Annotated in this window: 105 protein-coding genes, 1 tRNA gene, 3 pseudogenes and 1 other annotated feature (1 of these 110 running past the window's edge); of the genes and pseudogenes, 35 read left to right on the top strand and 74 right to left on the bottom strand. The window is 53.4% G+C overall.

The genetic code is table 11. The features are described from left to right. A protein-coding gene (radC, locus tag QEN32_RS00545; protein WP_000380129.1) for a DNA repair protein RadC crosses the window boundary here: on the bottom strand, positions 1-8 show its 5' end (the start). It extends 658 nt beyond the left edge of the window; the window shows 8 of its 666 coding nt (coding positions 1-8); it begins with the start codon at positions 6-8; its stop codon lies off the left edge, out of view. A 175-nt stretch (positions 9-183) separates the two neighbouring features. Here radC and coaBC point away from each other — a divergent pair, with 175 nt between their 5' ends. The 3 genes from coaBC to slmA all read left to right on the top strand — a co-directional run bounded on the left by coaBC (position 184) and on the right by slmA (position 2,544). Then, on the top strand, positions 184-1,404 hold the full coding sequence (gene coaBC / locus QEN32_RS00540; protein ID WP_197404790.1) for a bifunctional phosphopantothenoylcysteine decarboxylase/phosphopantothenate--cysteine ligase CoaBC: 1,221 nt from the start codon (positions 184-186) through the stop codon (positions 1,402-1,404). Further along, the gene (gene dut / locus QEN32_RS00535; RefSeq protein WP_000976078.1) at positions 1,382-1,840 is read left to right on the top strand and encodes a dUTP diphosphatase; all 459 of its coding nucleotides are present in this window, start codon (positions 1,382-1,384) and stop codon (positions 1,838-1,840) included. Before coaBC ends, dut begins: the two co-directional genes overlap by 23 nt. Before the next feature lie 107 nt (positions 1,841-1,947). After that, entirely contained in the window at positions 1,948-2,544 is a 597-nt protein-coding gene (gene slmA, locus QEN32_RS00530; RefSeq protein WP_000818607.1) for a nucleoid occlusion factor SlmA, read from the top strand. Between the two features lie 77 nt (positions 2,545-2,621). Here the strand turns inward: slmA and pyrE are convergent, their stop codons facing one another. Both pyrE and rph read right to left on the bottom strand, forming a co-directional pair. Next, positions 2,622-3,263, bottom strand: coding sequence for an orotate phosphoribosyltransferase (gene pyrE / locus QEN32_RS00525; RefSeq protein ID WP_000806167.1), 642 nt, complete (start codon positions 3,261-3,263; stop codon positions 2,622-2,624). 78 nt (positions 3,264-3,341) lie between these two features. After that, positions 3,342-4,058, bottom strand: coding sequence for a ribonuclease PH (gene rph, locus QEN32_RS00520; RefSeq protein ID WP_001247078.1), 717 nt, complete (start codon positions 4,056-4,058; stop codon positions 3,342-3,344). 125 nt (positions 4,059-4,183) lie between these two features. On the opposite strand from rph, the gene QEN32_RS00515 reads away from it, so the two are divergent. Next, entirely contained in the window at positions 4,184-5,047 is an 864-nt protein-coding gene (locus tag QEN32_RS00515; protein WP_000621352.1) for a YicC/YloC family endoribonuclease, read from the top strand. A gap of 49 nt (positions 5,048-5,096) precedes the next feature. On the opposite strand, the gene QEN32_RS00510 is transcribed toward QEN32_RS00515, so the two are convergent. Then, positions 5,097-5,999, bottom strand: coding sequence for a LysR family transcriptional regulator (locus QEN32_RS00510; protein ID WP_079950874.1), 903 nt, complete (start codon positions 5,997-5,999; stop codon positions 5,097-5,099). Between the two features lie 73 nt (positions 6,000-6,072). Between QEN32_RS00510 and QEN32_RS00505 the strand changes: the two genes are divergently transcribed. Together QEN32_RS00505 and QEN32_RS00500 are read left to right on the top strand one after the other, a co-directional pair. Next, positions 6,073-6,957 (top strand): HARLDQ motif MBL-fold protein, encoded by an 885-nt coding sequence (locus QEN32_RS00505; protein ID WP_061383400.1) that lies wholly within the window; start codon positions 6,073-6,075, stop codon positions 6,955-6,957. Positions 6,958-7,204: 247 nt separating this feature from the next. Continuing rightward, complete coding sequence (locus QEN32_RS00500; RefSeq protein ID WP_000924334.1) at positions 7,205-7,822, top strand: trimeric intracellular cation channel family protein; 618 nt, start codon at positions 7,205-7,207, stop codon at positions 7,820-7,822. Here QEN32_RS00500 and ligB read toward each other — a convergent pair. Next, the gene (gene ligB, locus QEN32_RS00495; RefSeq protein ID WP_265322187.1) at positions 7,819-9,504 is read right to left on the bottom strand and encodes an NAD-dependent DNA ligase LigB; all 1,686 of its coding nucleotides are present in this window, start codon (positions 9,502-9,504) and stop codon (positions 7,819-7,821) included. The two genes, QEN32_RS00500 and ligB, sit on opposite strands and share 4 nt — an antisense overlap. 256 nt (positions 9,505-9,760) lie before the next feature. On the opposite strand from ligB, the gene gmk reads away from it, so the two are divergent. The 5 genes from gmk to recG are packed head-to-tail and all read left to right on the top strand — an operon-like array spanning position 9,761 to position 15,625. Next, positions 9,761-10,384 carry a guanylate kinase gene (gmk, locus tag QEN32_RS00490; protein WP_000046966.1) on the top strand — a complete coding sequence of 208 codons (624 nt, stop codon included), beginning with the start codon at positions 9,761-9,763 and terminating at the stop codon, positions 10,382-10,384. Positions 10,385-10,438: 54 nt separating this feature from the next. Further along, positions 10,439-10,714, top strand: a complete 276-nt coding sequence (gene rpoZ, locus QEN32_RS00485) for a DNA-directed RNA polymerase subunit omega (RefSeq protein WP_000135058.1) — start codon at positions 10,439-10,441, stop codon at positions 10,712-10,714. 18 nt (positions 10,715-10,732) lie between these two features. Continuing rightward, positions 10,733-12,844, top strand: coding sequence for a bifunctional GTP diphosphokinase/guanosine-3',5'-bis pyrophosphate 3'-pyrophosphohydrolase (spoT, locus tag QEN32_RS00480; RefSeq protein ID WP_000280481.1), 2,112 nt, complete (start codon positions 10,733-10,735; stop codon positions 12,842-12,844). 4 nt (positions 12,845-12,848) lie between these two features. Continuing rightward, positions 12,849-13,538, top strand: a complete 690-nt coding sequence (gene trmH / locus QEN32_RS00475; RefSeq protein WP_001068436.1) for a tRNA (guanosine(18)-2'-O)-methyltransferase TrmH — start codon at positions 12,849-12,851, stop codon at positions 13,536-13,538. A 5-nt stretch (positions 13,539-13,543) separates the two neighbouring features. Further along, the gene (gene recG, locus QEN32_RS00470; protein WP_000016748.1) at positions 13,544-15,625 is read left to right on the top strand and encodes an ATP-dependent DNA helicase RecG; all 2,082 of its coding nucleotides are present in this window, start codon (positions 13,544-13,546) and stop codon (positions 15,623-15,625) included. A gap of 2 nt (positions 15,626-15,627) precedes the next feature. Here the strand turns inward: recG and QEN32_RS00465 are convergent, their stop codons facing one another. Continuing rightward, complete coding sequence (locus QEN32_RS00465; protein WP_265322186.1) at positions 15,628-16,479, bottom strand: hypothetical protein; 852 nt, start codon at positions 16,477-16,479, stop codon at positions 15,628-15,630. 2 nt (positions 16,480-16,481) lie between these two features. Beyond that, a complete protein-coding gene (gene gltS, locus QEN32_RS00460) occupies positions 16,482-17,687 on the bottom strand; it encodes a sodium/glutamate symporter (RefSeq protein ID WP_000462251.1) in 1,206 nt (401 codons plus the stop codon). Between the two features lie 227 nt (positions 17,688-17,914). Between gltS and xanP the strand changes: the two genes are divergently transcribed. Further along, the gene (gene xanP, locus QEN32_RS00455; RefSeq protein ID WP_265322185.1) at positions 17,915-19,306 is read left to right on the top strand and encodes a xanthine/proton symporter XanP; all 1,392 of its coding nucleotides are present in this window, start codon (positions 17,915-17,917) and stop codon (positions 19,304-19,306) included. A gap of 120 nt (positions 19,307-19,426) precedes the next feature. Continuing rightward, a complete protein-coding gene (locus QEN32_RS00450; RefSeq protein ID WP_000766665.1) occupies positions 19,427-21,136 on the top strand; it encodes an AsmA family protein in 1,710 nt (569 codons plus the stop codon). 102 nt (positions 21,137-21,238) lie between these two features. On the opposite strand, the gene yicI is transcribed toward QEN32_RS00450, so the two are convergent. After that, positions 21,239-23,557, bottom strand: coding sequence for an alpha-xylosidase (gene yicI, locus QEN32_RS00445; protein ID WP_280144437.1), 2,319 nt, complete (start codon positions 23,555-23,557; stop codon positions 21,239-21,241). 11 nt (positions 23,558-23,568) lie between these two features. After that, positions 23,569-24,951, bottom strand: coding sequence for a glycoside-pentoside-hexuronide family transporter (locus QEN32_RS00440; protein WP_023206760.1), 1,383 nt, complete (start codon positions 24,949-24,951; stop codon positions 23,569-23,571). 287 nt (positions 24,952-25,238) lie between these two features. On the opposite strand from QEN32_RS00440, the gene QEN32_RS00435 reads away from it, so the two are divergent. Further along, positions 25,239-25,333, top strand: a tRNA-Sec gene (locus tag QEN32_RS00435). A 35-nt stretch (positions 25,334-25,368) separates the two neighbouring features. Here QEN32_RS00435 and QEN32_RS00430 read toward each other — a convergent pair. Continuing rightward, positions 25,369-25,708, bottom strand: a pseudogene (locus tag QEN32_RS00430) (transposase); the annotation flags it as partial. A gap of 380 nt (positions 25,709-26,088) precedes the next feature. On the opposite strand from QEN32_RS00430, the pseudogene QEN32_RS00425 reads away from it, so the two are divergent. From QEN32_RS00425 to misL, 3 genes and pseudogenes are all read left to right on the top strand, one after another. Continuing rightward, a pseudogene (locus QEN32_RS00425) lies at positions 26,089-26,193 on the top strand (transposase); the annotation flags it as partial. 761 nt (positions 26,194-26,954) lie between these two features. Beyond that, positions 26,955-27,572 (top strand): helix-turn-helix transcriptional regulator, encoded by a 618-nt coding sequence (locus tag QEN32_RS00420; protein WP_000984806.1) that lies wholly within the window; start codon positions 26,955-26,957, stop codon positions 27,570-27,572. A gap of 74 nt (positions 27,573-27,646) precedes the next feature. Then, positions 27,647-30,514: an intestinal colonization autotransporter adhesin MisL gene (misL, locus tag QEN32_RS00415; RefSeq protein ID WP_265322184.1), complete on the top strand. Its 2,868-nt coding sequence runs from the start codon at positions 27,647-27,649 to the stop codon at positions 30,512-30,514. A 94-nt stretch (positions 30,515-30,608) separates the two neighbouring features. Here misL and QEN32_RS00410 read toward each other — a convergent pair whose 3' ends face one another. Together QEN32_RS00410 and QEN32_RS00405 are read right to left on the bottom strand one after the other, a co-directional pair. Next, positions 30,609-31,073, bottom strand: a complete 465-nt coding sequence (locus QEN32_RS00410) for a hypothetical protein (protein WP_001521985.1) — start codon at positions 31,071-31,073, stop codon at positions 30,609-30,611. Between the two features lie 10 nt (positions 31,074-31,083). Next, positions 31,084-31,941 carry a transcriptional regulator gene (locus QEN32_RS00405; RefSeq protein ID WP_017442028.1) on the bottom strand — a complete coding sequence of 286 codons (858 nt, stop codon included), beginning with the start codon at positions 31,939-31,941 and terminating at the stop codon, positions 31,084-31,086. Between the two features lie 783 nt (positions 31,942-32,724). Here QEN32_RS00405 and QEN32_RS00400 point away from each other — a divergent pair. After that, entirely contained in the window at positions 32,725-33,405 is a 681-nt protein-coding gene (locus QEN32_RS00400; protein ID WP_000106464.1) for an isochorismatase family protein, read from the top strand. 228 nt (positions 33,406-33,633) lie between these two features. On the opposite strand, the gene cigR is transcribed toward QEN32_RS00400, so the two are convergent. The 5 genes from cigR to QEN32_RS00375 form a co-directional block, all read right to left on the bottom strand. Further along, positions 33,634-34,113, bottom strand: a complete 480-nt coding sequence (cigR, locus tag QEN32_RS00395) for an anti-virulence regulatory inner membrane protein CigR (RefSeq protein WP_001065324.1) — start codon at positions 34,111-34,113, stop codon at positions 33,634-33,636. Between the two features lie 101 nt (positions 34,114-34,214). Continuing rightward, the gene (gene mgtU / locus QEN32_RS00390) at positions 34,215-34,301 is read right to left on the bottom strand and encodes a magnesium transporter protection protein MgtU (protein ID WP_251009859.1); all 87 of its coding nucleotides are present in this window, start codon (positions 34,299-34,301) and stop codon (positions 34,215-34,217) included. Positions 34,302-34,313: 12 nt separating this feature from the next. Continuing rightward, positions 34,314-34,406: a protein MgtR gene (mgtR, locus tag QEN32_RS00385; protein ID WP_001082118.1), complete on the bottom strand. Its 93-nt coding sequence runs from the start codon at positions 34,404-34,406 to the stop codon at positions 34,314-34,316. A gap of 21 nt (positions 34,407-34,427) precedes the next feature. Beyond that, the gene (mgtA, locus tag QEN32_RS00380) at positions 34,428-37,154 is read right to left on the bottom strand and encodes a magnesium-translocating P-type ATPase (protein ID WP_094913579.1); all 2,727 of its coding nucleotides are present in this window, start codon (positions 37,152-37,154) and stop codon (positions 34,428-34,430) included. A gap of 218 nt (positions 37,155-37,372) precedes the next feature. Beyond that, positions 37,373-38,068: an MgtC family protein gene (locus tag QEN32_RS00375; RefSeq protein WP_000392700.1), complete on the bottom strand. Its 696-nt coding sequence runs from the start codon at positions 38,066-38,068 to the stop codon at positions 37,373-37,375. Positions 38,069-38,573: 505 nt separating this feature from the next. Here QEN32_RS00375 and QEN32_RS00370 point away from each other — a divergent pair. Continuing rightward, positions 38,574-39,476 (top strand): EamA family transporter, encoded by a 903-nt coding sequence (locus QEN32_RS00370; RefSeq protein ID WP_000535970.1) that lies wholly within the window; start codon positions 38,574-38,576, stop codon positions 39,474-39,476. 42 nt (positions 39,477-39,518) lie between these two features. Here the strand turns inward: QEN32_RS00370 and QEN32_RS00365 are convergent, their stop codons facing one another. The 8 genes from QEN32_RS00365 to dagR form a co-directional block, all read right to left on the bottom strand. After that, positions 39,519-40,460: an Rpn family recombination-promoting nuclease/putative transposase gene (locus QEN32_RS00365; RefSeq protein ID WP_000749540.1), complete on the bottom strand. Its 942-nt coding sequence runs from the start codon at positions 40,458-40,460 to the stop codon at positions 39,519-39,521. Positions 40,461-40,695: 235 nt separating this feature from the next. Further along, positions 40,696-41,439, bottom strand: a complete 744-nt coding sequence (locus QEN32_RS00360) for a 2-dehydro-3-deoxy-phosphogluconate aldolase (RefSeq protein ID WP_001186148.1) — start codon at positions 41,437-41,439, stop codon at positions 40,696-40,698. Continuing rightward, on the bottom strand, positions 41,426-42,535 hold the full coding sequence (dgaE, locus tag QEN32_RS00355) for a D-glucosaminate-6-phosphate ammonia lyase (RefSeq protein WP_000188466.1): 1,110 nt from the start codon (positions 42,533-42,535) through the stop codon (positions 41,426-41,428). Before dgaE ends, QEN32_RS00360 begins: the two co-directional genes overlap by 14 nt. A 3-nt stretch (positions 42,536-42,538) precedes the next feature. Then, positions 42,539-43,399 (bottom strand): PTS system mannose/fructose/sorbose family transporter subunit IID, encoded by an 861-nt coding sequence (locus QEN32_RS00350; protein ID WP_001526325.1) that lies wholly within the window; start codon positions 43,397-43,399, stop codon positions 42,539-42,541. Continuing rightward, positions 43,396-44,145: a PTS sugar transporter subunit IIC gene (locus QEN32_RS00345; RefSeq protein WP_000380259.1), complete on the bottom strand. Its 750-nt coding sequence runs from the start codon at positions 44,143-44,145 to the stop codon at positions 43,396-43,398. The genes QEN32_RS00350 and QEN32_RS00345 overlap by 4 nt, the downstream gene beginning before the upstream one ends. 145 nt (positions 44,146-44,290) lie before the next feature. Further along, positions 44,291-44,776, bottom strand: a complete 486-nt coding sequence (locus tag QEN32_RS00340; protein WP_001284295.1) for a PTS system mannose/fructose/N-acetylgalactosamine-transporter subunit IIB — start codon at positions 44,774-44,776, stop codon at positions 44,291-44,293. 10 nt (positions 44,777-44,786) lie between these two features. After that, positions 44,787-45,212: a PTS sugar transporter subunit IIA gene (locus QEN32_RS00335; RefSeq protein WP_000214106.1), complete on the bottom strand. Its 426-nt coding sequence runs from the start codon at positions 45,210-45,212 to the stop codon at positions 44,787-44,789. A 218-nt stretch (positions 45,213-45,430) separates the two neighbouring features. Beyond that, the gene (gene dagR, locus QEN32_RS00330; protein WP_001252672.1) at positions 45,431-48,229 is read right to left on the bottom strand and encodes a transcriptional regulator DagR; all 2,799 of its coding nucleotides are present in this window, start codon (positions 48,227-48,229) and stop codon (positions 45,431-45,433) included. Positions 48,230-48,425: 196 nt separating this feature from the next. Here dagR and QEN32_RS00325 point away from each other — a divergent pair, with 196 nt between their 5' ends. Together QEN32_RS00325 and QEN32_RS00320 are read left to right on the top strand one after the other, a co-directional pair. Next, positions 48,426-48,719, top strand: a complete 294-nt coding sequence (locus QEN32_RS00325) for a YicS family protein (RefSeq protein ID WP_000824217.1) — start codon at positions 48,426-48,428, stop codon at positions 48,717-48,719. A gap of 105 nt (positions 48,720-48,824) precedes the next feature. Next, on the top strand, positions 48,825-50,207 hold the full coding sequence (locus tag QEN32_RS00320; protein WP_001270479.1) for a glycoside hydrolase family 1 protein: 1,383 nt from the start codon (positions 48,825-48,827) through the stop codon (positions 50,205-50,207). Positions 50,208-50,266: 59 nt separating this feature from the next. On the opposite strand, the gene nepI is transcribed toward QEN32_RS00320, so the two are convergent. After that, complete coding sequence (gene nepI, locus QEN32_RS00315) at positions 50,267-51,460, bottom strand: purine ribonucleoside efflux pump NepI (RefSeq protein ID WP_001004806.1); 1,194 nt, start codon at positions 51,458-51,460, stop codon at positions 50,267-50,269. A gap of 215 nt (positions 51,461-51,675) precedes the next feature. Between nepI and QEN32_RS00310 the strand changes: the two genes are divergently transcribed. The 3 genes from QEN32_RS00310 to QEN32_RS00300 all read left to right on the top strand — a co-directional run bounded on the left by QEN32_RS00310 (position 51,676) and on the right by QEN32_RS00300 (position 53,306). Then, positions 51,676-52,035: a type II toxin-antitoxin system RelE/ParE family toxin gene (locus QEN32_RS00310; RefSeq protein ID WP_001217953.1), complete on the top strand. Its 360-nt coding sequence runs from the start codon at positions 51,676-51,678 to the stop codon at positions 52,033-52,035. Beyond that, positions 52,019-52,342 (top strand): DNA-binding transcriptional regulator, encoded by a 324-nt coding sequence (locus QEN32_RS00305; RefSeq protein WP_001274846.1) that lies wholly within the window; start codon positions 52,019-52,021, stop codon positions 52,340-52,342. Before QEN32_RS00310 ends, QEN32_RS00305 begins: the two co-directional genes overlap by 17 nt. A 184-nt stretch (positions 52,343-52,526) precedes the next feature. After that, on the top strand, positions 52,527-53,306 hold the full coding sequence (locus QEN32_RS00300) for a hypothetical protein (RefSeq protein WP_000353908.1): 780 nt from the start codon (positions 52,527-52,529) through the stop codon (positions 53,304-53,306). Between the two features lie 349 nt (positions 53,307-53,655). On the opposite strand, the gene QEN32_RS00295 is transcribed toward QEN32_RS00300, so the two are convergent. The 15 genes from QEN32_RS00295 to rbsK form a co-directional block, all read right to left on the bottom strand. Further along, a complete protein-coding gene (locus QEN32_RS00295) occupies positions 53,656-53,925 on the bottom strand; it encodes an HPr family phosphocarrier protein (protein WP_000621109.1) in 270 nt (89 codons plus the stop codon). A gap of 9 nt (positions 53,926-53,934) precedes the next feature. Then, positions 53,935-54,795 carry a class II aldolase gene (locus QEN32_RS00290; RefSeq protein WP_265322183.1) on the bottom strand — a complete coding sequence of 287 codons (861 nt, stop codon included), beginning with the start codon at positions 54,793-54,795 and terminating at the stop codon, positions 53,935-53,937. Between the two features lie 62 nt (positions 54,796-54,857). Beyond that, positions 54,858-56,342, bottom strand: a complete 1,485-nt coding sequence (locus tag QEN32_RS00285; protein ID WP_114051277.1) for an FGGY-family carbohydrate kinase — start codon at positions 56,340-56,342, stop codon at positions 54,858-54,860. Further along, positions 56,335-57,693, bottom strand: a complete 1,359-nt coding sequence (locus QEN32_RS00280) for a PTS galactitol transporter subunit IIC (protein ID WP_000997824.1) — start codon at positions 57,691-57,693, stop codon at positions 56,335-56,337. Before QEN32_RS00280 ends, QEN32_RS00285 begins: the two co-directional genes overlap by 8 nt. A 75-nt stretch (positions 57,694-57,768) precedes the next feature. Next, the gene (locus tag QEN32_RS00275) at positions 57,769-58,056 is read right to left on the bottom strand and encodes a PTS sugar transporter subunit IIB (RefSeq protein WP_000041396.1); all 288 of its coding nucleotides are present in this window, start codon (positions 58,054-58,056) and stop codon (positions 57,769-57,771) included. Next, on the bottom strand, positions 58,053-58,526 hold the full coding sequence (locus QEN32_RS00270) for a PTS sugar transporter subunit IIA (protein ID WP_001152237.1): 474 nt from the start codon (positions 58,524-58,526) through the stop codon (positions 58,053-58,055). Before QEN32_RS00270 ends, QEN32_RS00275 begins: the two co-directional genes overlap by 4 nt. A 17-nt stretch (positions 58,527-58,543) precedes the next feature. Beyond that, positions 58,544-59,287, bottom strand: coding sequence for a GntR family transcriptional regulator (locus QEN32_RS00265; RefSeq protein WP_000854956.1), 744 nt, complete (start codon positions 59,285-59,287; stop codon positions 58,544-58,546). Positions 59,288-59,639: 352 nt separating this feature from the next. Continuing rightward, entirely contained in the window at positions 59,640-60,092 is a 453-nt protein-coding gene (locus QEN32_RS00260) for a DUF1198 domain-containing protein (protein WP_001519640.1), read from the bottom strand. Between the two features lie 192 nt (positions 60,093-60,284). Then, complete coding sequence (gene uhpT, locus QEN32_RS00255; RefSeq protein ID WP_000879181.1) at positions 60,285-61,676, bottom strand: hexose-6-phosphate:phosphate antiporter; 1,392 nt, start codon at positions 61,674-61,676, stop codon at positions 60,285-60,287. Positions 61,677-61,818: 142 nt separating this feature from the next. After that, positions 61,819-63,147: an MFS transporter gene (locus tag QEN32_RS00250; RefSeq protein WP_000948174.1), complete on the bottom strand. Its 1,329-nt coding sequence runs from the start codon at positions 63,145-63,147 to the stop codon at positions 61,819-61,821. Positions 63,148-63,156: 9 nt separating this feature from the next. Next, complete coding sequence (gene uhpB / locus QEN32_RS00245; RefSeq protein WP_265322182.1) at positions 63,157-64,659, bottom strand: signal transduction histidine-protein kinase/phosphatase UhpB; 1,503 nt, start codon at positions 64,657-64,659, stop codon at positions 63,157-63,159. Further along, the gene (uhpA, locus tag QEN32_RS00240) at positions 64,659-65,249 is read right to left on the bottom strand and encodes a transcriptional regulator UhpA (protein WP_000633672.1); all 591 of its coding nucleotides are present in this window, start codon (positions 65,247-65,249) and stop codon (positions 64,659-64,661) included. The genes uhpB and uhpA overlap by 1 nt, the downstream gene beginning before the upstream one ends. Before the next feature lie 74 nt (positions 65,250-65,323). Next, on the bottom strand, positions 65,324-66,337 hold the full coding sequence (locus tag QEN32_RS00235; RefSeq protein ID WP_265322181.1) for an aldose 1-epimerase family protein: 1,014 nt from the start codon (positions 66,335-66,337) through the stop codon (positions 65,324-65,326). Between the two features lie 11 nt (positions 66,338-66,348). Further along, positions 66,349-67,665, bottom strand: a complete 1,317-nt coding sequence (gene fucP, locus QEN32_RS00230) for an L-fucose:H+ symporter permease (RefSeq protein WP_000998359.1) — start codon at positions 67,663-67,665, stop codon at positions 66,349-66,351. Between the two features lie 30 nt (positions 67,666-67,695). Beyond that, positions 67,696-68,616, bottom strand: a complete 921-nt coding sequence (gene rbsK, locus QEN32_RS00225) for a ribokinase (RefSeq protein WP_000350272.1) — start codon at positions 68,614-68,616, stop codon at positions 67,696-67,698. Between the two features lie 324 nt (positions 68,617-68,940). Here rbsK and QEN32_RS00220 point away from each other — a divergent pair, with 324 nt between their 5' ends. Then, positions 68,941-69,726, top strand: a complete 786-nt coding sequence (locus QEN32_RS00220; RefSeq protein WP_000448637.1) for a DeoR family transcriptional regulator — start codon at positions 68,941-68,943, stop codon at positions 69,724-69,726. 1 nt (position 69,727) lies between these two features. Here QEN32_RS00220 and ilvN read toward each other — a convergent pair whose 3' ends face one another. The 3 genes from ilvN to ivbL form a co-directional block, all read right to left on the bottom strand. Then, positions 69,728-70,018, bottom strand: coding sequence for an acetolactate synthase small subunit (ilvN, locus tag QEN32_RS00215; RefSeq protein ID WP_001171826.1), 291 nt, complete (start codon positions 70,016-70,018; stop codon positions 69,728-69,730). 3 nt (positions 70,019-70,021) lie between these two features. Beyond that, entirely contained in the window at positions 70,022-71,710 is a 1,689-nt protein-coding gene (ilvB, locus tag QEN32_RS00210; protein ID WP_000168439.1) for an acetolactate synthase large subunit, read from the bottom strand. 106 nt (positions 71,711-71,816) lie between these two features. Further along, entirely contained in the window at positions 71,817-71,915 is a 99-nt protein-coding gene (gene ivbL, locus QEN32_RS00205) for an ilvB operon leader peptide IvbL (RefSeq protein ID WP_001541152.1), read from the bottom strand. A gap of 522 nt (positions 71,916-72,437) precedes the next feature. Here ivbL and QEN32_RS00200 point away from each other — a divergent pair. From QEN32_RS00200 to emrD, 4 genes and pseudogenes are all read left to right on the top strand, one after another. After that, positions 72,438-72,552: pseudogene (locus QEN32_RS00200) on the top strand (hypothetical protein). Continuing rightward, the gene (tisB, locus tag QEN32_RS00195; protein ID WP_000117642.1) at positions 72,549-72,638 is read left to right on the top strand and encodes a type I toxin-antitoxin system toxin TisB; all 90 of its coding nucleotides are present in this window, start codon (positions 72,549-72,551) and stop codon (positions 72,636-72,638) included. The pseudogene QEN32_RS00200 and the gene tisB overlap by 4 nt, the downstream one beginning before the upstream one ends. A 92-nt stretch (positions 72,639-72,730) precedes the next feature. After that, a complete protein-coding gene (locus QEN32_RS00190; RefSeq protein WP_001531658.1) occupies positions 72,731-73,591 on the top strand; it encodes a DMT family transporter in 861 nt (286 codons plus the stop codon). Between the two features lie 202 nt (positions 73,592-73,793). Beyond that, entirely contained in the window at positions 73,794-74,978 is a 1,185-nt protein-coding gene (gene emrD, locus QEN32_RS00185; RefSeq protein WP_000828744.1) for a multidrug efflux MFS transporter EmrD, read from the top strand. On the opposite strand, the gene QEN32_RS00180 is transcribed toward emrD, so the two are convergent. Both QEN32_RS00180 and dsdC read right to left on the bottom strand, forming a co-directional pair. Then, a complete protein-coding gene (locus tag QEN32_RS00180) occupies positions 74,905-75,990 on the bottom strand; it encodes a cellulase family glycosylhydrolase (RefSeq protein WP_265322180.1) in 1,086 nt (361 codons plus the stop codon). The genes emrD and QEN32_RS00180 overlap by 74 nt on opposite strands. A 63-nt stretch (positions 75,991-76,053) precedes the next feature. Then, entirely contained in the window at positions 76,054-76,977 is a 924-nt protein-coding gene (dsdC, locus tag QEN32_RS00175) for a DNA-binding transcriptional regulator DsdC (RefSeq protein ID WP_001541637.1), read from the bottom strand. 225 nt (positions 76,978-77,202) lie between these two features. On the opposite strand from dsdC, the gene dsdX reads away from it, so the two are divergent. After that, positions 77,203-78,540, top strand: a complete 1,338-nt coding sequence (gene dsdX, locus QEN32_RS00170) for a D-serine transporter DsdX (RefSeq protein ID WP_280144436.1) — start codon at positions 77,203-77,205, stop codon at positions 78,538-78,540. A gap of 17 nt (positions 78,541-78,557) precedes the next feature. Further along, on the top strand, positions 78,558-79,880 hold the full coding sequence (dsdA, locus tag QEN32_RS00165; RefSeq protein WP_000427986.1) for a D-serine ammonia-lyase: 1,323 nt from the start codon (positions 78,558-78,560) through the stop codon (positions 79,878-79,880). 81 nt (positions 79,881-79,961) lie between these two features. On the opposite strand, the gene QEN32_RS00160 is transcribed toward dsdA, so the two are convergent. From QEN32_RS00160 to ibpA, 6 genes are all read right to left on the bottom strand, one after another. Further along, complete coding sequence (locus tag QEN32_RS00160; RefSeq protein WP_265322179.1) at positions 79,962-80,492, bottom strand: radical SAM protein; 531 nt, start codon at positions 80,490-80,492, stop codon at positions 79,962-79,964. Further along, a complete protein-coding gene (locus QEN32_RS00155; protein WP_001113454.1) occupies positions 80,489-80,851 on the bottom strand; it encodes a DUF202 domain-containing protein in 363 nt (120 codons plus the stop codon). Before QEN32_RS00155 ends, QEN32_RS00160 begins: the two co-directional genes overlap by 4 nt. Then, the gene (locus QEN32_RS00150) at positions 80,841-81,188 is read right to left on the bottom strand and encodes a YidH family protein (RefSeq protein ID WP_000703964.1); all 348 of its coding nucleotides are present in this window, start codon (positions 81,186-81,188) and stop codon (positions 80,841-80,843) included. Before QEN32_RS00150 ends, QEN32_RS00155 begins: the two co-directional genes overlap by 11 nt. Before the next feature lie 444 nt (positions 81,189-81,632). Continuing rightward, the gene (locus QEN32_RS00145; RefSeq protein WP_001279781.1) at positions 81,633-83,294 is read right to left on the bottom strand and encodes a putative transporter; all 1,662 of its coding nucleotides are present in this window, start codon (positions 83,292-83,294) and stop codon (positions 81,633-81,635) included. A 187-nt stretch (positions 83,295-83,481) separates the two neighbouring features. Continuing rightward, entirely contained in the window at positions 83,482-83,910 is a 429-nt protein-coding gene (gene ibpB / locus QEN32_RS00140) for a small heat shock chaperone IbpB (RefSeq protein WP_001246919.1), read from the bottom strand. A gap of 109 nt (positions 83,911-84,019) precedes the next feature. Next, positions 84,020-84,433, bottom strand: a complete 414-nt coding sequence (ibpA, locus tag QEN32_RS00135) for a small heat shock chaperone IbpA (RefSeq protein WP_001532742.1) — start codon at positions 84,431-84,433, stop codon at positions 84,020-84,022. Then, positions 84,427-84,500 (bottom strand) — a sequence feature (ROSE (Repression Of Heat Shock gene Expression) occurs in the 5'-region of heat shock genes and acts as an RNA thermometer to modulate expression.). It overlaps the preceding gene by 7 nt. A gap of 242 nt (positions 84,501-84,742) precedes the next feature. Here ibpA and QEN32_RS00130 point away from each other — a divergent pair. Continuing rightward, a complete protein-coding gene (locus tag QEN32_RS00130; RefSeq protein ID WP_001581211.1) occupies positions 84,743-85,075 on the top strand; it encodes a YceK/YidQ family lipoprotein in 333 nt (110 codons plus the stop codon). 1 nt (position 85,076) lies between these two features. Here QEN32_RS00130 and QEN32_RS00125 read toward each other — a convergent pair whose 3' ends face one another. From QEN32_RS00125 to torC, 13 genes are all read right to left on the bottom strand, one after another. Next, positions 85,077-86,303 (bottom strand): DUF3748 domain-containing protein, encoded by a 1,227-nt coding sequence (locus QEN32_RS00125; protein WP_265322178.1) that lies wholly within the window; start codon positions 86,301-86,303, stop codon positions 85,077-85,079. Positions 86,304-86,424: 121 nt separating this feature from the next. Next, the gene (locus tag QEN32_RS00120) at positions 86,425-87,468 is read right to left on the bottom strand and encodes a cytochrome c-type biogenesis protein CcmH (RefSeq protein ID WP_265322426.1); all 1,044 of its coding nucleotides are present in this window, start codon (positions 87,466-87,468) and stop codon (positions 86,425-86,427) included. Then, a complete protein-coding gene (gene dsbE / locus QEN32_RS00115) occupies positions 87,465-88,022 on the bottom strand; it encodes a thiol:disulfide interchange protein DsbE (protein WP_063814174.1) in 558 nt (185 codons plus the stop codon). The genes QEN32_RS00120 and dsbE overlap by 4 nt, the downstream gene beginning before the upstream one ends. Next, positions 88,019-89,950, bottom strand: coding sequence for a heme lyase CcmF/NrfE family subunit (locus tag QEN32_RS00110; RefSeq protein ID WP_000982510.1), 1,932 nt, complete (start codon positions 89,948-89,950; stop codon positions 88,019-88,021). The genes dsbE and QEN32_RS00110 overlap by 4 nt, the downstream gene beginning before the upstream one ends. Beyond that, complete coding sequence (gene ccmE, locus QEN32_RS00105) at positions 89,947-90,426, bottom strand: cytochrome c maturation protein CcmE (RefSeq protein ID WP_001053600.1); 480 nt, start codon at positions 90,424-90,426, stop codon at positions 89,947-89,949. Before ccmE ends, QEN32_RS00110 begins: the two co-directional genes overlap by 4 nt. Next, positions 90,423-90,635, bottom strand: coding sequence for a heme exporter protein CcmD (gene ccmD / locus QEN32_RS00100; protein ID WP_000074110.1), 213 nt, complete (start codon positions 90,633-90,635; stop codon positions 90,423-90,425). Before ccmD ends, ccmE begins: the two co-directional genes overlap by 4 nt. Beyond that, a complete protein-coding gene (locus QEN32_RS00095) occupies positions 90,632-91,369 on the bottom strand; it encodes a heme ABC transporter permease (protein ID WP_000265996.1) in 738 nt (245 codons plus the stop codon). Before QEN32_RS00095 ends, ccmD begins: the two co-directional genes overlap by 4 nt. A 51-nt stretch (positions 91,370-91,420) precedes the next feature. Beyond that, a complete protein-coding gene (gene ccmB, locus QEN32_RS00090) occupies positions 91,421-92,080 on the bottom strand; it encodes a heme exporter protein CcmB (protein WP_000990028.1) in 660 nt (219 codons plus the stop codon). Further along, the gene (ccmA, locus tag QEN32_RS00085) at positions 92,077-92,694 is read right to left on the bottom strand and encodes a cytochrome c biogenesis heme-transporting ATPase CcmA (protein WP_265322416.1); all 618 of its coding nucleotides are present in this window, start codon (positions 92,692-92,694) and stop codon (positions 92,077-92,079) included. Before ccmA ends, ccmB begins: the two co-directional genes overlap by 4 nt. Before the next feature lie 5 nt (positions 92,695-92,699). Beyond that, entirely contained in the window at positions 92,700-94,100 is a 1,401-nt protein-coding gene (locus QEN32_RS00080) for a cytochrome-c peroxidase (RefSeq protein ID WP_000724469.1), read from the bottom strand. Positions 94,101-94,289: 189 nt separating this feature from the next. After that, a complete protein-coding gene (gene torD, locus QEN32_RS00075) occupies positions 94,290-94,922 on the bottom strand; it encodes a molecular chaperone TorD (RefSeq protein ID WP_265322415.1) in 633 nt (210 codons plus the stop codon). Next, positions 94,915-97,467: a trimethylamine-N-oxide reductase TorA gene (torA, locus tag QEN32_RS00070; protein WP_080184671.1), complete on the bottom strand. Its 2,553-nt coding sequence runs from the start codon at positions 97,465-97,467 to the stop codon at positions 94,915-94,917. Before torA ends, torD begins: the two co-directional genes overlap by 8 nt. Beyond that, positions 97,457-98,641: a pentaheme c-type cytochrome TorC gene (gene torC, locus QEN32_RS00065; RefSeq protein ID WP_001230254.1), complete on the bottom strand. Its 1,185-nt coding sequence runs from the start codon at positions 98,639-98,641 to the stop codon at positions 97,457-97,459. The genes torA and torC overlap by 11 nt, the downstream gene beginning before the upstream one ends. A 129-nt stretch (positions 98,642-98,770) precedes the next feature. Between torC and torR the strand changes: the two genes are divergently transcribed. After that, positions 98,771-99,463 (top strand): two-component system response regulator TorR, encoded by a 693-nt coding sequence (gene torR / locus QEN32_RS00060; protein WP_001747553.1) that lies wholly within the window; start codon positions 98,771-98,773, stop codon positions 99,461-99,463. On the opposite strand, the gene torT is transcribed toward torR, so the two are convergent. Beyond that, positions 99,436-100,476 (bottom strand): TMAO reductase system periplasmic protein TorT, encoded by a 1,041-nt coding sequence (gene torT / locus QEN32_RS00055; protein ID WP_001202037.1) that lies wholly within the window; start codon positions 100,474-100,476, stop codon positions 99,436-99,438. The genes torR and torT overlap by 28 nt on opposite strands. Positions 100,477-100,555: 79 nt before the next feature. On the opposite strand from torT, the gene torS reads away from it, so the two are divergent. After that, positions 100,556-103,291 carry a TMAO reductase system sensor histidine kinase/response regulator TorS gene (gene torS / locus QEN32_RS00050; protein ID WP_265322414.1) on the top strand — a complete coding sequence of 912 codons (2,736 nt, stop codon included), beginning with the start codon at positions 100,556-100,558 and terminating at the stop codon, positions 103,289-103,291. Between the two features lie 104 nt (positions 103,292-103,395). On the opposite strand, the gene QEN32_RS00045 is transcribed toward torS, so the two are convergent. The 4 genes from QEN32_RS00045 to yidA form a co-directional block, all read right to left on the bottom strand. Beyond that, a complete protein-coding gene (locus QEN32_RS00045) occupies positions 103,396-104,523 on the bottom strand; it encodes a DUF4056 domain-containing protein (RefSeq protein WP_265322413.1) in 1,128 nt (375 codons plus the stop codon). Continuing rightward, positions 104,520-105,659 carry an outer membrane protein assembly factor gene (locus tag QEN32_RS00040; protein ID WP_265322412.1) on the bottom strand — a complete coding sequence of 380 codons (1,140 nt, stop codon included), beginning with the start codon at positions 105,657-105,659 and terminating at the stop codon, positions 104,520-104,522. Before QEN32_RS00040 ends, QEN32_RS00045 begins: the two co-directional genes overlap by 4 nt. After that, the gene (locus tag QEN32_RS00035; protein WP_000747401.1) at positions 105,656-106,678 is read right to left on the bottom strand and encodes a hypothetical protein; all 1,023 of its coding nucleotides are present in this window, start codon (positions 106,676-106,678) and stop codon (positions 105,656-105,658) included. The genes QEN32_RS00040 and QEN32_RS00035 overlap by 4 nt, the downstream gene beginning before the upstream one ends. A gap of 201 nt (positions 106,679-106,879) precedes the next feature. Further along, positions 106,880-107,692, bottom strand: a complete 813-nt coding sequence (yidA, locus tag QEN32_RS00030; RefSeq protein WP_000985571.1) for a sugar-phosphatase — start codon at positions 107,690-107,692, stop codon at positions 106,880-106,882. 438 nt (positions 107,693-108,130) lie between these two features. Here yidA and QEN32_RS00025 point away from each other — a divergent pair, with 438 nt between their 5' ends. Then, complete coding sequence (locus QEN32_RS00025) at positions 108,131-108,823, top strand: hypothetical protein (protein ID WP_064034615.1); 693 nt, start codon at positions 108,131-108,133, stop codon at positions 108,821-108,823. Between the two features lie 350 nt (positions 108,824-109,173). On the opposite strand, the gene gyrB is transcribed toward QEN32_RS00025, so the two are convergent. The 4 genes from gyrB to dnaA all read right to left on the bottom strand — a co-directional run bounded on the left by gyrB (position 109,174) and on the right by dnaA (position 115,343). Continuing rightward, positions 109,174-111,588: a DNA topoisomerase (ATP-hydrolyzing) subunit B gene (gene gyrB, locus QEN32_RS00020; protein WP_000072047.1), complete on the bottom strand. Its 2,415-nt coding sequence runs from the start codon at positions 111,586-111,588 to the stop codon at positions 109,174-109,176. 28 nt (positions 111,589-111,616) lie between these two features. Then, positions 111,617-112,690 carry a DNA replication/repair protein RecF gene (recF, locus tag QEN32_RS00015; RefSeq protein ID WP_000060081.1) on the bottom strand — a complete coding sequence of 358 codons (1,074 nt, stop codon included), beginning with the start codon at positions 112,688-112,690 and terminating at the stop codon, positions 111,617-111,619. Positions 112,691-112,837: 147 nt separating this feature from the next. Next, positions 112,838-113,938, bottom strand: coding sequence for a DNA polymerase III subunit beta (gene dnaN / locus QEN32_RS00010; protein ID WP_000673474.1), 1,101 nt, complete (start codon positions 113,936-113,938; stop codon positions 112,838-112,840). Positions 113,939-113,942: 4 nt separating this feature from the next. Further along, entirely contained in the window at positions 113,943-115,343 is a 1,401-nt protein-coding gene (gene dnaA, locus QEN32_RS00005; protein WP_000059093.1) for a chromosomal replication initiator protein DnaA, read from the bottom strand.

Raw genomic sequence — 115,343 nt, 5'->3', positions numbered from 1 at the left:
GTATCCATACGCGTACCTCCTTTTTTAAGGAAGCGGCATAGTGGCACAGCCTTTGGGAGAGATCGACGCCCCGATTTTGTTCTTGCGTAGCGCCTCGCAAAGTGGAGCGCAGGCAAAGACACGACGCCGTAGAGATTGTGATAAAATAGCCGCCTTTCAAAGTCACCCAACAGGAAAGACATGATGAGCCTGGCCGGTAAAAAAATTGTTCTCGGCGTTAGCGGCGGTATCGCTGCGTATAAAACGCCGGAGCTGGTGCGCCGTTTACGTGAGCGCGGCGCTGACGTGCGCGTGGCAATGACCGAGGCGGCAAAAGCCTTTATTACCCCCCTGAGCTTACAGGCAGTGTCGGGCTATCCCGTATCCGACAGTCTGCTTGACCCTGCCGCCGAAGCCGCGATGGGGCATATCGAGTTGGGGAAATGGGCCGACCTGGTGATTCTTGCCCCCGCGACCGCCGATCTGATCGCCCGTGTAGCATCGGGTATGGCTAATGATTTAGTCTCCACCATCTGCCTGGCGACGCCAGCCCCGGTGGCCGTTCTTCCGGCCATGAACCAACAGATGTACCGCGCTGCCGCCACGCAACATAATCTGGAGGTGCTCGCCTCTCGCGGCCTGTTCATTTGGGGGCCGGATAGCGGCAGTCAGGCGTGCGGCGATGTAGGCCCAGGCCGAATGCTGGACCCATTAGTTATCGTTGATAAGGCCGCCGCGCATTTCGCTGCCGTCAACGATCTGCGACATCTTAATATCATGATTACGGCAGGTCCGACGCGCGAACCGCTCGACCCGGTGCGTTATATTTCCAACCACAGCTCAGGTAAAATGGGCTTCGCTATTGCGGCGGCCGCAACGCGTCGCGGCGCAAATGTCACGCTGGTCTCCGGTCCCGTTTCGTTACCAACGCCGCCTTTTGTAAAACGGGTTGATGTCATAACCGCGCTGGACATGGAAGCCGCTGTTCAGGCCGCCGTTCAACAGCAGCACATTTTCATTAGCTGCGCCGCCGTGGCTGACTATCGCGCAGAGACTATCGCCAGTGAAAAAATCAAAAAACAGGCGGCGCAAGGTGATGAATTACTAATAAAAATGGTCAAAAACCCGGACATTGTCGCCGGGGTGGCCGCACTCAGTGACAATCGACCCTACGTTGTTGGGTTTGCCGCGGAAACGAATAATGTGGAAGAATACGCCCGGCAAAAACGTATCCGTAAGAACCTTGACCTGATTTGTGCAAATGATGTTTCTCTTTCAAATCAGGGATTTAATAGCGATAAAAACGCTTTACACCTTTTCTGGCAGGATGGAGATAAAGTCTTACCGCTTGAGCGAAAAGAACTCCTGGGCCAATTATTACTCGACGAGATCGTGACCCGTTATGATGAAAAAAATCGACGTTAAGATTCTGGACCCGCGTGTTGGTCAGCAGTTTCCGCTGCCGACTTATGCTACTTCTGGTTCTGCCGGGCTTGACCTGCGCGCCTGTCTCGACGACGCCGTAGAACTGGCGCCTGGCGCAACGACGTTGGTGCCTACCGGACTGGCCATTCATATCGCCGATCCATCACTGGCGGCAGTCATGTTGCCGCGTTCTGGCCTGGGCCATAAACATGGTATCGTGCTGGGCAACCTGGTCGGGCTGATTGATTCCGATTATCAGGGGCAACTGATGGTTTCGATCTGGAACCGTGGTCAGGACAGTTTTACCATTGAACCGGGCGAACGTATCGCGCAAATGGTGTTTGTTCCGGTCGTTCAGGCCGAATTTAATCTGGTGGAAGCATTTGACGCCACCGAACGTGGCGAGGGCGGCTTCGGTCATTCTGGCCGTAAGTAAATTTTACGCATCCCCATAACGTCATAATACTGCCGCAAGCGCTGAGTTTGCGGTTATAGCGTGGGTGCTCGCCTGGCAAGTGCTTATTTTCAGGGGTATTTTGTAACATGGCAGAAAAACAAACTGCGAAAAGGAATCGTCGCGAAGAAATACTTCAGTCACTGGCGCTGATGCTTGAATCCAGCGATGGAAGCCAACGCATCACGACGGCAAAACTGGCGGCCTCGGTCGGCGTTTCCGAAGCGGCGCTATACCGCCATTTTCCCAGCAAGACCCGCATGTTCGATAGCCTGATTGAGTTTATCGAAGATAGTCTGATTACCCGTATCAATCTGATTTTAAAAGATGAAAAAAACACCAGCACGCGTTTGCGCCTGATTGTGTTGCTGATTCTGGGTTTTGGCGAACGCAACCCTGGCCTGACGCGCATTCTTACCGGGCATGCGCTGATGTTTGAACAGGATCGCCTGCAGGGGCGCATTAATCAGCTTTTTGAACGCATCGAAGCGCAGCTCCGCCAGGTGCTACGAGAAAAAAGAATGCGTGAAGGCGAAGGCTACACGACGGATGAAAATCTGCTGGCAAGCCAGCTGTTAGCCTTCTGTGAAGGTATGCTTTCACGGTTCGTGCGTAGCGAATTTAAATACCGCCCAACGGACGATTTCGACGCCCGCTGGCCGCTCATTGCCGCTCAGCTACAGTAACGCTGACTGGATAGTGGCTCACGCCTTATCCAGGCGACAGAAACATAGGCCCGGTAAAGCGCCACCGGGCAATTCGCTTACACGCCAAATTCTTCCCGGTATGCTCGCACAGCCGCCAGATGCTCAGCCATATCAGGTTTTTCTTCCAGATAGGCAATCAGGTCTTTCAGCGTAATGATGGAGATAACCTTACAGCCATAGTCGCGCTCCACTTCCTGAATCGCGGAAATCTCGCCGCGGCCACGTTCCTGACGATCCAACGAAATCAGTACGCCAGCCAGCGTAGCCCCGTGCGCCTGAATAATCTCCATCGACTCGCGAATCGCCGTACCTGCGGTAATCACGTCATCCACCAGCATCACGCGGCCCTGTAGCGCGCTGCCCACCAGACTCCCGCCTTCACCATGATCTTTTGCCTCTTTGCGGTTAAAGCAGTACGGCAGGTCTTTATCGTGATGTTCCGCCAGCGCAACCGCCGTCGTCGTCGCGATCGGAATACCTTTGTATGCGGGGCCAAACAGCAGATCAAATTCAATACCGGAATCCACCAGCGCTTCGGCATAAAAACGGCCTAACAACGCCAGGTCGCGCCCGGTATTAAACAGCCCGGCGTTGAAGAAATAGGGGCTTTTGCGGCCGGATTTCAGCGTAAACTCGCCAAACTTTAGTACCTGCTTGTTAAGCGCAAACTCAATAAACTGGCGCTGATACGGTTTCATGGATTCGCTCCTTTTCTTACTTTCATCATTTACGAAATTTACGGACAAAAAAAAGGCGACTTTTCAGTCGCCTTAAAATCAATTTTCTAGCGCCGCCTTCTGCGTCGCCACAATAGATTCAATTCCCCCTCGGGCCAGCGCCAACAAAGTGAGAAGTTCTTCATGGCTGAACGGCTCGCCTTCCGCGGTACCCTGTACTTCAATAATGCGGCCGTCTTCAGTCATCACGACGTTCATGTCGGTTTCTGCGGCGGAATCTTCAACATATTCCAGATCGCAGATCGCTTCGCCGTTAACGATGCCTACGGAAACCGCCGCCACCATGCCTTTCATCGGATTGGTTTTCAGCTTACCGTTGGCAACCAATTTATTCAGCGCATCCGCCAACGCCACGCAGGCACCGGTAATAGACGCTGTACGCGTACCGCCATCGGCCTGGATTACATCGCAGTCCAGCGTAATGGTAAATTCGCCGAGCGTTTTCAGATCGACCGCCGCACGCAGCGCACGCGCGATCAAACGCTGAATTTCCATAGTACGGCCGCCCTGCTTACCCTTTGCCGCTTCGCGCGCGTTACGGGTATGGGTAGCGCGAGGCAACATGCCATACTCTGCGGTGATCCACCCCTGGCCTTGTCCTTTCAGAAAACGTGGAACGCCCTCTTCAATGGAGGCAGTGCACAACACTTTGGTATCTCCAAATTCGACCAGTACCGAGCCTTCAGCGTGTTTTGTATAGTTACGGGTCAGGGTTACGGGACGCACCTGATTAGCGCTACGGCCTGCTGGACGCATATTGAGATCTCCGGCTTAAAACGAATGTGGCTGCGCATTATACGGACTTCCGATGGTTATTCCTATCCTGACAAGGCCTGGATAGCTATAATCCCCTCATCTCTCCTTTAAAAACGGGAACATCTATGATCCGCAGTATGACCGCCTACGCCCGGCGTGAAATCAAGGGTGAATGGGGTAGCGCGACCTGGGAAATGCGCTCGGTAAACCAGCGTTATCTGGAAACTTACTTTCGTCTGCCGGAACAGTTCCGTAGTCTTGAACCCGTCGTGCGCGAACGCATTCGTACACGCCTGACGCGCGGCAAAGTCGAATGTATGCTGCGTTTTGAACCCGATGCCAGCGCGCAAGGCGAGCTTATTCTGAATGAAAAGCTCGCGAAACAATTAGTTAGCGCCGCAAACTGGGTCAAAATGCAGAGCGACGAAGGGGAAATCAATCCGGTTGATATTTTGCGCTGGCCAGGTGTCATGGCGGCGCAAGAGCAGGATCTGGACGCGATTGCCGCAGAAATTTTAGCCGCACTGGACGGTACGCTGGATGACTTTATCGTCGCGCGCGAAACGGAAGGCCAGGCGCTGAAAGCGCTGATTGAACAACGTCTGGAAGGCGTCAGCGCCGAAGTAGCGAAAGTCCGCGCGCATATGCCGGAAATCCTGCAATGGCAGCGTGAACGCCTGGTCGCGAAGCTGGAAGATGCTCAGGTTCAGTTGGAAAACAACCGTCTGGAGCAAGAGCTGGTGATGATGGCGCAACGCATTGATGTGGCGGAAGAGCTGGATCGTCTGGAAGCGCACGTCAAAGAGACTTACAACATTCTGAAGAAAAAAGAGGCGGTAGGTCGCCGTCTGGACTTCATGATGCAAGAATTTAACCGTGAGTCGAACACCCTGGCCTCCAAATCCATCAACGCTGATGTAACTAACTCCGCTATTGAATTAAAAGTGTTGATCGAGCAAATGCGCGAGCAGATCCAGAATATTGAATAATTCTGGCGCTCAATATGTCACAGAGCCCGCCTTATGCGGGCTCTCGCGTTTATCGGTAGTACGTTTTTAATTTCCGGCGAATAGCGTCGATAAGGCGCCGCTTCCACTCTACCGTTGAAGCCCGATACTGCATAAAAATAGCGCCTTCCGCCTGCTCCCCGGCAAGCGGCAGGACAAAAAGACCGCGCTTATCGGATAAATTTTCATACCAGGGGCGCGGTACAATCGCCATTAGCGGCGCCGACTGGACAGCAGGCGCCAGTTGACTGTAATCATGACAAACAAACGCCAGCGGACGTTCAAACCCGGCACGAGCCTGCTGCCTGTCCAGTTCGTTGTTCTCTTTTGTCCACGGCAAACAGTAAATGTGTTGATAATGCTGTAGATCAGCAAAATTCAACGCTGTGGCATTCTCCAGACGTGAACGCAATGGCGCGCCATAAACCGCAATCAAACGCGTAGCCCCCACCCGCTCGTAATGCAGAGCGCTGACCTGCTTTTGATGGTCGCCAATTGCCAGTACCAAATCAACCGAGCTATCCAACAGTTCATCACGCCAGGGTCGGCGGGCAAAAGGAAGGCACTCGATCACCGCCTGATGAAGATGACCTTTCTCTGCGAGAACGGGCGTAAGCAGCGCGTTCAATGCGGGAGGAAGTACCACCCGAAAACAACGGGAGCCGTTCTCTTTATCGCCAAACAGCTCCTCATTAAGCGAAACAAACACAGGCGCCAATTTGTCACGCAGCGCCTGCGCATAAGGCGTAGCAATCTGGCGGTTCCCTTCCCGTCGAAACAACGGATCGTTTAGCGCATCGCGCAATCTCATTAGCGCATGACTTACCGCAGAAGGCGACAAAGCCAGCTTTTGCGCCGTTTTCCCCGTAGAGCTCGTCTCCAGCAGCACATACAGTACTTTTAACAGGTTCATATCCATTTGCAGCAAGTTCATTAAACGTCTCTCTTATTGAACCTGACTAAATTACTGCCAGGTATACTGCGGGCGCTTCAATCAGGAGAACATTATGAATCGCTATGCATTATTCTTTGTATGTATATTTTCAACATCAGCACTTCCTGCCATGGCGGCATTAGATCCTTCACAACCGTTATCACCCGCGCCTCCGTTATCACTGTTTAAAGCGTGGGCTAAGCCTATAAAGCCGTTTCAAATCACAGAAGGCGTGTGGTATGTCGGCACGGAAAATCTCTCTTCTATTCTGCTGACCACTCCGGCAGGGCATATTCTTATTGATGCGGGGTTGGATGAAAGCGCACCGCAAATTAAAGCGAATATTGAAGCGGCAGGATTCCGCCTCACAGACGTGCGCTATCTGTTGAACAGCCATGCGCGGCTGGATCAAGCGGGGGGCATGGCACGTTTGAAAGCGTGGAGCGGCGCACAATTGGTCGCCAGCCAACCCAACGCCGATCAGATGGCGAGGGGTGGACGAGAGGATTTTGCGCTTGGCGATGCGCTCCCCTTCCCGCCCGTCACCACTGATAAAATTATCCACAACCAGGAAAGCATCAGCCTCGGAGGGATAACCGTGACAGCACTATTCACGCCTGGACATCTGCCCGGCTCAACTTCCTGGCGCGTAACGCTTCGCAACGGCAAGACGCTAATTTACGCAGATAGTCTCGCCACGCCCGACTATCTGCTGATTAACAACAAAAATTACCCTGACCTGGTTACTGATATTCAGGGTAGCTTTAAGACACTGGCCGCCCAGCATGTTGATATCTTTATTGCCAACAAAGGTGACCGCTTCGGGCTACTGGAGAAACGACAGCAACTTCGCAACGGCGATACACAGGCATTCTTTGATTCCAATGGCTTGCAACAGTATGTGGAACGCTCGCGCCAGCGCTTCATCACACAACTTACCGCACAGCAGCCACAATGAAATGACTCACTGGCGGCGCGTCCAGGGCGCCGTTCAGGTAATTTATCTAAGTCAAAACAGAAAAACCTCGCATATAATAAACCACAAAAATTGCTTTCAATTTATTGATATTTATAATAAATAATTATTAATCATAAATTTAAAATCATTACTAAAATTTATTAATCGTGTAATGCCTTAGAAAATCTCAATCGTGATACAGCGCACAAATCGTTAATCTTCGCCCCCAGTAAATTAGGGGGAAATCATGCTGTTGCACGTTCTTTATTTAATTGGCATCACTGCCGAGGCCATGACGGGCGCACTCGCTGCGGGTCGTCGTCGCATGGATACATTCGGCGTAATTATTATTGCTACCGCCACCGCCATTGGTGGAGGCTCGGTTCGCGACATTCTGCTCGGTCACTATCCGCTGGGTTGGGTGAAGCATCCCGAATATGTCATTATTGTGGCGACTGCCGCTGTATTGACCACCATTGTTGCCCCCGTCATGCCCTATTTACGCAAGCTTTTCCTGGTACTTGACGCGCTGGGGTTGGTGGTTTTCTCTATTATTGGCGCTCAGATAGCCCTTGATATGGGCGAAGGGCCAATTATCGCCGTGGTAGCCGCCGTCACTACCGGCGTCTTTGGCGGCGTGCTCCGCGATATGTTCTGCAAACGCATTCCACTGGTGTTTCAAAAAGAGCTATATGCCGGCATTTCGTTCGCCTCGGCGGTGCTCTATATTGCGCTGCAACATTACGTCATGAATCCGGATGTCGTCGTTATCTCTACGCTACTGTTTGGCTTTACAGCAAGGTTATTAGCGCTACGTCTTAAACTTGGCCTGCCGGTATTTTATTACCGCCATGAAGGGCACTAAGACCCAAATCCTGGAATATGCTGAGCAGCCAGCCATCTGCTCAGCGTTTTGATCTGCGGATTATCCCGCCAGTCGATAACTCTCCCGGCACGGCGCTCGCCCGTCGCTGGCAACTGCCGCCAGTGTTGCTCTGTTCGCATTAATAACTGCTCCCATGAGCGATCGCCGCTGGCCTGTAATGCGGCCTGCGTTAAGGGGATATCCATCGCCATGATCCAGCGGGTAAACGGCTGCCGGCGCGCCAGGTTAAATTGCCGCCATATCTGCTCGCTTTTTCCTTTAGCAAAGCCTGGCGTGTTGGCTATTTGCGCTGACGTCAGGGTAAGCCAGGAGAAGATATGCTCAAAGCGATGCGTCTGATGCAAGGCCCGCCAGCTGGCTTCACCCATTCCGTCCAGACCCAACGCCGACCGTGACCCCAGCCATACCAGCCTGGAGATAAACTGTTCCTGACACGTTGCCGACGCGTAAAAGCAGGTCAGCGAGTTGAAATGGCTATCAGGCGGTACAGGCTTACTCCGCTCACGACTCCGCCAGACGACCTCATCAAGCCGGGGAATGCCTTGCCCCGCCAGACTCACCAGGATCTGATCGCCCGGCGCGATATCCCACGCTTCCCAACGTTTCACAGAGCCGATATTGACCCGTTGAACCCGCTTATCATCCAATATAACGGGGACAAGCGACGCTACTACGGTAATTTTGCCGCTTTTCCCCACCGAGAACTGAATAGCGCTCACTTGCGCGACCTGCGCTACTGGCGGATATTTCCATGCTGCCAGCCAGTCGCCCTGCCCGGGTCGCCAGTATTGTGCCGCGGGCTCTTTAGCCATGCGTATCACTACGCCATCCGTCACAAAGGGCAACGCTGACGTCAGCCATGACTGGCGCGCCCGCTCGACCTCGCTGGCATTTCTTACCGCCAGGGAATATTTCTTCGTCAGACTGAATCCAGCCTTAGCAAGTTGGCTTAATCTTTCGGGCATATTTGCCGGACCGTCCGGCCACGCCCAAATAAAAATACCCAACGAATTTAGCGCGGAGGCGTTATCCTGGCGCATTAACATTCCTGCGACTTTCGAGCGCGCATTCATCCCGCCCATCCGTTGCTGGATATGCCCCTCGCGCTGTAGAAAGATTTCGCCCTGCAACACCGCGTTAGCAAGCGCGCCTTGTGTTGTCTGCGGTATAGAGGGGATCAGGCGAATTTTTGGCGTCCAGTCCTCGCCTTGTAGTCCGTTACCCCGGCTAATAGCCCTGGTCAGTTTACCGTTTTGATAAACCAGCGTTACTGCTACGCCATCCACTTTTGGCTGTACCCAAAGCTCGCTGCGCCCGCGCATCCACTGTTCTACTGCCTGTCGGTCCGCGAGTTTACGTACGCCCGTGTGCGCAACAGGGTGCATTGTTGTACCGTTTAACGGCGGTGAAACCGGAGTAGATGAAACATCCTGACCAACACAGCGTTGCCACTGAACCAGTCTTGCGCTGAGTTGGTCGTACACACTATCGTCAACCGCGCTAACCCCTTGTTTCCAGTAGATGTCATTCCAGTCAGCGAGCTGTTGCTGTAAACGGGCGATTTCTTCAGCGGCCCTTGCTGGCGGCCAGGCCGGGCAAAGCGCCCCACTCTGCGAATGCCACAATAAAATTCCCCACGCCATACTTTTCCATAATCTCATCACGACCTCCTGCGCACATTGCCCGGCAGGTATAGCGCTTTAGTGAATAAAAACCGACAGGTAAAAATGCATCATCCGAGCCGCTTTCCAGATTTTTTGGTGGGTTGCTGCAACGACGCGATAAAAGCGGAAAAAGGGACGCAAAATGCAATAATCTGGCGCAAAAAGTGTGACAAAGACTACGTCGCATAACGGCGATGTGTATAATAAGCCCGTATCAAGGCTCTATTTCGATAATCACAGACGTAAGATACTCATGGCTCAAGGTACGCTTTATATTGTTTCTGCCCCCAGTGGCGCGGGTAAATCCAGCCTGATTCAGGCTTTATTAAAAACCCAACCGTTGTATGACACTCAGGTTTCCGTTTCACATACCACGCGCGCGCCGCGTCCGGGTGAAGTGCACGGTGAGCACTATTTCTTTGTAAATCATGATGAGTTTAAAACCATGATTGGCAGGGAGGCGTTTCTGGAGCACGCGGAAGTGTTTGGCAATTACTACGGCACTTCGCGCGAAACCATTGAGCAAGTGCTGGCAACCGGCGTTGATGTTTTTCTGGATATCGACTGGCAGGGCGCCCAGCAAATTCGCGAAAAGATGCCGCAAGCACGCAGCATTTTTATTTTGCCGCCGTCAAAGATCGAATTGGATCGCCGTTTACGCGGCCGCGGGCAAGATAGCGAAGAAGTCATTGCCAAACGAATGGCGCAAGCGGTTGCAGAAATGAGCCATTACGCCGAATATGATTATCTTATTGTGAATGACGACTTTGATACCGCGTTAAGCGACTTGAAAACCATCATTCGCGCTGAACGTCTGCGTATGAGCCGCCAAAAGCAGCGTCATGACGCTTTAATCAGCAAATTGTTGGCAGACTGAACCCACTTTCAGTATCATGCCCAGTCATTTCTTCACCTGTGGAGCATTTTAAGTATGGCACGCGTAACTGTTCAGGACGCTGTAGAGAAAATTGGTAACCGTTTTGACCTGGTACTGGTCGCCGCGCGTCGCGCTCGTCAGATGCAGGTAGGCGGAAAGGATCCGCTGGTACCGGAAGAAAACGATAAAACTACCGTTATCGCGCTACGCGAAATCGAAGAAGGTCTGATTAACAACCAGATCCTCGACGTCCGCGAGCGCCAGGAACAGCAAGAGCAGGAAGCCGCTGAATTACAAGCCGTTACCGCTATTGCTGAAGGTCGTCGTTAATCACAAAGCGGGTCGCCCTTGTATCTGTTTGAAAGCCTGAATCAACTGATTCAAACCTACCTGCCGGAAGACCAGATTAAGCGTCTTCGGCAGGCGTATCTCGTTGCACGTGACGCTCACGAGGGCCAGACACGTTCAAGCGGTGAACCCTATATCACGCACCCGGTAGCGGTGGCCTGTATTCTGGCCGAGATGAAACTCGACTACGAAACGCTGATGGCCGCTCTGCTGCATGACGTGATTGAAGATACCCCCGCCACCTATCAGGACATGGAACAGCTTTTCGGTAAAAGCGTTGCCGAGCTGGTAGAGGGGGTGTCGAAACTTGATAAGCTCAAGTTCCGCGATAAGAAAGAGGCGCAGGCCGAAAACTTTCGCAAAATGATTATGGCGATGGTGCAGGATATCCGCGTCATTCTTATTAAGCTTGCTGACCGTACCCATAACATGCGCACGCTGGGCTCATTACGCCCGGATAAACGTCGTCGTATTGCCCGTGAAACGCTGGAAATCTACAGTCCTCTGGCGCACCGTTTAGGTATTCATCACATTAAAACCGAGCTGGAAGAGCTGGGTTTTGAAGCGCTGTATCCCAATCGTTACCGCGTCATTAAAGAAGTGGTAAAAGCGGCGCGCGGCAACCGTAAAGAGATGATCCAAAAAATCCTCTCTGAAATCGAAGGACGCTTGCAAGAGGCGGGAATTCCGTGTCGCGTTAGCGGTCGCGAAAAACATCTTTACTCGATCTACTGTAAAATGGTGCTCAAAGAGCAGCGTTTTCACTCGATCATGGACATTTACGCGTTTCGCGTCATCGTTCATGACTCCGATACCTGCTATCGCGTACTCGGCCAGATGCACAGTCTCTATAAGCCGCGTCCGGGACGCGTGAAAGACTATATAGCCATTCCCAAAGCGAACGGCTATCAGTCTTTGCACACCTCGATGATCGGCCCGCACGGCGTTCCTGTTGAAGTCCAGATCCGTACCGAAGATATGGATCAGATGGCGGAAATGGGGGTCGCGGCGCACTGGGCGTATAAAGAACACGGTGAGACCAGCACCACGGCGCAGATCCGCGCCCAGCGCTGGATGCAGAGCCTGCTGGAGCTACAACAGAGCGCCGGTAGTTCGTTTGAATTTATCGAAAGCGTAAAATCCGATCTCTTCCCGGATGAGATTTACGTTTTCACCCCGGAAGGGCGCATTGTCGAACTGCCCGCTGGCGCTACGCCGGTGGATTTTGCCTATGCAGTGCATACCGACATCGGTCACGCCTGCGTCGGCGCGCGTGTCGACCGCCAGCCTTATCCGCTGTCGCAGCCGCTTAGCAGCGGTCAGACCGTCGAAATTATTACCGCGCCGGGCGCGCGTCCCAACGCCGCCTGGCTGAACTTTGTCGTCAGCTCTAAAGCGCGCGCTAAAATTCGTCAGTTGCTGAAAAACCTCAAACGTGATGACTCCGTAAGCCTGGGCCGTCGTCTGCTTAACCATGCCTTAGGCGGCAGTCGTAAGCTGGCGGAAATTCCGCAGGAAAATATTCAGCGCGAATTGGATCGTATGAAGCTGGCAACGCTTGACGATCTGCTGGCGGAAATCGGTCTCGGCAACGCGATGAGCGTAGTGGTCGCGAAAAATCTGCAGCAAGGCGAAGCCGTGGTGCCGACCGTTGCGCAATCGAATCACGGCCACCTGCCGATTAAAGGCGCGGATGGCGTGCTTATCACCTTTGCGAAGTGTTGTCGTCCGATCCCAGGCGACCCGATCATCGCTCACGTAAGCCCAGGTAAAGGACTGGTGATCCACCATGAATCCTGCCGTAATATCCGTGGATACCAGAAAGAGCCAGAGAAATTTATGGCGGTCGAATGGGACAAAGAGACGGAGCAGGAATTCATTACCGAAATCAAGGTGGAAATGTTTAACCATCAGGGCGCGCTGGCTAACCTGACGGCGGCGATTAATACCACCACCTCCAATATTCAAAGCCTGAATACTGAAGAGAAAGATGGTCGCGTCTATAGTACCTTTATTCGCCTTACCGCACGCGATCGCGTACATCTGGCGAATATCATGCGCAAAATTCGCGTGATGCCAGACGTCATTAAAGTCACCCGTAACCGAAACTAGCGCTATGAATCCAAAACGTTATGCGCGTATATGCGAAATGCTCGCCAGGCGTCAGCCTGATCTCACGGTCTGCATGGAGCAAGTCCACAAACCTCATAACGTTTCTGCAATCATTCGTACCGCAGATGCCGTTGGCGTCCATGAAGTCCATGCTATCTGGCCAGGTAGCCGGATGCGCACCATGGCTTCCGCGGCGGCGGGCAGCAACAGTTGGGTACAGGTGAAAACTCACCGTACCATTGGCGATGCGGTAGCCCATTTGAAAGGACGGGGAATGCAGATTCTGGCAACCCATCTTTCTGATAAGGCCGTAGACTTTCGCGAGATTGATTACACGCGCCCGACCTGTATTCTGATGGGTCAGGAGAAAACCGGTATTACGCAGGAAGCATTAGACCTGGCGGATCGGGATATCATCATTCCGATGATCGGTATGGTACAGTCGCTGAACGTTTCCGTCGCCTCCGCGCTCATTCTTTATGAAGCCCAGCGCCAGCGGCAGAACGCGGGCATGTATCTGCGTGAAAATAGCATGTTGCCGGAAGATGAACAGCAGCGCCTGCTGTTTGAGGGTGGTTATCCGGTGCTGGCGAAAGTCGCTAAACGTAAAGGTCTGCCTTATCCTCGCGTCAATCAGCAGGGCGAAATCGACGCCGATGCTGACTGGTGGGCGACGATGCAGGCAGCAGGGTAATCACCATGTCAGGCCGCTTGTTAGACGCTGTTCCGCTCAATTCCCTGACAGGCGTCGGCGCAGCGCAAAGCAGTAAACTGGCGAAAATTGGCCTGCACACCGTGCAGGACCTCCTGCTCCACCTCCCTCTGCGTTACGAAGACCGCACCCATCTCTACCCCATTGGCGAACTGCTGCCTGGCATCTACGCCACCGTTGAAGGCGAAGTGCTGAACTGCAATATCACTTTCGGCGGTCGTCGGATGATGACCTGCCAGATTAGCGACGGTTCCGGCATTCTTACCATGCGCTTTTTCAATTTTAACGCAGCGATGAAAAACAGCCTGGCGACGGGACGACGTGTGCTGGCCTACGGGGAAGCGAAGCGCGGCAAGTATGGCGCAGAGATGATCCATCCGGAATATCGCCTGCAGGGCGATCTCAGCACGCCGGAACTTCAGGAAACGCTCACCCCCGTCTATCCGACCACCGAGGGCGTGAAGCAAGCGACACTGCGCAAGCTTACCGATCAGGCGCTGGAGTTGCTCGACACCTGCGCCATTGCCGAACTACTGCCGCCGGAACTGGCGCAGGGTATGATGAGCCTGCCGGAGGCGCTACGTACCTTGCATCGCCCGCCGCCGACGCTCCAGCTCGCCGATTTAGAAACCGGCAAACACCCGGCGCAGCGGCGGCTTATTCTTGAAGAGCTACTGGCGCATAATCTCAGTATGCTGGCACTTCGCGCAGGCGCGCAGCGTTATCACGCTCAGCCGCTAAGTACCAACAACATATTGAAAGACAAGCTGCTGGCGTCGTTGCCGTTTAAACCCACCAGCGCGCAGGCGCGGGTGGTAGCAGAGATCGAACGTGATATGGCGCTCGATGTGCCGATGATGCGTCTGGTTCAGGGCGACGTCGGCTCAGGGAAAACGCTGGTTGCGGCGCTTGCCGCCTTGCGCGCTATTGCCCACGGTAAGCAGGTGGCGCTGATGGCGCCGACCGAATTGCTGGCTGAACAGCACGCAAATAATTTCCGCAACTGGTTCGAACCGTTGGGCGTTGAAGTGGGTTGGCTGGCCGGTAAGCAAAAAGGTAAAGCGCGTCAGGCGCAGCAAGAGGCTATTGCCAGCGGTCAGGTGCAGATGATTGTCGGCACCCACGCTATCTTTCAGGAACAGGTGCAGTTCAACGGCCTGGCGCTGGTTATTATCGATGAGCAGCACCGCTTTGGCGTCCACCAGCGGCTGGCATTGTGGGAAAAAGGCCAGCAGCAGGGCTTTCATCCGCATCAGTTGATTATGACCGCAACGCCCATTCCGCGCACCCTGGCGATGACTGCCTACGCCGATCTCGATACCTCGGTGATTGACGAGCTCCCGCCGGGCCGTACCCCTGTCACTACCGTTGCTATTCCGGATACCCGTCGCCATGAAATCATTGATCGTGTGCGCAACGCCTGCACAACCGAAGGCCGTCAGGCCTACTGGGTCTGTACGCTGATTGAAGAGTCTGACCTGCTGGAAGCGCAGGCGGCGGAGGCCACCTGGGAGGAACTCAAGCTGGCGTTACCGGAGTTGAATATTGGCCTGGTACACGGCCGCATGAAGCCCGCCGAAAAACAGGCGGTGATGCAGGCCTTTAAGCAGGGTGAACTGCATCTGCTGGTCGCCACTACGGTGATTGAGGTGGGGGTCGATGTTCCTAACGCCAGCCTGATGATTATTGAAAACCCCGAGCGGCTGGGCCTGGCGCAGCTGCACCAGCTCAGAGGACGCGTTGGCCGTGGCGCGGTCGCGTCGCACTGCGTGCTGCTCTATAAATCACCGTTGTCGAAAACGGCGCAGAAGCGTTTACAGGTATTGCGCGACAGCAACGACGGCTTTGTGATTGCACAAAAAGATTTAGAGATTCGCGGCCCGGGGGAATTACTGGGCACGCGCCAGACGGGTAACGCCGAATTTAAAGTAGCTGATTTGCTGCGCGATCAAGCCATGATCCCCGAAGTTCAGCGTATTGCCCGTCATATTCACGAACGTTATCCGCAGCAGGCACAAGCGCTGATTGAGCGCTGGATGCCGGAAACCGAACGTTATTCCAACGCCTAATCCTATTCGCCGCGCGACAGAGCCGACAGAAGATCCTCAATCTGGATAGCGATAACGTCCTGGGCTGCCAGGGCATCGCGCGAGATACGCGTTGCCATCGCACTCTCCGGCTCGTCCCGCAGCATTGCCGCCGCCTTCTGCACCCCGTCGAGGATCATCTCCGACGTTAACTGCCGGGTTAAAAACGCCAGATTATTTTCCAACCACGGTTCTTCCGTCGCACCTAATGGCGGTTGCCACTGCCACGAGCCTTCTGGCCAAAGCGGGTTAACCTCTACCGGATAAATTAAATGTGCGGCGTACTGCAACGCGCATACCGCTTTACCCGGCGTATCCAGTAACCACCACTGATTCCAGAGCGAACGGATAAACGGCGCAATGCCACCGAGAACATTGAAGGTATCCAGCCAGGTCAGCGGAGAATTGAAACCGCGCTCGTGATTGATTCGCGCCAGCATGGTCTCCAGCAAAAAATGCCGTACCTGCTGGCGCTGAGCGGCATCCATCATTTCCCGCCAGAGATAAGGCCGCCGTAACGCGCGCAGGAAAGACTCCTCGAAGTGATCGCCATAGCCATGGGTTAACAGCGTTTCGCGCCAACAGGCAAGGCACAGAGGAAACAGATAACGAAACAATTCCGGCTGCATCGGCTCGTGGTAAACCAGATTCAGCACATAATAAACGCTCAGATGCCAATCGGTAATCTGCCGCCAGTCCGTCGCCGCCAGCGCCTGCAACTCAGCATCGGCATAGTCAAACTCCGCTTCCCATACGTTAAGAACCGGCGGCTCATCGCCAAAAATATGACGACAGCGTTCACGCAGGGTTTCAGGTTGACGGCAACGTTTGTTCATCTTTATCCGGCAAACATTGGCAGCATCAGGTACAGCTTGATCACCAAAGCATTGACGATATCGATAAAGAACGCGCCGACCATCGGCACCACCAGGAACGCCATATGCGAGGGACCAAAACGGTCGGTAATCGCCTGCATATTAGCAATGGCGGTCGGCGTTGCGCCCAGGCCAAAACCGCAGTGACCCGCCGCCAGCACCGCCGCATCGTAGTTTTTCCCCATCATGCGCCAGGTGACGAAGATCGCGTACAGCGCCATGAAGATGGTCTGTACCACCAGAATCGCCAGCATCGGCAGCGCCAGCGACGCCAGTTCCCACAGCTTCAGGCTCATCAGCGCCATTGCCAGGAACAGTGACAAACTCACGTTCCCCAGCACCGAAACAGCACGCTCAAATACGCGATAAAAACCCACCAGCGCCAGGCCATTGCTGAGGATCACCCCAACAAATAGCACACAAACGAAGACCGGCAGTTCAAGCACCGTTCCCGCCAGTAGCTGCGCTACGATTTTGCCCACGGTCAGACAGATAGCAATCAGGGCGATAGTTTCGATTAGCACCAGAGAGGTGATCATACGACCCACATCCGGCTTTTCAAAGGCTGTCGGCACGGCCTGATCGTCAGGCATTCCATCCGGCGTGGTGGAGTGTTTCACCAGATAACGCGCTACCGGGCCGCCAATCAACCCGCCCAGCACCAGGCCAAAGGTTGCACATGCCATCGCAACTTCGGTGGCATTGGCAAAACCATAACGTTCGACAAACAGTTTACTCCACGCCGCGCCGGTACCGTGTCCGCCGGACAGCGTAATTGACCCGGCAATCAGCCCCATTAACGGGTCCAGCCCCAACAGACTCGCCATGCCGATACCGATGGCATTCTGCATCAGCAGTAATCCGACCACGACGACCAGGAAGACGCCAACAACGCGTCCCCCCTTGCGCAGGCTGGCAAGGTTAGCGTTAAGGCCGATCGTCGCGAAAAACGCCAGCATCAACGGATCGCGCAGGGTCATATCAAAGTTGACCTCCCAACCGACGCTTTTTTTCAGTACCAGCAGAGCAACCGCGACCAGTAACCCCCCCGCCACCGGCTCCGGAATCGTATATTTCTTCAGTAAGGAGACAGACTGGACCAGCTTGCGACCCAGTAGCAGCACCAGCGTGGCGGCGACAAGGGTCGATAAGGTATCGAGTTCAAACATTTAAAGCTCCTGTAGTGCGCTGTGACATGTGCGCACAAATCATTTCCTGAGTCAGTTTTTTAGCTCTTTGCGAGTCTTCGGCATGGATTTTAAGCAGAAAAAGGCAAAAAGTTATATAAAAAGGTGCATTTATCTTTTTTAAATATTAAGAATATTCGCTCGCAATCGTTTGCTTTTACCACCTGGTCAGATAAAATCACCGCTTTTCCACCACGAGAATGTCCCTGATGTCCGTTAACACCATCGAGCCGGCAGATGCGCAACCGGTTGCGCAGACGCAAAACAGCGAATTAATTTACCGTCTTGAAGATCGCCCGCCGCTCCCTCAAACCCTTTTTGCCGCTTGTCAGCATCTGCTGGCCATGTTTGTCGCGGTAATCACGCCAGCGCTGTTAATCTGCCAGGCGTTGGGTTTACCGGCGCAGGATACGCAGCACATTATCAGCATGTCGCTGTTCGCCTCCGGCGTAGCCTCTATTATTCAAATCAAAGCATGGGGGCCGGTAGGATCGGGGCTGTTATCCATCCAGGGAACCAGTTTTAACTTTGTCGCCCCGCTGATTATGGGCGGTACCGCGCTGAAAACCGGCGGCGCGGACGTCCCGACGATGATGGCGGCGCTGTTCGGCACGCTGATGCTGGCAAGCTGCACCGAGATGGTGCTTTCTCGCATTCTACATCTGGCGCGCCGGATTATCACGCCGTTAGTCTCCGGCGTCGTGGTGATGATTATTGGCCTGTCGCTGATTCAGGTGGGGCTAACCTCCATCGGCGGCGGCTATGCCGCCATGAGCGACAACACCTTTGGCGCACCGAAAAACCTGCTGCTGGCCGGCGTCGTCCTGGCCATTATTATCCTGCTGAATCGGCAGCGTAATCCCTACCTGCGCGTGGCTTCTTTGGTTATTGCCATGGCGGCAGGCTATCTTTTGGCCTGGTTTATGGGCATGTTGCCTGAGAATAACGCGCCAGTCTCACAGGATATCCTGATGGTGCCGACCCCGCTGTATTATGGTCTGGGCATTGACTGGAACCTGTTACTGCCGTTGATGCTGGTCTTTATGATTACGTCGCTGGAGACCATCGGCGACATCACCGCCACCTCTGATGTCTCCGAGCAGCCGGTATCCGGCCCCTTGTACATGAAACGGCTAAAGGGCGGCGTACTGGCTAACGGCCTGAACTCATTTGTTTCAGCGGTATTTAATACGTTCCCGAATTCCTGTTTCGGTCAGAACAACGGCGTAATTCAGTTGACCGGCGTCGCCAGTCGCTATGTGGGATTTGTCGTCGCGCTGATGCTGATTGTACTCGGCCTGTTCCCGGCGGTAAGCGGTTTTGTGCAGCATATCCCGGAACCGGTGCTCGGCGGCGCCACGTTGGTGATGTTCGGCACCATTGCCGCCTCCGGGGTGCGTATTGTCTCGCGTGAGCCACTGAACCGCCGCGCGATTCTGATTATCGCCCTGTCGCTGGCCGTGGGTCTTGGCGTCTCGCAACAGCCGCAGATCCTGCAGTTCGCGCCGGAATGGGTGAAAAATCTGCTCTCATCCGGAATTGCCGCTGGCGGCATCACGGCTATCGTGCTGAACCTGATTCTCCCGCCGGAAAAACCGTAAAAACCCTGCGGCGGCGACACGATTCGCCGCTGCTGTAACGCTCTTTCACCATTCCTGTCTTGAGGATTGCACGCAAATCGTGCATAAATCCCCTATGTGCATTTCACGGGATGGAAGACCATGAAATTGATTGGGAGGTTGCTTCTCTACGTGCTGATCGCCTGTTTAGTGGTGATTTTCGGCTTTTATTTTCTGCTGCAAACGCGCTGGGGCGCAGATCATGTCAGCAACTGGGTATCAGAGAACAGCGGTTATCACCTCACATTCGACGTGATGGATCATCGTTTTTCCGCCCCATCCCATCTTTTACTGGAGAATGTGACCTTTGGTCGTGATGGTCAGCCTGCTACCCTGGTCGCGAAAACCGTAGATATCGGTCTGAGCATTCGCCAGTTAACCGCGCCGCTGCATGTCGACACGATCCTGTTACAGGACGGCACGCTGAATATTTCAGTGCAAACCGCCCCTTTCCCGTTTGAGGCCGACCGCCTGCAACTTCGCAATATGGCGCTCAATAGTCCCGGCAGCGAATGGCGGTTGAGCGCCCAGCGCGTTAACGGCGGCGTTATGCCCTGGCGCCCCGAAGCCGGTCGGGTATTAGGCAATAAAGCCCAGATCCAACTGAGCGCCGGTTCGCTGACGTTAAACGACGTTCCCGCCACTAATGTGCTTATTGAAGGCAGTATCGACCATAATCAGGTGATGTTAAACACCGTCGGCGCCGATATGGCGCGCGGAGCGTTAACCGGCGTCGCCCGACGTAACGCTGATGGTAGTTGGGTCGTTGAAAATCTGCGGCTGAATGATATTCGGTTACAAAGCGATAAATCCCTGAGCGAGTTTTTCGCGCCGCTGACTACGGTTCCATCTTTGCAGATTGGTCGTCTTGAAGTGACGGACTCCAGCCTGCAAGGACCAGACTGGGCAGTCACCGATCTTGACCTGAGTTTGCGCAATCTGACTCTGCGCAAAGAAGACTGGCAAAGTCAGGAAGGTAAATTATCGATGAACGCCAGCGAGTTTATTTACGGCTCACTGCACTTGCTCGATCCAATCCTGAACGCCGAATTTTCACCACAGGGCGTTGCGCTACGCCAGTTCACCACCCGCTGGGAAGGCGGTATGGTCAGAACTTCCGGCGCCTGGTTACGCGAAGGCAAAGCGCTTATTCTGGACGATACCGCTATCGCCGGGCTGGAGTATACGCTGCCGGAAAACTGGAAGCAGTTATGGATGAAGCCGCTGCCCGACTGGTTGAACAGCCTGACGCTGAAAAAATTCAGCGCCAGCCGCAATCTGGTGATTGATATCGACCCGGCCTTCCCGTGGCAAATCACCGCCCTGGACGGCTACGGCGCAAACCTGGAGCTGGTACAACATCATCAATGGGGCGTCTGGAGCGGCAATGCGACCCTCAACGCCGCAGCGGCAACCTTTAACCGTGTGGACGTGCGCCGCCCGTCGCTGTCGTTGACGGCTAATGCCAGCACGGTCAACATCAGCGATCTGAGCGCGTTTACTGGAAAAGGGATACTGGAAGCCACTGCCAGCGTATCGCAACTGCCGCAGCGTCAGACGCAAATCAGCCTGAACGGACGCGGCGTACCAATGGATGTGCTACAGCAGTGGGGCTGGCCGGCATTACCGATTGCTGGCGATGGCAATATTCAGCTCACGGCCAGCGGCAATATTCAGGCCGATGCGCCGTTGAAACCGACGGTAAACGGGCAATTACACGCGGTCAACGCACAAAAGCAGCAGATAACGCAGACGATGCAAGCGGGCGTGGTGTCCGGCGGGGAAGTGACGTCAACGGAGCCAGCGCTGTAATTGAGGGCTTGCCCGGTGGCGGTGGCGCTTACCGGGCTTACGGTTCTTGCTCATTTGTAGGCCGGATAAGCGCAGCTCACGGCGCCATCCGGCGATTCAGATTTAAAGCGTAATTACCACTTCATTTCCCTGCGGGGTGACCACTACGCCCAGTTCACTTCCCGCATATGAACCGCATTTGGTACCGCTAATCTGCGTAATATTACGCAGACACAGCGTCCAGTTGCGCGCCTCGCCTTCGCCGCTCACCGTAATGGTATTGCCTGTGCGTTTCGCCTGCAGCGTAAAGATTGTCGAACCATCCGTAGCAGGGACTTCGCAGACCGCTTCGCAACCGTCATCCAGATGGAATAACTGGAAGGCCGTACCCTCATGCCAGGCGTAATCGGGCTTCTGGCTATTGTTGCCCAGCGCCAGTAGTGTATTGTCACGCACGTACACTGGCAGACTCAGGAAGTCATGCTGCTGTTTATGCCAGCGGCTGCCCTGCACTTCATCGTTGCGCCACAGGTGCGTCCAGCGGCCTTCTGGCAGGTAGAACTCCACGTCGCCCGCTTCACTAAATACCGGCGCTACCATGACCGCATCTCCCAGCATGTACTGGCGATCAAGATAATCACACGCCGGATCGTCCGGGAACTCCAGCATCATCGCCCGCATCATTGGCGTACCGGCTTCGTTGGCACGCGCCGCTTCCCGATACAGATACGGCATCATCCGGCACTTCTGTTCGGTGAAGAAGCGCACCACGTCACAGGACTCGTCGTCATAGGCCCACGGAACCCGGTAGGATTTGCTACCGTGCAGGCGGCTGTGGCTGGAGAGCAAGCCGAATGCGCACCAACGCTTGTAGACATGCGCCGGCGCGGTATTCTCGAATCCGCCAATATCATGACTCCAGAAGCCAAACCCTGACAGGCCGATGGACAGCCCGCCGCGCAGGCTTTCCGCCATCGATTCGTAGTTGGCGTAGCAGTCGCCGCCCCAGTGCACCGGGAACTGTTGCGCGCCCACCGAGGCGGAACGGGCGAACAGCACCGCCTCTTCAACGCCCACGGTCTCTTTCAGCACGTTCCACACCAGTTCGTTGTAGATGTAGGCATAATGGTTGTGCATTTTCTGTGGATCTGAACCATCAAACCACTGCACATCCGTTGGAATGCGTTCGCCGAAGTCAGTTTTGAAGCAGTCCACTCCCATCTCCACCAGGCCCTTCAGCTTGTCGGCATACCATTCGCAGGCTTGCGGGTTGGTGAAGTCGTAAATCGCCAGTCCCGGCTGCCATTTATCCCACTGCCACAAGGAGCCGTCCGGGCGTTTTAGCAAATATCCTTTCTCTTTCAGCTCCTGGAAGACCGGGGATTTCTGGCCGATGTAGGGGTTAATCCACACGCAGACTTTCAGCCCTTTCGCTTTCAGGCGGCGAATCATCCCTTTCGGATCGGGGAAAGTCACCGGGTCCCATTCAAAATCGCACCACTGAAAAGCTTTCATCCAGAAACAGTCGAAGTGGAAGACGTGCAGCGGCAGATTGCGCTCGGCCATACCGTCGATAAAGCTGTTAACGGTCGCTTCGTCGTAGTTGGTGGTGAATGAGGTGGTCAGCCACAGGCCAAACGACCAGGCAGGCGGCAGCGCCGGACGACCCGTAAACTGGGTATAGCGGTTCAGCACGTCTTTCGGGGTCGGGCCGTCGATGACGAAGTATTCCAGATACTCGCTCTCGACGCTGAACTGAACTTTGGAGACTTTCTCGGAGCCAATTTCAAACGACACGCACTGCGGATGATTCACCAGCACACCGTAGCCACGGTTGGTGATATAGAACGGGATATTCTTGTACGATTGCTCGGTGCTGGTGCCGCCGTCGCGGTTCCAGGTCTCCACCGTCTGACCGTTACGCACCAGCGCGGTAAAGCGCTCGCCAAGCCCGTAGACGGTTTCGCCCACGCCGAGATCCAGACGCTCGAACATGTAGTTGCGCCCGCTGTTGGTGTCCTGCACATAGCCGTTATTTTTCAACTGGCTACCGGTGATACGTACACCGTTGCGCAGAAAATCCAGAGACCAGAGCTCGCCTTTGGTGACGCGCACGCTCAGGCTGCCGCTCTTGAGTTCGGCAAATTCGGCGTTGTTCCGCATCTCCACGTTGATATCTTGCAAGACATTGAGTGGGTAATGTGGGCCGTTATCCAAAGCGCCCTGGAAGTGTTCCATCCGTACACCTATCACTCCGTCCTGCGGCGAGAAAAAGCGTAGGGTAAACAACGGGGTATCCAGTTGCCAGGTTCGTTCGCGGACATCGCGCGGCGCGGCATAGATCACCATCTCATTCCCGTGCTGTTCAACGTCGAACACCTGAACCGGGTGAATCAAATTAAGGCCAGGCTGGATCAGCCAGTTTCCGTCGCTAATTTTCATAGTCTGTTCCTTTAGTTTTGCAATTCTTTATGGGTAAATTCTTGTTCGTTGCGGTGTGCGCCCTGCGCCAGTTGTTCCAGAATGGTTTTCAGGAACGGGCTTTTCAGGGTGTAGTAGCGTTTAGCGATCGCGGCGCTCAGCAGATAACAGATGGCCGGGACGATAGTGAACAGAGCGATGATGATGCTGATCGTGGCGCTGTTTTGCGTTTTCGCCGCCGCGTCGTAACCGCCGCCTGCCAGCATCCAGCCAATCAGCGCCCCGCCGAGGGCAAGACCCAGTTTCAGCACGAACAACGTGCCGGCAAAACTGATCCCCGTCAGGCGTTTGCCGTTACACCATTCGCCATAGTCGACGGTGTCAGACATCATCACCCACTGGATAGGCGTGACTAACTGGTGCAACACGCCAATCACGAAGATAAAGACGAACATAGCGATCGTGGCGTGCATCGGTACGAAGAACATCGCCACGCTGATTACTGCGAGTAAAGCATTGGTCCACCAGAAAACGCTCACTTTGCATTTCCAGTCGGTCAACGGTTTTGCCAGCGCCGAGCCAATCAGGTTGCCGACGCAATAGGTGGTGAGGAAGGCGACAAACACGCCCGGTTTGCCCAATATCCAGGTGACGTAATACATCATCGCCCCGCCGCGCACGCATACCGCCAGAATATTCAGGATGGTGAGCAGGCCGACTATGCGCCACTGGTCGTTGTGCCAGATATCACGCAGGTCTTCACGCATGGAGGTATGGGTAGCAGGCGCTTCAACGCGCTCTTTGGTGATAAAGAAGCAGAACGCCAGCATCAGGAACGCCACCACCGAGAGCACCGCGATACCCCCCTGGAAGCCCAGCGCCTTATTCTCGCCGCCAATCAGTTTCACCAGAGGCATCATCAGTACGGTAGAAAGCATTCCGCCCGCCGTTGCCAGCACAAAGCGCCAGGATTGCAGGGAGATACGCTGCGTTGGGTCATTGGTTATTACACCCCCCAACGCGCAGTAAGGGATGTTGACCACAGTGTACAGAAGGGTGAGCAACGTGTAGGTGATGGCGGCATAAATCATTTTGCCGTTCAGACTGAGATCCGGCGTGCTATAAGCCAGCACACAAACGATACCAAACGGCAACGCGCCAAACAGCACCCAGGGTCGGAATTTGCCCCAGCGAGAGCGGGTGCGGTCGGCCAGCAGGCCCATGCAAGGGTCGGAGATGGCATCAAGCGCACGCGCCAGTAAAAACATGGTGCCAACAAAACCAGCGGGAATGCCGAAAATATCGGTATAGAAGAACATCATATATAACATGACGTTATCAAAGATGATGTGGCTCGCGGCATCGCCCATACCATAGCCAATCTTCTCCTTAACGGAGAGAATCTCACTTTTCATTACGCATCCTTAACGCTTACAACGCTCACTGATACCGGTTACAGTTTTTGTAAACCTTCCCTGCGAGCGTGAATATTCCGTTATTTGGTTATCAAATTACGATTCTTGTTTTCTGTGATCAGGGTAGCGCCAAAAAGTGTGATGAAATGTAACTAATGGATTTTATGGGGGTTTATATGAAACCGATCATGGCAGAAGGAAAGGGAAGTTAAAAAAGCACGGGAGGGGATGTGGAAACGCCAGGAAGTAGCTATAATGCGCGCGCCTCCATGTAGCAATCGAGGCGCGGAAGATCGTCGTCTCCGGTGAGGCGGCTGGACTTCAAATCCAGTTGGGGCCGCCAGCGGTCCCGGGCAGGTTCGACTCCTGTGATCTTCCGCCAATTAGCCTCTTCTGAACTAAATAAAATGAATTGCCACGCGCCCGTGGACTTCGGTATCCGACCCGAGCCTTTATCCCCACACGTTGCATCAACCACCAGACTTTGCTTACACCGCATTGTTCCTGATATCCCGCAGATCGAGACAGATCTTGCGATAGCCATAAACACAGCCCGATTCTAGCCAGAACTGCCTGTATGCCCCGTCAGATTCAGGTCAACATGATGCCGTCGTGAATGTGGCGGCTTTATCCAGGCGTAAAGACTATGGGTAGTAATATCAAGACGTGTTGCGACGCTGGAAACAGAATGGCCGCGCTCAATAATCTGTTTTACCGCTTTAATTTTAAACGCTTCGGGATAACATTTACCGCTCATGGGCTCTTCTCTTTAAGTCATCTTAAATGACTCAGCGGTGTCTGTTAAACCTGTGGCGATTCATTCCTCCGTTTTATCCAGACGAAATTATCCTGATAATGTGCTGTAGCGGCTGAATGACTTAATATCACATCAACCTAAACACTGAATAGTTTCTCAGTTACCTGATTTTTCATTGTTATCTATTAGATACTGCAAGCATTTTATCTTTATACCCTTTCTCTCCCATACGTTCTGTTTATTCTTAACCCCTCCCATTATTATATTTCAGTAGTAATATATCCGTATACATTCTTATACCATGTGCTCATATTGCTCCACATAATCGTGCTATTCACATTTAGAGATCACGTCATCGATCTGCTGACGAAGGAATCTCTATGCGTAAAGCCCGTCTCACTGAGCATCAGAACATCGCCGTAATTAAGTTGGTCGAAGCTGGACGAGCGGTTAAAGATATCTGCCAGGAGGCGGATATTTGTGAAGTGACTGACGACATCTATAGACATTAGGTTTGACCACATCCTGTTTCTCACTAATGTGCTCCGGGAAAGAGTTTTCATCAGATGAGCAATTGAAAAGAGAAGCCAGAGGCTGAAGTTGCCTCGACCGATAAGTCTGTCGGTTGCTCAGACTGTCACGATCAGAATTAAGTCAGATCGACTTATTGGCAAGGTATGACTCCCAGCGTTAAGTTACAAGATTTTCTCATGGCATTAGCATTACACCTCCTTAAAGTTTACATGCGTCTCTATAAAAGAGTCTTAAATTTGTATATAAGAAGTTGATGAGAGCACAAATACCACCATTAAGTCATTGAATAACAAGGAAATAAAAGAAAAATCTTAAATTAGGTTTTAATAATAAGAATTCATTACAGGTTTACAGGAATTACTTTTATATTTCATCACATCACCCCGATAGTGACTAAGGCAGCAGACAGATGGTATTGAGAACCGTTATTTATCACTCTCATGATTTAGCAAATAGTGCTGTTTTAAGGTTTTTTATGATATTGGAGATTTTGTATAAAAATCCCAATGGGTGAAATACGAATCCGAAATGATGTATTACGACTGTCGGATCTGTCATGGTTCCTTAAAGCTGTATTTTAGGTCTTTCCAGGAGTTTATGACACTGACAATAATTCGCGACTTTTGACAGCCGTAGCACGGTATATTATCTGGATTGACACATTTATTTACCAATGAAATATTAATAGAAACATCGACGGGAGTCGTTCAGGATGATGAGAAAGCCTTCACAAATTGTCCATTGCATTAGTTGCGATTTATCCTGTCAATTATTCCCTGACAGCGCAGTACGGGTGCAATACTGCCATAATGCGGCATTTTCCATCTGGCCAGATGGTAATGCTTTCCTGAAAAAAGGGTTTATTGAAAAGTTATTGCTTGATAGACACAACCATTTATCCAGCGGTTTTATCTTTGTTGATTTTTCTTTCCCGAATCTTCGACGATTTACCGATCTGCAATGGGCTGACAGTCTGGCAGATAGTGGCATGCATATTGTCCTGATTTCTGACAGAAGTTTAACTCCGCTGGCTAATTACTGGATTTTGAAAAGCAATAAAATACAAGGAATTATTTATTCCGATGACGATGATATTGTGCAACAGCAAAAGATGCACCGCTTGTTTACTGGTCGGCTCGCCAACAGTAAACGTGGACGAACGCTTAACTATACGGAATTTATATTACTGAAGCGCTTTGTATCAGGAATAAGTATTCAGCAGATTGTAAATATTGACAATATTGATATTAAGAAACTTTATGTGCATAAGCTGCGGCTTGAAAATAAGCTAGGGCATAGCATTCATAAAATAATATCAAATATTTTATAGAACCGTTTCCATTTTTATTATTTCCATATTATTGCGATGTGGAAGACGCTTTACGCCATAATGCAGGAGGCAGAATGCCAACTCCCCAAAATTACTCATTCATCGCCATAGCGGTATCAGCAGCGTTAGCCTCTATGGTATTTCCCTCCCAGGCGGCCTGGGTCGACGTTGATAGTCTGCCATCCAGTGGGCTGGTTAGTCAGTTGCCGCCGGAATTACAGGCTATTATTCCCGCTCAGGCCAGTACCGGTTTCACCAAAGTCGGTACCATGCCCAACTACGTTTATCAGTGGAACACCGGCACCATCCCGGTTTATGGCAATGGCCTCACGCTTAATGGGCCGGGCGCGGAGGCGTTTGAACACACTGTCACGGTTATTCAAAACAGCGGGACGGGAAGTCCGGGCGTGATTTTTGGCAACGACCTGACCATTCGGACGCAGTCGGCGAATGCCGCGAATAATGGTAGAGACGTCGATGGCATCCGTACTCACGGCGCAAATACTCCGGATAACCCGGTATTTATTATTACCGGTGACCGTACCAACATCTACGTGGATGGTCAGGATGGTGACGGTATTAACGCCGGATATAACTCACTGGGCCAGGGTTGGACCGGATCGGCCAATATTTACGTCGGCGACGATCTGTATATCAAAACAACAGGTAGCCAGGGACGTGGAATTACAGCTAACGCCATGCGGGATGCGTCACGTGCCAAAAATACGATTGTCGTCGGCAATCGTGCACATATTGTTACTACCGGCGACAGTTCGGAGGGGCTGCGTACCGGACAAAGCGGTTCGTTGATTCGTCTGGGTGACGATGCAACCATCGAAACCTCCGGCGCATCCTCAACGGGGATTTACGCAGCATCCTCCTCCAGAACCGAGCTTGGCAACAACGCTACTATTACGGTGAACGGTGCCAGCGCACACGCGGTATATGCAACTAACGCTACCGTTAATTTGGGAGAGAATGCCACTATTAGCGTTAACAGCGCCAGTAAGGCTGCATCCTATAGTAAAGCCCCTGCCGGTTTATACGCCCTCTCCCGAGGCGCCATTAATCTGGCAGGCGGTGCGGCTATTACTATGGCGGGCGATAACAGTAGCGAAAGTTACGCCATCAGCACGGAAACTGGCGGCATTGTTGACGGTTCTTCAGGAGGTCGTTTCGTCATCGACGGTGATCTTCGTGCTGCTGGCGCCACCGCTGCCAGCGGTACGCTACCGCAGCAGAACAGTACGATTAAGCTCAATATGACGGACAACTCGCGATGGGACGGGGCGTCGTACATCACCAGCGCTACGGCGGGCACAGGCGTTATCTCTGTACAAATGAGCGATGCGACCTGGAATATGACCAGCAGCTCAACGCTCACTGACCTGACGCTGAATAGTGGCGCAACCATTAACTTCAGCCATGAAGATGGCGAGCCATGGCAAACGCTCACCATCAATGAAGATTATGTAGGCAACGGCGGTAAGCTGGTCTTTAATACTGTGCTCAACGATGATGATTCCGAAACGGACAGGCTGCAGGTTCTCGGCAATACTTCAGGCAACACATTTGTTGCAGTAAATAATATTGGAGGAGCCGGGGCGCAAACCATTGAAGGTATTGAAATTGTTAACGTTGCTGGCAATTCCAACGGTACTTTCGAAAAAGCAAGCCGTATTGTTGCCGGAGCCTATGACTACAACGTGGTGCAGAAAGGTAAAAACTGGTATCTGACCAGCTACATTGAGCCGGACGAACCGATTATTCCTGATCCAGTAGACCCTGTTATCCCTGACCCTGTCGTTCCCGATCCGGTGGACCCTGATCCAGTAGACCCGGTTATCCCTGACCCTGTGATTCCCGATCCGGTGGACCCTGAGCCAGTAGACCCTGAGCCAGTAGACCCGGTCATCCCTGATCCGACAATTCCTGACATAGGGCAATCTGACACACCGCCGATAACAGAACATCAGTTCCGTCCGGAAGTGGGCAGCTATCTTGCCAACAACTATGCGGCAAATACGCTGTTCATGACGCGTCTCCATGACCGTCTGGGTGAAACCCAGTACACCGACATGCTGACGGGTGAGAAGAAGGTCACCAGCCTGTGGATGCGTAACGTCGGCGCCCATACTCGCTTCAACGATGGCAGCGGGCAGCTAAAAACCCGCATCAACAGCTATGTGTTACAACTGGGAGGCGATCTGGCACAGTGGAGCACTGACGGTCTTGACCGTTGGCATATTGGTGCAATGGCAGGTTATGCCAACAGCCAGAACCGCACGCAGTCTTCCGTGAGTGACTATCATTCCCGTGGTCAAGTCACCGGTTACAGCGTCGGCCTTTACGGCACCTGGTATGCTAACAATATCGATCGGTCTGGGGCTTATGTGGATACCTGGATGCTGTACAACTGGTTTGATAACAAGGTCATGGGTCAGGATCAGGCCGCTGAGAAATATAAATCCAAAGGAATTACCGCCTCGGTTGAAGCCGGTTACAGCTTCAGGTTAGGTGAAAGCGCGCATCAAAGCTACTGGTTGCAGCCCAAAGCGCAGGTGGTATGGATGGGCGTGCAGGCTGACGACAATCGCGAAGCCAATGGTACCCTCGTCAAGGATGATACCGCCGGTAATCTGCTAACCCGCATGGGCGTAAAAGCCTATATTAACGGCCACAATGCTATTGATAACGATAAATCTCGAGAGTTCCAGCCATTCGTGGAAGCGAACTGGATCCATAATACGCAGCCTGCCAGCGTGAAGATGGACGATGTCAGCAGCGATATGCGTGGTACGAAAAATATTGGTGAACTGAAAGTGGGTATTGAAGGACAAATTACCCCGCGCCTGAACGTATGGGGTAACGTGGCGCAGCAGGTAGGTGACCAGGGCTATAGTAATACCCAAGGCCTACTGGGGGTTAAATACAGTTTTTGATTCAGGTAACAACAGAGCCGCTGATCTTCAGCGGCTTTTACCCGGAAGCGCTTTCATTTGGCTGATACGTTCCATGAACGGCTCCCAAAACAGCTTAATGTGTACAGAAAAATATCGGGCGTTTCCCGATGGTGAACATAAAGCCACGATGGCCCTGAGTCAGGATGGTGTAACTGATGCTTTTCCCTGGATAGACATAAAAATCGGGTAAAACCGTCTCGATAACCGCATCGGACAGTGTTTCGTCACGCGTGACTTTGTTGATATCCGTCGATATAAAATGGGTGCTGTCTTTATTTTCACTCCATACATAGGAAACATCACGGCGGATCACGCCGCTCATTTTATTATCGACGTAATACGTTCCGCTGATGGAAACCACTCCAGTGCGTTTTTTCAGCGAATACATAAAGTCCAGCGTCAGGTTAGCCTGAGTGTTGTTATAAAACACAATCACAGGCGCCGTACATTTCTCTGGATCCCGGTTCTTTTCCGTATATAAATGAAAAAGATGCCCAAGCCCTACTCCCAGAAACAGTAGCGTCAGGCAGGCTAACATCAGTGCCTTTTTACCCATGTGTCACCCCGCGGAAAAAAAGCGTCACGCAGCCTGTATCACCGCGCGTTTTATAAGGTTGCTGACAAATCAATGCCGTAACCGCAGGGGTGCGACTACTGGAAGGGAAATAGACCCATGGGTATTTCTGACAATCCATACCGGTTTTTAGAATCATTGACTTATAGCTTGCAAAGCGGCTACCGCTTTCGATATCTTCATTCCGCGAGAAAAAATGACAACCCTGCGTTGTTTCAACCAGCGTGTAGCGATCGTAAAAATCCTTATCGGGAACGGTTTGCCAGCTTATAGTGCCAAGCAAAATACCGACAGCAAATGTCCCGGTCATCCAAAGTACAGGTACATAATGTTTAAACCAACGCCCTGACATACGCGGTGGCGTCTCACCCTTTTTTTCTATTGCCTGAGCGAAGTCTTTGCGGATGGTCATGAGGCTCACACCAGGCTCAATCTGAAAGCCTCTACGCGGAACCGTGATTATCAGCGTATCTTCATTTTCGCCAACGGTACGTAATCCGCGGCGAATAATGGAGATATTCTGATAAAGCGTATTTGCCGACACCACCATGCCGTCTTCTTCCCACACTTTTTGAAAGAATGTTTGTTGTGAGACGACGGAGGGGGCGTTTTCCAGCAGAAGGCGCAAGCAGCGGCTGGCGGGCGTTGTCAGAATAATGTTGAGATCTGGCCTCGATAATGACGCCAGGCGATTCATTTCTGGATTAAATTCAATATTATCGTTAATTATCCATAACATCGCATTGTTACCATGCCAAAACATAACGTAGTTGGAGAGGGTTAATAGACACCACTGAGTATAGTCTGATGCTGTGGCTGCGCAGCAGGACATGGATTGTCCCTTGCACATACCGATCATATAGAAGAGCGAGAGGCATAAGACATTAACAGGTAAGCGTAGACACCGCTTTTCTCATTATAGCAGACTCAGGGGTGAAAGTACGTTTGGTTTTCTTGTTCGTTAAGTCTCCTGTTTTGTATTGAGGTGAGAATATCACCTTTAATCAAGTGGCCAAATTTACTGTGCCACTACGTTTTAATATCTCATAGATAAATCATGAGAAAATATATCCTGACAATCTATATCATATGAAAGACAAGGTTTTATTCAACGTGTTCCTATAATGACTTGTAATATCCAAAAAAGCAGCACTCGTTATGTAGGGATAGTTTCCAATTTATTAAGAGTTACAGTAGCCATACTTAATAAAAGCACGCTTCCCACTTAATATTTAAGCTGTGCTTTATGTTATTTAAATATAAATAAGTTAATCCTTAACCCACATATTTCAAATTTATACCAAATAATTTTAAAATTATCTATCAGAAACAATTTGCAGGGACATAGTTTGTTTTTTCAATCAATAATCCTCTCTGACATGTAAAATAGAAACATTTATTCATAATATGAATATTGTTGTGATAACAAATTCGCGTGAAAGTAAATCGACTGAAGGTGATGTCGATGAATATTCCTTCAGAAAGAACTCACCAGGGTAATCCAGGATCGGCAACGGATTACTGTCATCAGCTTAAAAACGGAAATCGCCCCGGCGATTAATGACTTTAACACTGATAGTGACTATCAGTGAAAGGCAACAACAAGGAATGAATTATGTCTACACCCGCGAATTTTAACGGTCAACGCCCTGCCATTGATGCTAACGACGCAGTAATGCTGCTGATTGACCACCAAAGTGGCCTGTTTCAGACCGTCGGCGACATGCCGATGCCGGAATTACGCGCGCGCGCCGCGGCGCTGGCTAAGATCGCTACCTTATGCAATATGCCGGTCATTACTACCGCATCCGTACCACAGGGACCAAATGGTCCGCTGATTCCGGAAATCCATGCGAATGCGCCCCACGCGCAATATGTCGCGCGTAAAGGGGAAATTAATGCCTGGGATAATGCCGATTTTGTACAAGCGGTAAAAGCGACAGGCCGTAAAACGCTGATCGTCGCCGGTACTATTACCAGTGTCTGCATGGCTTTTCCAGCCATCAGCGCCGTCGCGGAAGGGTACAAGGTATTTGCGGTAATTGATGCCTCCGGTACGTACAGTAAAATGGCGCAGGAAATTACGATGGCCCGCGTGGTGCAGGCGGGCGTAGTACCAATGGATACCGCGGCGGTAGCCTCTGAGCTGCAACGTACCTGGAATCGGGAAGATGCCGCAGAATGGGCGGATGTATATACCAAAATATTCCCGGCCTATCAGCTACTGATTGAAAGTTATACCAAAGCGCAGGAAGTAGTAAAAAATAATGAACTGCTGGATTCTCAACGCGCATAAATAACGCCCTGAAGCGGCTAAATAGCCCCATTTAATGGGGCTATTTTACTTGCCATTTTGGACCTGGGCAGTGCTCGCCAAAACGCGTTAGCGTTTTGAACGCCGCTTGCGGCGGCCCGAAGGGCGAGCGTAGCGAGTCAAACCTCACGTACTACGTGTACGCTCCGGTTTTTGCGCGCTGTCCGTGTCCAAACTGGCTGCGCCAATAACGCCTGGTGGGATAGGCTCTTAATCAAATACGCCATTAATAATCGCCGTGACCACCGCGGTACTGAGCGCGATCAGCACCAGATTATCCCCAACGATTTTCCACTCATAGCCCGGATAATAAGGTAATTGTCCCAGCATAGACGCCGGCACCGTTTTTTTAGCGATTCCCGGCGGCAGCGGTTTTCCTCTCGCCAGATTTTTCGCAATCCCCGGAGGTAAAGACTGATAACCCGTCAGCCCTAAATTCACTGCCAGTTGCCTGGCGACAGCGTAGCTAATGTCCGACTCGACGTGATCCGGTTTACCGCCATTTTTACGGTGTTCCGTTTTTTGCCCGGCATTTCCTTTATGTCCGTTACCGTTATTACCCTGATTAGCCGCGTTATTACCATGTCCGCCGCCATTGCCATTTCCCGGATTCGCCAGCACAGGCGTAGCGCTCAGGGAAAACGTAATCAACGTCGCCAGGACGGCGGTTAAACCACGACGATTATTCATGATATTGCCCTTCTGATGTGGGATACCATGAAAATAGCGCCCTGCCATAAAAAGAACAACTACATCGATTCTTATTTTAAGCGGGGCTCGCCAACATCAGCTTATCGTATCCAGATAGTCAGTAAAATCAGGATGATTGCTATCAGGACAACCTGATAAAAAATTTTGTCCAACCCTTTTTTTTGCATGGCGTCACCTCGTTATAAAACGATTTGCCAGAGGGCTAAACACAACACCAACAGGCTAATCAGTAAAAATATCAGCGCGATGATTTTATCGGGTGAGCGATTCATCTGGGCGATCCTCAAACATCATTAAAACCACTGGCCAAAGCGTTTGATATAAAAGCGCTTCATGCCTTGCGCCACCAGACAGTAGCTCAATAGTGTCGCCACCAACCACGGGAAGTAGCTCAGTGGCAGCGGCTCCAGTCCAACCATCGCGCCCAGAGGTGAGAATGGAATATAAATGCCTATCGCCATAATCAAGCCGGTCGTCAATAATACCGGCAACGTCGCCCGACTTTGGATAAACGGTATTTTCTGCGTCCTTAGCATATGCACGACCAGTGTCTGCGAGAGCAGACCCTCAATAAACCAGCCGGACTGAAAGAGCGCCTGCGCCTCTACGTTATTAGCTGCAAAGACGTACCACATCAGCGCAAAGGTTGTGATATCGAAAATAGAAGACGTTGGGCCAATCCATAGCATAAAACGGCCAATATTTTTCGCGTCCCATTTCCGCGGCTTACGCAGGAACTCTTTATCCATTTTGTCCCACGGCAACGACAACTGCGAAATGTCGTACATCAAATTCTGGATCAACAGATGAATCGCCAGCATCGGCAGAAACGGAATAAACGCGCTGGCTACCAGTACCGAAAAAACATTGCCGAAATTAGAGCTGGCGGTCATATTCAGATATTTAATGATATTGCCAAAGGTTTCCCGCCCTTTGATAACGCCTTCCTCAAGCACCATGAGATCTTTTTCCAGCAGAATAATATCTGATGACTCTTTAGCAATATCGGCGGCGCTATCGACGGAAATCCCCACATCCGCATCACGAAGCGCGGGCGCGTCGTTGATCCCATCCCCAAGAAAACCAACGGTATGACCATTTTTCTGTAGCGCTTGTAAAATACGCGTTTTTTGTAACGGCGTCAGCCGGGCGAATACTGCGCGTTTCTCCACCTCAGATGCCAGTTCGGCATCTGACATCGCCTCAACCTGGGTTCCGGTCAGGATATCGTGCGTATCAATACCCACTTCCAGACAGATACGCGCCGTCACGACCGGATTATCGCCGGTGAGGACTTTGACCGCCACGCCGTTATCCCGCAACGCGGCAATCGCTTTTCCGGCGCTCTCTTTCGGCGGATCGAGAAAAGTGAGCATCCCTTCGATGGTAAGTTCGGTCTCATCCTCCACACTTAATGTCGGATTGTTCCCGGAACCATCCAGCTTACGTGTCGCTATCAGCAATACACGGAATCCCTGCGCATTGTAATCTTCGGTTTTCGCCAGCAGCAGCTCGCGGCGTGTTTCCGTCAGCGCCACTACACGATCGCCTTCGCGAAGATGGGTGGCTACCATCATCATCTCTTCAACGGCGCCTTTGCAGATCAGGCATCTGTCTCCATGCTGCGTATCCTCCACCAGTACCGATACCCGGCGACGTACAAAGTCGAATGGCAGTTCATCGCGTTTAATGAAGCGCGCTTTTGTCGATGGCGCGATGCGGCCCTCGCCAAAACGCAGTATGGCGCGATCCATCACATTCCGGGCGCCGCTCTGGCTGCTACTATTCAGCCAGGCCAGCATCAATACCCGGCTGCTTTTTACACCGCTCACATCCAGATGATGCTCCAGAAAAATATTGTCCTGGGTTAAGGTGCCGGTTTTATCTGTACACAGCACATCCATCGCGCCGAAGTTTTGAATAGCGTTCAGGCGCTTGACGATCACTTTACGCCGCGACATCGCAATCGCGCCTTTTGCCAGGTTGGAACTGACAATCATGGGCAACATTTCCGGCGTCAACCCCACCGCAACCGCCAGCGCGAACAGCGAAGCCTCTACCCAGTCTCCCTTACTGAAACCATTAATCAGCAGGACAACCGGCACCATGATCAGCATAAAGCGTATCAACAGCCAGCTCACGCTGTTGACTCCGCGATCGAAAGCCGTCTGGGTACGCGTACCCACAATGGATTTCGCCAGCGAGCCGAACCAGGTACGGCTTCCCGTCGCAACCACGACCGCTTGCGCTCTGCCGCTGGTTACATTGGTTCCCATCAGACAGATATTGCCCAAATCTAACAGGCTTTTATCTTTGTCAGGCAATTGCTCGCTGTCTTTACCTGCCACATCAGCCATAACATCGTATTTTTCTACGGGTAATGATTCACCACTAAGAATTGACTGACTGATAAAGAGATCGCGCGACGCCAGCAGTCGGACGTCGGCGGGCACCAGATCGCCTGCGGCCAGAAAAACCACATCGCCCGGCACCAGTTCTTCAATGGGAATCTCTTCCTGCACCGCGCCTATATTGCCCGGCCCACGACGCAACACCGTGGCGGTGGTGCGAACCATCTTTTTCAGCGCCTGTGCTGCTCTGTTAGTGCGAAACTCCTGCCAGAAACGCAATAACCCGCTCAAACTGACCATCGTCAGAATAATCAGCACGCCGGTGAGATCGGTCTCTTCGCCACGGCGTAACGGGAGCCAGTAATCCGTGATGAAACTGACCCCTGCCAGTGCCATCAGAACGTAAATAAACGGGTTATTGAATGCCTGCAGAAGCTGAACCAGCACCGGAGGAACTTGCTCATGCGCCACTTCATTGCGCCCATACACTTTCAACCGTTCGCCAGCCTCTTCTATCGTGAGGCCCTGACGATGGCTGTTCAGCCGCGCCAGTGTCTCCTCCGGGCTATGAAAAGCTTCCGCTTCGATCGGAAATACTTTTTTATGCTGCTTATCATTTTCTGACGCCGGGCGATTGAGTTTCCGGTTTTCAATGTTCATGTCAGTCATGATGAATCCCCAAAATTAAGGTGTAGTGTTTCCTGCATATCACGCCCAGGGAATAGTAAACTCACGATTTGAAGGTGAATGCCCCGGGAGAATTATCTATGCATAAAAAAGGTTATTGCTTACTCACTATTTTGAGTGGGTTTTATTTTATCGACTCGGGAATATCCATCATTCCCTCCTTATACGCCTGGCGTAATGTTGAAATTGAATAAAAACTATTATTGGCTATCAATGCTCCAGTGAATTGCGGTGATATTATCGTTATCACCTATTCTGGATATAATCAGCTCTCGCGTTTTACGATAATCAGCATGACCCACGAGCTCGGCACGAATTTCTTTATAGCCCTGTTCCTGAGCGGGGACCGAACCTAACCCTTGTAAACAGATCGCGGCCTCTTTTACGATATTCAGTAACCACTGACGAACCTCGCTCTCATCTTCTTTATTACAGGTTACTTTCAGGATATAACGTTTTTCTCCCTCGGCGGATACCGGGAGTTGATTTATACGCTGCGCCGCTTCACGCAGTAAAATATTGGCACAAAGAATAATGATCGTCGCCGCCAGCGCATTTTTGAACTGCCCTAAGCCGCATAACACGCCGATGCCCGCCGAACACCATAGCGTTGCCGCAGTGTTCAGTCCGCGCACATTCATCCCTTCGCGCATGATGACGCCCGCCCCCAGAAAGCCAATACCAGAGACAATCTGCGCCGCAATTCTCCCGGGGCTGTCTGGCGATGTCGTCATGGAACTCAGAATAAAAACGGCGGCGCCTGTCGCCACCAGCGCATTAGTGCGTAATCCCGCCATACGTTGACGCCATTGTCTTTCCGCGCCAATCAGCGCGCCCAACAGCATAGCGGCCAGTAAATTCAAAATATAAGGAAACATTAACATACGTTCCTCCATTTTTTCTGGAAGAATAAGTACGTGCTATATTTAGCACACGACAAATTTCTGCCCTGAGGCAATTAGCGTCGTGTTGACGGCGGAGGAAATAAAGCGTGTTTAAACATGAACATGACGATTACCTCGCGACAATGCGCGTGTTGTAACATTATTGGGATGACAATCGTCACAAGGGGAGATTGCTGCCCACCGGTTCGGCAAGCAGCGCAGGAATAGCGTGCGTTAACTTGCCAGATGATTTACGTAAAAGTGACTGTCCAACATATTACTCCTGCATGAATTTGCGCTTATTATAGTCAGTCAATATGTTCTGTAAAGTGCAAAGGCGGGGATAGTGACGATTTGTTTAAGTTTGTTTGATATTTCCTATGGCAAAAAAATGACAATATTATGTCAATAACAGGCTCGTCTGAAATCATTAAACAATAAATTCCTGCTTAATACCGACGATAGCTCTGTTATGATGCCTGCACGTAAAAAAATAAAACAACATGACGAGGAAAAAATGGGTTCCACCAGAAAAGGGATGCTAAACGTCCTGATTGCCGCCGTATTGTGGGGGAGTTCAGGCGTTTGCGCGCAGTACATCATGGAGCAAAGCCGTATGTCGTCACAGTTCCTGACGATGATACGTTTGTTATTCGCCGGGCTGATACTGGTGACATTCTCCTTTATGCACGGCGATAAGATATTTTCAATTCTTAAAAACCGCAAAGATGCCCTGAGTCTGCTGATTTTCTCCGTGGTGGGCGCGCTCACCGTTCAGCTAACCTTCCTGCTCACGATTGAAAAATCCAATGCCGCCACCGCGACAGTGCTGCAATTTTTATCGCCGACCATTATTGTAGCGTGGTTTGCATTAGCGCGAAGAACACGACCAGGCATTCTGGTCTTAACCGCCATTCTTACATCGCTTATCGGCACCTTTTTACTGGTGACTCACGGCAATCCAACATCGCTGTCGATCTCTTCAGGCGCGCTGTTCTGGGGTATCGCCTCCGCATTTGCCGCCGCCTTTTATACGACCTGGCCTTCCAGGCTAATCGCCCAATACGGCACGCTGCCAGTGGTCGGCTGGAGTATGTCCTTTGGCGGCCTTATTCTGCTGCCCTTCTACGCTAAAGAAGGAACGCACTTTGCGGTGAGCGGCAGTCTGATTCTGGCCTTTTTCTACCTTGTGGTGATCGGTACGTCGCTGACGTTCAGCCTCTATTTGAAAGGCGCGCAACTGATTGGTGGCCCCAAAGCCAGCATTTTAAGCTGCGCGGAACCGTTAAGTAGCGCCCTGCTGTCGCTACTGCTGTTGGGGATTAGTTTTACCTTGCCGGACTGGCTGGGCACGCTGCTCATTCTCTCGTCAGTGATTCTGATCTCCCTCGATTCCCGTCGACGCGCGCGGGCCGCTTAACGCCGTTGATAATCACGATGACCGGGCGGAAGAGGGAAAAGTTTAATGGCGCTTTGCCTTAATCTCTTCGTCAGAAAGCCCGGTAATCATCAGCACCATCTCTCGCTCGATCCCCTGTTCCAGCATCGTATGCGCAATACGCAAGGCTTCCTCCTGCTTACCTTGATGTATACCTTGCTGTATGCCTTGTTGCACGCCTTCACGCTTACCTTTTCTGCGCCCCGATTCACGTATTCTGTCTACGATCGTCATTAATCTCTCCTTGTGTTGGGGAACACGACGCGCCACCTCGCGGATAAACTTGCCAAAACGAGGCGTGCTGCCATGCTGTATTAGCAAATAATTAAACAGCGCTTTTAGCTGACTGTCATTAGCGTTTCCCGTAATCAGAAGTACCGCTAAGCGCTCGACCAATCCCATCAGGTCGCGCTGACGTATATGCTTTTGTACCAGCTCCAGCATCGCGATACGTCGATGCTGCATAATCTCGTTATCCGGCACCACCGTAATGTCTACCAGTGGAAATGCCGTCGCATAAAGCTGACGCGCCAGTGCAGGATCGTCAAACTCATCCAGCCAGCACAGCGAAAAGGGATACGGGCTTTTCGCGCCATGGTAAAACAGCATGGGAATCACCAGCGGTAACGTTTTATGGCCAGCATCCAGATGGCGCTGCATCGCGGCAGTCGCGTAACGCATTAACCGGAACGCCATATGCGCGTCTGGCGTACTCTGATGCTCTATAACGACATAGATATAACCGTCGCCTTCACACGTTTTTAGTGACCAAAGGACATCGGAATAAAACGCGCGTAAATTTTTCTCGATAAAACTGTCCGGCGCCAGTTTCAACGTCGTCAGATCGCAACGTATTCTTAGCGAATGGGGAAGATGAATATTGAGAAAATCCCGCGCGGTATCCGGATGGCGTAAAAACGTTTTGAATACCGCATCATGAGGCGTGGACGTGGGGCTTTTTTTCATGGCGATCCGTCACCTGAGGCATAAGATGACGCCACTGTACTCGCCAAAAATACAGACAGCATTCAGGAAAATTTACCCCTGCGAGGAGGCTCGAAAGGGAATCACTGACGGCTGCAATACGTACATTTTTGCCCGGCCTGCTACGCATTATCGACCGGTAGCGTAACGCTAACCGGGCCTACAAATACACGTCATCTGTAGGCCAGGTGAACGCAGCGCTCTTCGGCGATAAATCTCACACCAGCGCTTTGACTATCTCCATCAACCGAATGACCTCTTCGGGGCGCGTATTGCCGGTTTGCGGATCGATAATCGAGCTGTAAACATGCGGCATGACGCGCGGCACGCCTGCTTCCAGGCAGGTTTGCAGGATAATACCGAAATTATCCAGTGAGATACCGCCGGTCGGCTCGATAAGCGTCATGCCGTGGCGGGCAGCGGTTGTCGCCAGCGCATAGAGTTCCGGTAACGACTTTTCGCCGCCCATCGGGAAAAACTTCGCCGCATGTGCGCCCATATCCTGCATCATGCGTACCGCCGCTTCACAGGAAACGCGGGCTGGCGTTCCCTGGCTGCTGCTGACGCCGGTAGAAATCACCACCTCGCCAGGCGTTCCCGTCGGGCTGACCAGGGCGTTAATATGTGTTTGCTCGCCGCCTGTCGCCGCCAGTGCGCCCGCTGCGAAGCCGCTACCGGTAAAGGTCTGGTTAACGTGGGCCGGGTGAGTATGGGCGGCAATCATCGCCGCTTTGTAGTACTGCGCCGGGTCGCCTGCGCCCAGACCCACTGAGATAGACGGCACCTCCGCCATCCAGCGTTTCACCTCCGGCACGCCCTCTTCTACCGTAGCGAACTGCGCGGAAAGTACGCCAATGACCGCATGGCCTTCGGCGGCTTCATAGATAGCCTTCGCGTTGGCGATATCCTTTGCCAGCACGTTAATCGCTACCCGCTGACGATAAAAATTAATCTGCTGCATGTTCTGCAATCTCCCTGAGTCGCGCCACAATCAATGCCATTTCCCCTTCAGCTACCGTGCGTGGATCGAGGCTAAAAACCCCCTGATGAAGCTGATATTTGCGGGCGTAAATCGCTATCTCGCCGCCGCGCAACTGCGCTTCGACGTCCTGCGCGTTCAGCCCCAATTCAGATGCGTTCACCCGCACACGAATACGCCAGATTGCACGCCCGGCCTCATCCTGTTCGATATCGGCATAAAGTCCATGGATGGCGGAAATCGCTTCCGCGACCGGCTGTAACTGTGCTGCGGTCACGGTCGTCTGGCCCTGGTGGTAATTCTCCAGCGCATACACCAGCCCAACCATGTTTTCCTTGCCGATTTTCATTGCCCTGGCAATCCCCTGGTGCTGCGCTTTGCAGGCGGCAATCCACGTTTTCTTACCAGTGATAAAGCCGGAGGTTGGCGCATTAAAGGCTTTCGCGCCGCTATAGATAACCATATCCGCGCCGCTCGCCACCCAGCCGCGCAAATCCTCTTCCGCCGCGGCATCGACAATCAACGGCAGGTGGTTGGCCTGCGCCACCTGTACAAAATCGTCAATGCTCAACATGCCTTTCTGTACGCAATGGTGTGATTTCACATACAGTAGCGCGGCGGTCTTTTCGTTAATGGCGCTTTCCAGTTGCCAGTGGGCCGCCAGATTGCTCGACCCCACTTCCACTATGCGCCCGCCGCCAAGACGAATGGCGCTGGTGACTGGCGCGCCGTAGTCCACATTATGCCCGCGCAGCATCACTACCTCATTGGCCATACCGGTACTGTCCGGCATCAGGGCGACGCGCGCCCGATCGCCGTGGGTGATAGCGGCAGCGACGGCAATGGCAATACCCGCCGAGGCGCACGAGGTGATATAGCTATCTTCAGCACCCGTATAGCGCGATACCAGTTCGCCGGTTTTTTCCACCAGCGCATCAATCTCGACGAAAGCGGAAGCCGCGCGCGCGGTGGCCTGCATGACCTCCGGCGCGACGCTTGAGACGCCCAGAATGGTCATTTTGCCGCAGGCGTTAATGACCTTTTTCAACCCCAGTTGTTGATAGATATTCGGCGTCATGATTTACAGCACTCCCAACAACGAACAGACTATGCTCAGTGCGACAATCGACAGCAAAATGGTGGTGTAGCGCGGCCCTTTTTTTACCAGATAGAAGTAGATGGCGAATACCGCCGCCAGTGGCAGTAAGCCCGGCGCGATAGAGTCGAGGATCTGCTGAACCACCACTTCAGATCCTTTCAAAGCGCTAATTTTTAACGGCGTGGTGATTTTGACGTAGCTGGCGGAAAGCGCGCCCATCATGATCAAACCCAGCACGTTGGCCCCGTAGATCAGTTCTTTGATTCGCCCCCCTTGCAGCAGGCCGATAATCGAATCACGCCCCAGCGTATATCCCTTGTGGACCATGCCGTAGCTGATCGCCAGGGTGATCGCCGGGTAGAGAATCAGCGGGATAATACCGCCCATTGCGCTGCCATTTGCCGCGAACGGAATAAAGATCGCTATCAACAGCGGCATCACCGCCGCCCAGATAATCGAGTCGCCCATCCCGGCAAGCGGCCCCATCAGGCCAGTTTTAATGCCGGTGATAGACGAGTCGTTAATCGGCTCGCCGCGCGTTTTTTGTTCTTCCATGGCAATAGAGATGCCCTGAATCACCGCGCCGAAGGTCTGCTCGGAGTTAAAGAAGTTAAGGTGGCGTTTTAGCGCTTCTACCTGCTCCTCTTTTTGTGGGTAAAGTTTTTTGATGATCGGCGTCATCGAGGCGCAGAAAATCAGGCTTTGTAAGCGCTCATAGGAGCTGGAAACCTCGGCGCCCAGCCAGTAGATAAACCAGGCTTTGGTGATGTCTGCTTTGGTCAGCGCCCCGCTTTCCCGCGCGCGCTCAACCAGTTCATGTTGCATTACGTCACTGCTCATCATGCTGCTCCTTCATTTTTCGCCAGGCCTTTAATCAGGAAGGCGACACAGGTGCCGAAGATGGCCATCGCCATGATGTCGACCTTGAGGTACAACACCGCGAAGAACCCGCCGATAAACCACGGCAACAGGCTCTTTTTACCGATCACCATAATGGTGATGGCAAAGCCCAGCGCCGGCAGAATGCCGCCCATGATTTCAAAGGAGTGGGTTAACCAGTGCGGCATCAGTTTAAGGAAACTTTCCACCACATCCTGGCCAAAGTAGTTAGCGGCAAAGACCACCGGGAAGCGCAGCACCAGCCCCAGCAATGCCGGGTAAAGAAAGGCGCAACGCATGATGCCCGCCATGTTTGCCGTTTCCGCGTGTTTATCCGCCATATGCACCCAGGCGGCATTCAGCGTGCGCCTCAGCTGATCGAGAAACACGCCAATCACGCCAAACGGGATTGCCAGCGCGATCGCCAGGTTTGGGTCCATACCGGCCTTCACCGCGATAGGAATGGAGATACAGGCCGCCAGCGCCGGGTCCGACGGCACGTTGCCGCCCGGCGTTGAGGTCACGCCCAAATAAACGAGCTGCATCCCTGCGCCGATAATCATCGCGGTCTGCATATTGCCAAGCAAAAGCCCGACAAATACCGCGATCACCACCGGTTGTAACAGCATCGCGGAGAAGGTGTAGCCGAGGCGTAAACGGGCAAACCAGTAATACAACCCCATCAGGCTTGCAAAGAGTAAGGTATCCATAGTGTTATCCTATACACTTCATCCTTCAGGCTGCCTCTTTGTTGGCTGCCTTCGCTCACCCCAGTCACTTACTTTAGTAAGCTCCAGGGGATTCACTCAGTTGCCGCCTCGATGCATCCAGAATGATTTTGTGTCTATTAAAGGGTTAGAATTTTTTCAGGATATCGTCGAGCGGCTGCGGCTTATCTTCCGGAATGGTCTGGAAAAATACCTGAACGCCACGGTTTTTCAGGTCGTTAAGAATGCCGACGTCTTTTTCATCCAGCGTAATATTCTGAAAAACCGCCTTGCGGTTTGGCCCGCCGCCGAGACCGCCAACCTGAATGCGGGTAACGTCAAAGCCCAGTTGTATGGCGTCCTGCACCGCTGCCAGTGAGGGAAAAAGCACCAGCACGTTACCGTCGCCAAGCTGATTTTCTTTCCATGCGGCGGCAAAACTCTGGTTGCCGAAGCAATCCACTTTGATATTTGGCGGCGCGGCCATCAGGTAGATATTTTTCATAAACGGATCGGCGTCCAGTTCATCACTCACAACGGCTATCCGGTTCGCCTGAGATTGTCCGACCCACTTCGTGACAACCTGCCCATGAATGAGACGGCTGTCGATGCGGCATAAAACGATATTGGCCATGATGTTTTCCTTAGAGTGATTGTTGTAGCTGACGTACATGGGCGACCACATCCAGGCAGCTACTGCGCCCGGCCTCAACTAACTCGTCCACGCAGGCGGTTAGCATCCCTTGTTCGCGCCTGTCCAGCGCCTCCAGCAGTAGCGACGCATTCAATCCGGCGATCACCGCCACCGGATAATCGGCGCTTAGCCGCGCCGCGACGTTGGACGTTGTGCCGCCGACAAAATCCGTCAGGATCAGCGAGCCTTCCGGCAGCGTTTTCACCACGGCCTCGACGCGTTGATAAAACTCGCCCAGCGTATCGACAGGCATTAGCGCGATTTCCGTCACGCCTTTAATTTCGCCCGTGACCATACGCAGGCTGTTGCAAAGCGGTTGTCCCCAGCCGCCATGCGTCAGCAGCAGGATGTGGGGCAACGGTTGTGTGGTAGTCAAAATGGCCTCCTGGCGCAATTACATGAGGACACCGGCATATATTGCCCGGTGGCACTGCGCTTACCGGGCCTACAGGACACTCCCGGTAGGCCGGATAAGGCGTTTACGCCGCTATCCGGCATAACGCATCATCAGAAGAGCAAAGGTTGTGCCAGAATTTGTGTCACGCGAGGAAGAAGAAAGGTCTGGCGAGGCGCGAAGCCCCGCCAGTAAAAGGATTAACTATAGAGCAGTTCGTAGATATAAAAATATTCCGCATCCGATAAACGGATGGCGTAGGCGTCTTCGATCGGCAGAAAAGCGGATTTGATGACACTAAACGCGCGCGCGTCCAGATTCGGCTGACTTTCCAACGCCATCTGTAACGGTTTTCGGTTAATCACAATACGCTCTACCATACAGCAGCAGTGGATCAGGAAGCGCAGTGTCACCTGGCGGCTTGGTTTCAGGGAAAGCGAAGACGTCAGATGGTTAAAAACGCCCTCCATCTCTTTCAGAATACGCTGCGGGTTAAGCACGGAAATATGGTTGATGATACTCTCCATCGTTAGCGCGCTGATAAAGCGCATGGCGCTGCGCTCCATCTCCAGACGGCGTTCAGCGTTGGACAGATCGGGCGTTAACAGGCTCAACACCAGTTCCGGCCCTTGTTCGGAGAAAAGCTCTTCCAGCGAAATAAACGGAATATCCGGCAGCCCCGGCTGGAAAGTGCCGACAATCCCCGCCAGCCGCTCGCTGGCATTCAATGCCTGCTGAACGCGCTCCAGACTTCGTACCTCGTTATAATCAAGGATCACCATCCTGGTGTCCTGCGACATCAGTTCGCCAAAGCTCTCCTCCAGCACCTTTTTGATTTTTTCCGCCGTTCCCATGCCAGTAATACAGGAGATGACCAGCACTTTGCCGCCGTTCTCCTGCTGCGGCGTACAAAGCTGGCAGGGGATATTTTTACTCTGCAGGAGCGCCGTCAACTGTGGTAAGTCGCTGGTTTCATAGCTTAAATCCAGCCCGACTTCCAGCAGACTGGTCAGCGTGATGTTCGGCATGAGCAAAACATCTATCTGGAATAACTTACTGATCGTACTGCCGAAATGGATCAATGAGCCGATGTCCACCAACAGGATAAGCCGCCGATATTGGCGGGTTTGAATCATTTGGGTCAGCGTTTCCAGCGTGTCATGCACCGACTGTTCAAACGGCATGTCGATGGCGCTGAACAACTCGCGCTCCAGCACGCGGTTGACATATTGCGCCTGACTGGTGGCGGTGGTCGCGCCGTGGGCGATTAAAATAACCCCGCAGTCGGGGCTGGCATCGATGCGCTGACGATAATGGCGGCACTCTTTCAGGAACAGGCATAGCCAGACCACTTCCGTCGCCGGACACTGAATATGCAGCAGTTCGTTGATTTTCCGACACAGCAGCGTGGCGTTGTCATATTCGTCTTTGCAGCGATCCAGGATCAAACTGGAAGAGTAAAGCTGCGGGATCAGGCCGCGCTGCACGTAGCCTATCAGCGCCAGGAAGTGTTTACGCAGTGGGTTAACCAGATTTTCCGGCAGCGAAAATCCCAACACCTGTTCTACGCAGCCAATCAGCAGCGTCACGCGCTCTTCAATCTGGTCGCCATAGCGCGGCGGATGCGCCACGCTGTCGCGGCTGTAGAGACCGTATTCAAAAATCGAGCTGAGTTTATTTTTCAGGATCGCCAGCGTCTCCGCCGGGGGGACGTTACTGTTGCGCAAATTAACATACTCGCGCGTCAGGAAGCTGTAAAAGAGGTCGCTCTCTTCAATTTCCGCCCCGGTCGCCAGCGACGTCTTCAATGCGGGCAGCGTGCGCGCGTCTATATTTAGCCGCGCTTTACCGTCAAACAGAGTATCCACCAATAGACGCTGTTCCGGCGTCGGGTTAACCGACATCTCCGCCAGCCGCTTATCCAGCTGTAGCGTGTCGTTATGCTCGGTCATTCCCGATGCCCACGCCTGAGCGCAGAGAAACTGAATATCGCTTTTTAGCTGACCGATATTGCCTTCCAGGGGTTTATTCAGCAACCAGAGCAACAACGGTTTATCAATGCTGACCGTGCGTTCTATTTTGCGGCTTTCCCGCTGTAAGAACCCCACGATCAGTTCGATCTGTTCTTCAACGGAGCGCTGGCGAATGCCCGGCAAATCAATGCATACCTGAATACGCCGCTGGAAAGTACGTAACAGCGCCGACCCGACCGGCTCGGTAGTGGCGCAAATCAGGCGTACCGAAATTGATCGCGGCTGGCTGCTCACGCCAAGCGGACGGTACTCGCCTTTATCCAGAATAGAGAACAGCTTTTCCTGCCCTTCATAAGACAGACGGTGCACCTCGTCCAGCAGCAGATAACCACCGTCCGCCTGCTCCACGAGGCCTGTTTTATGTTCATTCGCGCCGGTAAACGCCCCCTGCCGATGACCAAACAGATGCGAGGAGAGCAGTTCCGGGTTATGGGCGTATTCCGCGCAGTTAAAGTAGACCAGCGGCGGGATAGCGCCGCTCGCCTGTTCACAGGCGAAACGGTGCATCAGTTCCGCAAAAAAGGTTTTACCGACGCCGGACGGTCCGGTAAGCAGAACGTGTAAACCGTGCGGATAGAGCACCGCCGCACGGCCTTTTTCTACCGCATCGCGCAGGCTGCGATCGTAACCAATCAGGCTGGTAAACGGATCGTCGGGCGCGTAATGCTCTTCATGCGGCAGCACATCCGCCACCGACCGCACCTCGCGTTCAGACTCTTCCAGCTGTCGTCCCAGCAACGTTTCCAGCGCCTGGCGATGCAGAAAATAGACCGGGCGGCCACGGCTTTTGATTGCCAGGCCGTCATTCCATAACTGATTGAGATCTTTGCTGACGGAGTTACGCGCCAGCCCAAGATTGAAACCTATCGCCTCCGCCGTAAACGCCGTCTCCTGCGCCAAATCGGCAAGGCATAGCCCGCGCGTCAGCCGTTCCAGCTCTCCCAGTACGATCTCAATACGTCTCATTACACTACCGCTTACGAAATAAAAGAGTAGTCAGAACATACACTATTCTGCCACGCAAGAAAGTGAAGGCGCAGCGAGAAGCCGCCTTCCCACTTTTGTCTGACTTCAACGCCAACGGATAGCACGCCCCGATGAGTGAACGTCGCACGGTCTACACTTACTCTTGAAAAAGTGCAAACCGATAAGGATACCGTTTATGAAACGAAAAACGCTTCTGCTTATTGCCACACTTGTCGCGCTACCAGGCGTCACGTATGCCGACTCTCCGTTTAGCTCACTCCAGTCGGCGCATGAAAAAAATACGATTTTAAAGGATTTGCGCAAAATGTGTACGCCCAAAGGCGCGCTAACCGATGAAGCCTGGGAGAAAAAAATCATGGCAAGCGAGGGGAACCAGCAGCATATTCGGGAGGCGATGATCGCGATAGAGCGCAACAATCAGCATAACTACTGGCAGGCTCTCGGCAAGGTGGAATGCCCGGAGATGTAGCACAGCTTTTCCGCTTTTTGGTCGCGAAAATGCGGACTGTAACCGGTTTCTGTTCGCCAAAAGCGCGTATTCTGGAGCGAATTTACGCGATCAAGGAGCACGACAATGCGATACCGTTTTCCCGATAACTTCTGGTGGGGCAGCGCCTGCTCAGCGTTGCAAACCGAAGGGGATAGTCTGAATGGCGGTAAAAGCCAGACCACGTGGGATGTGTGGTTCGAGCGCCAGCCGGGTCGTTTTCATCAGGGCATCGGTCCAGCGGAAACCTCAACGTTCTATCGCCACTGGAAGCAAGACATCGCGCTACTGAAACAGTTAAAACACAACAGTTTTCGCACCTCGCTAAGCTGGGCGCGGCTCATTCCAGACGGTGTAGGCGAGGTGAATCCACAAGCGGTGAGCTTCTACAATCACGTCATCGACGAGCTACTGGCGCAGGGCATCACGCCGTTTATTACGCTGTTCCATTTTGATATGCCGATGGTCATGCAGGAGAAAGGCGGCTGGGAAAATCGCGACGTCGTAGAGGCGTTTGGTCGGTACGCGCAAACGTGTTTTACCTTGTTTGGCGACCGCGTGAAGCACTGGTTTACCTTTAACGAGCCGATTGTGCCGGTGGAGGGCGGCTATTTGTACGACTTCCACTATCCCAATGTGGTGGATTTTAAACGTGCGGCCACCGTGGCGTACCATACCGTGCTGGCGCACTCGACCGCCGTGCGCGCCTGGCGCGCCGGGCGCTACGACGGTGAAATCGGCGTAGTGCTGAATCTGACGCCGTCCTACCCACGCTCGCAGCATCCCGCCGATGTGCAAGCCGCGCATCATGCGGATCTGTTATTCAACCGCAGTTTTCTTGACCCGGTATTAAAGGGAGAATACCCGGCGGACTTGGTGGCGCTGCTGAAAACCTATGACCAGTTGCCTGCCTGTCAGCCAGGCGACCGTCAGCTTATTGCCGACGGCAAAATCGATTTACTGGGGATTAACTATTATCAGCCGCGCCGCGTGAAATGCCGTGATACGGCGGTGAATCCGCAAGCGCCGTTTATGCCGGAGTGGTTATTTGACTATTACGACATGCCGGGGCGCAAGATGAACCCTTACCGCGGCTGGGAAATTTACGCGCCAGGAATTTACGACATCATTACCAACCTACGGGATAATTACGGCAATCCGCGCTGTTTTATCTCCGAAAACGGGATGGGCGTTGAGAACGAGCAGCGTTTTGTGCAAGCGGGACAGATTCACGATGATTACCGGATTGACTTTATCTCTGAGCATCTTAAATGGCTGCATAAAGGCATTAGCGAGGGCTGTCACTGTCTTGGCTACCACATGTGGACCTTTATCGATAACTGGTCATGGCTGAACGGCTATAAAAATCGCTATGGTTTTGTACAACTGGATTTAGCCACCCAAACGCGCACGGTGAAAAAAAGCGGAGAATGGTTTGCCGCCACCGCAGAGCATAACGGTTTTGATTAAGCATTTATTATTGCCGGATAACGACTAACGTCGTATCCGGCCTACAAATGGCAGCAATATCAACTCATTGGCGTAATACGGACTTTCGCCGCCACGACTAACGCCGTCAACAGCATCAGACCGCCGGAAAGCGCCAGCGGCGAAAGCAGCCCGAAATTGTCGAGCGCATAACCGCCCACTGCCGCGCCACAGGTATTTGCCAGTTGAATCACCGCGACCTGGATGGAACCGGCTTTTTCCGCCTGATCGGCAAGGGAACGAGTGATCCACGTTGACCATCCCACCGGCACCAGCGCAAACGCCAGTCCCCAGATAATCGCTATTGCCGCCGCCACGGTTTTGTCGCTTCCCCACACAATGAGCGTCAGCGCGCTCAGCGCCAGTAGCAGCGGCGCACCGGCCAGCGCCAGTTTTACCGAACGTTTCAGGACATAAGATGAGAAAGAAGTGCCAACGAAGCTGGCAATACCAAAACTGAGCAACACCAGCGTCAGACCATCAACGTCAAAGCCCGCCAGATTCATATAGACCGGGCGAATATAGGTAAAGAAAGCGAACTGCCCGGCAAAAGACATAAAGATGGCGATCATCCCGGCCATCACGCCAGGGCGTTGCAACAGGCTAAACATATTCTGTTTCTGGTGAGAAGGTTCGCCCGGCAGCGACGGCAGTGATTTCACCACCCAGATGACGCACAGTACGCCCATCACCGCAGCGGCGTTAAAGACATTACGCCAGCCAATAATACCGCCCAAAAAACTGCCCAGCGGCGCGGCGATCACTAACGCGATGGAAACCGCGCCAAAAATCACCGACAGCGCTTTCGGCACGGTACGCGCGGGAACCAGTCGCATGGTCAGCGACGCCGACATCGCCCAGAATCCGCCCAGCGCCAACCCAAGACAGGCGCGGCCCAGCAACAGCAGCGTAAAGCTGCTGGCAAAGGAGACCATCAGACAAGAAGCCGTCAGCAAAACGGCGAACAGAATAACGATATAACGCCTGTCGGTCGCCTGAATAATCTGGGTAATGAACAGGCTGGAAAACATCGCGACAAACGCCGTAACGGTGACCGACTGACCAGCGACGCCCTCGGAGATCCCCAGATCCTGCGCCATCGGCGTCAACAGACTAACGGGCAAAAACTCAACGGTAATCAGGCAGGCGACACAAAACGCCACGGCAAAAACGGCTGACCAGTTAGGCCTGGCAACCCCATCAGCGCGGAATTTTTCTGCGATATTTTCATTCATTGTGGTCACCTGCGTCGTTTTAGTGCGGAAAATCCACGCAGTGTAACATTACAAAATGTGATCTGATTAACGTTTTAGCAACTGACATTGTTGCGCTGCATTTTGCGAGGCTGGTCGAGCGTTGAGAATTATCTTCTCTCGCTGCGTGCAAAACCAAAAGGTAAGACATAGTGTATCACCTGGTGCTATACTTTAGATTACAAGATGTCAACCTGATGCGAATCTTCAAAACCAGGTGGTTTAACAGAGAAGCGAAGTCCCACACGATAAAAGACGACGAGTTAAGCGAGGCCATCAACGCCGTACTGCAAGGAAAAGCAGATAATCTTGGCGGCGGAGTTTATAAAAAACGTCTCAATCAAAACCGCGATCGCGCAATCGTGTTGGCAAAGGGAGGCGAACATTGGTTTTACACCTTCCTGTATGCCAAACAGGATATGGCCAACATTAGCTATCGCGAACTCGCGGGTTTCCGTGAGTTAGCAAAACACTATGCTTGCCTGACCGAAGATCAGATAACGGCACTCATTAATAACAAAGAACTGGTAGAGGTGCGCCATGTCAGCAAAAACTAAATTCAAAAGCCCTGCCTTTGAAGCGATTCATAGCGCGGCATCTGGATTATTTAGCGTGGATGCCATTCCCCAGGAGACAATGCGCAGTTTTGACACGACCTGCTTAAGCAGCATCAAAGACCTGCAGCCACTTGAAATAAAAGCGTTACGAGAAGAACTCAACGTTAGCCAGCCGGTTTTCGCTCGGTACCTGAATACCAGCGTATCAACGGTTCAAAAGTGGGAAAGCGGCGCCAAGCGTCCCAGCGGGATGTCACTGAAACTACTTAATGTTGTCCAAAAACACGGGCTAAAGGTGCTGGTATGAGGGTTTTACCGATGGTCTGTTAAGGCTAAGTCGGATGTCTGGGGGTGGGCAAAGTTAAAATGTCCGCTAAGCGCCAACAGCAGACGCTGCTCACTTTATCAATCATCGGGAAAGATTAATGAGTACTATAAGTTGTTAATCGACAGTATCATGGTTTTATGAATCAATTGATGGGCGTTATGACATGGATATTAATGAGTTTCCACCGGGAGTAATTGAACACCTTGGCTGGTATGTGTATCGATTAATTGATCCAAGGGACGGAAGTACCTTCTACGTGGGGAAGGGAAAAGGCAATCGTGTATTTGCTCATATGCGCGGTGAGGTCGCAGCAGTGGATGATGATGAGTTACTTAGTAACAAGCTCAAGCAACTTCGAGAGATAAGATTAGCTGGTCTTGAGGTCATTCATGTTATTCACCGACACGGTATAGCTGATGAAAAGACCGCTTACGAGGTTGAAGCCGCCCTTATAGACGCCTACCCCGGTTTAACTAATATCATGAACGGTGCTGGCAGTAATGAATATGGTGCTGCACACATCAAAGAGTTAATCGCCACATACCAACCTGAAACAATTGTATTCCAACATAAAGCCCTGATGATCTCTGTTAACAGAAGTTCAAAAGATGTGGACCTTTATGATGCCGTACGTTTTAGCTGGCGGGTCAGCGTTGAGCGTGCCCGTAAGGCTGAAGTTATATTGGCTACAGTGAAGGGAATCGTAAGGGGTGTATATGTCGCTGATGAGTGGCTCAAATCTACCCGTGAGAATTTCCCAGAGATATCCTCATGGGATGAAGACGAGGAGTTTGAAGCTACTCAAAATTCCCGCTTTGGATTTCGAGGAAAAGTAGCGCCACCTGCGATAGCACAGCTTTATCTCGGTAAAAAGATTCCAGAGGATCTTAGAAAGAAAGGTGCGATGTCTCCTGTGAGATATTCTCCTGGTTTCGATTTCTAAAGAGTCTGTCAGTAATTCTGTATAACTTTAAAGGTGATCGCTCAGGTGGTCACCTAACTTGAGAATAAAACGACTCACCGCCAGTTTTGGATCGGCATACTCCATTTTTTCGAACGTAGCGACAATTTCGCGCGGGGTCATCCCTTTAGTCAGTTCCGCCGCAAGAGCTTTGAGTTTCTTTTCATCTATAATTTGCCTGTCCCGTTGTTGAAATGAGCACTTCAACAACGGGTAATTAAACAAATTTAATAACAGTCTCAGACGGGATTGTTTTCCGGGTGGAGACGATTCATACGATAATGGGTGCAGGAAGCCTCTACAACTTCCTGCCCGTTTGACGGGAATTGCACTATACTGACTCACCAAAGCCATCAGCAAATGCAGATTTTAATTCATCCATAAAAGCCAGTTCATCCTGTCCATCACAAATTAAATCAATCATTGTGTTTCCCTTTACGCCAGCCCCCAAAATACTCATCATTCCTTTAATGGGAATTTCTTTGTCATTATTAACTAGCGTTAATGAAGACTGGTATTTTTTGACAATTTTCGCAAGTGTAGCGGCTGGCCGCGCATGAAGCCCCGTACTGTTCATAACGCGTACTGTTTGTCTAATCATATATTTTCCTTAAGAGACTTTGCGGAATGCTGAGTGATGTTTATTCATCATCTTAATTTTAGAATAAACATCATCCTCAACTGCCTGTTTTGCGTTCGCCATGACACGTGCCAGATTAGCCTCGTTGTTATTATTTACCCAAGCCTTACCGACAGTAGTAATAAAGGCTTTACGCAAATCACTCGCAATATTCACTTTGGCTACTTTGTAATTAACAAAGCTGCGAAGAATATCCGTGTCAATACCAGAACCTCCATGAATAACCAAAGGTACCGGACTGACAGACGCGATGCGTTGTAATAGCGGGATATCAATGCGTGGGATATCTTCAAGACCATGTACATTACCAATTGACACTGCCAGCATGTCGCACCCTGTCTCCTCAACAAAGCGCTGAACCTTCTCAGGTTCAGTTTTGCAGTCAGCCTCGCTGACATGATCATCTTCCTTACCCAGAATAGCGCCTAATTCCGCTTCGACGGGAACACCAAATGATTTACAGAAATCGACAGCTTCTCGGGTAAATGCAATATTTTCTTCGAACGGTAGCGCCGCGCCATCAATCATTACTGAGGTAAATCCGGCCCGGACAGCCTGCTTAACATCTTCCAGAGTTTTCCCATGATCCAGATGCAGGCTGACAGGAATATCCATTTTGTCGGCATGTCGCTTAACTATTTCATAAATGTAATCGTAACCTGAAAGCTGTGCATTAGTAGGAGCAATTTGAATAAAATTGGGCAATCCGGAACGTTCTATTGCATTAAGAATGGAAATTGTTGTCTCCAGGTTCGTTGTATTAAATGCCCCCGCAAGGACATGTTTTTCCTGAATACAATTAAGCAGGATCCTACCATTAACTAAAGGCATATTAACTCCAGATATTTATGTGAGCAGTGTAAGTAAATTATCGAACTATTGAGTTATCACAGTTATTCACTAATAAGCGCCCCTTCTTGCCGCAGTTTAAATTGATAAAATGACAGCCATTGCTGCTGATATATTTTCAACTTTGCAGAACGAACCGCGTCAGGAAAATATCGCTCAGCCACAGGAACAGTCGGGGGGACAACATTCGGACAGGCTATCAACAATGCTCCAAGGGAGACGGTTTCATCAAAAGCAATGGCCTCAATTGGACACTGGAGGATGTCAGCCTTCAACTGGAGCCAGTATGGGTTTTTCACCGCAGGGCCAATGACTTTTACTGTCCTGCCCGCCGGGATATTAAAGCACCCATGACAGTGTGCAAACTCCATCGCCAGGCCAATAAAGACACTCTCAAGCAGAGACTCCGGAGGAAGTGAATCCGTCAGCCCAAAAAGCAGGCCACGAGTGTGCCGATTTTTATTTGGCGAACCCGAGCCCCGCAAATGAGGAATAAATACCGGCACATGCTCGACAGACCAGGAAGGTTTGAGGTATTGCTCCATGGCTTTTTCCAGGCCTGTGCTTATTTCCTTATCAGTTAAACGAAAGGTTTTTTTCACCCATTCAAGCGCATAACCGCCGACAGGCAGAGAAGCGAAAAGCGTGAAAAATTCACCATCGGAGTAACAACCATTTGCCAGCTTATTCCTGCGAGCCTGCACATCAAGCGTTGGCTGTGTATTCAGCAGTAAAATACCCTCTGTCGTGCCGGTAGAATTCAGCACATCGCCCGGTTGCATCTGTAATGCGCGGGCACCGACCATATGATCGTGTCCAGCGAGTGTGACTTTTACCTCATGAGAGAAGCCCAATTCCTCTCTAAGCGTTGCCGTCATCCATCCGGCCACTTCACCTGGCTTTATCAACGGAGCCAGTACACCGAACGGTATGCCGAGAATCCCGGCAGCATTACGAGACCAGGTACGGCGAGCAATGTCCAGACACAACGTTCTACTGGCCAGGGATATTTCCGTCTTTTTCGCACCTGTCATTCGCCACAACAACACTTCTGGTGCATGTAACCAGCAGATATCTTTTCTTTCATGCAAGGAGTAGTTATCAAGTAACCATCTCATTTTAAATGCTGAGTAATTACTGTGAGGTGGCAATCCCGTTATAGAATACAGTTCTTCAGCCTCTGCCTTGCTTAATGACGAGAGATAAGATTCACCACGTCGATCATACCAGGCCAGCATCGGGGTAAGAATGACGCCCTCCTTATCCACAAAGACGCCAGACTCACCGAAACTCGCAATACTGATATTTTTTACCGGAAACGGTACTGAAGCCACCAGTTCAGCCATTACCAGTCGCAGTGCCTGCCACAGCGCTTCGATATCGAAATCTACCTCGCCTTTGTCCGACGATATTGTTGGCGTCGGAAACTTGCGGACTTCCAGAACTGACACGTCATGACAGGAATAACAGCTGACTTTGCAGTTAGTTGTGCCAATGTCAATGACAAGCGCTGCGTGGTAATCAGGCATAGACCGTTCCTTTTGTCAGGCGAAAAACACCATAAATAATCAGCGCAAGCACAGGAATCAGCCCGATAGCAATAATATTTCCGTTGAATATTTCAAGCAGCCAGAAACGGAAGGGGTTACCGCCATCAAGGAAGCTTGATACCTGACCACTTGACCCCTCAGCCATTTTGAAATTGACATCTTTAGCCATACCGGTAATAAATGGCGCAATTTTGGTCGCAATCCACAAGTCGGCGACAATAACAGGAATTGCGGTTATCACAGCCCGGAAAATATTGCCACGACATGCCAGTACAATCATGGAAGCCATGACTGCCAGGTTCGCAAGGTCTCCGAGTGGCAGGACTTTATTGCCAGGAAGAAGGAATGCAATAAAGACAGAGATAGGTGTCAGAATCAGTGCTGTAGATATAATGGCTGGGTTACCTACTGCTACCGCGATATCCAGTCCGATAAAGAGATCATCACGGCCAGGATATTTGGCATTCAAATATTTCTTAATGGCTTCAGACAGAGGTAATAAACCTTCCATCAAAATTCGTACCATACGCGGAAGAATGAACATGACACCGCCAATGCTGATCCCCAGCAACAGGATATGTTTAAAGTCATATCCGGCAATGATGCCCAACAAGACCCCCAGAATAGTACCCACCATCATAGGCTCGCCGAAGATTCCCATTTTTTTCTGAACGTTTTCCGGATCAATATGAATACGGTTAACGCCTGGGATCTTGTCGATAATTTTATCGAACAGCAATCCAATTGGAAAGAAGACGACAGATGACAGGGTCGGAAGTGAAATACCTTCCAGACCGAAGTACTTTGCCACTAATGGCGCAGACCAGTCCGCCAGTTTGAGAACCACGATCGCGGCAATAGCGGCTGCGGACAGACCCAAAACAAAACTCCCTGTGCTGTAGTAAACCAGCGTTCCAGCCAGGGCAAAGTGCCAGTAGTTCCACATGTCGACATCAACAGTACGTGTCTTATTCAGGGCCAGCATGGCGACATTAATCAGCATCGTCAGCGGAATGACAAAGGGTGCGATTGGTGAGCCCCAGGTAATTGCGGCCAATGGTGGCCAGCCTAAATCGACAACAGGAAGGCTAATACCAGTTCGCTCAACCATTGCCTGTGCAGCCGGGCCTACGTTGCTGGTAAGTATGTCAAAGATGGCATAAATTCCGACAAACCCTATTCCGACAATTAACGATGAGCGAAGTGCTTTAGCGGGTTTTACTTTGAAGAACAATGCCAGGAAAAAAAGGACCAGCGGCAATAAAACCGTTGGGCCAAACCCCAGGACATATTGCACAACGGTATAGAGAGTATGTGCTATATCATTCATATCCGACCTCTTATTCAGATGTGACCAGACCTCGCGTTAGCGCCTGGATAATTTATCTGTTTTTTATTTATGAAATCAGGCTTGGCCTTTAAGGATTGAAACTATTTTTTCAAGAACTTTATCTTCACCTACTCCGGTAATGATTGGCAGGCCACTAACAACCGGAATATCCAGTTCATAAGGAACTTTCGTTGTTGATACAACCAAAGCTGCACCATCGGTATTGTTTGGCAATGAGGCTACATTAGTTTGGGAATAATTAACATCAAGCCCATTGTCTTTACAATATTCCATTACTTTTTCTGCCACAGCCGTGGAAGTAGCAACACCCGTTGCGCAAACAAATAGTATCATTTTACTCATACTTCACCTCTTTCAGATATGCGTGTGTAAATTGACTGATAAATTTCATCATCATTCATGACCAGTAACTGCTGCATAAAATCCTCATCCTGGATCACATCCATAATCCAACCCAGTACGTTGAGCTGCTTATTGCTTTCACCTAAAGCAAGCATAAACACCACCCTGACAGGTACGGGATCTGGTTCCCCGCCCATATCTTCGAAATTGACGGGTTCTGCCAGTATTCCAACGCTAATGGCGTTTTGGCGAACATACCTGTGATCAGTATGTGGAATAGCGACACCTACAGGCTCAACCGGTAGACCCGTTGGAAAATTCTGTTCTCGCGTAATGACATGATCGGCAAAATCAGATACAACCATACCATCGTTAATTAACGGACTGGCAAGAGCCTTGATTATGTCATTCTGACTCACCTCTTTAGGGAGGTGTCGAACATAATGACGGCGAAAATGAATATCCTGCATAGATTCCTCTTTGCTAGTCAGGCATCCAGGCGCTGTAAAATAGTGCCAAGATAATATTTATTACCTTTTAACCAGACGTTACCAAAATCAATGGCCAATCCTCTAGAGAAAAATACCAACTGTTCCAAATGCAAAACAGGTGCGTCTTCACCAATATCAAGATAATGGCCTCGCTCATTACCAATTAATTTAGCTGCGTAACGGCTTTCAGAAAAACTTATTTTCTTATCAGATAATCTTTCTATTGCTGAAAATAAATTCTCCCTGGTAAAATCTACATCAATAATACCGGGGCAGAGATCAATGTTGATACGATTTTCAATCAACATGACTTTTTCATCGCCAATACAACGAAGGCGTTTAAGAAATAAAACATCTTGTCCCGGTTTGATACTCAGTTTCTCTGCTACAAAGCGGTTAGCGGGCTCCAGTCGGGAGGTTATAACACTGGTTGTGAAGTTTATCTTCTGGCTGGCTAAGGCTTCAGCAAAGGAGAGCAAACCTTCACCCAGTGGGTAAGCAACATTTTCCTTCTTTACGAAAGTTCCTTTACCCTGCACTTGCACAAGAACACCTTCCCGGACAAGTTGGTCAACCGCTTTTTTAACGGTACCGCGACTCACCTCCAGCATATCCATGATTTGAAACTCTGAAGGTATCCGGTCATCCTCAACCAATTCTCCGCTATAAATACTTTCCCTTATCCACTCCACAACCTGTTGATACAGTGGGATGTGTGAACTTTTACTCAATGTTTTCATGGTGCGCGCCTAAACATTTAGAGTTGTCTATAGACAATCATGTACAACTTCGAGTTTATGATAAGAAATTTTGAGACAGGAGGTATGGCAAGGAGTCACAGTTTTAGTGTTCAAAACAAGATCACATTTCCGTGATATATGTCACGGAAATGATGAGCTACAAGTCTCTGACGTTTTGGCGTCGTTAGCGGTTATTCGGTGCGTTACTTCTGTGGTTCACCCTTAGCAAATACGATGGCGGCTACGCTTTATTTGGCTAACGATGAATCGCGCCATCTGGCCGTTAATCGTGGCTCTCCGCCCTTGCCAGCCTCATTCATCTCGTCTTTTGTTAACGAGATAGTGAAGAGTATCAATGCAGCCAGTGGACACCCTCTTCCGGCTGAAAAAAGGCGTTATAGCGCAGTTGAAACGCGTTGATCTCCTGCATATCGGGTTCCATTTCGCGCAAAAAGCCCAGCGCCAGCCGTACCTGTGTGTCGGTGATCGGCGCGGCTAAACGCGCTTTTTGCAGCAAGCGATGCCACCGCTGCAAATTCTGATCGCCGCCATCGACAATCACCATTTGCCAGATCAGTAACACCTGAGCGGCATTTTGCAAATGCGACTCATCAGGGCGATGCAGATACTGTAAAAATTCACCGCCCGCCGTTTTACCCATCTGATCAATCATCGATTCTATCGGCACTACATCAATATTCAGCCGTTCGCTCAGGCGGCGAATCGCCCGGCGGGTATCCGATGTCAGTACCCGAAACCCCACAATAAACACCACCACAAACGTGGCCAGAATCAACCAAATCATGCGCACATCCGTCACCAAACAGGATGCCCATCATAACGGTAAATTTATAACTGTCGACGTTCTGGCCTGTCAGGATGTGATTTATTAACGCCTGTCTTCATTTACGCCAGACGCCGGATATCCTGTCTGACGAACGCAAGGCATAAAAAAGCCCGGCGTTAAGCCGGGCAAAACGTTACCAAATGCACACATTTAAGCGATATTGACTTGCTGAATTTTTTTCTCACGGCGGATCTTGCGCTCTTCCATCACGGCGACCATCGCCATCAGGCAGATACAGCCGATCGCGGCGGCGTCCAGCGCGGCGAAGGTGCCCGCCCAGCCGGTCAGACCAAAAACGGGGGTGCCGTCGGCAATCATGCCCAGACCCAGCTTGGCAAAGCTATCGCCGATAAGATAAGCGAAGGTTCCCTTGATACCGTCCGCAGCGCCGATGGCTTTTTTCGGTACGAAACCGACAGCCGCCACGCCAATTAACAGCTGCGGCCCAAACACCAGGAAACCGAGCGCGAACAGCGAGGCCAGATAGACATACTGGTTGCTGGCGTGCTGGTAGACGCCGAGGGTGGCGATGATTAACGCCAGCGCCACACAGGCTACCAGCGCACGACGACCGTTCGCCAGGTCAGAGAGCCAGCCCCACAGCAACGTACCGACCAGCGCGCCCACTTCAAACAAGGTAAAGCCCTGAATCGCCACCTCTTTAGAAAGTTTCAGTTCCTGGAAGGCGTAGACGGTTGACCACTGGTCGATACCAATACGCACCACATACAGGAAGATATTGGAGAAGCACAGCAGCCAGATCACTTTGTTTTTCAACACATATTCAACAAAGATCTGCCACTTGGTCATTTCATTTTCTTCAGTCTCTTTGTCCTCTTCGCTGATCTCTTCGCCGAACAGTTCTTCAGCTTTGCCCAGACCGTAAGATTCCGGGGAGTCGCTGCCAAAACGCAGACCGATAAAGCCAACAATCAGCGCGATAATCGACGGGAAGATAAACATGCCGATGACGTGACCGTCGAACAGGTAGTTGGCGCCGAACAGCGCCACGCCTGCCGCGCCCGCGCCGCCGAGGTTGTGGGAGATATTCCAGAAGCCGAGAAAGGTGCCGCGTTTACGACGCGGAGTCCATTTGGTGATGGTCGAGTAGCTGCACGATCCGCCGGTACTCTGGAAGAAACCGCTCAGGGCATAGAAAGCGATCATCAGAAACAGACTGGTTGACCCCGCGCCCATGCTGGCGCTGAAGCCGAGCATACAGATAGCGGAGAGGATCAACATAAACGGTAGAAACTGCTTGGTATTTTTACCGTCAGCGTAGTAGGAAACCAGCGTTTTCCCCACGCCATAGGTGATCGAGAAGCCCAGGCCAATCATCCCCAGCTCGGTCATGCTCAACCCGTAGGTAGAGATCATGTCGTTCTGCGCGATGTTAAAGTTTTTGCGGATCAGGTACATGGTCAGGTAGCCGATAAAAACCACCAGATAGGACTGCATGAACGGCTTGAACCACATTTTACGCCGCACATCGAGCGGCAGATCCAGGGTCGGCTTGCGCACCTGGTTTAAGAAGGCCAGCATGGATTACTCCTGAGCTAATTTTTATACCTGCGAATGGCAGGCATTGTAAAAATCCACAGGAAAAGTGGCCTGCGACAGCGTCCAGGCAAAACCGGGAAAATTTCTTAGTTTTGCCCCATTCAGCGCAAAAAGGTGAGGTGCATCACGCTTCGCTGGTCTCGCGCGGGGCCTGAGCGTTCAGAAATGGCAACAGCAATAGCGCGGAGATCCCCGCCGCGATGGCGATGACCGCAAAAAAACCGGTCCAGTGCCAGATCTCCAGCACTTTCGCTAACGGCCAGCCGGAAAGCGACGCGCCGAGATAGGCGAACAGGCCGACAAAGCCGGTGGCCGCGCCCGCCGCCTCTTTATGCGAGCACTCCGCCGCCGCCATGCCAATGAGCATCTGCGGGCCGAAGACAAAGAAACCGGTGGTGAAGAAACAGGCCGCCTGCATGACGTAGCTGGCGAACGGCATCAGCCACAGCGAACCCACAGAGAGCAAAATCCCGGCAGCGAAGATTAAATTCATCGGTCCGCGGTTACCGTTGAAGAGTTTGTCCGAGCCCCAGCCCGCCACCAGCGCGCCGATAAATCCCCCCAGCTCAAACATCGATACTGCCGTGTTGGCCGTGACCAAATCCACGCCCAGCGTCTCGGACATATACAGGTTGCCCCAGTCGTTGATCGCCGCGCGCACCACGTACACTAAGACATAACACAACGAAAGCAGCCAGATATAGGGATTCAACAGCACATATTTAGCGAGGATTTCTTTGCGACTTAGCCCCGCGCCCTCTTGCTGTTGGGCGACCTCCAGCGCATCGTGCCGCCAGTCGCCTACCGGCGGTAAACCAATCGCCTGCGGACGGTCGCGCAGCCGCCAGCAGAGGACCATGCCCACCCCGATGGCAAGCAATCCGGCCACCATCATCCCGACGCGCCAGCCATAATGCAGGGCGACAGCGGCCATAACGAGAGGGATCAGCGCCCCGCCGACATTGTGCGCGGTGTTCCATAACGCCCACCAGCCGCCGCGCTCGGTACGCGAGTACCAGGCGGTCAGCAAACGGGCGCAAACCGGCGATCCAAACCCCTGGAAAAAGGCGTTCAGCGCCCATAGCAGAGCAAAGGCCCACAGCGAGGTCGAGAAGCCGAACAGAATATTCACTACGCCGGTCGCAATCAGCCCGATGCCCATAAAATAGCGAGCGTTAGAGCGATCGCTAACGATGCCGGAGACAAATTTCGACACCCCGTAGGTGATGTAAAACAGCGTCGCCAGCAGGCCGATATCGCTGCGGGTCAGAATGCCGCTGGCAAGGATTTCCGGCGCGGCGGCGTTAAAGCTTTTACGGGTGAAATAGAACAGCGCGTAACCCAACCAAATGGTGATCAGGATATGCCGCCGCCAGTAGCGATAGCGGGCGTCAACCTCGTGCTTATCGGTGATGAGCGGCGCGTTGGCCGGGGCTTTTAAAAACGAAAGCATTATCCTTCCTTAAACGTAACGCTGGGGCAACGAGACGCTCACCCGCGTACCGTGGGTACAAGAGATGGTTAGCGTCCCGCCGAGCGCCGACACGCGTTCGCGCATTCCGGTCAGGCCGAAGCCCTGCTGCTGAGAGCCCGGCGGCAGGCCGCTGCCGTCATCCTCAATCACCAGCATCAGCCGCTCATCCTGCTGCCAGCCCTGGAGCGTCACCGCGCTGGCATTGGCATGTTTTACGATGTTATTCAGCCCTTCCTGACAGACGCGAAACAGCGTCACGCGCTGACTTTCACTCAGCGCCGTTTCGTCAATTCGCCAGTCGAGGTGACTGACAATACCGCGGCTTTCCAGCTCCATTTCGCGCAGCAGCGAACGGATGGCCTGCGCCAGCGTTAAGTCGTCTAGCTGGCGCGGGCGCAAGCGCCCCAGCAGGCGACGCACGGCGTCATACACGCCCAGCGAAAGCTGCTCGATAAGTTGCCCGCTCTGCTTCACGCCGCCGTTATCCGCCGCCAGTCGTTGCACAATGCCCGCCTGGGTACGAATCGCGGTGATGGTCTGTCCGATGTCATCGTGCAGCTCACGCGCAACATCGCGCCGCACGCTCTCTTCGGTCTCCAGAAGACGCTCCGCCAGCCGATGGTTGCGCGCCAGCTCCTTTTGCAACGACTGGTTCAGCTCGCGCAGGCGCTGAATGCCCGCGCCAAGCAGTAGCCCGGTCAGGCTTTGCGCCAACAGCGAAAGTAATAAATCGACGGGATGATCGTGCCAGGTCTGGCTGGCGATCAGCGCGATAGCGTTCATCAGTGTGGCAATGAGCGCGCCCTGCCAGCCATAATGCCAGGCGAGCGCGATAATCGGCAACGCCAGGCAGAACGGCGTGAAGCGCGAAAGTTCAGCAGGTAAACCCAGTTGCAGCCACAGACTGACGATAAATAGCAGCAGATACCAGATCAGATGCCGCCCGCGCCAGTTTACCGGCTGCGATACCAGCGATGGTCCCAGCGGCAGCCAGGTAGTGCTGGTGAGATAGTGCCAGAAAACCAGGCAGATGGGGGCCAGCGTCAGACCACCCGTGAGGGTCAGCAGTAGCGCGTTCCATGCCGCTTCCCCCTGCCCCAGCCAGGGCAGGGATTGCAGTAGCGCCGCGGCGGTGAGGGCCGCGCCCTGAAGCAATAACGTGCGCCAGTCGCGCTGATGGCGGTAACGCGAAGTCAGCGCCACGGGCAGTAGCGTCAACACACTACCGATCATCAAAAGCAGCAGATGGGCCAGCGCAACTTCCTGCGCTAACCAGTACACCAGCAGCCACTCCGCGCCCAGCAATACTGGCCAGTATCCACGCGGGCATTGCAGCATAAGTCCCAGGCGCAGGCCGAAGGGAAAGAGTAGCGCCGCCAGCTCCGGGCGCTCTACCAGATGCAGGCTGATACTCCACAGGCAGAACCACGCGGCGGAGAAAATAAAAAAGCAGGCAACAACGGTGATTAAACGGGAAAAAAAGGTGTTCATTACCAACCATCAAACATGCGATGCGCCAGTTCAACGTCATTGCTGACGCCTAATTTTTCCAGCAGATTCGCGCGATGGACATGCACCGTTTTTGGCGACAGCCCCAGCTCGGCGGCAATCTCTTTTACCGCCATACCCTGGGCGAGTTTTTCCGCCACCTGACGCTCGCGTTTGGTCAGCGGATCTTGCCGACCCGCCGCCAGTTTCACGGCAATATCGGGGGTCAAATAGCAGCCGCCCGTCGCCACCGTATGCACCGCGGCGATCAGCTCATCCGGACTACAGCGTTTAGAGAGAAAACCGCGCGCGCCGGCGTTCAACGCCTGTTCCACCAGCGCCGGGCTATCGTGAACCGAGAGCATGATCGTCGCCATCCCTTTTGGCAGTTGGCTTAGCAGCTCCAGTCCGGAAATATCCGGCATCGAGATATCGCAGATACACACCTGTACGCCGCGCCCCGGTAAGCCTGCCAACGCTTCGCGCCCGGAACCAAACTCGGCGACCACCTGCAAATCAGGTTCCAGCCCCAGTAGCTGTGCAAAGCCGGAGCGGACGATAAGGTGGTCGTCGATAAGGGCAACGGTGATCATGGGTTCTGTCCTGATGGATAAAAAAAACGCGCTTACCTTAACGATAAGCGCGCGGCTGTTCAAGCCTTGAGCGGTCAGACAATGCCTGTCGTGACGGTGAACGTCCGGGTTTGCTGCGGTTCCAGTTGAAGCAAGGTTCCATTTCGCTGCGCCGCGAGAAAACCTTCAGGCCGACAGGTCGCGGGCAGGGCAAAGGCGGCTACCTGCTGATCGCCGTTATAAAGAATCCAGCGGGTCACGTAATTTAGCTCCGCGCTGGCGAAACGTGTCACGAACGTGGTGCCATCCGGGGTGATCATACTGAATTCCGGGGTATCCGTGTACCTGTCCAGTTCATCGGCGAAGAACACGATTTCCGGGTCGTAAAAGCCAGGCTCGTTGAGCGTTACCAGTGAGGCTTCACCCTGCAAAAGTCGTTGATTAAACGCCAGCCACTGCGCCGTGGGTTTGACATGCGCCGGCACCGACTCGCGTAGCTTCAGCGCGGTATCCGGGATATTCTGACGGAACGTGGCGTTCGGCACATAGGCATAGTTCATGTGGCACATGTACTGTAGCGGCATGGCGACTGAAGCCAGGTTAGTCACTGTCATCTGAATATCAAACAGCGCGCTTGCTTTACGCATTACCACCGCAGGTTGCGCCTGATAATGATGACCGAACCCCATCACATACTCGTAGCGCCCGGTCACGCGCAGACTGTCGCCCTCTAACTCCAGCCAGGCGTCGTCCATGGCAGCGCAGGGCATCTCGCCGTGCAGCGGATGTGTATCTTCCGGCGACGGGCAGCCATTCGCCAATAGTCCGGAATGGAAAGCAAAGCAACCATACGTTGCCACCACTTCCGCAGCCGGCTTCGGCTGGCGGAACATGTTGCGCATAGTCAGATCATGACCGTCAAACTGCGCGTCCCAAATCATCTGCCCCATCCAGGGCAGAATCACCAGATGACCGCGGCTGTTTTGTATTTTCAGTCCTTCCACGCCGCTGGCGTAACGAAACGCCGTAACCGTAAAATCATCATTTTCCAGCAAGATACGCGGCTGCTCGCTAAAAAGCTCCCGCCATAATGTAATACGTGTTGTCATGGTTGATCTCCTCAGGACGCGGCGACTTCAGCCAGGTTGCCGCGCACTTTGCTTTCGCGCCAGAAGTAAACGCCAACGTAAACAAAGCACAGCATGGAAACCAGGAATGAGAGCTGTAGCGAGTGGAACATGTCCGCCACATAACCCTGAATCGCAGGAACCACCGCCGCGCCGACAATCGCCATCACGATGACCGCCCCCGCCATTTCGGTATGTTCGTTATCGACGGTATCGAGCGTTCCGGCATAAATGGTCGCCCAGCAGGGGCCAAACAGAACACTGACCAGCACCGCCACGTATACCGCGCTAAAGCTGGGCGCCAGCGCCACATAGGCCAGGAACAGCGCGCCGATCACAGAGTAAAGGATCAGGACTTTTTCCGGGTTAAAGCGTGTCATCAGAATGTTGGCGATAAACTTGCCGATAAAAAAGCAGGCGAAGCTGTAGACCATAAAGGTTGAGGCATCGCGCTCATTGATATCGCCTAACTCCAGCGCCAGACGGATAGTGAACGACCAGACCGCCACCTGCATTCCCACATACAGGAACTGCGCCACAATACCGCGACGGAAACGGGCGTTGCTGGCGAGATAGCGTAACGTATCCAGTGCCGAGGGGCGTTTATGACTCGCGGTTTGCGCGACTTTACAGGTCGGGAAACGCGTCAGCAGGAACAGTACCATCACCACTACCAGGACCATAATCATGTACTTATAGGGTTCCAGAGTGTTTTCCAGCATCAGCACCTTGAAGTTGTGGACTTGCTCGGCATTCATGCCCGCCATCTGTTTTTCCAGGCTTTCCCCTTCGGAAAAGACCAGATACTTACCCAATAAAATGCCTGCCGCCGCGCCGATCGGATAAAAGGTCTGGCTGATATTCAGCCGCAGCGTGGCGTAGGCTTTCGGCCCGATCATCGAACTGTAGGTATTCGCCGCCGTTTCCAGGAAACTCAGGCCAATCGCAATGGCGAAAATCGCCGCGAGGAACATGGTGTAGGTCGCCATGTGCGACGCCGGGAAAAAGAGCGTACAGCCGACAATGTATAGCGTCAGGCCGATAAGTATCGCCACTTTATAACTGGTTTTTTTAATGACCAGCGAGGCCGGAATAGCAATTAAAAAATAACCGCCATAAAAGGCGCTTTGTACTAATGCCGAAGCAAAGTTGCTCAGCGAAAATACACTTTTAAATTGCGTAATCAGAATATCATTTAACGCGGCTGCGCATCCCCATAATGGGAATAAACAGGATAACAAAATAAACTGGAACAGAGGTGTCTTATTCAGATACCCGTCGGGCATCTGAACGATGTTTTTATCGTTCATAGTGCTACCTTTAACAGTGCAGGGTGATTGTTATTCGTTCAACGAAAGATACTCATTAAATTGCTCAATGCTTGGATAAGAGGATTGGGTGCCTTTCCCGGTGACGCTGAAAGCGGCAAAGAGGACGGCTTTTTTCATGGCGGCTTCCACATCCCCGCTCTGGACGTAGTAATGCGCGAAACAGCCGATAAAGGCATCGCCCGCGCCGCTGGTATCGACAGCGTTCACTCTAAACGCCGGAACATGGACTTCCTGGTCACGCGTCATCCACAGCGCGCCTTTCTCACCCATGGTGACGATAATATTGTTCAGCCCTTTATCCACCAGCGAACGTGCCGCTGCGCGAATATGGTCATAGGTATCCACTGGCATACCGGTTAATATTTCCAGCTCGGTTTCATTGGGTACAAAGAAATCGCATTTACAGGCATAAGACATATCTAATTCCCGTAATGCTGGCGCAGGGTTTAATAACACTTCAATCCCATGTTTCTTGCCAAATTCTATTGCGTGATAAACCGTTTCAAGCTGAACTTCCAGTTGCAGAACAATAAGCTGGCATTTTTTTAAATCTTCCGCCGCGCGATCGATATCTTCCGGCGAGAGAAACTTGTTAGCGCCTTTGATGATCAGAATGCTGTTGCTGGAGTTGGCGTTGACGAAAATCGGCGCTACGCCGCTGCTGGTACACGGTACTTTTTCTACATACGTCGTATTGATCCCCCAGGATTCGAGATTACGAATGGTGTTGTCGGCAAAAATATCGTCGCCCACTTTGGTCAACATCAATACTTTTGAATTGAGCTTAGCGGCCGCCACGGCCTGGTTCGCCCCTTTCCCGCCGCAGCCGATTTTAAACGCCGGCGCTTCCAGAGTTTCCCCTTCTTTGGGCATCTGGTTGGTGTAGGTGATAAGGTCCACCATGTTAGAGCCAATAACCGCGATATCCATTTTACTCCCTCTCAGAAATCGTCACACGACAATGATATTAAAATAACATTATCATGTTACTTCCGTATCATTTGTGACTATGATCGCGATTAGAGGATCATTTTGCCATTTACTTCGTGAACAATCCCTGGCGGAACATACGCGCATTAAATCATTTTTAGGGTTACAATTTACTGAAAATTAACTATTTATTGTTATAAAACGCGAATAAACCCACTTTTATTTCCTGACGGCCGGACGTATAGTAGTGCCACACTGTAATGTTCTCAGAAACACATAAATGTTACTGATGGAACATAACAACATGATTTGCGGAGAGGGTGAATGGAGACCAAGCAAAAAGAACGTATCCGACGCTTGATGGAGTTACTGAAAAAGACCGATCGAATCCATCTGAAAGACGCCGCGCGGATGCTGGAAGTTTCGGTGATGACCATTCGCCGCGATCTCAGCCAGGATGATGACCCTTTACCGCTGACGCTGCTCGGCGGCTATATCGTCATGGTAAATAAGCCTGCGTCTTCAACCAATATGCCGCTGCCGGCGAAAAAGACGCATCATAGGGACGACCTTCCCGTTGCGATCCTGGCCGCCGGCCTGGTGCGTGAAAACGATTTGGTTTTTTTTGATAACGGTCCGGAAATGCCATTAGTTATCAGCATGATACCGGATGATATTACCTTTACCGGGATTTGCTACTCGCATCGGGTATTTATCGCGCTGAATGAAAAGCCTAATGCCACGGCGATTTTGTGCGGCGGCACCTATCGGGCCAAGAGCGATGCCTTTTATGATGCCAATAATCCTTCGGCGCTGGATTCGCTCAATCCGCGCAAAGTGTTTATTTCCGCCAGCGGCGTACATGAACATTTTGGCGTGAGCTGGTTTAACCCGGATGATCTTGCCGCCAAACGTAAAGCGATGGAGCGCGGTCTGCGCAAAATTTTGCTGGCGCGTCACGCCCTGTTTGATGAGGTCGCGCCTGCCAGCATTGGTCCGCTTTCTGCCTTTGATGTCCTGATTAGCGATCGCCCATTACCGACAGATTATGCCGCTCACTGTCGGAATGGTTCCGTCAAAGTCATCACGCCTGATTCGGAAAGTGAATAACTTACTCAAAAAAGACGGCAATTTTATTGAACATGGTGGGATCGGACTGGTTTCGTACCACCTTCGCCACGTCTTCCAGTTTATCGATCTGACTGATCATCTGTTCAAGCCGCTGATCGTCATTGACCAGAAGCCAGATGCGGCTCTGATCGCTGCCCTGAATCGGTAAACAGAGAATACCCTCAACGTTGAAAGCGCGTCGGGCGAACAGCCCGCAGACGTGGGTCATCACGCCAGGATGGTTGCGAACGGTCAGCTCCAGAATAACGTTATCATGTGATTGTTTCTGCATGGCTTATTCCCCCACCATCTCTGTATTTGCCGCGCCCGGCGGCACCATCGGATACACTTTTTCTTCTGCATCAATGCGCACATGGATCAACGCCGGTCCAGGACGACGAATGATAGCCTGCAACGCCGCCTGCGGATCGGCTTCGTTATTCAAATCACAGGTATCCAGACCAAACCCGGCGGCAATCTGCATAAAGTTGATGCTTCCCGGATAGGTTGCCGCAAAAACGCCCTGTTTATAGAACAGACTCTGTTGCTGATGTACCAGTCCCAGCGCGTCGTTATTCATCAGGATAATTTTCACATCCAACTGGTTTTCACTGGCGGTAGCCATCTCCTGAATATTCATCATCAAACTACCGTCGCCGGAAAAACACAGCACCTTGTTGCCCGGATTCGCCAGCGCCGCGCCAATCGCCGCGGGCAGACCAAACCCCATGGTGCCCAGCCCGCCGGAAGTCAGCCACTGACGCGGACGGTTGAGCGGATAAGCCTGCGCGGTCCACATCTGATGCTGACCTACGTCAGTGGTAATAATCGCGTTGTCGTCCACACAGGCGGCGACCGCATTAATCAGCCCATAGTGACTAAGCGGGTTATTTTCCTGGGGAATACTGCAAGGGAATTCTTGCTGCAAGTCCGCCACCAACTGATGCCATGCTTCCCGCGGCTGTGCCTCGATATGGGGAATTAACTGTGCCAGTACATCATCGACATCCGCCTGAATAGCCACATGCGGCTGCTTAATTTTGCCTAACTCGGCGCGATCGATATCCACATGGATGATTTTGGCGTTCGGACAAAACTGCTCCGTTTTGCCAATCGCCCGGTCATCAAAACGCGCGCCCAGGACAATCAGTAAATCGGCCTCTTGCAGAATAAAATTGGTACTGCGCGCGCCGTGCATCCCCAGCATTCCTAACGACAGCGGATGCGCCTTAGGCAGCATTCCCAGCGCCATTAAGGTCATTGTCGTCGGCAGTTGCGCTTTTTCCGCCAGTTCGCGCACGCGTGTCGGCGCATTGATCACGCCGCCGCCCAGATACAGCACCGGACGCTTCGCCGCGTTAATCATTGCGGCGGCCTCGCGGATACTCTCCGCGCTAAACTCCGGCGGGGGTGATTTTTCCGCCGGCGACGGCAACGCATCCAGCTCAATTGTCGCCGTCTGCACATCTTTAGGAACGTCTATCCACACCGGGCCGGGACGTCCCGACTGCGCCAGACGAAAAGCATCGCTCATCACCTGAGGCAGCTCGTTGATATTTCTGACCAGATAGTTGTGCTTGGTGATGGGGATAGAGATACCGTAGGTATCCACTTCCTGAAACGCGTCAGTACCGATCATGGACGCCGGAACCTGCCCGGTAATGCAGATTAACGGAATGGAATCCAGGCGCGCATCGGCAATAGCCGTGACCAGATTGGTCGCGCCCGGTCCGCTACAGGCCATACAAACAGCAGGTTTACCCTCCGTTCGCGCCATCCCCTGCGCAATAAACCCCGCGCCTTGTTCATGGCGCGCCAGAATATGACGGATTTGCGTGCTTTGGCTTAACGCGTCGTAAACGGGGAGGATCGAACCGCCGGGAATGCCGGTGACGATACGAATCCCCTGGCGCTCCAGAAAATGAACAATAAATTCCGCGCCCGTAAAGCGCTGAGGTGTAGATGTTGTGCCCGAACTTGCCATGCTCCATTCCTTTTATTCTGAGCCGACGTTCCGGGAAGGTGTCTTAAACAAAAAACCCCGCCCGGTTTGCGCCGGCGGGGTTTTGGAATCGTGTGTGTTCCGGACCCTACGGCGCATTGCCGACGACCACCACCACACGCACGACGACCACTGCGCGAGATGGCGCAGTTGTTAGTAGGGTCGCGTTCAGCATGGAAGGGTTCATTAGGGGCCTTGTCTGTTTGTTATTAACACGTTTTATACAAGCACAGCGCTTTCAGCATGACAACGGAAAAGTTTTCATCTGCACAAAAATGCGTCAGCGATCACATTTTTCTACGAATTTACACGCTTTGAGTATAGGCGTGATAAGCGTAGCGCCCTCCGGTAATCGCCGGGATTGATGATCACGCATTTCACAATGCCGGAAAACAAAAAACCTCGCCGAAGCGAGGTTCTTACAGCGTAATGCGGGTGGTAGCCGCGAAGCACACTGTGTTATGTCAACAGCAGAAGTATACGCGTTCTGTGCAGAACGCGCAATTTCGGCGCGAATTTTGATGAATTTGAGTATGGATCAGAAGCTCCGTTCTGTCTATAAATTACTGTTCATTTATACAGTACTTAACTATAATGTCTTTGACACAATGTGTTATGCGGGGGCCGCATCGTAAACCGGCGCAACGAAGTCCTGGCTGAAACGGGTGGTGCCGTCAGCGCCTTAACCCCCTCGTGAGCACACTGTGTTATGTCAACACGCACACTATTCCTCGCAAAAGGGATCGCGTGCGCAACAGCTGGCAACAGGCAGCGGAAAGGTACGTCGGCTGGCAGTGCTCCTTAACCACAGGAGACGCGTATGAGCGTAGTGGATATCACCATTCTTATCCTGAAACTCATTGTTGCAGCACTGCAACTGCTTGATGCTGTTCTGAAATACCTTAAGTAATTCAGATTCAAGCCGCACCGAAGGGGAGCGGGCAACCGCTCCCCTTTCACCTTATCCGCTGGTCTTTCGCTTCCCGGGTATGTTACGTTTTTATGACACCCTCAACGACGCCTGACGCTATGACCCTTTCCGTTTTCTGCATTTTGCTGTTCGCCGCGCTGCTACATGCCAGCTGGAACGCCATTGTCAAAGCGGGAAACGATAAGCTCTACGCCGCGATCGGCGTCAGCGGTTCCGCGGCGGTCATGGCATTGATCCTTTTGCCCTTCTCGCCGCAGCCAGCTCACGCCAGTATCCCTTTTTTAGCGGCCTCTACCGCGCTCCAGGTGGTGTATACCGTCCTGGTGGCGAAAACCTATCAGGTCTCGGACATGAGCCAGACCTATCCTCTTATGCGCGGCACCGCGCCGCTGCTGGTGGCGCTCATTAGCGTTCTGTTTCTTGGCGACAGCCTGTCGTCGATGGCCTGGGTCGGCATCGCAGTGATCTGCATGGCGATACTTGGGATGGCCTGTAATGGCCGCGCCAGCTCTCAACGTGGTGTCGTGCTGGCATTAACTAACGCTTGTTTTATTGCCGGATATACGCTGGTGGACGGGACCGGCGTAAGACTCTCCGAAACGGCGCTGGGCTATACGCTATGGTCATTTTTTCTCAACGGCGCCTGCCTGTTAACCTGGGCGATGATTGCGCGGCGGCGGGAAGCGTCGCGTTATCTGGCGCAACAGTGGAAAAAAGGCATTTTTGGCGGGATTGGCACTATGGGATCTTATGGGCTGGCGCTATGGGCCATGACCCAGGCGCCGCTGGCGGTGGTCGCCGCGCTGCGTGAGACGTCGATTTTATTCGGCGCGCTGATAGCCTGGCTGTTGCTTAAAGAGAAAGTGGCCGGGCTACGTCTGGTGGCGGCGGGCGGGATTGCCCTCGGGGCGATTTTACTCCGTCTGTCATGATCGCCCAATAACAGCCGCAGACGTAACACATTCTCGGCAACATTTGTTGCCGCTTTTGTTTACATATCCTGCCGTTCCTTCCCCTGCCATTACTGGTCGCTGTCTGGCCTTCTTTTTCTGGTGTGATAGATTCCTCTCGCATTTATGGGAATGCGCAGCAAGTTATTCTTATTTTTTCTTTTTTTGAAAAGTAATCAGCGAAATGAAAAGGCAGAGAAACGTCAATTTGTTGTTGATGTTGGTGTTACTGGTAGCCGTAGGGCAGATGGCGCAAACCATTTATATTCCCGCCATCGCCGATATGGCACAAGCGCTAAACGTCCGGGAAGGCGCCGTCCAGAGCGTAATGGCTGCTTACCTCCTGACCTACGGCGTCTCGCAACTGTTTTACGGCCCGCTTTCCGACCGGGTTGGGCGCCGCCCGGTAATCCTCGTCGGCATGTCTATTTTTATGGTAGCGACCCTGATCGCCATGACCACGCATAGTTTGACGGTGTTGATTGCCGCCAGCGCCATGCAAGGGATGGGAACCGGCGTTGGTGGAGTAATGGCGAGAACGCTCCCGCGCGATCTGTATGAAGGAACGCAACTTCGTCACGCCAATAGCCTGTTAAATATGGGGATTCTGGTCAGCCCGCTGTTAGCGCCGCTGATTGGCGGTCTGCTGGATACCCTATGGAACTGGCGCGCGTGTTACGCTTTCCTGCTGGTGCTTTGCGCTGGCGTCACCTTCAGCATGGCGCGCTGGATGCCGGAAACCCGCCCCGCCGGCGCGCCGCGCACACGGCTGATCGCCAGCTATAAAACGCTGTTTGGCAACGGCGCATTTAACTGTTACCTGCTGATGCTAATCGGCGGGCTGGCTGGCATTGCGGTCTTTGAAGCCTGTTCCGGCGTGCTGATGGGGGCAGTATTAGGTCTCAGCAGTATGGTGGTAAGCATTCTGTTTATTCTGCCGATTCCGGCGGCGTTCTTCGGCGCCTGGTTTGCCGGACGCCCGAATAAACGCTTCTCAACCCTGATGTGGCAGTCAGTTATTTGCTGTCTGCTGGCAGGTCTTATGATGTGGATTCCCGGCTGGTTTGGCGTGATGAACGTCTGGACGCTACTCATCCCCGCAGCGCTGTTTTTCTTCGGCGCCGGGATGTTATTTCCACTGGCCACCAGCGGCGCGATGGAGCCGTTTCCGTTCCTCGCAGGCACCGCTGGCGCGCTGGTCGGCGGGCTGCAAAATATTGGTTCCGGCGTACTGGCGTGGCTTTCGGCAATGCTGCCGCAAACCGGTCAGGGCAGCCTGGGACTGTTGATGACCCTTATGGGGTTGCTGATCCTGGCGTGCTGGCTGCCGCTGGCGTCACGGATATCGCATCAGGGACAGACGGTTTAACGTTCCCCTCGCCCGGCTTTTTGTCGGGCGTTTCACATTCCGGCGCGATCATCGCATTGAGCAGGGGCTCCTGCGCCGGACGCCACGCTCCTTCTTCGCCGTCATAAAACTGAGTGTCCGCGTTTATCGCATACGGGATATGCGCTTTTTTCAGCTCGCAGGCCATAAAACGGGCAAACGCGAACTGTGAAGCGACCGGCGTCATTTTTATCGACTCTCCCGGCGCCCATCCGCCCACCCAGCTTGCATGGCCAGTCTTATGCTGCCAGCGAACCGCAGCGTTGATCCGTGCCCGAATCGCCGCTTTTTCCGCCGCCGTGCCTGACGTCCACGGATATTTACCGCCGCTTTTCAGGGGTCCCCACGGGAAGATGTGCCACTCCGCCAGTACATAGTTCTGGCTTTGCGCCGGCAGTTTAAGCGCCGACAAATCCTCCGGCGCGGCGCGCATTCGGGGGGCAACGAAAATCATCCGCTGTGGGTCAATGGCGTGAATCAGGCGGATGGTTTTGTCATATACGCGATTCAGCGACGCCATATTATGATTGAGTTTGTCGGCAGGCTCATAAATGAGATCGAACCCCAGAAGCGGGGATGTCTGGCCAAAATAGCGCGCAACCACGCTCCACCAGTTGATCAGCTCCTTTTCATGGCTGGCGCTGGGATCGGTTTTATACGCATCCGCCTGATAGGCAATAATGGGTATGACGCCATAGTATTCGCAGGCCTCTACCAGCTTACGCAAATGGATGAGGCGCGCTTCCGTCGGCGCGCCTGCCACACGAATACGGACATGCGTTAACCCTTTTGCCTTAAAATCCCGCACGACCAGCGGATCAAACTCGCGGATACCCCGTTCCGTTCGCGCCCAGTCAACATCCATCCCAACGCCAAGCTGCTGCGCATAGCGCGCCGCCGTCAAAGGCATCGGTTTCGCATAGACGACCGCGCTGGTCAGCATGAGAGAGGCAATAAGCGGTTTAAACACGACGCCCCCTAAAATTTTTACCACGGTGATAGCACGTATTTAGCATATTCACTCCCGGCAGGTGTAGCGACAAAGCGTAATAAATCTTCACACCTGTTCCTGCAACCAGCGAATAAATGCCTCGATTTTCGGCCACTGCCTGCCAGGCAGAGTGGTGACATAATAATGCTGATGACATTTCAGCCTCATGTCACCAAAAGGCGCAATCAGTTCTCCGCTGTCGAGACGCTTTTGCACCAGCCGTTTACGCCCCATCGCCACGCCAATGTGGTTCATCGCGGCAATCACCGCTAAATCAGAACGATCGAAGCCAATGCCGGATGAATCCGGCAAATTTACTGCAAAATGCTGCGCCCAACTGTGCCACTCATCGGTGCCCGAATCGTTACTCCACGCCTGTCTGTCGTGTAAGAGCGTACAGTGCCGCAGGTTATTCAGGTTGTCCTGCAAGGCGAAACGACGGGCGTAATCCGGGCTGCAAACGGGCAAAATCGCCTCATCCATTAAAAAATGGTGCGTGAGCTGCGCCGACGGCGCATCGTCAAAATAGATAGCCAGGTCAATGCCGGCACGCTGTAGGTTAACGTTATCGTTGCCGGTCAGCATAGTGAGAGAAATTGACGGATAGCGACGGGTAAAGTCCCCCAGCGCAGGCACCAGCCAGCACTGGGCGATAGAGGGACGTGAATACACGGTCAGCGTGCCGGACAGTTCCTGATTTTTGATATCGAGGATTTCCTGATTCAACGTATCCAGCGACGATTTCAGCGCCCAGAATACCCGTTTGCCTTCATGGGTAAGCTCCACTTTACGGTGAGAGCGGACAAATAGCTGGATTCCCAACTCGGCTTCCAGTTGATTGATACGATGGCTTACCGCACTTGGGCTTAACGACAGCTCATCTGCCGCCAGAGCAAAGGACTGGTGTCTGGCCGCGACTTCAAAAGTATAGAGTTTGGATAACTGCCAACCGTTGAGTAAGCGGTTTCGGGTATCGCGAAGGGGTTCCATGGCAACCTCAGTCATCTTTTAATTTCCCGAAGTGTAAAAAAACACGCTGAAAAAATCCGCACATAGATGAAGCAAAATGAACCATATCGCAAAATAAAGGCAATATTAGATGGAAATCACATAGTTGATTCAATTTACATCATGTGAATGGCAAATTATATCGTTTGTCAGGAGGTGCTGTTTTTCTGTCCAATAAGAACAGATTAATCACAGGGTAGGTGAGATATGCACGCTCAAATCTGGGTAGTGAGCACGCTGCTGATCAGCATCGTGTTAATCGTATTGACCATCGTGAAGTTTAAATTCCACCCCTTCCTGGCGTTACTGCTCGCCAGTTTCTTTGTCGGCGCGATGATGGGCATGGGGCCGCTGGAGATGGTCACGGCGATAGAAAACGGAATAGGCGGTACGCTCGGTTTTCTGGCCGCCGTTATCGGTCTTGGCACCATCCTCGGCAAAATGATGGAGGTTTCCGGCGCGGCGGAACGCATCGGGCTTACGCTCCAGCGCTGCCGCTGGCTCTCTGCTGACGTGATCATGGTACTGGTGGGGCTGATTTGCGGTATCACGTTGTTCGTGGAAGTGGGCGTCGTGTTGCTCATCCCACTGGCGTTTTCTATCGCTAAAAAAACCCACACCTCGCTGCTGAAGCTGGCCATTCCGCTGTGTACCGCGCTGATGGCCGTCCATTGCGTGGTACCGCCGCATCCGGCTGCGCTGTTTGTCGCAAATAAACTGGGGGCGGATATCGGCTCGGTGATTGTCTACGGTCTGCTGGTCGGACTGATAGCATCATTGATCGGCGGCCCGCTGTTCTTAAAGTTTCTGGGTAATCGTCTGCCGTTCAAGCCCGTACCGACAGAGTTTGCGGATCTTGAAGTGCGCGCCGAAAACACCCTGCCATCGCTGGGCGCAACGCTGTTTACCGTTCTGTTGCCGATTGGCCTGATGCTGGTGAAAACCGTCGCTGAACTGAATATGGCGAAAGACGGCACGTTGTATACGCTGCTGGAGTTTATCGGTAATCCGATCACCGCAATGTTTATCGCTGTCTTTGTGGCGTATTACATACTCGGTCTGCGCCAGCATATGGGTATGGGCACACTACTTACCCACACCGAAAACGGCTTTGGCGCCATTGCGAACATCCTGCTGATTATCGGCGCGGGCGGCGCGTTCAACGCCATTCTCAAAAGTAGCGGGCTGGCGGACACGCTGGCGGTGATCCTCTCAAATATGCATATGCACCCGATTCTGCTGGCATGGCTGGTAGCGCTGATTCTGCACGCGGCGGTCGGCTCTGCGACGGTGGCGATGATGGGTGCCACCGCGATTGTTGCGCCCATGCTGCCGCTCTATCCTGACGTCAGCCCGGAGATCATTGCGATTGCCATTGGTTCCGGCGCCATTGGCTGCACGATCGTGACCGATTCCCTGTTCTGGCTGGTCAAGCAGTATTGCGGCGCTACGCTGAATGAAACGTTTAAATACTATACGACGGCCACGTTTATCGCATCTGTCGTTGCACTGGCTGGCACATTCCTGCTTTCCTTTATCATCTGATCGTAAAGAGACGTACTATGGAAAACATACAAAAGCTCATCGCCCGGTATCCTTTGGTCGAGGATCTGGTCGCCCTCAAAGAAACCACCTGGTTTAACCCGGGCGCCACCTCTCTTGCACAAGGTCTACCGTATGTCGGCCTGACGGAGCAGGACGTAAACGCTGCCCATGACCGTCTGGCGCGCTTTGCGCCGTATCTGGCGAAAGCGTTTCCGCAAACCGCTGCCGCTGGCGGCATGATCGAATCTGACGTGGTCGCTATTCCGGCCATGCAAAAACGGCTGGAAAAAGAGTATGGGCAAACGATCGACGGTGAAATGCTGTTAAAAAAAGACAGTCACCTGGCAATCTCTGGTTCCATTAAAGCGCGCGGCGGTATCTACGAGGTGCTAACGCACGCGGAAAAACTGGCGCTGGAGGCGGGTCTGTTAACCACCGACGATGACTATAGCGTGTTGCTTTCGCCGGAATTTAAACAATTCTTCAGCCAGTACAGTATCGCCGTCGGTTCAACCGGCAATCTGGGGCTATCGATCGGTATCATGAGTGCCTGCATCGGTTTTAAAGTGACGGTACATATGTCTGCCGACGCCCGCGCCTGGAAAAAAGCGAAGCTGCGTAGCCACGGCGTGACGGTCGTGGAATACGAAGATGATTACGGCGTGGCGGTTGAGCAGGGTCGTAAAGCAGCGCAATCCGATCCAAACTGTTTCTTTATCGATGATGAAAACTCTCGCACGCTATTTCTGGGCTATGCGGTAGCGGGTCAGCGTCTGAAAGCGCAATTCGCGCAGCAGGGACGCGTCGTTGACGCCAGTCACCCACTGTTTGTTTATCTGCCGTGCGGCGTTGGCGGCGGCCCTGGCGGCGTCGCCTTTGGCCTGAAACTGGCGTTTGGCGACAACGTCCACTGTTTCTTTGCCGAACCGACCCATTCACCCTGCATGTTACTCGGCGTTTATACCGGTCTGCACGATGCCATCTCAGTACAAGATATCGGTATTGATAACCTGACGGCGGCTGACGGCCTGGCGGTAGGTCGCGCTTCGGGCTTTGTTGGGCGGGCAATGGAGCGTCTGCTTGACGGCCTCTATACCTTAGACGATCAAACAATGTACGACATGCTGGGCTGGCTGGCGCAGGAGGAAGGAATTCGACTGGAGCCATCAGCTCTGGCGGGGATGGCCGGGCCACAGCGCATTTGCGCCGCCGCCGCGTATCAGCAAAGGCATGGATTCAGTCAGACGCAGCTCGGCAACGCGACGCATCTGGTATGGGCAACCGGGGGCGGCATGGTGCCGGAGGATGAAATGGAACAATACCTGGCGAAAGGACGCTAATACTCGCTCAGTGCCGGAAAGACGGCAGCGCCATCCGGCACGCCATCGCGTGATGGCGCTACGCTTATCAGGCCTGTGACGTTAACGCAGCATCGCCATCAACTCCTCCGGCGAGCGATGCTGTTTCAGTAAATCCCGCATCACCCGCATATGCGGCGAGGAGTAGTTAAAAAAGATCTGGTAGCCCTCGCAAAGCTGATTTTTCCCCTGGCTATCCCGATGCTCGGGGCATCCGCCGCCGCAAAATCGTAATAAAGAGCACTTCTGACATTCAGCGCTTAGCGGCGCCTTGTCCGGCGCTTCAGCGCCATTCCTGCCGCCGCACCACTGCTGTAGCGTCTCATCAAAAAGGCGGACCGAGATACGCTGAATATCTTCACGTACCCAAATATCAAATACGCTATTTAAAAACCGCCCCCAGTCTGCTGAACACAATGAATCCTCGGTCAACATTCCGTTCCGGTCATGTTCCAACAATGGGATAAAATGGACATTGCGAATGCCGAGCCGTTGTAAGTTACGGTACAGTTGCTGAGGGCGCTGGCTATTCTGGCGATTTACGACGACCTGAATCTGGTCATCACTCACGACAATGTCCTGACGTCCTGTCATATAAAATTCCCGATAAATGCAATAAGTTGGCGAATATGGGTAACAGCAAACAGGATTGCGAGCGACAACACCGCGAGGGAGATCAAAAATTTGTCACGCACGACATGAGTTTCGGAAAAATCGCTATGCGCGACATCCATCAAATTACGACTCAGGGTATAACGCCAAAGAATCACCGCCACTATCGCCAGAACGCTGATCGACACCCAGAACAAGAACCCCGCCTGATGCCAGTGGTGCCTGACGGCTAACGCCATTAACGCCCCGTATCCCAGCAGCGTGCGAAACCAGGCCAGCGACGTACGCTCCGGTTGCAGTCCCGGATCGTTCTGCCGACGGGCTTTACGACTATCCGGCATACAGTACCAGCCCCATTACAATCACCGCGACAATCATCAAAATAACGCTGATGATCAACAGGCTGTGGGTATAGGGCAAATCCTCTTTCAGACGCATCGCTTTTTCATTACGTAACCAGCGTAGATAGCCATAAATCGCCAGGCCGCCCGCAAACAGACACAACAGTAGCGCCAGCAGTTCACGGATCACCGGCGTGGCAAAATCCGGGGCGAGCTGATCAAGACCGACGCCTGCCGCCAGAAATCCCAGCGAGGTGCGAATCCACGCCAGAAAGGTGCGCTCATTTGCCAGTGAGAAGCGATAATCCGGCGCTTCTCCGAGGCGGGAAATCTTCATGACGACTCCTTTTACGTTCTTATGTATTCCCGTTCGTTTTCAGAATACCACTCACGTTGTTGCTGATATGCTTCACATTATCCCGCAGCAAGGGAATCTTATTGCAAAATAACTGTAGTTCACTGGTGATGCGTTTCGGCGCAACCGCGCTCATTGCCGCTATTTTTCATTTCAGTTGCGACCTTTTTCAACGCCACCGCCAGGAAAGGCATTATTGCCGAATTAAAAGCTGAAAAACTACCCGTCGCGACGAAAAAAAAAGGCGATGAAGATTGATAACCAACTGAAATAAAATGGAATTATGCTCGTTGCCATTACGCTGATTAGCACGTTCATTGAGGAAGGAGATAAGAAGAAGAGCAGAAGTGTGACCGGTGCGGCGCGCGTTATCCAGCCTGGATTTAACACAGTGCGTAGGCTGGATAAGCAACGCGCCATCAGGCGCTAACCCATTCCCCAAAAAATCACCGCCAGCAGTTGTGGCGTGATAATACGCAGGAACATCACTAACGGATAGACGGTCGCGTAAGAGAGCGCCGCCGCGCCGCTGGTGGCATGAAGATTGTTGGCAAATGCCAGCGCTGGCGGATCGGTCATCGAACCGGCCAGCATCCCGCACAGCGTCAGATAGTTCATTTTGGCAAAAATCCGCGCCAGCAAACCGACGGTAATCAGCGGAATAGCGGTGATGAAAATACCGTAGCCAATCCAGCTTAATCCTTCGCCCTGCGTCAGCGTATCGACAAAATCGCCGCCGGATTTCAGCCCAACGACCGCCAGAAACAAAACGATGCCTAACTCACGCAGCGCGAGGTTGGCGCTCGGCGGCATAAACCAGTACAGCTTACCGATGCTGCCGATACGCCCCAAAATTAGCGCCATGATCAGCGGCCCGCCGGCCAGCCCCAGTTTTAAAGCGACCGGGAATCCCGGCACAAACAACGGGATTGACCCAAGCAGAACCCCTAATCCGATGCCGATAAACACCGGCAGCATCTGCACCTGCTGGAGTTTTTGCTGCGCGTTGCCGACCACATTGGCTACCGCATCAATCGAGGCAGGACGCCCCACCAGATTGAGAATGTCGCCAAACTGCAGGCTGGCGTCGCTACTGGCGACCAGCTCAACGCCCGCGCGGTTAAGGCGGGAGATAACCACGTCATAACGCTCTTTAAAGTGCAAATCGCGGATACGTTTGCCGAGCACTTTTTCGTTGGTGACGACCACACGCTCGACGCGTAAATCCGTGCCGCGCGTCGACAACGAGGTGTCCACTTCCTTGCCGATCACCAGTTGCGCGTTATGCAGGTCGGTAGATTGGCCGACGAGGTGCAGCAGGTCGCCTGCCTGGATAATCGTCCCCGGCGACGGCACCATCAGCGTGTCGTCGCGTTTCAGGCGTGAGCAAATGATTTTATCGCTGTTCAGGATCGGCACATCCTGGATAGCCATATTATTGAGGTTCGGATTCTCGACACGGATATTCATTGTCTGAATTAATGAATGACCGTTAGCGAGAGAGGATTCGTGCTTCTGCGCCTCCGCCTCGACGTTAACGCGAAAAATCAGCCGCATCAGCCACATGGTGAGCAAAATACCGCAGATGCCAAACGGATACGCCATCGCATAGCTCATCCCCATCTGATCTACCAGATCCACTGGCGTTCCCAGATCGCGCAGGATTTGCTGACCCGCCCCTAACGCAGGCGTATTGGTGACTGCGCCGGAGAAAATCCCCAGCACCACCGGCAGCGGAATAGCGAAAATTTTATGCAGAATCGCGGTGACCAACCCGCCCATAATCACAATCAGAATGGCAAACAGATTCAGACGTAGCCCGGAAACACGCAGCGAGGCGAAAAACCCCGGCCCCACCTGTATGCCGATGGTATAAACAAAAAGGATCAGGCCGAATTCCTGGATAAAGTGCAGCATATCGCCGCTCAGCGTCACCCCAGCCTGATCGACGAAGTGGCCGACGATAATACCGCCGAACAGAACGCCGCCAATACCAAAGCCGACACCGCGCACTTTAATGTTGCCGATCCATAAACCGACAACCGCCACCAACGCCAGAACGCTGACCGTCAATGCGATATCACTCATCTTTTCTTCCCTGTGAGTAACATTTCAATTTATAGGGATTATGACTGAACCGTTAAGGCATATATACAGCATGGCGCACATTCTCATGTTACAAAACCGCCCAGACGTCCTGACTTCGGCAGCGTCTTACCTTTTTCGTGGCACAAAAAAGCCCCGCCATCTCTGGCGGGGCAAGGCAAGGAGCTTATTAGCTATTTAATGCGGAGCGTTCGTTAATGGCGATACGCTGCGGCGCAATGGTTTCCGGCTCGTTACGGGTTAAATCAATATGCAGCAGGCCGTTGGTAAACGTCGCGCCGGAAACTTCCATATTCTCAGCCAGCGTAAAGCTCAGGCTAAAAGGCTGCATGACCAGGCCCTGATGTAACCATTTGGGCTCGTTTTCCGGCTGTTCCGGCGTGCCTTTCACCGTCAGGCGCGTGCCTTCCAGTTGAATATCCAGATCTTCCTGACGGAAACCAGCTAACGCTAAGGTAATGCGATAATGGTTATCGTCGCTTTTTTCGATGTTATAGGGCGGGAAGCTCTGGCTTTCGCCGCTGTTTTGCAGCGCATTGGCCAGCTTGTCAAAACCGATCCATTGACGCAGCAGTGGGGATAAATCGTAGTTACGCATAATCATTTCTCCTTCTAAGAAGCGAGTTTTTACCTTCACACTTTACGTGCGAATATGCTCCCTGACGGCGAGCATGGGATGACAGGCCGCGCAACGCGACCCGACGGAATCAGTTAATTTCGATACGGCGCGGTTTGTTCGCTTCCGGAATCACGCGCTCCAGCTCGATATACAGCAGCCCGTTGACCAGGTTTGCGCCGCGAACGTGAATGTTCTCCGCTAACTGGAACTTACGCTCAAAGTTACGCTCGGCAATGCCCTGATACAGGTAAGTACGTTCTTTCTGCTCGTCCGCATGAGCGCCTTTTACCACCAGTAAATTATCCTGGGCAGTAATCTCCAGTTCGCTTTCCGCGAAACCGGCAACGGCAATGGCGATGCGGTAGTGGTTTTCGTCTACCAGCTCAACGTTGTACGGAGGGTAGCCGCCATTACTTTGGCTTTGGTTATTTTCAAGCAGGTTAAACAGACGGTCAAAACCAATGGCAGAACGGTACAGCGGGGATAAATCAAAGTTACGCATAATCATAAACTCCTGAAATCAGCGAGAATGTCAGACCTTCCATCATGGACAGGCCAGGATTGCCAGAACACCCATCAGGCGTGCCCTTCTATTCACTACGTCTTATAAATGGGTCTGAATACGTACTTTTCAAGTATTTTAATCCGACTTTTTTTTGCAGTTTATTGGCTATTGCATAGACTGGTTGGGACAGCACTGATTGTTAAAGTGCGATTACCGCCACAGTGCCACGTACTGGTGATGTTATTTTTAGCAACGGATCGCTATAACTCATCATGCAAATAACGACAACCAACAGATGAATGAGTGATGATAAAAAACGTGTGGTTAACGCTGATAATATGGAATGGGATGCTTTTATTAAGCGGTTGTTCAAGCGTCATGTCGCACACCGGCGGTAAAGAAGGCACTTATCCTGGCACGCGCGCCAGCGCTACGATGATCGGTAACGATGAGACAAACTGGGGCACAAAATCGTTGGCCATCCTGGATATGCCGTTTACCGCCGTGATGGATACGATCCTTCTGCCGTGGGACATCTTCCGCAAAGACAGTTCGGTAAGATCGCGCGTCGAGAAAAGCGAGGAGGAGACGAAAATGACCAATGCCGTCATCCCCCCGGCGAAGATGCCTCCTCCCTGATTTATCGCCCGGTTTCCGTCACCCATAGCTGACGGAACCCTTTCACCTCTTCCATCCATGCGACGTGTCGCCCATCCGGTGAAAAAACGACGGCGTCCGCAGACGGCGGGTTGTCGTGCCTGGCGGTTAAGAAGTCGATCCTCCCACTTTGTGCGTCGCAGCAGGCAATCCGGTTTTCCAGCACCAGTCCCAGCCATTTACCCGACGGATGCCAGTTAAACGCTGACTGTACGCCGGTCGCATGATGCGTTAACTGCCGGGGCTCGCCTCCCTGCGGCGATATCAGCCACAGTTGCGCTACGCCGTTATCGTCCCGCATCAAAAAGGCGATCGCCGTCGCCTGCGGATTACTGCGGACCCAGTGGCGTGGTTCGTTAGTGAGTCCAGGATAAACACGCTGGTGAGTGAAGGTAAGACGCCGCTGAACTACGCCCAACGGCGGCGATGGCATCGTTGATTCGGTTCCCGTCAGCGGCGTGTCGCCTGCCTGTTTCCAGCCGTTTTTATGACACGGTAAATCGACAATAAACAGCTCCGGGACTTTTTTGCCCGTCAGCGACAGCGTATCGCCAATAAAGGCGATCTGGCGGTTGCCCACCCAGCCCTCTTCATAGGCGCGGTTAATGTCATCACTGCCAGGTCTCGGCGCAGGCGTCGTGCGGCTAACCAGTACGCACCAGTAGCTACCGCTGTATTCGCGCGGATGCTGAACCGGCACCGTTACCGGCCCATACGGCGCGGCCACGCCGACATTACGCAGATCCAGCGCCGGATCGCGCTCATGCAGAACGTGGTCATTATAGGTAAAACTCACCAGCTCGCCGTTCGGGCTAAACACATGGACGTGGCTGCCGCCGCGCAGCGCGCCGGGAGTATACGGCGCAGTAATATCCATCGCATCGAGGTTAGTCACGCCCCCCGGCGTTGCAATAACGCCCCGGCGGTGGTGGAAATCGTAATGCCACGTCTCATCAGGGTTTTCAGGGCCATGAATAAACACATAGTGATTGTCGGCAGGATGCACCGTCACCACACCGACATGCGCGCCCTGCACGGCGCGATAAATCACCTCCACGTCGCCGGTATGCACATTGACACGCTCAATGGTCTTGCCCGTAAATGACGCGCCTGAAGGCCGTACATCAAAGACCAGCCACTGGCTGTCAGGCGTCCAGGTATTGGTGTTGGTAAGCTGGTGATGGCGCGGCGTAAAGGTGATTTGTTTCATGAGATGTCCTGATAAGAGACGATGCTCGCCATCATACTTCACACGGGCTTTACTTTCAGGCTTTAGCGTATCATTGGGATAACCAGGCCCGGTGGCGCCACGCCACCGGGCCGTCAGGGCATTATTTCTCCTGCGCCAGCCGGATACTGCGCTCTATCACCGCCCGCCGGGCGTCACCCGCCGGCAGCAGCTTCAGCATCATCTCCCAGGCCGCCACCGCCTCGCCAAAGCGCTGCTGCTCAAAGGCGTTAAACGCATACAGGCTTAACACCCGGATATCCGTGTGGTCGCGGCTCACCAGCCGGCGCAGCAGCTCCCCGCCGCGGCGGTTATCCTCCGGGTCGGACGAGCGCGTCAGCGCCTCCGCATAGCCCAGCGCCGCATCGCGGTTTTTCGGGTCCAGACGGTAAGCGTTCGCATACGCCCCGGTGGCGGTACCGGCATTACCCAGTACCATACCGGTGCGCCCCAGCATGAGCCAGCCCTCAACATTGCCGGCATCATTCTGCAGGCGGGTACGCAGCCCCAGCGCCAGCCGCGCCATCTCCTCCTCATTCAGCGGCTGCGCCTGCGGGTCCAGCGCCCGCGCCAGCAGTCCCGGCGTCTGCGCCGTTGCCTGCTGCCAGGCCCTGACCTGCGGATAGCTGCCGGTCTGTGAGTAACTGATGGCGGCCACGACCAGCGCCATAACCACACCCGGCACGTAAACGCCCCACCCGGCGCGCGCGCCGCAAACCGGGGTGTCCGCCGGCAGCGGCTCCCGGCGCAGGCGCACCCGCCGGCGCGTGCGGGCAACGATTATCCACCCGCCCGCCACGATGGCGGCCAGCGGCAGCACCCACAGCAGCACCGTCAGCGGGGTCAGCGGCGGGTCGTAGGTGACAAAGTTGCCGTAGCGCGCCACCATATAATCGATGATTTCCTGGCGGCTCTTCCCCTCCTGCATCAGGTCATACACCCTGCGGCGCATGTCGGTGGCTATCATCGCGTTCGAGTCCGCAATGCTGTTGTTCTGGCATTTCGGGCAGCGCAGCTGCTCCGTGAGCTGGCGGAACTGCTGCTCCTGCGCTTCATCTTTAAACGGCATCACGTCGGTGGTTGCCCGCGCTGACCCGGCGATAACCAGCGCCAGCATCAGCATCACCATGCCCGGTAACAGTCTCATTGCGCCGCCTCCCGGCTGTATCTGTCCCACAGCGGTTTCAGTTCACTTTCCCATACCCGGGCATTCAAATCGCCCGCATGGCGGTAGCGGATAATCCCGTTGCCGTCGATGAGGAAGGTTTCCGGCGCGCCGTACACGCCCAGGTCCAGCCCCAGCATCCCGTCGCTGTCCGATAAACTCAGCGCATACGGGTTGCCCAGTTCTTTTAACCAGGCCACCGCCTTCGTCCGGTCGTCCTTATAGTTCAGCCCGACCACCCGGATACCCTGCGCAGAAAGCTGGTTCAGGTACTGATGCTCGGCGCGGCAGGTCGGGCACCAGGTGGCCCAGACGTTAAGCAGCACCGGTTTCCCCTGCGTCAGCACCTCCGCCTCATAGTACTGACCCGGTGTCTCCAGCGATTCCAGGCGGAACGCCGGCACCGGCTTTCCGGTCAGCGCCGATTCGAGATTCGTCGGGTCATCGCCCTGCGCGTTGCGCGCCAGCTGCCACAGCAGCGCCGCGGCAATCAGCAGAAAAATCAGCAGCGGTAATAACAGTACGTTGCGTTTCATCCGGCCTCCGGCAATGGTTTACGGCGGCGGTAGCGCGGGTCCGCCAGGCACAGCAGCCCGCCCAGCGCCATCAGCAGCCCCCCGGCCCATATCCAGCGGACAAACGGTTTGTAGTACAGGCGCACGGCCCACGCGCCGTTGTCCAGCTCCTCCCCGAGCGCGGCGTACAGGTCGCGGGTCAGCCCGCCGTCAATCGCCGCCTCGGTCATCACCATCCGGCTGGTGTTGTAGAGCCGTTTCTCCGCGTGCAGCACCGCCTCCGGCTCGCCGTGGCGCGTCACCCCGATGAGGGCCACCCCGCCGCGGTAGTTGGGGCCGGTGATGTCCCGCACCTCCCGGAAGGTGAAGCGGTAGTCGTGAATGGTCACGCTGTCGCCCGCCCGCATCCGCACGTCACGCTCCACGCTGTAATTCTGGCTGAAGGCGATGCCGGTAATCGTCACCGCCAGCCCGAGGTGCGCCGCCACCATTCCCCAGTAGCTGAGAGAGGTTTTCGTGCCGCGGGACACGCGCTGTACGGCTTCGGCAACCGCCAGCACCGCAATCCAGCAGGCCATCGCCATCCCCACCGCCGTCATGGCGATGATTTTATCTTCCAGCAGCCATGGCAAAAGTACCGACAGCACCAGGGTGGTGACAACGGCAGCCCACAGCAGTTTCCTGATGTTACGCGGCCGGTCCCGGCCCCAGCGCACCAGCGGCCCCACCCCCAGCAGCAGGGCAAAGGGGACCATCAGCCAGGTGAACATGGTGTTAAAGAACGGCTCCCCCACCGAAATGCTGCCCAGCCCCAGCTGTTTGTGCACCAGCGGCAGCAGGGTGCCCAGCAGCACCACCAGCATGGCGGCCATCAGCAGGACGTTGTTGCCGAGCAGCAGCGACTCGCGCGACCACAGCGTGTTGTTCACCCGCGAACGCACCCTGTGCCCGCGCACGGCGAACAGCAGCAGCGAGCCGCCGGTGACCAGCACCATAAAGGCGAGGATAAACATCCCGCGCGCCGGGTCGGAGGCGAAGGCGTGCACCGACACCAGCACCCCGGAGCGCACCAGGAAGGTGCCCAGCAGGCACAGCGAGAAGGCGCAGATGGACAGCAGCAGCGTCCACGCCTTAAAGCCGGCGCGCTGTTCCGTGACCGCCAGCGAGTGCAGCAGGGCGGTGCCCGCCAGCCACGGCATAAAGGAGGCGTTCTCCACCGGGTCCCAGAACCACCAGCCGCCCCAGCCCAGCTCGTAGTAGGCCCACGCCGAGCCGAGCACGATGCCCAGCGTCAGGAACACCCACGCCGCCAGCGTCCACGGGCGGGCAAAACGGGTGAACGCGCTGTCCAGACGCCCGCTCAGCAGCGCGGCGATGGCGAAGGCGAAGGCCACCGAGAAGCCGACATAGCCCATGTACAGCAGCGGCGGGTGGAAAATCAGCCCCGGGTCCTGCAGCAGCGGGTTCAGGTCACGCCCCTCCACCGGAAAGGCCGGCAGCGTGCGGGCGAACGGGCCGGAGGTGAACAGGATGAACGCCAGAAAACCGGCGCAGACCATCCCCATCACCGCCAGCACCCGGGCGACGATATCCGCCGGCACCGGCCGGCTGAACACCGCCACCGCCAGGGTCCAGCCGCTCATCAGCAGCACCCACAGCAGCAGCGAGCCCTCGTGCGCTCCCCAGGTGGCGGCCACCCGGTACCACACCGGCAGCTGCGTGTTCGAGTTGCCGGCGACATAGGCCACGGTGAAGTCGTTAACCACAAAGGCGTGCACCAGCACGAAAAACGCGCCCGCCACGCAGATGAACAGCAGCCAGGCGAACACCCCGGCCGACGCCATCATCCGCGCGTCGCCGCGCGCCACGCCCCACAGCGGGTAAACGGACAGCAGCAGCGCCACGCCGAGCGCCAGGCACAGCAGCGCGTGGCCGTATTCAGGCATCATGATGAGGTGTCCTTATCAGCGCGTTGCGGGCGGCGGTGGTTTTCCTGCATCGCCTTTTCCACTTCCGGCGGGGTGTAGTTCTCGTCATGCTTGGCCAGCACCTCGTGCGCCAGGACGTGGTTGCCCTTCTCCAGGGTGCCCTGCACCACCACCCCCTGCCCCTCGCGGAACAGGTCCGGCAGTATCCCCTCATAGCTCACCGTCACCGACCCTTCGGCGTCGTAGAGGCTGAAGTTCACCTTCAGCGAGTCCGGGTCGCGCCTGACGCTGCCGGGCATCACCATCCCGCCGACGCGCAGGCGCTGGCCCGCCGCCGGCAGCTGCTGCGTCTCGCGCTTGCCGTAGAGAATTTCGCCGGGGGTATAGAACAGGTCGATATTCGCGCGCAGCGCGTACAGGACCAGGGCGGTGGTCAGCGCCAGGCCCGCCAGCACCGCGCAGACCACCCATAGCCGGTTTTTACGTCGCAGGTTCACGCCGCCTCCTGTTGCGCCTGTGCGGCACGCATCCGCGCCTCGCGCGCCCGCTGCTGCGCCACGCCGCGCAGAATGGCCCGGCGCTGCAGCACCGTGTGCAGCGCCAGCAGCGCCAGCGGCGCCACGGTCATCGCCACCGCCAGCCAGACAAAAAAGGCGTACCCGCCCATGGCGAAAAAATCGCTCCACGATGAAAATGCCGGACTCACCGGTGCCCCCTTTTCAGTATCAGTTCGCTCACCCACGGGCGGCGTTTTTCCATCAGTAAAATCAGGTTGCGCATCCGCATCAGCGCCAGCGTCATAAAAAGCAGCAGGTAACCGGCGATGGCCCAGCGCAGCGGCGAGCGCATCGCCGGGTCGATGCTCTGCTGCATCCGCGTCGAGCCCTGGTGCAGGGTGTTCCACCACTCGACGGAATAGTGGATAACCGGCAGGTTCACCACGCCGACCAGCACCAGAATGCCCGCCGCGCGCCCGGCCATTTTACGGTCGTCAAAGGCGTGCCACAGGGCGATGACCCCGGCGTAGAGAAACAGCAGCACCAGCTCCGAGGTCAGGCGCGCGTCCCACACCCACCAGGTGCCCCACATCGGCTTGCCCCACGCCGCGCCGGTGACCAGCGCGATGAAGGTGTACACCGCCCCCACCGGCGCCATCGCCGCGACGGCAAGGCTGGCCATTTTCATCTGCCAGACCAGCCCGGTGAACGCCGCCACCGCCATCGCCGCATAGATACCCATCGACCAGATGGCCGCCGGGACATGCAGGTACATAATGCGGTAGCCCTCCCCCTGCTGGTAGTCCGCCGGGGCGAAACCAAAGCCCCGGACCCAGCCGGTGGCCAGCGCGATGATGCCGGCTGCCGCCAGCCACGGCACGAGCCTGCCGCAAATCTGATACAGCCGGGGCGGCGCCGCCAGCTGATGAAGGGTTTTCCACATAGTCGTCACCTGACCTCCTGAAACCAGTAAAATGTCCGTCGCGCCGGGGCGCTACTGCACGCTGAGGCGCAGCGCCGCCGCGGTGGCGAACGGGCTTAACGTCGCGCTGCCCGCCAGCAGCGCCCCCAGCACCGCCAGATAGCCGTCAGCGGGTAAATGCATCGATGCCGCGTCCATCGCCGCGGCGGCGAAAATCAGCACCGGGACACTCAGCGGCAGCACCAGAATGCCCAGCAGGACGCCGCCGCGCCGCAGCCCGGCCGTCAGCGCAACGCCCGGCGCGGCGAGAAACCCCAGCGCCGGCGTGCCGAGCAGCAGCGTCAGCGCCATGATTTTCCAGCCGTACACGTCCATCCCCAGCAGCAGCGCCACCAGCGGGGAGAGCATAATCAGCGGCAGGCCGGTCACCGCCCAGTGGGCCAGCACCTTCGCCAGCACCACCGCCGGCAGCGGCACCGGCAGCAGCATCAGCTGCTCCAGGCTGCCGTCCTGCAGGTCGTCGCGAAACAGCCGCTCCAGCGCCAGCAGCGAGGCCAGCAGCGCCGCCACCTGGATGATGCCCGGCGCGATACGCGCCAGCAGCTGCGGCTGCGGCCCGACGCTTAACGGAAACAGGGTGATGACCATCAGGAAGAACCACAGCGGGCCGGCGATGTCCGCGCCGTGGCGGAACGCCACGCGCAGTTCGAGACAGAAGACACGCCACATCACAGCCCGGCCCCCCCGCCGGTCAGCGCCAGGCGGCGGACGGTGTCCGCGGTCCCCGGCAGCGGCTGGTGGGTGGTGAGAATGACCATCCCGCCCTGCGCCGTGTGCGCCGCCATCCGCCGGGTGAGGCGCGCCACGCCGTTAACGTCAATGGCGGTGAACGGCTCGTCAAGCACCCACAGAGCGGCGCGGGTCAGCCACAGGCGGGCCAGCGCCACCCGGCGCTGCTGCCCGGCCGAGAGCAGGGCGACCGGCACGTCCTCAAATCCCGCCAGCCCGGCCTGCGCCAGCGCCTCCGGGAGGCGCGCGCCGTCACCGGGGTGGAAGAAGTGCAGGTTCTCCCGCGCCGTCAGGCGGGTTTTTATCCCCGGCTGGTGCCCTATCCACAGCAGGCTGCGATGGAAGCTGTCACGCACGCGGCGCAGGGGTTCGCCCTGCCAGTACACCTCCCCGCCATCCGGGCGCGCCAGCCCGGTCAGCAGGCGCAGCAGGGTGGTTTTTCCGGCGCCGTTGCCGCCGGTGACCTGCACCCACTCCCCGGCGTCCACGGTGAACGACAGCCCGCGAAACAGCGTCCTCTCGTCCCGCTCGCAGTACAGATCTCTGGCTTCAAGCATCATTGTCATTGCGCATATTCAGGTTGATATGGCGTATAAACACCGGTCAGGCTTTCCAGGAAGGCGACGATATCGTCAATATCGTTTTGCGGCAGATCGGTGCCAACCTGATAACGCAGCATCAGTTTTACCGCGCCATCCAGCGTCGGTACGTCGCCCCGATGGAAATAAGGCGCCGTTAACGCGACGTTGCGTAAGCCCGGGACTTTTTGCCGTAATTTATCGCGAACCTCTTTGGTGACGTTCATACGACCAATATCCGCTGCGGTAATTTCGCCAAAATTAAAGTCTCGCTTTAATCCCAATGGTTCAAAAGAGCGCCCGCCTAAAATGATACCGCCGTGACAGGTTGCACATTTATTTTCTTTAAATAATTGATAACCGTGTTTCTGTTGCGCGGTCAGCGCATTTTCATCTCCACGTAGCCATTTATCAAAGGCGGAATCCGGCGTTATCAACGTTTTTTCGAATTCGGCGATCGCATCAGTAATATTTTCCCCGGTAAATCCTTGCGGATAAACCGCCTGGAAATCTTTTTTCAGGACAGGATCTTTATCAAGCTTGCTAATAATTTCATCCCAGGATTTAGAGGCCATTTCAATAGGATTTAACGGTGGTCCGCCTGCTTGCTCCTGCAGGGTTGCAGCACGACCATCCCAAAATTGTTCGATATTAAATACGGAGTTGAATACCGTCGGCGCATTTATTGGTCCTACCGCACCGCCAACGCCAATTGAGGTTTTTCTGCCATCGACACCGCCCGCATTTAACGCGTGACAATGCGCACAGGATATTGTGCTGTCGCCGGATAAACGTTCATCATGATAAAGACGGAAACCTAAGTCGACTTTTTTCGCATCGACGGGAATATTGCGCGGAATAGGCTGAACGGGTTCATTCCGGTGCGCGGCGTCGGTATCGGCGCTGGCATAGTTGCGCTCACGCTGATCGGCTATCCAGTTCAGGATGTCAGTACGCTCTTTATCGCTGACGCCCCCCGCCCAGTGCAGCGCGACATAGCGGGTTGGCGGCATAGTCTGATGTTGCATAACCCATTCAATTTTATTCAGTTCGCTTTGCGGCACCGGCGTATCCGCAATCAGGGCGGCCCGTACCGCCTCCAGGTTAAACGATTTGTAGCCGAGCTGGATATCGTAATCCATTAGCTGCTTTGCCACCGGAAAAGAGGAATAAAAAGGTAATTCAGCGGAAGGCGTATGACAATAATCACATCCTTTCTCCCTGAAATAACCCAGTATTTTATTATTTTCACCCACAACCGAGGCCTGCACATCGCTTTTTTTACTGCGCTGTTTGTCGTAATACCATACATACCCGGACAAACCTAAATAACATAACAGCCCAACGGTGATAACCGTTGTCGCATAGAGGGTAATTTTTTTCATATCACTATCCTTATGGGGTATTGCGGCATGATTAATTAAATTTTATTTTTTTACTCATGAGGCCCGTCAATACTAAATACAAACCCATCATGGATATTGATTGGTATCAATAATTACAATTGGCTAAACCTATAGATATGATAACCCCCGACTATCGTAAGATTTATTTTGCGATGCCCGTCACAGGGTTTATTCAGCCGCAACAATGGATAAATCCTCTTTTCCGTCATCAAAACGAACGATAGCCAACAATAATTGACTTAACGCAGCATAAAAACCATAGGAATCATGCTTAAGGCAATTATTTGTAAATTCCGGAAGCCATTCCAGTAATGACGACAATGTTTTCTGGCGTAATTTATTCATTCTCCGTTGTTGGAACGATTCACCCAATGAAAAATGTAAATGGCTGAGTAATTCCAGATAAATCGCCAGGTGGTCGGCCGGCTCTTTAAAATCGTCGTTGACTTCCATCCCGGCTTCAAGCAATAAATGTTTAATCATGCCGGGGTCCTGCTGCGGGTATTGCGAGGCGTAGGGCAACGCCGATTTTTTATCCGTCATCAGGAACAATCCGCAAAAATCTGCGGCCAGCTCCAGCTGCGCATCCTGGCGCAGGCTAAGCGCGGCAATTTTTTGTTCGAGTAACGCCACCGACGCCGCCAGCGCAGGCTGACGCTTTAACAGCGCCAGCCAGTCCGCGATTTCCGCGGACTGTAATTGTATTAACCCTTCATCATCCACTTCCCGGAAAAAGAGTAACGCCAGCCATGCATATACGCAGGCGTACTGTTCCTGAGCAAGCGCTGGCTGCTTAATCATGCGGATTCCCCTGCGATGCGGGTACATATTCACACTGCGCGACCATCTCGACCGGACCGTTAAACGCCGTGACGTTATCAATAGGGCCGGTATATTTTTCAATTTCCACCAGCGTCGTATGCGCGCTGGTCGCCTGCGCGAGCTGTGATGTACCGATATCCAGCGTTAATACGTTAGGGTTGCCGTACTTACATAACGCGTTGAGATCGCCGCCTTTATCAGGATCGTACCAGGCGCCTTCATGAATTCGCGCCACGCCCGGCGCATAGCGATCGGAAACTACCGCTCCCGCCAGTACCTGCCCGCGTGCATTGAATACCCGCACGATGTCACCGTTGCGGATCCCGCGTGCGCTGGCATCCTGTGGGTTAATAAAGACCGGCTCCTTGCCGCCAACGGCATATTGCTGACGCAGCGTTTCCGACTCGCACAGTTGGGAATGCAGACGGAAATCAGGGTGGACGGATTGTAAGTGCAGCGGCCAGCGCTGCGATCCCGGCCCGCCATGCGAGCGTTCGATTTTTTCGAACCACATGGGATGGCCCTGACAATCGTCGTATTGCATGTCGGCGATCGTTTTGGAGTAAATCTCGATCAAACCGCTTGGCGTGCCCAACGGCTCCAGGTCCGGATCTTCACGGAAAGCCTGATGGCGCACAAACATCTGCGGATGATCAAACTCGATATACTCCTGTTGATTCCAGAACACCTCGAAAGTCGGTAAGTGGATACCGCGACCTTTTCCCTGCTGGCTCCCTTCCTGCCAGATGCGTTTCAGCCAGCCCATTTCATCAAGACCTTCCGTGAATGCCGCTTCACGGTTAAAGCGTCGGCAGAGATCGCGGAAAATATCAAAGTCGTTACGCGCTTCAAACTGCGGCGACACCACCTGTTTCATGGCGATAATGCCGCGGTTAGAGTGGTTGCCGAACTGATCGAGGTCGTTACGCTCAAATTGGGTGGTAGCCGGCAAAACGATATCCGCAAAGCGGCAGGTCGACGTCCACTGGTTATCAATAGCGATGACCGTTTCCAGCTTGCGCCACCCTTCAATTATGCGGTTAATTTGTTGGTGTCGGTGGAACGGGTTAGTCCCGGCGAACACGCACATCTTCAGCGGCGGTAATTTAACCGATTTGCCGTTCCAGTTAATGATCTTGCCCGGTTCAAGAATGGCATCCATAAAACGCGCAATAGGAATGGTGCTGCTGTAGCCTTTGTAATCCGTGCTGTCGTGCACTGGCGGAACGGTCGTCGAACCGGAAAAGCCGCTTAAAATGATCCCTTTACGGCCAGGCGTCCCGGCGCCGTTGTAGTGCCAGCCAAAACCAAAGCCGCCGCCCGGTAAACCAATCTGTCCCAGCATTGCCGCCAGCACGACGACCATCCATGACCACTGTTCGCCATGCTGCATACGTTGTACGCACCAGCCAGCGATGATTTGCGTTCTGTCGCCCGCCATCTGCCGCGCCAACGCGCGGATGGTGTCGGCGTCAATACCGCACAGTTTTTCCGCCCAGGCGGCATCTTTGGGCTGTCCATCTTTTTCGCCCAGCAAATAGGGGAGGAACTGGTCAAAACCGACGCAGTAGTTATCGAGGAAATTTTTATCGTACAGTTTCTCGCTGTACAGCGTATGCGCCAGCGCCAGTTGTAACGGGACATCCGTCTGCGGGTTAATGGCGATATGTTTGACCTTATCGCGCCCCAGATAATCGTGCGTGGAGGTGACGACCGGGTCGATGCTGATGACCGAGATAGCGCCGCTGGCAACCTTCTCTTTTAATTGTTCATAGTACTGATAGACATCGTGATCCGGGCACCACCAGTTTGCCTGCTGGTTTTTCACCATATCAGAACCCCATAGCACAATCGTTTTACTGTTCTGTAAAACCAGAGGCCATGACGTTTGCTGCTCGTACACTTCCATTGAACCCACCACGCGAGGCAGAATCACCTGCGCCGCGCCGGTCGAATAGTCCCCTCCCGTGCTGATGCTATTGCCATGTAGCGCAATCGCGCGCGCCAGCATCCCGGAGGCGTTATGGAACATGCCGGTAGATTGCCAGCCGCTCGCCGTCAGTAACGCGCTCGGCCCGTAGGTTTTTTGCACCCGCTCCAGTTCCTGATAGAACAGATCCAGCGCTTCATCCCAGGAGACGCGCACAAAACGATTATCGCCGCGCTGCGAGGTGTCGCTTTGATGACCTTTGCGCATCCAGTCGACGCGCACCATCGGATAGCGAATACGCGCCGCGTTGTGGACGTGATCGGGCAGACCGGCGATCATTTTGGACGGGTATTTATCCTGTTCAAACGGTTTTGCCGCCACAAATCGACCGTCAACCACCGTGGCGCGAATCGCCCCCCAGTGAGAGCCGGTAAGGATACCCTCTTTCGTCGCGGCGCCTGGCGCAACGGCATCCGCTGCGCGGGCGCTACGGGGCGTCAGCAGTGACGGCCCCAGCATTCCTGCCACCGTCAAACCGCCAAGCTGCGCCAGAAAACGTCGACGAGAGACGTGTAGCGTGTCCTTATTTTTCATTGTGTTCTCCCTTATCGCTGTGCGGCGTGTTGGTGGTATCAGACGCATTCATCTGGAGATATTTCAACAAGGTACGTTCTTCACGCTTATCCAGACTGGTGAAACCGATCATGCCGTTGAGCGTGCCGATCCAGCCGTTAGCGTCAAAGTGCGCTTTGTCCGGCGCGCCGTGACACTGATTACAGGTGCCGTTATAGAGGGAGTCGGCATAGGCCCAAATCGGTTTAATGTCATTTACCATGTCGCCTTTTTGCATCCACGCAGTTGCCTGTAATTTGCTCCACTGAGTATTGGTCGCCGCGACGGTGGTCTCTTCCAGCGTTTTCACATGCTGTTGCACATCGCCGCGAATCGAGGCGACAAAAATACGTTTACCGGGCAACTGCGTCAGCACGCGCTGGCGACCGTCCGTCTCCGTCCAGCCTTCGATTTGCACTTGCAGCCAGTCACCGTCCCGTTTAAGGACTTTCACTTCAGAAGCAGGTAACAGCGAACCTGCCGGTTCTTTATCGCCTTTAGCGGCGTAAATCGGCTTGATATCCAGCGAATAGAGCGTATCGCCGTCATTATGCGTACTGGCGCTGGCGCGCAGTTCATCAAACTGTTTGCGGAAACCGCTGCTCATATCCGGTAGCTGGTGGGCAATCCCTTTATGACAGTCGATGCAGGATTGATTTTCTTTCGCGGCGATTTTCATTTGCCGCGCCGCTTCCGGGTTCTGTTTCGCGTGATCCATCGCATCGTAGTTATGGCAGGAACGACAGGTCGCGGAGTTATTCTCTTTCATGCGCGCCCATTCACGCTCGGCAAGCTCGGCGCGTTTGGCTTCAAATTTTTCCGGGGTATCAATCGAGTGGGCGATAAATGTCTGGTAAAGATCGTTGCTGGCTTCCAGCTTACGTTTCACCATGCCTGGAATATCAGGGGGGATATGGCAATCGTGGCATTCCGCGCGTACGCCGGAAGCATTCTGGAAATGTACGGACTGTTTATATTCCTGATACACCGGCTGCATACTATGGCAGCTGACGCAAAACTCTGTCGTACTGGTCAGTTTGATACCGACGTGAGGTAACACGATCAGCGCAACGCCGATCACAATCCCGACAATGACCAGCGCCAGTATCGACCAACGGGCGCTTGGCCTGAGTAGCGCTCTCCAGAGTTTTCGCATAATAGCCCCTGTAATTATATGGTTTAATGCGCAGATCTTATTCCGCAAATATGAACAGCGTCACTGGTCAGGATGAACGGGATACGGCAATATATGAACAGATATGAACAGAAAGAGACCGCGCGCAGGATGTCACATCACATTGTTATTGTTGAGGATGAACCTGTTACTCAGGCCAGATTACAGGCCTATTTTGAGCAGGAGGGGTATCGCGTTTCGGTGACCGACAGCGGCGCGGGCCTGCGCGACATCATGGAGCATGAGCACGTTTCGCTGATCCTGCTGGATATCAACCTCCCCGATGAAAACGGGTTGATGCTGACCAGGGCGCTACGCGAACGTTCCACGGTGGGCATTATTCTGGTGACGGGGCGTTGCGACCAAATAGACCGCATCGTCGGACTGGAGATGGGCGCGGACGACTACGTCACCAAGCCGCTGGAACTGCGCGAGCTGGTAGTACGGGTGAAAAATCTTTTGTGGCGCATAGATCTGGCCCGCCCCACGCCGCAAAATGCCAGTGAAAACTGCTATATGTTTTCCGGTTACTGCCTGAACGTGATGAATCACACGCTGGAGTACAACGGTGAAGCCATTAAGCTTACGCGCGCGGAGTACGAGCTACTGCTGGCCTTTGTGACCAACCCAGGCAAAGTGCTGCATCGTGAACGCCTGCTGCGAATGCTTTCCGCCCGCCGCGTAGAGACTCCGGATCTCCGCACGATTGATGTCCTGGTTCGCCGCTTACGCCATAAAATTACGCCGGAACTGCTGGTCACACAGCATGGCGAAGGCTACTTTTTAGCCTCGGAGGTGTATTGATACAGATAGACGGGCCGAAATCCCGGAGGCGATAGCGAACGGCGAACGCGCGCGCTGTCGGCGTTGTTATGCGTCAAAATAAGCACCGGCGGGCTGATATTTTCAGGCACCGGTTGCCCCTGTAAGACCTTAATCGACTGCGTTATCGCTAATTCTCCCTGCCAGGCCATCTGATCGCTGAGCGCCATCAGGATATGGCCGCGTTTTAAACCGCGATAAACCTGATGCGTCAGATAAAATGAGACGATCGTGAGCGGAGTCGTCAAATTTCGCCCTTCGCCCATCGCCGCCTCCGCCGCTATCGCCGACCCGGCGACCACATTGGCGTCCGGATGGCGCTCCAGCATTTCCTGGAGTAAGTTTCGTTGCACTTCAATGTCGTTATCGCCCCAGGCGATATCCACAATGTTGATGGCGCTGCCTTTAATTGCCTGACGAAAACCCGCCACCATCTCCTGACTGCCGCCAGCTTCTTCCGGCCCCGGGAAGAGTAAAACGTTAAGCGCTTTTCCTTTGTTCCACTGCACCAGGAAACGTCCCGGCAGATACCCCATCTGAAACCACGGCAGACCAACGCGGGTTGCGACGCTGGCATCGTGAATCATGTTCACCAGTTCAATAACCGGCACATTACCGGCATACCGTTCCAGTTCCGGGAAACGATCGGTACTGCTGCCAAGCAGAATAGCGTCGGCGCCCCACTCCCGGCATTGCATCATTTGCTGTTGTTGCGTCGCCAGTTGCCGATAGCCATTCGCTTCCAGCACTTTTAAATCAACGCCATACAATTTGGCCGCTTTTTGCATCCCGTAGTTGACGGACAACCAGTAAGAATCTTTCAGGCTGGGGTATAATGCGCACAGTTTCCAGGGTTTACTCGCATTGACTGACGTTTGCCGCCAGGGAATCGCCCGATCGGCGCGCGTCCAGTGTAGCAGTCCGGTTTCGGCTGACGCCGTTTCTACATTCGAGACGATGATTATCAAAAAAAAGAACGAAATAAGCGCGCGCATGATAGCCCCACCAGCAACAAGGTTTTATCCTAATGGTTTTTCCGGCGGCAACTCAACCCATTTCACCCGCGGCGCATAAATGTCAACGCCTTCACTGACCCGCAGATTATGGCTGGCCTTCGCCCTGATGGCGGCACTCACCCTGCTCAGCACCGTGATCGGCTGGATAAGCCTGCGCGTCATTAGTCAGGTGGAGCAAACCAATACGCAAGCGCTGCTCCCCACGATGAATATGGCCAGGCAGTTAAGCGAAGCCAGCGCTTACGAGCTCTTTTCTGCGCAAAATCTGACCAATGCCGACAGTGAGGGCGTTTGGCTGGCGCAGGGGAAGATGCTGAAAGCGCAAAGCCTTAAAATTAACCATCTTTTGCAGGCATTAAGCGAGCAGGGATTTAATACCTCGGCCATCGCCCGGCAAGAAAAAGAGATTGCGCAAACGCTTGGGCAACAGGGAACGCTGGTCGGTGAAATTCTCACGCTGCGCGCACAGCAACAGCAGTTAAGCCGCCAGATTGCGGAGGCGGCGGAAAGCATTGCCGCCCAGGCTCACGGTCAGGCCAATAATGCCGCGACATCTGCGGGCGCCACCCAGGCCGGTATTTACGATCTTATCGAAAGCGGTAAAGGGGACCAGGCTGAACGCGCGCTTGACCGATTGATTGATATCGACCTTGAGTATGTGAATCAGATGAATGAGTTGCGGGTCAATGCCCTGCGGTTTAAGCAGCTCATTGTGACCTTAAAAGACGCGCAAGGGCTGAGCGATGCCGAGGACACCGATGAAAAACTTAATCAGTTGGTTAAAATTTTATCCCGCCGCCAGCAGCGTATAGAAGATCCTACCGTTCGCGCCCAAATCGCCGACGCGCTGGAGAAAATAAATCAGTACACCACACTGGTTACCCTGTTTCGTAAGGAAAACGCCATCCGCGACCAGCTTCAAACGCTTATGGCCAATAACCTCTTTCAGTTTACCCGCTTCAGTACGGAAGTGTCGCAGTTGGTGAACGCCATCGAAAAACGAAACGAGGCTGGGTTAGCGCGTCTTACACACGCCAGTCAGCGTGGGCAAATAGGGTTAGTGATCTTAGGCATCCTGGCGCTGTGCTCATTAAGTTTTATTCTTTGGCGAGTGGTTTACCGTTCCGTATCCCGCCCGCTGGCGCAACAAACGCAGGCTTTACAGCGGTTACTGGAGGGCGATATTGATTCGCCGTTTCCGGAGGCGGCTGGCGTCAGCGAACTGGATACCATCAGCCGTCTGATGGAAGCGTTTCGCGCCAACGTGCGCAAATTGAACCGCCATCGTGAGGATTTGGCGGAACAGGTGCGATCGCAAACGGCGGAGCTTCATGCGCTGGTGCTGGAACACCGGCAGGCGCGCGCCGAAGCGGAAAAGGCCAACGAGGCGAAATCGACGTTCCTTGCCGCCATGAGCCATGAAATTCGCACGCCGCTTTACGGCATTCTCGGTACGGTACAATTGCTGGCCGATAAACCGCTCATGGCAAACTACCGCGACGACTTACAGGCCATTAATGATTCAGGCGAATCGCTACTGGCGATTCTTAACGATATTCTTGATTACTCGGCGATTGAAGTAGGCGGCACCAACGTTTCTATTAGCGAGGAGCCGTTTGAACCGCGACAATTGTTGAATAGCGCGCTGCATTTAATGCACAGCCGCGTGCAGGTGGCGCTCATCGCCGACTTTAGCGAGCAACTCCCCTCCACGCTACAAGGCGATCCGCGCCGGATACGTCAAATTGTGATTAATCTTTTAAGTAATGCGGCGAAATTTACCGATCGCGGCAGCATAGTGCTGCGCACGTTTTGCGACGATCAGAGCTGGTTTATTGAGGTTGAAGATACCGGGTGCGGTATCCCTGAAGCAAAGCTGACGGCTATTTTCAAACCGTTTGTGCAGGCGACAGGACGCCGGGGCGGGACGGGCCTGGGGCTGGCTATCAGCGCCAGCCTGGCAGAGGCAATGGGCGGGACGCTAACCGTCACCAGTACGCTTCATGTTGGCAGTTGTTTTCGTTTACAACTACCGGTTCGCCACCCCAAACCCGCAAGCAAAAGTGCGTTCAGGGAACCGGTAAATCTTAACGGGCTACGTCTGTTGCTGATTGAAGATAATATGCTGACGCAGCGTATTACCGCTGAAATGCTCACGGGTAAAGGGGTGAAGGTCTCAGTAGCTGAAAGCGCGAATGACGCGCTACGCTGTTTAGCCGAAGGCGAGCCCTTTGATGTGGCGCTGGTGGATTTTGATTTACCGGATTATGACGGCTTAACCCTGGCGCAGCAGTTGATGAGTCAGTATCCCGCCATGAAACGCATTGGTTTTAGCGCGCATGTGATAGACGATAATCTTCGTCAGCGTACCACCGGTCTTTTCTGCGGGATTATTCAAAAGCCCGTTCCCCGCGAGGAGCTTTACCGCATGATAGCGCACTATTTACAGGGCAAATCTCACAATGCGCGGGCGATGCTGAATGAACATCAGCTTGCCGGCGATATGGCGTCTGTCGGCCCGGAAAAACTCCGGCAATGGATCGCGTTATTCAAAGACAGCGCGCTGCCTTTAGTCGAGGAGATCGAGGCGGCGCGCGCCATGAATGACGACGTTAACATTAAGCGGCTGGCGCATAAATTAAAAAGCGGCTGCGCCAGCCTGGGGATGACGCAGGCAACCGAAGCCTGTCGGGAGCTGGAATTGCAACCGCTTAGCGATATAGATATTAAAACTATCGTGACGCAGGGAGTGACGGCGCTCGACGCATGGATAGCCGGTCATCCTTCGCCATAATAGCTTCCGGCTCGCCAAACGACGCGTTTCACATCACCAGTTATCAGAACATAAAACAGTACGCCGAGGGTATAAGAGGGAAATAGCCTACGGCTACTCCCTGTTTAATGATTCTGTGTTTTTTCGTCCTGTAGCCGTGCCTGCTCCGCCAGGGCGGCAAAATCTTTTTCGCTGTAATAGTGCGCGGGAGGCGGTAGCTGCGCCATATCCTCGCTGGGCCACAATTGTAGTTGCGCCAGCGTGCTAAGCTGGATACCGCGCCAGCGATGGGGCAAGCTCAGCGGCAATAGCGGCATTATCTCGCCAGGAATGCCGGTCGGCAGGCGGTCATCGCCCATCTGATAATTACGATGCAGCACCAGATATTTTTCCGGTACCCGCCGCTGGCTGTTCCACCAACGGCCATCAAGCATATCAAACTGAAAACGGGTGATCTGCGTCGGCTGCGCTGCCAGCTGCGTCAGCGCTTGCCGCAGCGCAGTTTCCATCGCCGTGTTGTACATCTCTTGCGTTTTCGTCTGGCCGCCGACAATTAAAGACGCTGCCAGACGGGCACCCGCGAGGTTAGAATAGAGATCTTCCGGCGAAAAGGCCGATACTCCCTCAGAAAATCCGCGAACAGACTCGAAACCGTACCATTGGGCGATTTCGTGCCACTCCGCCACCTGGAACGCCAGATGCGCCGACAGCCAGGCGGCCAGCGTGTAACGCTCGCGTGCATCGACCGGAGGGGTAAAAGCAGTAAAAACCAGACGCCGTTCGGCCAGCTCCTCGCCCAGATTCAGCGTAAAAGCCTGCCCCAGCTTTGGTAGTAGTTGGCTGAAGATATACACTGTCATATCAGCGGTATCCCGCACATGTGCGGTGTCGATGAATCCGCCACGCAAGGTATACACAATACCGTTATTCTCACCGCTAAGGCCGATCAGGTTTGCCACGCCCGAGTACAGATGGTCGTTGTACTGATGATGCCCCAGCGAGTCCACCGTCACGACGTTATTTAACTGATAGAACGGAACCGGCAGTCCCAGCAGCTCGGCATGCAGGTCGTAACCAAAAGCGCAACACGGACGCAACCCCTTTGGCAGCGGCTGCGGCGGCATCGTCGGCCAGGCTTCACTGGCAACTGGCATTGGGAGAGAGGACAGATAGAGCGTCAGTGGTAAGGCGGCGCGGGCGCTCCCCGCCAGAAACAGCAGCGCCAGAAAGATAACCCGAACGACGGACCTCAAAATGCTTCTCCTACCTGAAAATAAAAACCGCTGCTAGCTTTGCCCACGCCGTAATCCAGCCGCACGTTGACGCGCGGCTTGAACTCAAAGCGATAGCCCACGCCCGCAGAAGGCAGCCATCGCCCGTCATCCAGATGGTGCAAAGACGATCCCATGGTGCCCGCGCCCACCCAACCGACAACGCCATGCCGCCAGCTCAGCTTATGGCGATATTCCAGCTGACCGCTGATAGCATTTTTATCGCGATAGCGCCCTTCATAATAGCCGCGCATACGATGGTTACTGCCCAGCAGCGGCAGCATATTCCACGGCACATCACCCTGAGTAAAAGCGCCGTCCGTTTCCCAGGCCAGCACATCTTTATCATTGAGGGCATGGTAACGACTATAGTGCAGTTGGTATTCATCAAACCGCGTATCGCTACCGACGTCCGGTGCGAAGTGGGTATAGCGAAGGGTGGCATACTGCCCTTTGCGTGGGTTAGGTATAAAATCACGATCATCCCAGCTAATCTCAACGCTACCGCCGTTACTCAGTGAAGAACAGCCCTGCGCTGTACTTTGAATTTTGGGCGGATCGGTCTCATCAATTTGCGCGGCGTGCTGTATATCCAGCGTCCAGCCAACGCCAAGATAGATATTGTTGACCAGCCGACGATACAGCATGGGTTGCAGATCCAGCACCTGCGCAGTATAGGCCTGCTTATGGCTGTCTTTATCACCGGCGGCAAAACCCTGTCCCCAATAGTAAGTGGGCGTGTCGCTCAATGCGCCAGTGAGGAAGAAACGCCAGCGATTTTGCGCGAAAAAAGCGTAATTTTGCAGGCTTACGCCAAAAGCGCCTGTGGAGCTGAAATAGCCGCTCAGCGACAGCGTGGATACCTGGCTAACCTTATCGGCAGGATCGGGGCTATACATACCGACGATAGCGGTGCCGATGCCCAGCCCCAGTTCAGGGGTATAAAATGGCCCGGGCATTACTCCCCAGTTGACGCCTTTGGCGGCATCGTAAGTATCGCTATCCCCCATTTGTTGTAGCCAGCCGTCCACCTGACTGCGGCTGGGCAGCGCCGCCTGCGCCACGCCGGACAGCACACCGGCGACGCAAAGCAACAGTCGGCAATGGCAGCGGTTCAAAAGCGGTACTCACCGGCCACAAAGAAGCTATTGCGCTCGGCAAAGCCAAACTCGGTGGTAACGTTGAAATGGCGGGTTATTTCATACTGAGCGCCCAGCAGCATGTTCCACGGTGATTGTAGATGCTGTTTGACGTCAAAGCGGCCGTTATTGTTATAGTTAGCCATACTCACCAGCCTTTGTAGCGTCGCTGACGGCATGGTCAGGTCGTCGAGGCTGCCTTTAAACTCCTGCTGCACATCCTGATACATGCTGCCGACCCAGACGTTTAGCTTGCCCGACGGCAGATGCATCTTATCTATACCCGGGGTGGTAAAACGGTAACCAACGCGAGGTGAGACGGTAAAGGCGTCGATGCTGCCATCAAGAATATCGAACTGTGTCTGGGTGTAGTTAGCATCAACAGCGGTAAACCAGTTACCTACGCCGCCGACCAGTGTGGTGCCGATGCCATAGGTAGTGCCTTTAAAGTCGAGTTTAAACTTGAGGTTTTGCAGATCGGCGGGATGAAAAACGTGGCCATTTTTCGTCATCAACCCAACACCAATTTGCGAAACGGAATGACCATCGGTATAGCCCACCAGGCCGTACACATTCATAAATGGCAGCAGCCAGGCATCCAGCTTGACCGTTTCGGTCTTGCTCTTTTCACGGGTATGACCGACGTTAATTTTAAATGCGTTATCTAATGGAATTCCCCCGTTGGGACCTAAAGCCAGGCCATTAAAGTTGATGCTATCAACGTTAATATTCTGCCCAATATTCATGTAGTTAATATTGAGGCCAAATGGCTCGGGAAGCTCATAGCCACGCTTTCGGGCTTCATCACCCAGAAAAGGCAACACTGATGTACTGGCAGGCTTTGCCACCGGCGTTGTCGCGACTGGCGGTGTGGCAGCAGATGGGACGTCATCCTGATAGCTATAAACAGGCGACAGGTTCGCCGGGGGGCTGGTGGCCGCCCAGGTAGAAAAAGCCATAGCGGGCAGCGCCAACAGCAAAAGGGAGCGTTTTTTCATAATGATGAAGCGTTTATTCTGGCGAGAAGCGCCGCCGGATCGAAAGGAGGAGGGAGAATATAGTAATCGTCGCCTGGTGGGCGGGATTTCTGTGCGAATTAATCTTTTGAAATAAAAAACTATTTTCTACAACGTCTTTGTTGCAACACATTAGCTTCATGAGTGGAACTATCGGCCCGACGGCGATCGGGCCGGAGTGAATCAGGACAGAACATGTTGTTCAATCGCCCAGGCAACACCATCTTCAAGGTTCGATTTAGTCACAAAGTTAGCCACCTCTTTGACCGACGGAATGGCGTTGTCCATTGCCACGCCCATGCCGGCGTATTCGATCATCGCAATGTCGTTTTCCTGATCGCCAATCGCCATCACCTCCTCTGGCTTAATACCCAGCGCCTCGGCCAGTGATTTTACGCCGGTGCCTTTATTAACCCGTTTATCGAGGATTTCAAGGAAGTACGGCGCACTTTTCAGCACGGTGTACTTTTCCTTCACCTCTGCCGGTATACGCGCAATCGCCCGGTCGAGAACGGCAGGCTCATCGATCATCATAACTTTCAGGAACTGGGTGTTCGGGTCCATCTTCTCCGCTTCACAAAATACCAGCGGAATGGTCGCCACATACGACTCATGCACCGTGTAGTAGCTGATATCGCGGTTAGCGGTATAAAGCGTATTTCGGTCTAATGCGTGGAAGTGAGAACCCACCTCACGGGACAGTTTTTCCAGGTAACGGTAGTCATCATAGCTGAGCGCCGTTTGCGCAACCGTACTGCCGTCCCCTGCTTTCTGCACCAGCGCCCCGTTATAGGTGATGCAATAATCGCCGGGCTGTTCCATGTGAAGTTCTTTCAGGTAACTGTGCACACCCGCATACGGACGGCCTGTGGTCAGCACCACATTTACCCCTTTTTCACGCGCAGCGGCAATCGCGTTTTTAACCGCCGGAGAAATGGTGTGATCGGGCAGCAGAAGGGTGCCATCCATGTCGATAGCAATAAGTTTGATAGCCATGAAATCCCCGCATTAAATGAGTCCTGACTCATGCTAACGCGATTCCGCTCAAAAAACAGCAAAAGAGTCAGGGATAAAGGGGGATAAACTCTGGAAAAAGGATTCCTCTTTTGTCCGACATGATGAGGAGTTTAACGGTCTTTACAATGGTTGCTTCTATTGTGCATTGACCGATTTATCAGGCAATAACATACAGAAAAATAAAGGAGGTTATTGGGAAACTCACCGTCTATAGAAGAAAAAGAGACTGGGTGTCCCGTTAAACCATTTGAGGAATGAATAATTTGATGACAATTACCGTTAGTACTCTCTAAAAAAATAAAAATAACACAGCTTTCGATTAAATGGCACACCGGTAAGAAAGCGCAGATAGAAAAAATAGCAATAAAATTAGCGGCGTGGTAATAATAACGAATATGACATGTAAGGAATACATTCATGAAAATAATTAAAATAATATCAGCCATTGCCATGAGTTATTTTTTAAGCGGTTGTATGACGTCATCTTTACTCGATACTATAAAAACGGAAAGCGCACCCACGACAGAAGTCTGGAAAACAGATGAAATAAAAAGTATCAAACCATCAACGACCACAAACGGAGAGGAAACGTGGACATTTGTTGGTGAAGACAATAATTATCAACTTGATATAAAAAATGATAATATCAACACAACAACCAGAAATTTCGTCACTTTACTGAATAATCCTCATATCGATAAAAGAATTATCGAATTTTCCAAACAGCTTTACTGTTCTACCGATAGTAAAAAAGGGAACAAACAAAATGAGTTTCATTGCGTCCGCCCTTCAGATATTAGATACAGTTATAAGTCTTTGACGGGAGAAGAAAAATCAAAAGTCAGAGAGGCATTTTATGTACATGAAAACGATCCTGGCAGTCCTTTTTATTTTACGTTAGCAGGAAAAATCCAACCCAAAGATGCCGATAATGAAAATGAAATATTACTAAAATCTTCCCATAAAATAAATTTCACACGTGATAAGAAGCATTTCTCGGCTAAGGTTTTATTAATGCCATTCTCTATTATTGGCGATGTTGTCACTGCGCCCTTCCAGGCAATTGGCTATATTATTATCATGAATTCTTTACCGGCGATGCGCTACTAATAATAAAGAATGCCTGAATGTATTCAGGCATTCTATGTCAGCCTTACCTTGTCGGATGGCGGAATAAATACTCTATCCAACCAACAAAGTATCTTTAATGCTAAACAATGGAAAATACATCAAGGATATATTATGAACAAATTATTAGAAATATTAATTTTAACGATACTTGTAGTGGCTATAATTCTTTATATTGGATATGTCATTGTATTGCACTCACTACCCCCAATGCGTTACTAAATCTCAGACTGCTGACAAACCTTCCAGGCGCTGTTAAATGTTGGGATTCGCTCCCCTCAACCTACAGACTAAATCTCTCCCTTATATAAGGGAGAGATTACGCGGGAATATTAAATATCGATATTCGCCGCTTTCAGGGCGTTCTCTTCGATAAATGCGCGACGCGGTTCAACGGCATCGCCCATCAGCGTAGTGAACAGCTGGTCGGCAGCAATCGCATCTTTAACGGTCACACGCAGCATACGGCGGCTTTCCGGGTCCATGGTGGTTTCCCACAGCTGATCCGGGTTCATTTCACCCAGACCTTTATAACGCTGGATAGCCAGACCGCGACGTGATTCTTTCACCAGCCACTCCAGCGCCTGCTCGAAGCTGGTTACCGGCTGGCGACGCTCGCCGCGTTCGATAAACGCGTCCTCTTCAATCAGACCGCGCAGCTTCTCGCCCAGCGTGCAGATACGACGATATTCCGCGCCGGTCACAAACTCGTGATCCAACGGATAATCGGTATCCACACCATGCGTACGCACGCGAACGATAGGCTCGAACAGATTCTGTTCCGTATTAGTATGAACATCGAACTTCCACTGACTGCCGTGCTGCTCTTTCTCGTTCAGCTCGGTAATCAGCGCATTCACCCATCGCGTTACAGTCTGCTCATCAGAAAGATCGGCTTCGGTCAGAGTTGGCTGATACACCAGCTCTTTGAGCAGCGCTTTCGGGAAGCGACGCTCCATACGACCAATCATTTTCTGCGTGGCGTTATATTCAGAGACCAGTTTTTCTAACGCTTCGCCGGATAGCGCCGGCGCATGAGCGTTCGCGTGCAGAGTCGCACCGTCAAGCGCGATGGAAATCTGGTACTGATCCATCGCTTCGTCGTCTTTAATGTACTGTTCCTGCTTGCCTTTCTTGACTTTGTACAGCGGCGGCTGGGCAATGTAGACGTGGCCGCGTTCAACGATTTCCGGCATCTGACGATAGAAGAAGGTCAACAGCAGCGTACGGATGTGCGAGCCGTCGACGTCCGCATCGGTCATGATGATGATGCTGTGATAGCGCAGCTTGTCCGGGTTGTACTCGTCGCGACCGATACCGCAGCCCAGCGCGGTGATCAGAGTCGCCACTTCCTGAGAGGAGAGCATCTTGTCGAAGCGCGCTTTCTCGACGTTGAGGATTTTACCCTTCAGCGGCAGAATCGCCTGGTTCTTGCGGTTACGCCCCTGCTTCGCAGAGCCGCCCGCGGAGTCCCCTTCCACCAGGTACAGTTCGGACAGCGCCGGGTCGCGTTCCTGGCAGTCAGCCAGTTTGCCCGGCAGGCCCGCTAAGTCCAGCGCGCCTTTACGACGGGTCATTTCACGGGCGCGACGCGCCGCTTCACGCGCACGCGCGGCGTCGATAATTTTGCCGACGACAATTTTCGCGTCAGATGGGTTTTCCAGCAGGTATTCGCTCAGCAGTTCGTTCATCTGCTGTTCTACCGCCGATTTCACCTCGGAAGAGACCAGCTTATCTTTGGTCTGCGAGGAGAATTTCGGGTCCGGCACCTTCACGGAAACCACCGCAATCAGACCTTCACGGGCATCGTCGCCGGTGGCGCTGACTTTGGCTTTTTTGCTGTAGCCTTCTTTGTCCATGTAGGCGTTCAGCGTGCGGGTCATCGCCGCACGGAAGCCTGCCAGGTGAGTACCGCCGTCGCGCTGCGGAATGTTGTTGGTAAAGCAGTAGATGTTTTCCTGGAAACCATCGTTCCACTGCAGCGCTACTTCCACGCCGATACCGTCTTTTTCGGTGGAGAAGTAGAAGATATTCGGGTGGATCGGCGTTTTATTCTTGTTGAGATATTCAACAAACGCCTTGATGCCGCCTTCGTAGTGGAAATGATCTTCTTTGCCATCGCGCTTGTCGCGCAGGCGGATGGAGACGCCTGAGTTCAGGAATGACAGTTCACGCAGGCGTTTCGCCAGGATCTCATATTCAAATTCAGTGACGTTGGTGAAGGTTTCGTGGCTCGGCCAGAAACGTACCATCGTGCCGGTTTTATCGGTATCGCCAGTGACGGCCAGGGGTGCCTGCGGCACGCCGTGCTCGTAGATCTGACGGTGAATTTTGCCATCTCGCTGGATAACCAGTTCCAGTTTTTGCGACAGAGCGTTGACTACCGAGACGCCCACGCCGTGCAGACCGCCGGAGACTTTATAGGAGTTATCGTCAAATTTACCGCCCGCGTGCAGAACGGTCATGATCACTTCCGCCGCCGAGACGCCTTCTTCCGGGTGAATACCGGTAGGAATGCCACGGCCATCATCCGTTACGGACACGGAATTATCGGCGTGAATAGTCACGACGATATCTTTACAGTGACCTGCGAGCGCTTCGTCGATAGCGTTATCTACCACCTCGAATACCATGTGGTGCAGACCGGTGCCGTCATCCGTGTCGCCGATATACATACCCGGGCGCTTACGCACCGCATCCAGCCCTTTCAGGACTTTGATACTGGAGGAGTCATAAGAATTCGACATCAACGTTTCTCGCTCATTTAATCTTGGGTTAATCCGTTATTTTACCCTTTTCCACGGTAAACATCTTCGAATTTTCATCCGACATGTCTATAACGTGTTCAGCGCTAATTGCGCTGACAAAGACCTGCGATTGCGTGGCTTTTAAGCGGCTGGCCAGCAGTCCGCGACGCGCATCGTCAAGTTCAGAGGCAAAATCATCTATCAGGTACAGGCAGCGCCGCCCGCTTTCGCGGGTAAGGAACTCGCCCTGCGCCAGACGTAAGGCGCACATCAATAACTTTAGCTGCCCGCGCGACAGGGTATCTTCCACCGGCGCGCCGTCAGCGCGAATGCGAAAGTCCGCTTTATGCGGCCCGTGCGCGGTGTAGGTCAACATACGGTCACGCTCAAAGCTTCGCTCCAGCACGTCCGCATAGTCCGTCTCTTTCTCCCAGCCTCGCTGGAAAGAGAACGTCAGGGAAAATTCAGGTAAAAACTGCTGACAGGTATCCGCCATGTCCTGTGCGATAGCGCTACTGTACTCCGCCCGCCAGGTACTAATTTGTTCCGCCAGCGGAATCAGCTCTTTATCCCACGGGCGCAATTGCTCATAACGACTCACCTGGCGCAGCGCAGCATTACGCTGTTTCAGCAATCGTTTCAGGTTGCTCCAGGCGGTGAAGAATCCGGCTTCGTTGTGAAAGCATCCCCAGTCAAGGAACGCTCTTCTGTATTTGGGGCCGCCGTTGAGTAAAGTAAACCCCTCCGGCGTAATCAACTGCATCGGCATTAAATGCGCCAGCTCCGCGATCTTGTGACCGTCGGTACCATCGATACGGACTTTGCTGTCGCCCTGCTTATCTTTGGTTAAGCCAATCGACGTCTCACGCTCTTCGCCCTGCAGGCGCCCGTGAAGAACAAACGCTTCCTGCTCATGACGAATCACGCGGCCAGGCTGCAAACTGCGAAACGCCCGACCGTGGCCAAGCGTATAGATAGCTTCCAACACGCTGGTTTTGCCGCTGCCGTTGGCGCCAACCAGGAAGTTAAAGCCGGGGGATAAAGCGAGATCCGCATTTTCTATGTTGCGGAAGTCTTTGATTAAAAGGCGCGTCAGTGACATATATTAGTACATTCGTCCAGGGGCGTGTGTGTCGCAGCCAGTTCGTCTACCGCCAGCGCGCAGAAAGCGGAGCGTACACGAAGTACGTGAGCATTTCGAGCACTGCCGGGAGGCGAAATGGCAAGTAAACCAGCCCCTTTTCAGATTCTACAGCCTCATTGGCATAACAACGTAGGCAGCACTCTGTGACGCCGCATCCTCAATCTGTACGCTGGATACGGAATCCGTCAGCATAATGCGCACGGTTTCGCACTTCAGCGCATTGAGCACGTCCAGCACGTAACTGACGTTAAAGCCGATTTCCATCTCCGTCCCGCCGTAGCTCACGTCCAGAATCTCTTCCGCTTCTTCCTGTTCCGGGTTATTGGCGGTGATTTTGAGCTGATTCTCACTGACGTACAGACGCACGCCGCGGAATTTCTCATTCGAGAGGATTGCCGCGCGGGCAAACGCCTGCTTGAGGATATCGCAGCCCGCTTCCAGATGTTTATCCGGATTCTTCGGCAGAACGCGACGGTAATCCGGGAAGCGACCATCCACCAGCTTCGAGGTAAAGATAAAGTCGCCGACGTGCGCGCGGATATTATTACTGCCGATCTGCACGCGCAGCGGGTTTTCGCCGCCGTCGAGCATACGCATCAGTTCAATCACGCCTTTACGCGGCACAATCACCGAGTGGCTGGGTAAAGACGCTTCCAGCGGCATTGAGCACACCGCAAGACGGTGGCCGTCGGTCGCGACAGTGCGCAGTTCGCTACCTTCCGTTTCAAACAGCATACCGTTTAAGTAGTAGCGCACATCCTGATGGGCCATCGAAAACTGGGTCGCTTCAATCAGGCGCTTCATCGTGGCCTGCGGCAGCGTAAATTCAACTTCGCTTTGCCAGTCGTCAAGATTCGGGAAATCGGCGGCAGGCAGCGTAGACAGCGAGAAGCGGCTACGGCCAGAACGCACCAACATCCGATCGCCTTCCAACTGAACGGCAATCTCCGCGCCCTCCGGCAGGCCGCGGCAGATATCAAAGAATTTCCGCGCCGGCACGGTAGTGGCGCCCGGCTCATGCGGCTGAGAAAGCGTAACGCGCGCGACCATCTCCATTTCAAGATCGGTGCCGGTCAGAGAAAGCGTACCGTCCGCTACCTGGAGGAGCAGGTTACCGAGAATCGGCAGCGTAGGACGACCGCCCAGCGGGCCGCTGACCTGCTGAAGCGGTTTTAATAAATGTTCACGTTCAACGGTAAATTTCATAGGATCACGACGACAATGTTCTGATTAAATTCGAAAAATCTTCTTTGATATCGTGGCTTTCTTCACGCAGTTGCTCAATTTTACGACAGGCATGAAGTACGGTAGTGTGGTCGCGCCCGCCAAACGCATCGCCGATTTCCGGCAGACTGTGGTTGGTGAGCTCTTTTGCCAGCGCCATAGCCATCTGGCGCGGACGTGCTACCGAGCGAGATCGACGCTTAGAAAGCAGATCCGCAATTTTGATTTTGTAATACTCCGCCACCGTCTTCTGAATATTGTCGATGGTGACCAGTTTTTCCTGCAACGCCAGTAAATCGCGCAGCGCTTCGCGCACAAAGTCGATAGTAATCGCCCGGCCGGTAAAGTTGGCATTGGCGATCACCCGGTTCAGCGCGCCTTCCAGTTCACGTACGTTAGAGCGTAGACGCTTGGCGATAAAGAACGCGACCTCGCCTGGCAGACGAATATCATTTTCGTCCGCTTTTTTCATCAGGATCGCCACGCGGGTTTCCAGTTCTGGCGGTTCGATCGCCACTGTCAGCCCCCAACCAAAGCGGGACTTGAGACGATCCTCAACGCCGTTGATCTCTTTCGGATAGCGATCCGACGTCAAAATGATCTGCTGATTGCCTTCCAGCAGAGCGTTAAAGGTATGGAAAAACTCTTCCTGGGATCGTTCTTTATTGGCGAAGAATTGAATATCGTCGATCAGCAATGCGTCAACGGAGCGGTAGTAGCGTTTAAACTCTTCGATGGCGTTATTTTGCAGGGCTTTTACCATGTCCTGCACAAAGCGCTCGGAGTGCATATACACGACTTTCGCGTTGGGTTTGCGCGCCATAATGCCGTTACCCACCGCGTGCAGCAGGTGAGTTTTACCCAGACCGGTGCCGCCATAGAGGAATAACGGGTTATAAGCGCCGCCAGGATTATCCGCCACCTGACGTGCCGCCGCGCGCGCCAGTTGGTTGGATTTACCTTCGACGAAGTTATCAAATGTATGTTTAACATTGACGTTGGAGCGGTAGGTCGGCTCCGCCGGCGCTGGTACGTTATCCCAGCCCGAACGGGCCGCAGGCGCTACGCGCTGCGGCTGCGCCGTCGTTGTCTGCGCAGGCGCGACAACGTTATGCACAGGCGTTTTTAGCGTTTGCGTAACGGGCTTTGTTCCCACTTCAAAACGCAGTTGTGGGGCATCCGCGCCGCAGAATGTGTTGAGTAATCCATTGATATTGTTGAGGTACTTATCTCTTACCCAATCGAGCACAAAACGGTTTGGCGCATACAAAGCCAGCGTGTTATCGCTCAGTTCCGCCTGCAACGGGCGTATCCACATACTGAATTCTGTGGCTGGTAACTCATCCTGCAATCGGGCAAGACACTGCTGCCAAAGCGAAAGTGACAC

Origin of the sequence: Salmonella sp. SA14318 (assembly GCF_029866905.1) — a bacterium.
GTDB lineage: Bacteria > Pseudomonadota > Gammaproteobacteria > Enterobacterales > Enterobacteriaceae > Salmonella > Salmonella enterica.
Note: the sequence above shows the minus strand (reverse complement) of the source record. Positions and strands in the feature narration are given on the sequence as shown.

Bases quoted from the DNA above. Each gene is read 5' to 3' on its own strand.
- ibpB (WP_001246919.1), bottom strand. From the start codon at position 83,910: ATGCGTAACTACGATTTATCCCCACTGCTGCGTCAATGGATCGGTTTT.
- rph (WP_001247078.1), bottom strand. From the start codon at position 4,058: ATGCGTCCAGCAGGCCGTAGCGCTAATCAGGTGCGTCCCGTAACCCTG.
- gyrB (WP_000072047.1), bottom strand. From the start codon at position 111,588: ATGTCGAATTCTTATGACTCCTCCAGTATCAAAGTCCTGAAAGGGCTG.
- QEN32_RS00370 (WP_000535970.1), top strand. From the start codon at position 38,574: ATGGGTTCCACCAGAAAAGGGATGCTAAACGTCCTGATTGCCGCCGTA.
- yidA (WP_000985571.1), bottom strand. From the start codon at position 107,692: ATGGCTATCAAACTTATTGCTATCGACATGGATGGCACCCTTCTGCTG.
- QEN32_RS00500 (WP_000924334.1), top strand. From the start codon at position 7,205: ATGCTGTTGCACGTTCTTTATTTAATTGGCATCACTGCCGAGGCCATG.
- QEN32_RS00260 (WP_001519640.1), bottom strand. From the start codon at position 60,092: ATGATTTGGTTGATTCTGGCCACGTTTGTGGTGGTGTTTATTGTGGGG.
- dagR (WP_001252672.1), bottom strand. From the start codon at position 48,229: ATGAGACGTATTGAGATCGTACTGGGAGAGCTGGAACGGCTGACGCGC.
- pyrE (WP_000806167.1), bottom strand. From the start codon at position 3,263: ATGAAACCGTATCAGCGCCAGTTTATTGAGTTTGCGCTTAACAAGCAG.
- QEN32_RS00450 (WP_000766665.1), top strand. From the start codon at position 19,427: ATGAAATTGATTGGGAGGTTGCTTCTCTACGTGCTGATCGCCTGTTTA.
- QEN32_RS00025 (WP_064034615.1), top strand. From the start codon at position 108,131: ATGAAAATAATTAAAATAATATCAGCCATTGCCATGAGTTATTTTTTA.
- QEN32_RS00270 (WP_001152237.1), bottom strand. From the start codon at position 58,526: ATGCAGGATATTCATTTTCGCCGTCATTATGTTCGACACCTCCCTAAA.
- trmH (WP_001068436.1), top strand. From the start codon at position 12,849: ATGAATCCAAAACGTTATGCGCGTATATGCGAAATGCTCGCCAGGCGT.
- mgtR (WP_001082118.1), bottom strand. From the start codon at position 34,406: ATGAATCGCTCACCCGATAAAATCATCGCGCTGATATTTTTACTGATT.
- QEN32_RS00120 (WP_265322426.1), bottom strand. From the start codon at position 87,468: ATGAGACTGTTACCGGGCATGGTGATGCTGATGCTGGCGCTGGTTATC.
- QEN32_RS00190 (WP_001531658.1), top strand. From the start codon at position 72,731: ATGACACCCTCAACGACGCCTGACGCTATGACCCTTTCCGTTTTCTGC.
- QEN32_RS00080 (WP_000724469.1), bottom strand. From the start codon at position 94,100: ATGAAAAAAATTACCCTCTATGCGACAACGGTTATCACCGTTGGGCTG.
- QEN32_RS00220 (WP_000448637.1), top strand. From the start codon at position 68,941: ATGGAGACCAAGCAAAAAGAACGTATCCGACGCTTGATGGAGTTACTG.
- QEN32_RS00510 (WP_079950874.1), bottom strand. From the start codon at position 5,999: ATGAACTTGCTGCAAATGGATATGAACCTGTTAAAAGTACTGTATGTG.
- QEN32_RS00320 (WP_001270479.1), top strand. From the start codon at position 48,825: ATGCGATACCGTTTTCCCGATAACTTCTGGTGGGGCAGCGCCTGCTCA.
- QEN32_RS00275 (WP_000041396.1), bottom strand. From the start codon at position 58,056: ATGAGTAAAATGATACTATTTGTTTGCGCAACGGGTGTTGCTACTTCC.
- emrD (WP_000828744.1), top strand. From the start codon at position 73,794: ATGAAAAGGCAGAGAAACGTCAATTTGTTGTTGATGTTGGTGTTACTG.
- dut (WP_000976078.1), top strand. From the start codon at position 1,382: ATGATGAAAAAAATCGACGTTAAGATTCTGGACCCGCGTGTTGGTCAG.
- QEN32_RS00305 (WP_001274846.1), top strand. From the start codon at position 52,019: ATGTCAGCAAAAACTAAATTCAAAAGCCCTGCCTTTGAAGCGATTCAT.
- torR (WP_001747553.1), top strand. From the start codon at position 98,771: ATGTCACATCACATTGTTATTGTTGAGGATGAACCTGTTACTCAGGCC.
- QEN32_RS00340 (WP_001284295.1), bottom strand. From the start codon at position 44,776: ATGGCCAATATCGTTTTATGCCGCATCGACAGCCGTCTCATTCATGGG.
- mgtU (WP_251009859.1), bottom strand. From the start codon at position 34,301: ATGCAAAAAAAAGGGTTGGACAAAATTTTTTATCAGGTTGTCCTGATA.
- gltS (WP_000462251.1), bottom strand. From the start codon at position 17,687: ATGTTTGAACTCGATACCTTATCGACCCTTGTCGCCGCCACGCTGGTG.
- QEN32_RS00160 (WP_265322179.1), bottom strand. From the start codon at position 80,492: ATGACAGGACGTCAGGACATTGTCGTGAGTGATGACCAGATTCAGGTC.
- QEN32_RS00375 (WP_000392700.1), bottom strand. From the start codon at position 38,068: ATGGAGGAACGTATGTTAATGTTTCCTTATATTTTGAATTTACTGGCC.
- ilvB (WP_000168439.1), bottom strand. From the start codon at position 71,710: ATGGCAAGTTCGGGCACAACATCTACACCTCAGCGCTTTACGGGCGCG.
- QEN32_RS00290 (WP_265322183.1), bottom strand. From the start codon at position 54,795: ATGCCTTTAGTTAATGGTAGGATCCTGCTTAATTGTATTCAGGAAAAA.
- uhpA (WP_000633672.1), bottom strand. From the start codon at position 65,249: ATGATCACCGTTGCCCTTATCGACGACCACCTTATCGTCCGCTCCGGC.
- uhpB (WP_265322182.1), bottom strand. From the start codon at position 64,659: ATGAACACCTTTTTTTCCCGTTTAATCACCGTTGTTGCCTGCTTTTTT.
- ibpA (WP_001532742.1), bottom strand. From the start codon at position 84,433: ATGCGTAACTTTGATTTATCCCCGCTGTACCGTTCTGCCATTGGTTTT.
- QEN32_RS00250 (WP_000948174.1), bottom strand. From the start codon at position 63,147: ATGCTTTCGTTTTTAAAAGCCCCGGCCAACGCGCCGCTCATCACCGAT.
- coaBC (WP_197404790.1), top strand. From the start codon at position 184: ATGAGCCTGGCCGGTAAAAAAATTGTTCTCGGCGTTAGCGGCGGTATC.
- QEN32_RS00235 (WP_265322181.1), bottom strand. From the start codon at position 66,337: ATGACAACACGTATTACATTATGGCGGGAGCTTTTTAGCGAGCAGCCG.
- QEN32_RS00515 (WP_000621352.1), top strand. From the start codon at position 4,184: ATGATCCGCAGTATGACCGCCTACGCCCGGCGTGAAATCAAGGGTGAA.
- cigR (WP_001065324.1), bottom strand. From the start codon at position 34,113: ATGAATAATCGTCGTGGTTTAACCGCCGTCCTGGCGACGTTGATTACG.
- dsdA (WP_000427986.1), top strand. From the start codon at position 78,558: ATGGAAAACATACAAAAGCTCATCGCCCGGTATCCTTTGGTCGAGGAT.
- ilvN (WP_001171826.1), bottom strand. From the start codon at position 70,018: ATGCAGAAACAATCACATGATAACGTTATTCTGGAGCTGACCGTTCGC.
- fucP (WP_000998359.1), bottom strand. From the start codon at position 67,665: ATGAACGATAAAAACATCGTTCAGATGCCCGACGGGTATCTGAATAAG.
- torA (WP_080184671.1), bottom strand. From the start codon at position 97,467: ATGAAAAATAAGGACACGCTACACGTCTCTCGTCGACGTTTTCTGGCG.
- QEN32_RS00310 (WP_001217953.1), top strand. From the start codon at position 51,676: ATGCGAATCTTCAAAACCAGGTGGTTTAACAGAGAAGCGAAGTCCCAC.
- QEN32_RS00110 (WP_000982510.1), bottom strand. From the start codon at position 89,950: ATGATGCCTGAATACGGCCACGCGCTGCTGTGCCTGGCGCTCGGCGTG.
- QEN32_RS00365 (WP_000749540.1), bottom strand. From the start codon at position 40,460: ATGAAAAAAAGCCCCACGTCCACGCCTCATGATGCGGTATTCAAAACG.
- QEN32_RS00360 (WP_001186148.1), bottom strand. From the start codon at position 41,439: ATGCAGCAGATTAATTTTTATCGTCAGCGGGTAGCGATTAACGTGCTG.
- dsdX (WP_280144436.1), top strand. From the start codon at position 77,203: ATGCACGCTCAAATCTGGGTAGTGAGCACGCTGCTGATCAGCATCGTG.
- QEN32_RS00465 (WP_265322186.1), bottom strand. From the start codon at position 16,479: ATGAACAAACGTTGCCGTCAACCTGAAACCCTGCGTGAACGCTGTCGT.
- QEN32_RS00325 (WP_000824217.1), top strand. From the start codon at position 48,426: ATGAAACGAAAAACGCTTCTGCTTATTGCCACACTTGTCGCGCTACCA.
- dsbE (WP_063814174.1), bottom strand. From the start codon at position 88,022: ATGAAACGCAACGTACTGTTATTACCGCTGCTGATTTTTCTGCTGATT.
- QEN32_RS00420 (WP_000984806.1), top strand. From the start codon at position 26,955: ATGATGAGAAAGCCTTCACAAATTGTCCATTGCATTAGTTGCGATTTA.
- dgaE (WP_000188466.1), bottom strand. From the start codon at position 42,535: ATGACGCCGAATATCTATCAACAACTGGGGTTGAAAAAGGTCATTAAC.
- QEN32_RS00295 (WP_000621109.1), bottom strand. From the start codon at position 53,925: ATGATTAGACAAACAGTACGCGTTATGAACAGTACGGGGCTTCATGCG.
- xanP (WP_265322185.1), top strand. From the start codon at position 17,915: ATGTCCGTTAACACCATCGAGCCGGCAGATGCGCAACCGGTTGCGCAG.
- QEN32_RS00145 (WP_001279781.1), bottom strand. From the start codon at position 83,294: ATGAGTGATATCGCATTGACGGTCAGCGTTCTGGCGTTGGTGGCGGTT.
- QEN32_RS00155 (WP_001113454.1), bottom strand. From the start codon at position 80,851: ATGCCGGATAGTCGTAAAGCCCGTCGGCAGAACGATCCGGGACTGCAA.
- ligB (WP_265322187.1), bottom strand. From the start codon at position 9,504: ATGAGATTATGGAAAAGTATGGCGTGGGGAATTTTATTGTGGCATTCG.
- torC (WP_001230254.1), bottom strand. From the start codon at position 98,641: ATGCGAAAACTCTGGAGAGCGCTACTCAGGCCAAGCGCCCGTTGGTCG.
- QEN32_RS00285 (WP_114051277.1), bottom strand. From the start codon at position 56,342: ATGCCTGATTACCACGCAGCGCTTGTCATTGACATTGGCACAACTAAC.
- rpoZ (WP_000135058.1), top strand. From the start codon at position 10,439: ATGGCACGCGTAACTGTTCAGGACGCTGTAGAGAAAATTGGTAACCGT.
- QEN32_RS00350 (WP_001526325.1), bottom strand. From the start codon at position 43,399: ATGATGAGCAGTGACGTAATGCAACATGAACTGGTTGAGCGCGCGCGG.
- nepI (WP_001004806.1), bottom strand. From the start codon at position 51,460: ATGAATGAAAATATCGCAGAAAAATTCCGCGCTGATGGGGTTGCCAGG.
- QEN32_RS00440 (WP_023206760.1), bottom strand. From the start codon at position 24,951: ATGAAAAGTGAGATTCTCTCCGTTAAGGAGAAGATTGGCTATGGTATG.
- yicI (WP_280144437.1), bottom strand. From the start codon at position 23,557: ATGAAAATTAGCGACGGAAACTGGCTGATCCAGCCTGGCCTTAATTTG.
- QEN32_RS00265 (WP_000854956.1), bottom strand. From the start codon at position 59,287: ATGAAAACATTGAGTAAAAGTTCACACATCCCACTGTATCAACAGGTT.
- QEN32_RS00345 (WP_000380259.1), bottom strand. From the start codon at position 44,145: ATGGATACCTTACTCTTTGCAAGCCTGATGGGGTTGTATTACTGGTTT.
- recF (WP_000060081.1), bottom strand. From the start codon at position 112,690: ATGTCACTGACGCGCCTTTTAATCAAAGACTTCCGCAACATAGAAAAT.
- QEN32_RS00095 (WP_000265996.1), bottom strand. From the start codon at position 91,369: ATGTGGAAAACCCTTCATCAGCTGGCGGCGCCGCCCCGGCTGTATCAG.
- torT (WP_001202037.1), bottom strand. From the start codon at position 100,476: ATGCGCGCGCTTATTTCGTTCTTTTTTTTGATAATCATCGTCTCGAAT.
- rbsK (WP_000350272.1), bottom strand. From the start codon at position 68,616: ATGGATATCGCGGTTATTGGCTCTAACATGGTGGACCTTATCACCTAC.
- QEN32_RS00400 (WP_000106464.1), top strand. From the start codon at position 32,725: ATGTCTACACCCGCGAATTTTAACGGTCAACGCCCTGCCATTGATGCT.
- recG (WP_000016748.1), top strand. From the start codon at position 13,544: ATGTCAGGCCGCTTGTTAGACGCTGTTCCGCTCAATTCCCTGACAGGC.
- slmA (WP_000818607.1), top strand. From the start codon at position 1,948: ATGGCAGAAAAACAAACTGCGAAAAGGAATCGTCGCGAAGAAATACTT.
- QEN32_RS00035 (WP_000747401.1), bottom strand. From the start codon at position 106,678: ATGAAAAAACGCTCCCTTTTGCTGTTGGCGCTGCCCGCTATGGCTTTT.
- QEN32_RS00505 (WP_061383400.1), top strand. From the start codon at position 6,073: ATGAATCGCTATGCATTATTCTTTGTATGTATATTTTCAACATCAGCA.
- gmk (WP_000046966.1), top strand. From the start codon at position 9,761: ATGGCTCAAGGTACGCTTTATATTGTTTCTGCCCCCAGTGGCGCGGGT.
- QEN32_RS00280 (WP_000997824.1), bottom strand. From the start codon at position 57,693: ATGAATGATATAGCACATACTCTCTATACCGTTGTGCAATATGTCCTG.
- misL (WP_265322184.1), top strand. From the start codon at position 27,647: ATGCCAACTCCCCAAAATTACTCATTCATCGCCATAGCGGTATCAGCA.
- QEN32_RS00150 (WP_000703964.1), bottom strand. From the start codon at position 81,188: ATGAAGATTTCCCGCCTCGGAGAAGCGCCGGATTATCGCTTCTCACTG.
- QEN32_RS00130 (WP_001581211.1), top strand. From the start codon at position 84,743: ATGATAAAAAACGTGTGGTTAACGCTGATAATATGGAATGGGATGCTT.
- QEN32_RS00410 (WP_001521985.1), bottom strand. From the start codon at position 31,073: ATGTTAGCCTGCCTGACGCTACTGTTTCTGGGAGTAGGGCTTGGGCAT.
- uhpT (WP_000879181.1), bottom strand. From the start codon at position 61,676: ATGCTGGCCTTCTTAAACCAGGTGCGCAAGCCGACCCTGGATCTGCCG.
- tisB (WP_000117642.1), top strand. From the start codon at position 72,549: ATGAGCGTAGTGGATATCACCATTCTTATCCTGAAACTCATTGTTGCA.
- dnaN (WP_000673474.1), bottom strand. From the start codon at position 113,938: ATGAAATTTACCGTTGAACGTGAACATTTATTAAAACCGCTTCAGCAG.
- ivbL (WP_001541152.1), bottom strand. From the start codon at position 71,915: ATGAACCCTTCCATGCTGAACGCGACCCTACTAACAACTGCGCCATCT.
- QEN32_RS00405 (WP_017442028.1), bottom strand. From the start codon at position 31,941: ATGTCCTGCTGCGCAGCCACAGCATCAGACTATACTCAGTGGTGTCTA.
- torD (WP_265322415.1), bottom strand. From the start codon at position 94,922: ATGATTAAGCAGCCAGCGCTTGCTCAGGAACAGTACGCCTGCGTATAT.
- dsdC (WP_001541637.1), bottom strand. From the start codon at position 76,977: ATGGAACCCCTTCGCGATACCCGAAACCGCTTACTCAACGGTTGGCAG.
- torS (WP_265322414.1), top strand. From the start codon at position 100,556: ATGTCAACGCCTTCACTGACCCGCAGATTATGGCTGGCCTTCGCCCTG.
- QEN32_RS00125 (WP_265322178.1), bottom strand. From the start codon at position 86,303: ATGAAACAAATCACCTTTACGCCGCGCCATCACCAGCTTACCAACACC.
- QEN32_RS00300 (WP_000353908.1), top strand. From the start codon at position 52,527: ATGGATATTAATGAGTTTCCACCGGGAGTAATTGAACACCTTGGCTGG.
- ccmA (WP_265322416.1), bottom strand. From the start codon at position 92,694: ATGCTTGAAGCCAGAGATCTGTACTGCGAGCGGGACGAGAGGACGCTG.
- mgtA (WP_094913579.1), bottom strand. From the start codon at position 37,154: ATGACTGACATGAACATTGAAAACCGGAAACTCAATCGCCCGGCGTCA.